This is a genomic window from Pseudomyxococcus flavus, assembly GCF_050038885.1.
In the GTDB taxonomy this organism is placed as follows: Bacteria; Myxococcota; Myxococcia; order Myxococcales; family Myxococcaceae; genus Myxococcus; species Myxococcus flavus.
In genome coordinates, this window is sequence record NZ_CP143624.1 from 5,982,572 (window position 1) to 6,095,852 (window position 113,281).

Below are 113,281 nucleotides of genomic sequence, written 5' to 3' on the forward strand. Positions count from 1 at the left end.
GCGAACTGCGCCGCCGGCGCGCGGCCTCGGCTCGGCACGCACGGCAGGCCCCGCGTCAGAGCGCCGGGCAGATGCCACTGCTGGCCCTGGCGGGGAGGGCGTAGCTGTGCCCGTCATCACCGCGAAGAAGCCAGGCACATGCACGGCGGAAGGGTGCGGCGGACGCATCCTCCGCGGGGAGCTGTGCTGGTACGAGGCGGCGGTGGGGATGCGCCACCTCGAGGCGGCATGCCGCCAGGCGGAAAGTGGGCGCCGGCCGAACCTCCGGGCCGGGAGGTGCCGGTGTGGCGCTCACGTGCCCCCGCGCGAGGGCAGTCTCACCCTGCGCGGGGAGAAGTCCTTCCGGGGGCGGCGCCGGAAGGTGTGGGCAGTGAGCTGCGCGCGGTGCATGTGACTCACCCGCGCGTCCGACGGGCCGCCCTGCGCCGCTGGGCGTAGAAGGCGAGGAAGGCCGGCCACCAGCCGGCCCACGTCAGCACCACGCGCAGGGCCACCACGGACAGCCACGTGCAGGCGGCGAGGATGCAGAGGGTCCCCGTCATCACCACCGCCCAGGCTACGACGTGCAGGAGCTGGCTCACGCGCGCTGTTCCTCGTCGTCACGCCACAACGTGCGCACCGCCGCGGAGTCCCGGCAGGCGGGGCGCACGCGGCCGTTGGGGGCGGGCCAGTAGAGGCGCGGGTACTCCTCGCCCGGGTGGAGGCCGCTGCGGCACTCCAGCTTGCCGGCGTCACCCGGCACCAGCTCCACGCCGCACCCGGGGCAGCGACGGGGCGCCTTCACGCCGTGCCCTCCGCCGCTGGCTGCTGCCCGGGGCCCTCGAAGAGCAGGTGACGGGATGCAGCCGCGCAGCGCTCTTGGGACTCCGCGTAGCCCACGGCCTCGGTGGCGGCATCGCCCTCCATCAGCGAGCCGAGTCTCACCACCGTGCGCAGGTAGGCGGCGCCGAGGCGCAACTCACGTTCCGCCAGCACTAGCGCCTCGCGCAGGCTGGCTCGCTCCCGCCTCGCATCGTCGCGCTCGGCACGCAGCAGGTTGGCCATGCCCTCGGCGATTTCTGCCCGCTGGTCCGCCGCGTGCGTCACGGCGAACCAGGTGCGCATCGCCGTGCCGGGCAGCGCCTCCCACGGCGGCAGGGCCTCGCTGCCGAGCGCCGCGCGGAAATGCTCATAGGACTGCTTGGCCTCTCCTTCCTTGACGGCGACGAACTGCACCAGCTTCTCGACAAGTTGCATCATGGGGTGTCTCCATGCGCGCGTGGTGAGAAGGCCGAGGTGGCGCGCACGCCCCGGCCCGAACGGAAGGGGCTAGGACGCGAGGGCCGGGGCAGGCTGCGCGACGATGAAGCGGAGGGTGATGCCGAGGGCGTGGGCGCGCTCTCTGAACGCGGCCTCGTAGCCGTCCGCCGACAGCCCCTGCATGGCGTAGACGTCGTCCAGCTCCACGAGCAGCTCGCGGCCGTCAAAGCTCACCGGCTGGGCGCGTGCGGCGGTGGTGTCGGCGCCGTACCCGAACCCCTCACGGCGCATGATGTCCAGCACCTGCCCCCAGGCACGGCCCGCCGGGGTATCTGGCAGCGGAGCCGCCGTTACCTCACCCCGGCCCACGGAGAGGTCCGGGCGGCGCACGTCGGCGGTGCCCTTCACGGTGTCGGCGCGGTGCTCGGGGGTGGCGTTGGCCTCCCACCGGCGCACCAGGTCGACGAGGGTGTCGCAGCGCTGCTTGTAGTGGGCCCGGAGTCCGTGCTCCCAGCGGCGCAGCACCTCCGCCACGGTGCCGCGGGACAGCAGTTCACGGGCGGCGGCGTCATCCCGCCCGGGACGCCACTCGTAGGGCACGCCCTTGGCGGCCAGGTGCACCCGGTTGACGCCGTCCGGGAGGGACTCCTCCCCGGCCTCTCCCTCTGAAATCCCTCGCGGAGCGCTGGCGGGAGCCTTGAGGGACGGTGGCTGGGGCGCCTCGGAGATGCGCCCATGCGGCGTAGTCTTCTCCGCCTTTCGTCCTGGAGACTTCGTCTCCCTTCTCTTCTCTCCCGTCTTCCCGCCGTCCTCCCGCGCGGGAGTTTGGGGGGATTCGCGCGGGAGATTCGCGGGGTCTTCGCTGTCGTCGTGCGCCCTCCCGTCCGGCTTCGCGCGGTCGTTGAGCACCTTTCTTACGTAGGCGCCCTGTTCCTCCATCCACTTGGCCACCACGAGGGATTCGCCCTCCAGGAGCAGCAGGCCCACGGCGAGCAGTGCGTCCACGAGCTTGTTGCGGCGCCCGCGCCAGCGCACGGCGCGCTCCACGGCCAGGGCCGCGCCCGGCCCGGCGAAGCGACCGTCGATGCGCTCCCGGCCGCAGTAGGCCCAGAGGCGATAGAGGTAGGCGTCGGCCTCGGCGCCGAGCTGGGCGCACAGGGCATGCACCGCGTACTCCTCGGGGGCCGAGCTTCGGAACTTGAACCAGGGAAGACCGCGGGCGTCCATGGACTATGGCTCCTCGTGGGGGTCGGACGGGGTATTGGTGGAAGGCGGCGTCAGGGCACAGGGCGGGTGCGCGCAGCACATGGGGGGCACGGGCCGGCCCCGGCAGTCCGCGCGCCAGCCGTAGCCGTGACGGCAGGTGGGCCACGGGCCCGGGTAGGCGGCGCGCACGGACAGGCCCGCGGCGGTGGCGCCATGCGGGGCGAACTGGCCGTCATCGGTGACGTCGGCGCCGAGTTGGATGGCCCCGCAGTCAGTGCACAGGGTGGCGCGCATCCTCTCGATGCACACGCTCACCGTTCACCTCCGGCGGCGCGCCCGCTGAAGAGCCCGAACTGGCCAGGGTTGGCGAGCATCGGCGGCACCGGCCGGTCGTCCACGACGTGCGGCCTGGGCGGAGTCGCTTGCGGAGGAACTGGCGCGGGTGGCCGCTCACGGCCCGGGGCCGGGAAGGGCGTTGCGGCCGGCGCCACGTACACCTCCGGGCGCCAGATGCCATCCCGGGCGAGACGCGTGCGCTCGCGCAGCTCCGGCAGCAGCCCCGGGTCCACGGGCGCCAGTCGCTTCGCGGGCGCGGCCGGGAGTGGCTCGAGGACCTGAATCTCTTCCAGCCACCACGCGATGGTTCCGCGGCAGTAGGGGGCGGTGCGCGGCGCCCACCATGGGTCGCGGCCGAAGGCCCGCGAGTCGTTGCCCACCGTGGACACCTCGGCCAGCCGAGCCACGGCCACGTAGGCCCCGGCCGGAAGCACGTCGCCGGCGGGGGACTCCAGTCCGTGAGCCTCGCGCAGCCAGCGGACCGCATCGGCGTCGTAGTCACGCGTCGCGTAGATGGCGAGCCAGCAGCCCATCAGCTCGCGCGGCGGGTGCCGCGGGTGGCGTCGTGCCGGAACTCCCTGGCGGGCTGGCTCGGTGTCCGCGACGAACACCGACCACATGCCATGGTGGGTGAGTGCCCACGTCCAAGGGCGTTCGAGCGGGAAGTGGAACACGCCGCGCCCGGCGCGCGTGTAGCGGTACGGGCCTCCAAGCGGCATGGTGCTCACCGGGGCACCTCCAGGACCTGGTTGGACTCGCGCGTAGCGAGGGCGGCGCGTTCCCGGGCGAGCCATGCGAGGCGCTCACCTATCTGGAGCCCCGCGAGGGGTTCCGTCAGTGTCCATCCCTCACGGATGTGCGGGCGGAGCGCATCCACGTAGGGAGCGCCGGCGAAGACGAGCAGCTCGGCCTCCTCAACACCGATGAAGCGCCACTCCAGCTCGTTGATGACCAGCTCGCCCCACTGCCGGCGCTCCTCCCGCGACAGTCGGAGCAGCGACAGCTCGTAGGGCTCAAGGCACACTTCAAGCGGCACGAGCCCGTGCTTGGCGCTCAGCACCATGACGTTCGGGCCGCATCGCGCGGTGGCCACCTCCAGCGCGCCCCGGAAGAGGCTGCCGGTGTAGAGCTTCCCGGCTGGTGCGGCGTGCTCGAGCTTCGCCTTGCCGCACCCTACGAGCCCGATTCGGAGCGGCCCGCTCATGGCCGTCTCCGGCTCAGCGTGCGGTGGACGCTCCGGGCCTTGGCCATGTCCTGGCGGCGCAGCTCGCGCGTGAGGGCGAGGGCCGCATCCTCTTCGGCAGCCTGCTGGGTGGGGGCGTGCGCCTCCACCTGGACGTCGCGCGCGCGGAGGGTAACGACGTGCCCCAGGGGTCCGCGCATGGTGGTGCTGGTGAAGTGGGGGAGGCCACTCAATGGACACCTCCTGCCGCGTCCAACTCGGCGAGGAGGGCAGCCTTCGCGCCCTCGCAGCGCTCAGCGGCTTCGGCCAGGCATGCGCGGACGAAGAGCTGGCAGTACGGAGAACCGCCGCCGTCGCGCCGCGCGCAGGCAACCTCGTCGCGGCCGGCGAGGATGCGGCTCATGTCCCGCCAGCACACCGTGCAGGCGCCGCGGGGCCGCTCGCGCACCAACGCCAGGAGGGTGGCCATGGTTCGCGGGCGCCGGAACACGTCGCGCTGGCGCGGCGTCAGGTGCTTCCAGCCATATGCGCCGAACGCGCCGGCAGGAGCCGACTGCTTCCCGGGGAGTTTGGGGGCGATGGGGCGACGCTCGTCCTGAAGCTTGAGCTTGTTGATTGCCTGCACGGCTGAACCTCCGGTGTGGTGGTGGCGTGGGCCCCGCTGGCGCGACTGAGCCAGCGGGGCGGGACGGTGCGTCGCTGGACGGGGCAGGGGATGCACTCGCGTCCAGCGGGGGCTGCTAGTTAGGGGCGCTCGGACGGCGCCACCCGAGGACGTCATCGCCGACGCGGCGCGCGTCCCAGGACACCTCGAGCGCCCGGTCCGTCATGTACTTGCGGTCCCGGCCGCCACACAGCTTGCGGGCGGCGCGGTCCATGACTGCGAACTCGAACTTGTCCGAGTCGTACTTGCCGGGGAATGCCTGGAGGAAGCCAGGATGCCCCGACTCCGCCGCATCGAGGTGGCGCGCCCCGCAGTGGTAGTAGGCGAGAAGCCGGATGCAGCGGACCTCCTCGCTCGACAACGAGAAGATGCGCGAGTCCTGCCGGAAGATGCCGAGGACGTCTTTCCAGCAGCGCTGGTGTGCCGAGTCGGCGAGGCCGTCATAGGCGGGCGGCGCATCCTCCGTGAGGAGCAGGCGGATTGCCCTCTCCCGGTCGCCGTCGCTGGCCATCATCTGGGGCTGGCCGTCACGGCGCGGTTGGAACTGGCGCCTGTCCGTGCCGCGCCGGACGCCCGGGTGGCCGCGGTGCCCTGGCTGCCCAATGTCGTGGGGCGCGTCCTGGTGCGGTTGAAACGTCGGCGCACGCGGGGTGATGGGACGAACACCGCGTTCGAACTGGTCGGGCCCCGAGCAGCCGACAGCGAGGCCGCACAGCAGCAGTAGCGTGAAGCGCTTCATGGTGGACTCCAGGTGTTGGGGGTTGGCACTGCATGGGGCCCGGTCTGAGGGACCGTGCCGGGCCAGGACGGCGCGACGGACCGCGTGTCAGTCCGTCGCGCTCGTCGCGCGCCTGCCTGCCTTCACCGTGGAGTGCGTCATCGGGGCGCCAGCGGCACCCTTGCTCGTGCTCGTTGCGTCCTGGGCCTTGGACTCCCGTCTAGCGTCCGCGACGCGGGCGCGCAGTTCGCGCACCTCGGCAACCGCGGCACCGATGGAATGGTAGAGGCAGGCCTGCCGGACGCGCTTGAAGCTCCCAGCACAGGCGCGGCAGCCTTCGTGGGGCGGCACCTTGCGCCGGTACTCGGCGACCTCAGCAGAGAGGGGCGCCAGAGGGGAAATTGCTACGTTGCTACGTCCTCTTGAGCCAACAAGAGGCTGAATCGCGTAATCAGGCGCGTACTTCGACGCATTCACCTCTGAGGACGAGGCCATTCCCTCGGGAAGACGCGGGTTCGATTCCCGCCGCCTCCACTGAGAAGAACGAGCCCAGCAATCCAATCGGGTTGCTGGGCTTTTCCTTGTCCTCGTTTTCTTCATGTGCCCTCAGTGTGCCCCTCTGGCGTCTCTAGCTCTGTTGGCTGGCTGTGGCGGCTTGAGCTTCAACACCCCACGCGCTCTGGGGGGCCTCGCGCAGGGGCCAGGTGCGCACTCGCCGTGGGCCACCCCAGGCCGCGGGGTGTTGAGGCTCAATAGGCGCCAAGAGGTCCAGGCCCCTGGTACGCACCTGAAGGGAGCGCGGTCTGGGCAGGCGTGTACCCCATGGGGGCTGCGTCCGGGCAAGGTCCTCTGAAATTGCGCCGATAATGCGGCGCGTCGCGGGCGGCTCCCGAAGCGGAAGAACACAGTTGTTCCGCTGACTTGCGAGGCCCGCCGATAATCTTCAGGGGGCGATGTCGAGACCTCGCGCGTGGCTCCGACATCCCAATGAACGCGCACCCAATGCCGGGGCGCGGAGGCCCAAAGAAGAGAGAGCCACCATGAAGATGAAGTACATGCTGATGATGAACACCCCGAGCGGCGGTCCGTACCAGGTGATGAGCTGGCCGAAGAAGGACCTCCAGGCGCACATCGCGTTCATGGCGGGCTTCGCGACGAAGCTCGGGGAGACGGGGGAGCTGGTGGCGGCCGAGGGGCTGGCGGGACCGGACCAGGCCAGGCGCGTGCGCGCGGGCGCGGACGGCAAGCCCATCACCGATGGCGTGTTCCCGGAGTCGAAGGAGTTCCTCGCGGGCTACTGGATTATCGAGGTGGACAGCCCGGAGCGGGCCTACGCCATCGCCGCGGAGGCCTCGGCGGCGCCTGGGCTCGGCGGCAAGCCGATGAACATGCCCATCGAGGTCCGCCAGGTGATGAGCGGTCCTCCGCCCGACTTGATGTGATGACAGAGTCGAGGGACATTCGCATCGAGCGCCTGTTGCGCGAGCACGCGCCGCGGGTGCTCGGCGCGGTCATTCGGCGGTTTCGGGACTTCGGAGCGTCGGAGGACGCGGTGCAGGAAGCGCTGCTCGCGGCGGCCCTGCAGTGGCCTCGCGAGGGCGTGCCGGACGACCCGCGCGCCTGGCTGATTCAGGTCGCCTCGCGGCGAATCACGGACCACGTGCGCGCGGAGACCGCGCGCCGCCACCGTGAGGAGCTGGTGGTCAGCCTGGTGCCGCCGGAGCTCCAGCTCGTGATGTCCCTGGATGGCGACGAACTGGCGGGCCGGGATGACGCGCTCGTGCTGCTGTTCATGTGCTGTCACCCGGCGCTGTCCACGGCGTCGGCCATCGCGCTGACCTTGCGCGCAGTGGGCGGGTTGACGACGGCGGAAATCGCCAAGGCCTTCCTCATGCCCGAGGCGACGATGGCCCAGCGCATCAGCCGGGCCAAGCAGAGCATCAAGAGCTCCGGGGTGCCGTTCCAGAAGCCCACGCCGGAGGAGAGCGCGCAGCGGCTGGGCGCGGTGCTGCACGTGCTCTACCTCATCTTCAACGAGGGCTACACGGCCACCTCAGGGCCGGAGTTGCACCGCACGGACCTGTCGGGCGAGGCGATTCGGCTGACGCGGATGTTGCACACGCTGCTGCCGGAGGACGGCGAGGTGGCGGGGCTGTTGGCGCTGATGCTGCTCACGGACGCGCGGAGGGCGGCGAGGACGGGGCCCGCGGGTGAGCTGATTCCGCTCGACGCGCAGGACCGGAGCCTGTGGGACGCGGGGATGATTGCGGAGGGCATCGCGCTCATCTCCGCGACGCTGTCGAGGGGCTCGGTGGGGATGTACCAGGTGCAGGCGGCCATCGCGGCGGTGCATGACGAGGCGTCGCGTGCGGAGGACACGGACTGGCCGCAGGTGCTGGCGCTCTACGGGGTGCTGATGGGGCTGATGGACAACCCGATGGTGGCGCTCAACCACGCCATCGCGACGGCGATGGTGCACGGGCCGCAGGCCGGGCTGTCGCTGCTGGAGGGGCTGGCCAGGGAGGGCCGGCTGGAGGGGAACCACCGGCTCGACGCGGTGCGCGCGCACCTGCTGGAGCGCGCGGGGAAGACGGGCGCGGCGGTAGTCCACTACCGGAAGGCGGCCGAGCGCACCACGAGCCTGCCCGAGCGCGACTACCTGCTGACCCAGGCCGCGCGGCTGAGCGACGAGATGGCGTAGGCCCCTGAGCGCCGCGCGCTACTTCGCCGTGGCCGACGCCGCGCCGAGCTCGCGCAGCTTCTTCACGGCGTTGTCGTTCTTTGGGTTCAGCTCCAGCGGCTTCTTGTTTCGCGCGCCAGCTCCAGCGCGCCCGGCACGCCGCGCTCCGCGAGGTAGCTGGCCTCCACCCGCATGGCCAGGGGATGGAGGAGGGTGTGATCTGCCCCCGTTCTTCGGGTCACGAGTTACGAGAGTCCTGCGGCGCTGCTGATACCGTGCTCGGGGGATGATGCAGCGGGGCCGGCATGGGCACGGCGAGCTCCGACCTCCGCGGGTGTCTTGTAGCCCAGACTGCTATGGGGCCGCTTCTCGTTGCAGTCGCGCCGCCATGCCTCGATGAGGACGACGGCCTCCCTCCTGCTGGCAAACCACTCCGCAGACAGGCACTCGTCGCGGAAGCGGCCGTTGAAGCGCTCGTTGGTGCCATTCTGCCAGGGCTTGCCCGGGTCGCTGTAGGCCGTCTGGATGCCGCTGGCCTCCAGCCACCTGCGCAGGGCCTTGGCGATGAACTCCGGGCCGTTGTCGCTTCTCAGGTACTTCGGCGGCCCGTGCACCGCCACCAGGCGCGAGAGCACCTCGATGACTCGCCTGACGCTGATGCGCCCGGCCACGTCGATGGCCAGGCACTCGCGGCTGTGCTCGTCCACGACCGTAAGGCACTTGAGCTTCTGCCCATTGGCGCATGCGTCGTGCACGAAATCCCAGGCCCATACGGAGTTGACGCCCTCGGCCTTCGGCTGCCGCGGCTGCCCGAGACGAAGGCGCTTTTTCGGCCTCCTGCGAGAGCGCGACAGCCCCACCTTCCTCCAGAGCCGGTGTACCCGCCTCACGTTGACGGCAGGCCCATCACGTCGCAGCAGGGCCCAAGCCCGCCGATAGCCGAATCGGGGGCGTGCTCGCGCGATGCCACGCAGCTTCTCCACCAGGGCCGCGTCCCTGGCCTCCTTCCGGCTGGCATAGCCCAAGCTGCTGCGGGCCACTTGTAGCAGCGCGCACGCTCGGCGCTGCGACACGCCTCGCTCCTCGGCGTACCGCACCTGCTGGAGGCGAACAGGCGCGCTCACCATTTTTTGTGGAGATTTCCTTCATGACCTCGATTTCGAGGTCCCTCTCGGCCAGCAGCTTCTTCAGCCGCGCGTTCTCCTTCTCCAGTTCCTTGAGCCGAGTCGCGTCGCCGGCCTCCATGCCGCCGAACTTCTGCCGCCACCGGTAGAGCGTCTGCTCGGCGACGCCGTGCTTCCGGGCCACCTCCACCACGCTGGCGCCAGGGGCCTTAAGCCTCCCGCAGGATGCGGACCATCTGCTCCTCGGTAAACCTGCCCTTCCTCACGACCGACCTACCTCCTGGCCGCGAGGACTCTCTCACGCTTCAACGGGTCCGAAAATTGGGGAGCAGACCACGGGCTTTCGCCGTCAAGCCGCAGCCCGGTACCTCATTCGGGCCTCTGCTTGCGAGCGAAGACGACGACGCAGCAGCCCGCAGTCGATCGTGGCGAAGAGCTCGCGCACAGGGCGGCGTCGTAGGCATCCTGACGCCCGATGAACGGTGTTGTGCCATATCTCGAGGACAATCCCAGCAGCTCAGCCAGCGAGCGCGCATGCGGGGGTGGTGTCTTCCACGAGGCCTCAGTGGTCATGGCGGTGGCTGCTCGGTGCCCACCTCGGCGTGCCAGGGATGACATCGACCTCCCTGCGCTCGCCTCCCCCTCGCCAGCCCCGCGGCCAGGCCGCCCTTCGGCGGCTGTTGACGACCTCGGGGTGGGGGACATAATGCCCTCACGTTCACATGGCCTCCTCGCCCACCGCCAGCCCCGCATCAGCGTCCTCGCGGCGAATGGATGGGCTGGACCTGTTGCGAGCCTGCGCGATTCTGGGCGTGCTGCTCTTCCATGCTCCCGCCGTCGTCCATGAGGCCGTTCCTTCCACCATCCGCCTCGCCTTCGCGCATGGCTGGACGGGCGTGAACCTCTTCTTCGTCCTCTCGGGATACCTCGTGGGCCGGCAGGTCTTCGGGCCCGACATGGACACCTCGCTGGGCGGGCGGCTGAGGACCTTCTGGACGAAGCGGTGGATGCGCACGCTGCCGCTCTACTTCGTCGTGCTCGCGGTCTACGCGCTCAAGCCCTGGCTGGTGGGGGCCCCCTTCCTGGGGGGCTGGCACTACGCGTTGTTCCTCCAGAACTTCGAGATGCCCCGTGACTTCGTGCAGAGCTGGTCGCTCTGCGTGGAGGAACACTTCTACCTGGTGCTGCCCGTGCTCGCCTTCGCGCTCGGAGGGCGACGCTGGCCCGCGGGAGCCTGGTTGCTCCTGGTGGCCCTCAGCATCGTGGCGCGCTGGCGCTTCAGCCATGGGCTCCCCCCGGATAGCCTCATAAGCCGGTTCCCGGAGCTCGCGCCGTGGTCCACCGATCAGCATCTGGATGGGCTCGGCATCGGGGTGTTCCTCGCGCGGACGGCGCCCACCTGGAAGGTCTGGCCCCAGCGGTGGCGTGTCGCGTGTGGCGCGTTCGGCGCCGGGGTGTTGGCCCTGACGCTGTGGCGATATGGCGCCTTCGTCACGGCGGCGAGCCATGTGTGGATTTCCACCGGGCTCGCCGTGGGGTTTGGCGGAGTGCTGGTGGGCCTCGAGTCCCTCCGACTCCCTCCCTGGCCTCGATGGGGGACCTATCAGGTCGCCGTGCTGTCCTATGGGGCCTACCTCTGGCATGGCCTGATGGTCCGGGTCTTCGAGCGGCTGGGACTGAGCCTGGGCGCTTGGGGGCTGGACCTGCTCGCGTTCATCTCGGCGGTGCTGGGCGTGGCCTGGGTGACCTACGTCGCGGTGGAGCGCCCCTGTCTGCGAATGCGGGACCAACTGCTGGCACGATGGGCGTCCTCCAAGGCACCTCACGCCATGCCAACCCCGTCACTTCGTGATGAGCTGACCACGCAAGAACCCTCTCCGTAGGAACCTTATGGCACGACTGCGGGACCAACTGACGCCCCTGAGCCAGCTGCGGTACCTCGCGTGGCGGGCCCTACCCCGGGGACGCAAGGTGACGGTGAGGCTGCGCTCGGGGGAGCGGCTGTCGCTGCGGCCTCCTCCCGCGGAGGACCTCGCTACGGCCTACGAGGTGTTCGTGGCCGAGGTGTATCGCCCTCCCTTTCCCCTTCCCGCGGCGCCCATCCAACGCATCGTCGATGTCGGCGCCAACTGCGGACACTCGCTGCTCTTCTGGGCGCGTCACTACCCACGCGCCCAGGTCGTCGCCTTCGAGCCCCACCCCGTCCATCTGGCGATGCTGGAGCACAACCTGGCGCTCAACGGTTTGACGTCCCGGGTGCTCGTCCATCGGGCCGCGGCGGGCGTCGGCTCGGGCCACATCGCGCTGCTCGACGCGGAGAGCCGCTCCTCCATCGTGGATGCGGACGGAGGCCGGGCGCTGAGCGTCCCGCTCGTGGACTTCTTCGACACGGTCGGCACTGGGCCCATCGACCTGCTCAAGATGGACATCGAGGGCGGCGAGTACGCGCTGCTGGGCGACCCACGCTTCGCGCGCCTGCGGATTCGCACGCTCGTCATGGAGTGGCACTGCACCCAGGCGCGGCCCGATGGGAAGACCTGGACCGAACGGACACTCGAGTCACTCGGCTATGACGTCACTCCCGGACTCTGGAGCGGGGACGTGAATGGCCTGCTCTGGGCCCGTCCTCGCGAGGAGGGGACGCGGAGATGAGCCAGCCCGGTGTCACGATGGTCATCCCCACATACAACGGCGCGGCGAGGGTCGAAGCCCCGCTTCAAGCACTGCTCGCGCAGCAGGCGGCCTCGGAGCACTTCGAGGTGGTCGTCGTGGACAACAACTCGACGGACGGCACGGCGCGCGTCGTCGAAGGGAGCGCGGCCGTCGCCGGGCTGCGCGAGCGTGGCGTGGACGTGAGGGTGGTCCACGAGGCCCGCCAGGGACTGCTCTTCGCGCGTTTGTGTGGCGTGCTGAGCGCGCGTCGCGATGTCGTCTGCTTCCTCGATGACGACAACGTCCCGGAGCCGAACTTCGTCCGCGACGGGTTGGCGCAGTTCGAGGTCCCGGGCCTCGGCGTCGTCATCTCCCGGCTCTATCCACGCTATGAGGTCCCCCCCCCGGCCAGCATCTCCCGGCGCGAGCACCTGCTCGCCATCAACCACCGACTGGGAGATGCGCGAATTGACTTCGGCGCGGAGGCAACGCTCGCACCCACGATTGGGGCGGGGCTGTGGCTGCGCCGCGAGGCCTTCCTGGAGGCGGTTCCCTGGCGAACCCCGGAGCAGTTGATGCCGGACCGTCTCGGCAAGCGGCTGCTGAGCGGAGGAGACATCGAGCTCGGGTACCTGCTCGGCAAGGCGGGCTATCACCGCGTCTACGCGCCCGGGTTGAAGGTGTGGCACCTGATTCCACGCGCCCGGTTCGAGACGCGGTACTTCCTGCGGCTCATCGTGGGTGTGGTGCGCAGCGAGAAGACCCTTGAGGCTCGTTATCTGGGACGGCGCCCGAACTGGCTGACTTGGCTCAAGGGCTGCGCACGTCTGGTGGGGGCGGGGTTGGCGAGCCCCGCCCTGGCGCTGCGAGGCGACTTCGCGCGAGAAGTCTTGTTTGTCCTGGCAAGCCGTTGGGCGCAGCTACAGGGCCCTTATCCTGACATTCAGGGTCGTCCGCCGCCCCAGGCCTTCCACGCTCCAACCCAGCTTGAGTGAGTGCATCGCGGGTGGTTGAAACAACCTGGCTTCAGAAGGATTCGGGCCCCGATGAGGGGCAGTCCGTCCGTCCGTTCGTTCGTCGCACCGAGCCGGTCAAGGCCCTGCTGACGCGGGCGCTCGAGCTGTTCGCCCACCCCAAGATGCAGGCGACGTTCGCTGAGCAGAAGCGCCGGCAGGGCCTTCGGGTGCGGCCAAGTAGGTCGCCAGAAGTTCTCTAACGTTCGGCGGGGAGGAGGCGAGCGCGCGTGGTGGCCCAGTACTTGGGGGCGAATTCCAGGTAGCGCTCGCGGGGCCAGTGGGCCAGCACGCGCAGGACGTCGCGCAGGTAGGCCTCCGGCTCGAGTCCGTGCAGCCGCGCGGTGGCGATGAGGGTGAAGAAGTGGCCGGCCCGCTCGGCATGGTCATCGCTTCCGGCGAAGAGCCAGGCTTTCCTTCCGACGGACTCCTGCCCTACGCAGCGCCCGCAGGAGCCGGGGCAAGCTCGAACCGACCGCGAGCATAGGAAGGACAGGAGCCCTCTTGGGCGTAGCGTGCGGGAGCAGAGCGAGAGGTGAGGGACGCTGACGGGGAGCCCATGAGCCGCACGCCGAGCAGGCGCAGAAGCCTTTCATCTCCAGCCGCGGGCGACAGTCGTTTTTCGCGCGCCAACTCCAGCGCGCCCGGCACGCCGCGCTCCGCGAGGTAGCTGGCCTCCACCCGCATGGCCAGGGGCGTGTGCGTGAGGTGGGCACGGCCCACAGCATCGCACGGTGCATTCACAACCGCCCGCGTCCAGGGCCGCGTCGAACCTGGACGCTGCCCCTTTTTGTTCGACGCCCGCCTGCCGCTACGGCTCGCCAGTCTGGGACAGCCGCTCCTGGACGACAGTGGCGCTTCCCGAGGGGATTTCCGTCCGCTGGGGGAAGCCGTGGGCGTCAAGCTCCACCTTCACGGACATCGGGCCCAGCTCCATCGTGGCGGCGCGGGCTCCCGCCTCCTCGCGGGGGCGGATGACCAGCTTCGTCGGTGCGGACGCGTCGGCGGGAGGCACCCACAGCAGGGCCTCGAGCGCGTCACCCTGGCCCTTCAGCAGGCCCTCGCGGAGCCGCGCGGCGAGCCCCACCTCGCCGATGAGTTCGCCCCCGAACTGAGCCTGCACCTCCTTGGCGGCCACCTGACCCGAGACGCCGTAGCTCCCGTTCTGCTCCCGGCGCAGGCGCACATTCGCGGCGACCGTGTCGTTGACCCGCTTGGAATAGCTCTTGGCGACGAGCACTCCCGAGATGTCCGCCTGCTCCGTGATGTTGGTGTCCTGGAACTGGAGCTGGACCGGGGCCCCGGGACGCACCATCGTGGTGCTGACCTCAAGGATGCTCCCGCCCGCCTTGGAGCCGAAGAGCGCCGTGTACTGGAACCCGAGGGGTACGTCGCCCAGCCGCAACACCTGGACGTCGCTGTAGTAGGGCGCCACCGGCTGCTCCGGCGCCGTGGAGGTGAGGCCCGTGGCGATGGACTCGGTGACGTCGAGGAAGGCCTTCGTGTATCCCAGCTCGTTGTGGAAGCAGGTCTTGGGGAGCACGGGGTCCGCGTGGACCATCACCTTGATGCGACCCACCTCCACGACTGGAGCGGCGCCTCGCGAGTAGTCACCTTCTAGGTACATGGCGGGGCTGCCCGTGAAGGACTTGACGTCCGTGGCGCGCACCCGCTCCACAGTGACGTCATCGAGGAGTGACTCGAGCAGGCTCCTCACCGCGGCGCCGGCATCGATGGCGCTCGTGTAGAAGAGACAGGTGACCGGCTCGGAGGTCCCAATCGGGAGGGTGAGGATGGTCACCCCATTGGGGCGCTTCATCAGCTCCGGCGTACCCGCGGCCAGCACCTTGCCCCGGAAGAGGACTCCCTCGGCCTCCACGGGCTTGTGCGGCAACTGCGCGGTGATTTCCCGGGCGAGCGCTTCACGGACGCTGCGTGGCTCGGCGGGCGCTGACGCCGCGGGAGCGGGCTTGGATTCAGTGTGGTTCGCGGCGGGACTGGTCGCACAGCCCGTGAGCAGAACGGCGGAAAGCAGAGTCAGTCTGGGGAGAGGCATGCGGCACCTGTCGCGGGGAGGTCGGACGTCCTGACGCTCTATTCGAAACAGGCGCCCGAGTCTGGTTGTGCCCAGGTGAAAACCGGCTCATGGGGTGCCAATGACCGCGAGGTCCTTCCGCTCGCGACGCGGAAGCGGCTAAGAATCAGCGCAGGCGCCGGTGCCCCGAGTTGTCGTCGTTCGTGGGCAGCTGCTCGTCCTCCAACTCGGGCCGGGGGAATGCCGTCCCATCCCAGCGTCGCCGCGAAGGGCGTGAGCGCGCGGATGACGGCGCCCAGCCGCTGCCGCGACAGGTCCTGCTTCTTCAAGTGCCGGGCGAGCGCAGCGAGGTCGGAGAACGCGCCCTCGCACAGCCCCACCAGCCCCGCCGCCACCTCCACGGTGTCGGTGGGGTCCTCCAGGCAGATGACGCGGTCGCCGAGCAGCTCCCGCCAGTCGCGCTCGCAGTTGCGCCGCCGCGCGAGGTCCGGGATGAGAACGAATGGCTCGTAGGTGAGCTGCAGCTCGTCCACCACCTGCGTCACCGGCAGGTCCTGCTCCAGCGTGTCGCCGATGCGCTGATTCACCTGCTTGCGCGAGACAAAGCCGTAGGGCCGCCCGTCGCCCGTCATGAAGAAGTAGCCCCGGCGCTTGCGAGCATGGGAAGGACAGGAGCCCTCTTGGGCGTAACGTGCGGGAGCAGAGCGGGAGGTGAGGGACGCTGACGGGGAGCCCATGAGTCGCACCCCGAGCAGGCGCAGAAGCCTTTCATCACCAGCAGACACACGCCTGCCCAGCCCAGCCGCTTCCCCAGGAGGGGCGCGGCAGATGCCTGGCTCTCTTGGCTGGCTGTGGCGGCTTGAGCTTCAACACCACGCGCTCTGGGGCGGCCCTCGCGCAGGGGCCAGGTGCGCACTCGCGGTGGGCAACCCCAGGTGCTCCAGAGCCGCTCTCACCCCTCCTGCTTCCTTTACGTACGCCAAGACCCGCTGCCTGCCGCCACTTCTCAAGCACGCGAACACATCCAGGGCGAACGTCCTGCGCAGCAGCCCGGCCCAGTCCAAGCCACGTGGGTCGGACGGTATCAGCGTCTGGCTCCGCTCCCCCAGGTGCAGGAGGATCGCACCGCTTTCGAAAATCGAGATGTCCCCGTCGGTCAACCAGGGCACCTGACCGAACGGATGGTGCGCGAAGTGCAGGTCGCCGCGGTTCTTGAACGGCACGCCCTGCACCCGGTAGGGCAGCCCGGCCTCCTCCAGCGCCCAACGCACACGCAGGTCCCGCACATAGCCCCGAGGCAGCTCGGGGACCCAATCGAAGGTGTAGAGGACACAGTCAGCCCCTTGGCATCTCCGGTGGGCGGATGTCGACCTTCCACACTGCGTAGATGTTGAGCGCGGCGTCTTCCTGGCACCATCCCCAGGAGCTGTTTCCGCTGGTGCGCCTCACGCGTCCACATTCACGTCAGGAAGAGCCATGTTCGACCACGTCAAATTCGGCGTCAGCGACTATGCAGCAAGTAGAGCGTTCTTTCTCAAGGCGCTCGAACCGCTCGGCGTCACCGTCCACATGGAGGTGAGTGACGGTATCGAACTGGCGGGGAAGGGTGTCCCCTCCTTGATTCTCATTCCGGCCGAAGAGAAGCCAGCGCCTCTCCATCTGGCGTTCATGGCCGAGAGTCGTGAACAGGTCGATGCGTTCTATCGCGCGGCGCTGGAGGCAGGAGGCAAGGACAACGGAGCGCCAGGGCTGCGCCCGAGGTACCACGCGAACTACTATGCGGCGTTCGTCATCGGGCCAGACGGGCACAACATCGAAGCGGTTTGCCACGAGCCGGTCTGACCTCGGGTAGGCGACGTACCGCGAAGTCTTTCGAACGACAGTTGTTGGACTTGGTTGGCGGAAAGGCCACTTCAGGGGGGAAGCCGTGGACGTGCTCGCTCGCATCAGGCGCAAGCAGATTTTCGCGACCACCGGCACCGCGCTCTTCTTGCTGCATCGTAACGGCGTCGCCGTGGAGGTCCTTGTGGCCCTTCTGGCACTGGGACTTCTCGGGACGTGGGTGTACGCCCGGTACATCCGGACCAGTCCCCCGCCGAACAGTGACACCCTGCTCGGTGCGTACGAGCCCCCACCCCCACCGCGCTCGGAGGAGGTGCTGAAGACGCAGTGGCTCACGAAGCGTGAACTGGGAATCCTGGCGGCGGTGGCGCTGGTGGGCGGCATCCTCTTCCTGACCCGGGACAAGGGAGGCACCCTCCATGTCGTGGCCAGCGGGGTCTACCTGCTCGTCGATAGCAGAGCGGTGTTATGCAGCGTTGAACGGTATTCCGCGTCTAAAGGGGGGCCTGCTGCGGCAGGGTAGGGAGGCGCGCGTGATAATAGGTTGCTCGTTCTCTGTCCTAGCGATTCAGCTGTGCCTGATCGCCGACGCACGGGCCCCCCTTTGGCCGTCCTGGATGGAGCACGTTGTGCGCAGAGGTTTTGGTGGGGCGGGGTAGCGAGCGGAGTTGTCGTTCGAACTGGTGATAGTGGGGCTCAGGCCGAGGCAACAAGGGCGGTTGCTCGACCTTTGTGATGTCCACGCGCCACCTTGCCTTGCTCACAGCCAGGAAGGCTCACCCCGCAGCCTCCCTGCATTAGACAATAAGCGCACCGTCACTTCCTACTGTCCGTCTGTGCCAGGCGGATTGTCGGTCTTTGTGGCGGGTGAACCTGCGGCCGAAGACGCCGTCTGCGCGGTTCTCGAAAGGCGACGCATTAAGAACATGGCAACTGCACCGGCGGTGTTCACCACGAACTCGGCCTCCTCGACACTGGGGTCTTTCTGGTCAGGGCTGCGACCGTGGGCGTCCCCGGCTTCCGAGCGAAAAGCACCTAGGTTGCTGATGGCGCCATTCAGAGCTCTCGCTATGTTGTGCAGTTCGTTGTTGCGGTCGACTCGGATGTCGAGAGCACCTGCAACTACATGGTAGAGCTTTGTTACGGTCATTTCCGCGGGAGCCTGCAGCTCGAGTCTTTCGATGATGTGCTTGAGGACCGTCTCGACTAGAGTACAGGCAGCAGTTGCTGCGCTTGCCGGTTCAGTCGATACCTTCCGCTGGGCGCGGGCCCAGTGCTCGATCACTCTCGGGAATGAAAGGTCTCGTGCCACCACCGCGAGTTCTGATGCAGCCGTAGCGGCAGGCCCCGCAGCAGCATGGCGAACGCTTTCTGCTGTCCGTGACCGGCCCTCCAGCAGGCTCTGTGCCTGCGCAACCAACCCCCCGACTACCTCTTTAAGCCGTTCTTCTGTGGCCGCACGGCGAAGCCAGTTGGCGTCCCACGTCTCAGGCGTCGCCACAGTGTATTTCGGCTCCTCGTATGGATCGAAGTCGTCGCCGAAAATATCGAGGGTTGATCTGAAGTGCAGCGTGAGCCCTGACTCCGACGCCCCCAGGTACCCGAAGACCTTCTCATCGGTGCCGAACTCTTCGAGGTCGAAGTCCTCAGTCGAGAAACTGATGCCAGCGCGGGCACAGAAGTCTGCTAGGCGCTCGCTCAACTCCAACACCTTCTGCCGAATCTCGTTGTCGTGCTGTTCTACTTCGGCAACGCAAGTTTCTAGCGCTTTCAGTTGTTCATGGAGGTCTAGGGGCATGAGTGAGTCTAACCAGGATTGCACGCTCTCTACGATGTCATCCGCTTCTAAACCGAAGTTCGCGATTCTCGATCGGCCGAGTCCGGTCGTGGTTCCAGGCGGTTAGCGCCTTGTGACTGCGCGGAGGACTTCGCTCAGAGGGGGCTCCCTGCGCGGCGGCACCGGTTGGCGCCATAGCGAGCGGGCAGCCTTTCGTTGGCGGCCGTTCGAGAATCAAGATCGTTCGTTTAGCGCCGCTGCCGACGAGCGCTGCACGTCAGAGGCACTGTGGTCGTGGGCCCAGCGTTCTTGGGACCCCATCGATGTCCTCCGCAGTCGCTGAAAATTCGCCATTAGTGCAGTTCCCTCCGACACTCGTCCCTATGGTCAAGTCCCGAATCTTGTGTAGTTGGTTCGGAGGGGGTTCGGGGGAGGGATGCTCCTTGGCGGCATCAAGCAGCGACAGTGTCAGGGGTTGAATTCAGCAGAGACATGTCGAGGTAGCGGCGGTCATCCCAGACGCCGGTGACTTCGAGGGCGACGGCGGTGATGAGGCGCAGCGCGCTGGCGCGGTCCGGGAAGGCGCCCACGGAGCGGATGCGGCGCTTCACCTCGCCGTGGAGCCGCTCGAGGCCGTTGGTGCTGCGAAGGCGCTTCCAGTGGGCCTTGGGGAAGGCGAAGAAGCAGGTGGCGGCGGCGAAGCCCTCGCGCAGGCACTCCATGGCTTCGGGGACTTGCCGCCCCAATCCCTCCTGGAGGGCCTCCAGCCGCTTCCTGGCGTCCTGAAGGGAGGCGGCCTCGAAGACGGCCGACGTCTCCTTGCCCAGCCGTCCGCGCAGCCTCCAGGGGGCCTTGGCGAGGACGTTCCGGGTGAGGTGCACGGTGCAGCGCTGCAGCCGCGCCTCGGGCAGGGCCTGGCGGGCCGCGGCGGCCAGGCCCGCGTGCCCGTCGGCGATGACGAGTCGTACGCCCTTCAGCCCTCGCTCCAGAAGCTGGCGCAGCAAGTCCAGCCAGGAGTCCACCGACTCGCTACCTCCCAGCGTCACCGCCAGCAGGTGCCGGTGCCCATCCTCGCCCACGCCATAGGCCACCAGGGCCGAGACGTTCTGCACCGTGCGCGCCCACCTGGCGTCCAGGAAGGTGGCATCCAGGTAGAGGTAGGGGAAGGCCTGGGTGAGGGGCTGGGTGCGCAAGCCCTCCACCTTCTCCTCCAGCGTCCGTGTCACCCGACTCACCGTCGAACGCGAGACGTCCTCGCCCATGAGGGCCCGTGTCACCTTGCCCATTTTCCTCGTGGAGACGCCCTGCACGTACGCACTGGTAATCGCCTCGTCGAGTTCCCCGCTGCGCCGCTTGTAGCGGCCCAGCACGTCCCCCGCGCTACCACTGTGCCTCGTGCGTGGCACCGCCACGTCCACGGCCCCCGCCGTCGTCACCAGCGTGCGCAGGTAGCTGCCGTTGCGCACGTCCGCCCGGCCCACCATCCGCTGCCACCGGCCGGCCCCCACCAACTCCCGTACCTCTTCCTCCAGCGTCATCCGGATGGCTCCGCGGAAAAGCGCCCGCAGGTCGGCCTGCACCTCTTCGTGCGCGGGGGCTTCAAACTCGCTAACGTCCACGTCGGGGAACTCCTCGGCTCCTCTGCCAGGAGGAGACCGGCTCGGTTGGTTTCACCGAGGAGCTTCCCTCTTTCCCGCTCGTCCCTCCTCGCCATCTACACACTTATAGGGACACGACCGTCCCTATACGGAGGGGCACATAATCATGCATGGAGAGGACTACCTTGCACGTAGCCGGCTGTATTTCATCCGCCGTGGCGGGCCGTACGTAGTTGTTCTCCGGCATCTAGCGGCAAGACTCGTCGCAGATGGCTTCATGCATCGAACGATCCACGGATATCTCAGGGGCGCAGCCCATCTTCTCTACTGCATCGAGCGGGGCCATCTGGAGTTGGAGGGACTCACTAAAGGCTCATTGCGCGCGTTTGCCGACGAGCATCGGACGGCATGCCGCTGCAGGCGCAAACGTCCACACATGGGGTCCAACTACCGCTCGGCGACGATCCGCCTGTTCGATGCGATGGTGGTCGCAGGTTTACCGGTCGGTGTGCCGCAGCGCGAAAAGACCCCCTTTGAAGAGGCGCTCGGACGCTACGACAACTTCCGCAGGATCCATAAGGGAGTGACGGCATCGACCCAGAAGAACCACGAGCGCCTGCTGCGCACCTATCTCGCCTCATACTTTCATGAGAAACCGATGAGCGCGTCAGCGCTCTCCGTTGAAGACGTGCGTACACTGATGGTCCACAATGCCCGCGTGCTGAGCCCTTCTCGGGTGCGACAGCTTGCGGTCTGCCTGCGCAGCTTCTTTGGATTCCTTGCTGCGGAGGGGGACGACGCTGCAGCCGCTCTCGTCCGCGCGGTGCCAGCAGCCCGCAGCGTCCGTGTCAAGCCGCCGTTCCATCGCCTCGTCTCCCCGGGGGATTTGGCGCTACTGTTTTCTGCCACCTCGGGTGATGCCCCAACGAAGCTGCGCAATCGCGCCATTCTCACCTGTCTCGCTGAATTGGGTCTGCGGCGCGCGGACGTCGCTCGCCTTTCCATCGACGACATCGACTTCCGTCAGGGCACTGTGACATTGCGGAAAACCAAAGAGCGTCGTGAGACGGTCCTGCCGTTACCTGCAAACATGGGTGACGCTATCGTCAGATACCTGCGGTTCGGCCGGCCGAAAACAAGGTGCAGGAACATTTTTGTACGCCACCAGCGCCCAGTCGGGCAGCCACTACCCGTTCACACAATCGGGCACGTTTGCTATCGAGTGGCGCGCGCAGCTGGCCTCAAGAGGGGAGCACTCGGTGCCCATGACTTCCGGCGCACCATGGCGACCCGACTCGTTAGCGCCGGCGCTCCATTGAAAGAAGTCGCTGACCTACTGAGGCACCGCGAACTCGACGTCTCTGCACACTACGCGCACCTCGATGTGGAGGCACTGCGCGGCCTTGCACTCCCACTGCCGGTCGGTAAGGAGGGAGTGGCGTGAAAGCGCCCAACGCTGATTCCACCGCGAATCTTCTAGGGGGCGGACCGACCATCTGTGTTCGGCAGCCAGGCCGGAGTTCCATGACACAGAAGGTGCAGAGCTATCTAGCCATCCGGCGAGCCATGCACTTTACGCTGAGATCCTCCGGAGAGGAGCTACTGCTCTTCGCTCGCCATGTTGACAGTCTTGGCCTGCAAGAGATTCCATCCGTTGACTTTGTCCTTGATTGGTGCACCTCCGCTCCGAACGGCTCGCACCGCTATGCCTATATCCGTCTTTCCGCCTTACGACCCTTCCTGAAACACCTAGCTGTCACTGAACCTCTCACCCCGGTGCCATCGCCCAAAGCGATGGGACGGCCCGGGATGCGGAGACAGATCCATATCTACTCCGACGAGGAAGTGGTGCGTCTGCTCGCAGCCACGGCGTGCCTTACACCTACACGCGGTCTGCGACCGCTCACCTACTACACGCTTTTTGGACTTCTCGCATCCACCGGCATGCGTATCGGCGAGGCACTCGCGGCTCAGCGCGACGATGTGGACTTTGTGCGCGCCACATTCACCATCCGAAAGGACAAGACGTCCAGTGGCCGCGTGTTGCCGCTCCATCAAGATGCGTTGGCTGCATTGGAGGCTTACGTGCGCAGGCGCGATGTGCACCACAAGCGGCGTAAGTCCAACGCGCTCTTTCTCACGCAGAACAAGGGAACAGGCCTCACCTATCAGTGGGTGACACTCGCCTTTCGCGGACTTCGTAGGCATCTGGGCTGGAATGCCCTCGCTCCGGTGCCGCGCATCCACGATCTTCGGCATACCTTCGCTGTGCGCCATCTTCTCGACTGGGTACATCGAGGCGAGGACGTGGAGGCTCGCCTGCCGGCACTCAGTGCCTATATGGGGCACAAGAACCCCCATTCCACCTACTGGTACTTCTCCGCGGTGCCTGCCTTGTTGTCAGCCACCGCCGGTCGGTTCCATCGCTATGCGCGTCACCCTGCAGCAGAGATGGCTGAAACGGTCGACGCTGAGGAGGCAGCTTGAACATGAATACGCTCTTCCCTTCCTACGCGACGCTCGTACGAGACTTCTTCACGCACCACTGCTCAGCGACAATTACTCCTCCCCACCAGCGACAATTACTTCTCCCCATCTTGAGTGAAGGCGTCGGTACATGCCGCCGGACGAGGAGGAGTTCCGGTGGCGGTCACGGACGCCCAGGTGAGGAAGCTGATGGAGGAGTTGACGAAGCACGGAAACCTCGGGCTCGCCGCGGCGAAGGCCGGGATGGACCGCAAGACGGCCAGGAAGTACCGGAAGCAGAAGCAGCTGCCGTCGGAGGTGAAGCCGCCGCGCGACTGGCGGACCCGGCAGGACCCCTTCGAGGAGGACTGGCCCGCGCTGGCCGAGCGGCTGGCCCAGGCGCCCGAGCTGGAGGCGAAGACGCTCTTCGAGGAGCTGCTAGCCAAAGCGCCTGAGCGCTACCAGCCGGGGCAGCTGCGCACGTTGCAGCGGCGGGTGCGGCAGTGGCGAGCTCAGGCGGGCCCGGCCAAGGAGGTGTTCTTCGCGCAGGCCCACCGGCCGGGGGAAGCCATGCAGACGGACTTCACCTGGGGGACGGAGCTGGGCGTCACCGTGCGCGGGGAGCCGTTCGCGCACCTGCTGTGCCACCCGGTGCTGCCGTACTCCAACTGGGAATGGGTGACGGTGTGCCAGTCGGAGTCGCTGGCGGCCATCAAGCGGGGCGTGCAGGCCGCGCTCTTCCAGCTGGGGCGGGTGCCGCGCTACCACCAGACGGACAACTCGACGGCGGCCACGCACCGGCTGGCCGACGGCAAGCGGGGCTTCAACCCGGAGTACCTGGCCCTCATGCAGCACCTGGGCATGGAGCCGCGCACCATCGAGGTGGGCGAGAAGCACCAGAATGGAGACGTGGAGGCGCTCAACGGCGCCCTCAAGCGACGGCTCACGCAGCACCTGCTGGTGCGCGGCAGCGCCGACTTCGACAGCGTGGCGGCGTACGAGACGTGGGTGCAGCAGGTGGTCACCAAGGCCAACGCCCTGCGCTCGGAGAAAGTGGCGCAGGAGTTGGCCGCCATGAGGCCGCTGGCGGTGGAGAAGCTGCCCGAGTACAGCGAGGTGGACGTGCTCGTTACCGGGTGGAGCACCATCCGGGTGAAGCACAACACGTACTCGGTGCCCAGCCGGCTCATCGGCGAGACGGTGCGGGTGCGGCTGTACGACGAGAAGCTGGAGGTGCTGCACCGGGGAGAGGCGCAGCTGACGGTGCAGCGGCTGCACGGGCGTAATGGGCATCGCATCAACTACCGGCACCTCATCTGGAGTCTGGTGCAGAAGCCCGGGGCCTTCGCGCAGTACCGCTACCGGGAGGACTTGTTCCCCTCGCTCACCTTCCGGCGGGTGTACGACGCGCTGAGGCAGCAGTTGGAGGAGCGCAAGGCGGACATGGAGTACCTGCGCATCCTGCACCTGGCCGCCTCCACGCTGGAGGCCGACGTGCAGGCCGCTCTCGAGAAGCTGCTGGCAGCCGGGGGCCTGCGGAGTGCGGAGGCGGTGAAGGCCGCAGTGGCGCCGGTGCGTTGCGAGGTGCCGCACCTGGCCGTGCCCGAGGTGGACCTGAGGGCCTACGACGCGCTGCTCACCGAGGGCCAGGAGGTGGCGTCATGAGTGCCGCCTCGCAAGCCCCGGCGCTCACCGTGCTGCTGCGCGGGCTGAAGCTGCCAGCCCTGGCCGCCCACCACGAGGAGTTGGCGCGCCGGGCCGAAGCCGGCGGCTGGGGGTACACCGAGTACCTGCGCCAGCTGGCGGAAATGGAGGTAGCGCAGCGCCAACAGCGGCGCATCGAGCGGCTGCTGAAGTCCAGCCACCTGCCGGCGGACAAGACGCTGGGCACCCTGAAGCAGGACAAGCTGCCGGTGAAGGTGCGCCGCCAGCTGCCGGCCCTGTGCGAGGGGGGCTTCGTGGAGCGGGCCGAGAACGTCCTCGTCTTCGGCCTGCCCGGCCGGGGCAAGACGCACCTGGTAGCCGCGGTGGGGCACGAGCTGGTGCAGCGCGGCTACGCGGTCCTCTTCGTCCCCGCGGTGCTGCTGGTGCAGCGGCTGCTGGCGGCCAAGAAGGAACTGAAGCTGGAGCAGGAACTCAAACGGCTGGATGGCTACGACGCCGTCATCCTCGACGACATCGGCTACATCCAGCAGGACCGGGAGGAGATGGAGGTGCTCTTCACCTTCCTGGCCGAGCGCTACGAGAGGAGAAGCGTGCTGCTGACCAGCAATCTGGTCTTCAGCCAGTGGGACCGCATCTTCAAGGACCCGATGACAACGGCGGCCGCCATCGACCGGGTCGTCCACCACGCGCTCATCCTGGAGATGACCGGCCCCTCCGTGCGCGACGAGCAGGCCCGTGCTCGTGCGGAGCGGGAGAGGGCCCCGGCCCCGCGCGAAGAGGGCTGAGCACCAGCGCCGCTTCACGCAGCGAGGATTGTGCCCGAGGAGGTGAACCACCCGAAGCCAGCGGCAACGACGACGACGTGAACGCGTTCTGAAGATCAAACCCGATGGGGAGAATTAGTTGTCGTCGAGGGGAACGAGTAGTTGACGCTGAGGACACCACCTCACCAACCATGTCAACGCGACCGAATGCACCAAGCGAGCATACCGCGACGTCCTCTATCGCTTCCGAGACTTCGCAAAGGAGCGGCTGAAGAAGAAGCACTCCGAACTGTCACTTGAGGATTTTAACCGCAGCAACGTGCTGGCCTTTCTGGACTGGCTCGAGACGGTGCGCGGCAACAGCATCCGTACGCGTAACCACCGCCTCGCTGGACTGAAGGCGTTTCTGCATTACGCAGTGGACCGGGATGTTGCCGCAGCAGCTCACCTAACGGGGACACTCAGTATCCCCATCAAGCGGTTCGACGAGCCGCTCCTCGGACATCTTACCCAGGAGGAGATGGAGGCCGTCCTTGCTGCACCCGACGTGAGCACGCCTACGGGCCGCCGCGACGCGCTACTCTTCGAGATGGCCTACTTTACGGGGGGCTCGTGTCTCCGAGCTGGCGGACATGCGGGTAGAGGACTTCACGGAGTGCCGAGAGGTTGCCATCCGCATACGCGGCAAAGGGCGAAAGCAACGCGCCATTCCGCTCGTCCCAGCTGTGCGCAAGAAGCTTAAGGTGTGGATTGAGCAGAGTGAGCTTAGAGCAGCAGACCCGCTATTCCCTAATCCTCAGCGCGGCCGACTGTCTCGTTCCAGCATTGAGCGGCGGCTGGAAATCGCCGTGACGACAGCGAGCAAACGGTGCCCAACCCTGGTGGGAAAAAGGGTGAGCCCTCATACCATTCGGCACACCACGGCGATGCACCTACACCAATCAGGGGCGAGCATTACTGAGATTGCGCTCTGGCTCGGCCACGAGAGCATCAAGACGACCCACCGCTATTTCGAGTCGGATCTTGAGTCGAAGGACCGCGCCCTCTCCCGGCTGAAAGGGCATGAGGTGAGGCCCCTGCGCTACAAGGCAGATGCGGACGTGGAGGCTTTCCTCGCAAGCATCTGACAAGCGCCTCACTCATGCATTGGATTTCAATCGTGCGTGGAGTATATTGGGGCTTGACGAGTTGCGTCAATCTTTGACCCGTAGTTTGAACTCCGACCTGTCATGAGTGAATCCAACAACATAGCAGCCATGGCCGACAAGATCTCCATGGAGATCTTCTCAGTCTTTGGGTGGCAGAGAGTTGGTCCTAAGGATACAAACTGGCCGTGTGTTCTTGAGGGGCACGGCAAGAAGACGCACCCGTCTGATGTCGTGTTTTGGTACGATGAGCCGTATCGCGACGAGCGAATTTATGTTAACGTCGACCTTAAGAGTTACTCGGCACTCAAGATTGAAAAGAGCGACCTCGCCGCAGCCGCCCGGTCCTTGGCTATGGCTACGGAGTGCGCCAATCAGTCGGAGGAATGGCAAAAGCGATTCGTGAATGACGGGATGAATCGCTCCGTCGCTGGGATGCTCTTTATCTACAATCACGACGCCGAGTATGATGGGGATTTTCAGCGCAAGATCGACAACGTCGACGGCAAGGCGTTCAGTCTAGCCTCTGGCCTCAGAATGTTCATTGTTGGTCCTTCGGAGATCTCCTACCTGCGAACGGTGTCCAACGACATCAGTGTGATGCGTGGCCTGGAGCAGATGCCGAAGGCGTCGGAGTGCAAATTCTACTATCCAGATCTCGTAGAAGTGCGCGCTCGGTCCAACAGTCTTGGTGCTGCAACATTGGAAATGCTCACCGGCCCTTGGCAGACCCTGCGCTATCGCAATGAAAAGGACGGGAGTTCTTGGGATGAGGTGTTGATCTACTACCGTGGAGATGGGAACTCCACGGACGAGTTTATGTATCTCATTGACTATCTTTTTAGGTTTCAGCTTCTTGAGGAAAATACGCGAATTCGACTGAGGCTGCCTAATGGTAAGCAGGAGGCGCCCGTCATATTCGAGCGTGCTGCCGAGAAGTATGCCGACCACTTCGCCATTAGTCGGGACATTAAGAAGCGATTGACGCAGATTCGTTGTGAGGTTGTCTCCAGCATCATAACCAAGTTCAGCGAGCTTGAGTTGGGAATGAGGCGTGAGGGATGAGCAAACGACACTGTAATTCGCTGTTCTTTGCTGATGACAAGGACATTGCGGACCTCCTTTTGGCGGCCAAGCAGAAACTCAACAAGCAGCGCTTGATTGCACTTGCGCGGTCGCGCGGAATCATTCTTTCGCCAGAGGATGACCGTGAGGCCATCGTGCGTTACCTCTCGCGCCTTCCAACTGGCTGGTTGGAACTGACGACGCTACTGCGTGCGACGGAGTCGGCCGGCCGGAAGGAGCCTACGACCTACATGCAGATTGAAGCCTCGGCGTCGACGAAGGAACTCCATTCCGCCATTCAGGCGGTGCGCGACAATCGCATATCCGGTCGCGACGAGGTGTACAGCGTGGCCGCGACCCGAGTGGGATTTATCAGTGTTACGGTCCAGTACACTGAGCCTGATACGTCTAAGACGCGCCTTTTCCAGCGCCAGCCTCGTGAAGTGACCATCTCGTTTGAGAAGTGTGACTCCGGTTACAAGGTCCGTCACCAAGCGACGGGACGTGCTGCGGAGATTGTGAAGGAGATTACGGAGCGGCTTGAGGAGGATACCTCCACAAAGGTAAGTCGTCGGCAAATCGAGTTGAAGGGGGTTTCGGACCCGGGTCTTCGAACTAACTTCTTCTTGCAGTTGATGCGAGGGTTGCCTGGGTTCTCATCGCCCGATGTCACCGACGTCAAGGTGAATCGGATGCCAAAGGATAATGTGCCCGCGTTTGCGAAGATGACGGAAACGCAGGCATTGGGCGAGGACACCGACCTTGTTGATGCGACTGAAGGCGAACCGTCTGAGGAGCAAGAGGCAGAAGCCGAGGCGAAGGACGCCATTATTGGTGTCGTGAAGCGAGTCGTCCTCGAGGGTGAGGGCGTTTTGCACTCGGAAGAGTATAAGCGATTGACTGATGCGGGCCTCTTCGTAAGCCATGCCGTCTGGAAATCGCTAGAAAGCAGTTCAGAGGGCCGGTTGATCGAGTTCGAGGCTCAGTTCGGCGATCCGAACGAAGGTACAGGGTTCAGTTACGCTGTGCTTGGCGCATACAAGCGCAAGGATGACGGGGAGCATCGCAAGGCTAGGTCTCCAGTCGATGCTCTGGAAGCCGCCGAGTTCAATGCGAAACTTGAGCAGTCCGCCGAGGCGGCTTTGAACATGACCATTGCGGCGAGTCAGGGGAAAGTGCCCTCGCCACACGAGTCCGTGGAGCCCTCGGCCAGCGCTGCGAGCCAGGGGAAGGGTGCCACGCCCAAGCAGGCCTCCGAACCCTCGGCCAGCGCTGCGAGCCAGGGGGAGGGGGCCGCGCCTAATAAGGCCTCTGAAGCTGCGTCAAACTGAGGCTCAACATGCGGGTGAGATGGTTCGAAGTGACAGGCGCCCCTATAAGCATAGGCGCAATACGCACGAAGTTGCTAAAGGACGAGTATAGGACGAATCGCTCCTCGGGCTTTAGGCTTGAGCCCGGAGCTCGGAGTGAGATCAATGGGCGATTCATTGAGCGCATCGAGTACGAGGCAGAAGTAGAAGACCCCTTTGGTCGAATTGAGGTCCAGTCTCGCGTGGAGTACCGGCAGCTCCGCTTCACGATTCTGGAGTCGCTGCCCCAAATCCAGGTCAATTCCCCGCCGCGTTCGTGCAAAGTCTTCCTCAACCGCCTTGCAGAGCATCTTGGAGACACGGCGCAAATCCGCGTTCCGGTCGTATCGATGGAGTGGTGGCTGTCGGCCGTCGAACGGCAGGCGCCGCGAGTCCAAGTGCATCTGATAGAAGCCTCGAACATCCGGTTGTCGGACAACGCTCACGCTCGCGTGCTGGTGGCAGGCCCAGAGGATGTCCGTAGGGTGCAGAGCAATTTTGTAACGGGACATAGCACGGTTCTGGAGCGCGTAGGCCTTTCCTGGGCGGGAGGCGAAGCCCGCTGCGAGCTCTCAGGGGAGGGGCGCGCGCTTGTGGAGAAAGGCGACCTGAACTCTGTAGCTCTAGTGCTCAGAAATGCCCTCGGTGCGGCAGCCCGCCGGCAGGTGCGCCTCCCCGCATCTTCGTGAACGCGGGGCTGGCAGCGTACGGCCTGGCCAACCGATGCGCCCTCTGGCTGCCTAGTGGAGAGTCTCACAAGTAATTCAACATAGTCGTGAGGGCGGGGCGGACTCTGCTCTGGCGAAGAGCCCAGGCCAATGCGAATCAACCTCGGCCACTCTATGAGGGAAAATTGTATGACAGCCCACTAGACTAGTATTAGTTAGTAGGCGAAGACCGGGGTACCCCATTTGACCTGCAGGAGGAGGCCGTACGTCTCCACATCCTCCTCCGCCTCCCCCCGGGTGTAGAGGTCCGCGTAGGCACCGACACCGAGGCGAAGGTTCGCTGGCTTGACATCGCTGGGGAGATAATAGACCCAAAACTCGGGGCGGAAGACCTCCGGGCCCTTGCTGAGCGCGTGCAACTCCTTGGTGCCGGTCGTTGTATATTTCAACGCCAAGCCGAAGGCCACATTGGAGCTCCCTGAGCGCGTGTATCCATACATCAGGCCGGTGAGGGCGGGGGTCACCGAAGGCTGATCGACGATCTTCTCCTCCTTCACGAGGGCGGGAGTGCCGTCGGCCTCAGAGCCAGGCGTGACAATGCCCACGGCCTTCGCCTCTTTCCACTCACGCGCATAGCGGATGCGAGCTTGAAAGGCGAACTCCCGCGTTTGGGACCCCTTCCAAAAGAGCGCTGTCGCCGCGGGTGCGAAGGAGAGCCGGGTGGATTTTTCATCCTCTTCCCCTGCTCCGGGGAAGTACTTGAACGTGCGGAGTCCCAGCTCGCACTCGCCTTGGAGCAGGAACTTCCACGAGTTCTCTTCCGGGTCGCCACCCGAGAACTGCTTCCCAATGACAGGCCCCAGCGCCCAGGCGTCGTTGAACTCAAGCAGCGCGGCCTGTGCGCTGCCCTCGACCTTTGTCGCGGGAATCTTCACCTTGCCGCCGAGCAACCACCCGTTAAAGTTGTCACCGTCCGAGTCGTACTTGGGTTCTAACTCAACCTTGGTCACATCCTTCCCAACGAGAAGTGATACAGGGTCGAACCGGAGTTTCCCCTCGTCAGCATGTGCCATTCGCGCGGTGCCGAGGACTCCGCACACCACCAGCAATATGAGTGTTCTCATGGCTAGAAATCGAGCTCGACCGCGTCCCTGCCAGTCGCATCAATGGTCCGAGTTTTCTTCTTCTCCTTGACGGTCCCTCCGACCTTGTCTACCTCCTTGAGAGTGTATTCGTACTTGGAGCCTTTCACGCCACGCGCGCCGATTTTGAGCTGACTCGGATCCTTCAGTACTTTGCCTTCCCAAGAGCCTTCTCCGCCGGTCGTGTTGATTTTCGTGATCTTGTTCACCTTGGCGAACAGCATGGAAAAATTGCCGCTCACGGGTGAAACGGTGATGTTGATTGTCCGCATCGCCCCTCCCTTGTCCTTTCCAAATCGACTAGATCACGACCCGCTCTCCGAGCGGGCATGACACGGCTCCTGCATTTTCTACCAAGGATGCGGTCGGTCTGGACAGGCCAATGAACCTCTGGTCCATCAGCCAATGGGCTCCTTTGCAAGTTTTCTCTCAGAGAAGGGCCGGGGCCGATTCGCAGCGGCCTGGGCTCCTCGCCACAGCATAGCCCGTCCCTCACCACGACTATGTCGAATTACTTGTAAGAAACTCCACTGGAATTGCATCACATGCCTCGCTCTCCCATGCGAGTTTAAGGTGTGACATGCTTGGCAGCGGCCATTGAGCCGTCGCAAACGCATCCGCAAGGACACTTCGGTGCAGCAGCGCGAGTTCTTTCAATGAGGGCAGCGCCACATGCGGTAGCCGCTCCATACGAGGCCGCTAATGTAGCGCGCAAACACTGCATCCTCGCAGTGGCTTTGCCCAGTGGCGCACAACTGCCTCGATGATGCCAAGGCGGGGTGCCATCTCCAGGTGGATGTGGCGACCGCCGAAATCAGCTTAGGCCGCTGGTCGGGCTTGGGGACCGCGGATGCGCCTCCCGAAGCAGCCACGTTCGGACTGGATGGTTAGTTATCCCACGCATGTCCTTCGGCGTACTAAGCGACATCCTGACAACGCGGAATATGCGAGGCGTTTGCATAACCCCCGTTATGCAGACGTCCGCATAAGCGGAGGAGCCGAGCCATCTCGTCAATCGGCACGCCACGTATCCAGTGTCCAGCGGCCCCCATCGCGTCAGTCTCTTCAGCCGTGAAAACGGTGACATCAGCCGTCAATTGAAGCTCGATGTCCGCGAAGGTGACGCCTTCATGCTCTCTCCCAGCCCGACCCTGTGCATCGTGCAGGTCGACATGGCGACGTTGAAGTACGGCCAGCCCTCGATGCCAAACGGGGACGTGGTTCGCGCGACGCCCGTGCTGGAGCGCTTCACGGAGACTTCGACGCCCGTCCGCATCCCGCCGAACGCGTTCCTGGACGTCGAGGAACTGCCTGACACCCGCCCCAAAGGTCCGAGCCCCAGCCTGCTGACGCTCATCCCCTGCGCCCAGGCCCAGGACAACACCCGCGCCTGGGTTGCCGTGCGCACGAGTGACCCCATCGTTGACGCGTGGGCCCGGCGAGCGGGCTACGCGGCCGAGGCCTCCCCTCTGGGGGAAGCCCAAGCGCACGAGACGACGCCTTGAGACAAGGTGCCGCGCGCTCACCCGGACGACAGTCGCAGGGTCAACCCTTCAGCGCCGACGCCCGGTCGCCCGCGTCCAGCCAGGCGACCTCCCCCGCGGAGGTGTTCAGGAAGCGCAGCGCATAGCCCTCGCTGCCCGTGGGGAGCCCGGGGACGTCCGACATCCCCGCGAAGAACACGGGCGCCGTGCCGGGCGTGACATGAGAAGCGGTGGCGTCCGCCGCGAGGCCCCGCAGTCGGCGCAGGAAGGCCGCGGTGTCCTCGCCCTCGGCCAGCTTCAGCACGGACACCGGACCATCCCGGCGCCGCACCTGCACCGTGCGGCGCACGCTTTGGCATCGTCCGGCCAACGACGTGGTGAGGGACGTTGAGTGAGGAGTCGGCGCCGTGGACCCTGGCGCGCCTGTCGAAGCCGGTGGAGAAGCAGGAGTGGTTCCGGTTCGGCGGCCGTCCGCTCGAGCCGCTGCACACGCTCGATACCTCCGGCCGCGTGCTCTATGTGGGGTCCTTCTCGAAGACCCTGCTCCCAAGCTTGCGGTTGGGATACGTGGTGGCCCCTCCGTCGCTGCGCAGTGCCCTGCGGTCCGCGAAGCTGGTCGCCGATTGGCACAGCCCGCCGTTTCTCCAGGTTGCGCTCGAGCAGTTCATCGAGGATGGATTGCTGGCCCGCCATATCCGGAAGGCGAGGCGGCAATACCAGGAACGCCGTGAGCGACTCGAGAGCGCGCTTCATCGGCACCTGGGGGATTCCCTGAAGCTCGTTCCGGGGGAGGCAGGGCTGCATCTGAGCGCGCTCTTCCGCGACTCCCGAGTCGATCCGGATGCCGTCGTGCGATTGGCCCGGGAAGCGGGCGTCGGCGTGAGCGCGGTCTCGCGCTTCAGTGTCACCCGAGGACCGGTTCGAGGATTGGTCATCGGCTACGGAGCCATCCGTCCCTCCGCGATTGATGACGGTGTGCTTCGACTGGCCGAATGCGTCCGCGCCCGCGGAGCAGCGCGCAGCCGCCGCTCCCTCAAGTAGACAAGAGGAGCGGCCTGGGTTGACTCACCCGGCCCCGACCCGCGCGCCCAGCCAGCGAGGTATGTCCCGAGGAACCCGACGAACTCGTCCCGGACGCCTTTGGCGGCGTGTGGCCCCCTTGCTGCCGCCACCGCGTCCCAAGAAGACCAAAAGGAGTCTCGCGCCGAGTGGAAGGCCAAGAAGAGCTGAACTCCTCGCTCCGCGATGACCGCCAACAGACCACGGATAGGCGCAGAGAAGCGGGGGATGCTCAGCGAAAGGAGCCGGCGCGGCCGCGGCGTTAACCTTTGGCTGGTTCAACAGTCCGTTGCAGAAATTCCATGATGCGCTGCGATTGGTTCGGCAGAAAGTGGTAGCCATCTTCGATGAAGCAGATCTCCGCATGCGGGACGGATCGTTCGAGCCTAACCCGCGTGTCCCGGGAGTCGAGCAGGACATCTCGTCCGCCGACGATCGTGAGTATCGGCATATCGAGCTGGCCCAGCTGTTCGTCGGTCAACTGTGGGAGCTTCACCACCCGTGGCTTGATTGCTCTGCCCACAGTCTGCATGAGGTCAGCCATCAACTGCATTTCGGCAGGGAGTTCACTTGGAGCGGGACCGAAAACCTTCTCTCGAATCTTGCGCTTCCCCCACGGGCCGAGAAGCAGGAGCGGCGCTGCCTTCAGCAGGAAGTTCTTCTGCCGACCGATACCGGCTGGGCAGATCAATGCGAGTGCTTGCACCGCTGAAGGCCTCCTGCTCGCATAGTCGAGCGCAAGCCAGCCGCCGAGCGAGGTACCGACAAGGCGGGCAGCCCGTATCCCCAGGCCCTCGAAGACGTCGTCGAGCCACAATGCGTGGGCATCCGTGTCAAGGTCCGGTCTAACTCGTGCGCTCAGCCCGGCTTCTCCGATCATGTCGACTGCGAGCAGCCTGAACTTGGACGACCATAGCGTGACATCCGGCATCCAGGCCGCAGAATTGGCCTGCGAACCGTGGAGCAATACAACCGGGGGAGCGTCCTCCGGGCCGCATGCCAGGACGAATGTCGAGCCCTGGCGTGTCGGAATGCGTAGCTCCGATTTTGGCACCGGCCACTGGTCCAGAACCTGCCTGTATTGAGCTTCAACCTGCTCGGCTGCTTTATCGCTCCGAAAGACCACGTCGGTCATGGGCGCCCCCTAGTTGCAGCTGCAGCATCTCTAGCAACCTGGCCGCATCGGACGGATTGCCGATCACAACGACTTTAAGGGTCTGGGCGAGCGGGTCGAAGGCCGTGTTGACGTGCAGCGGCGACGTCTTGGCATTGCCCGTCATGGCAGCAGCATTCAGGAACGTTGCCATCCGCTCCGCTCCCTCTGGCGTCATGCGAGGGATGTCGACGATGCAAGTCGCGCGAACGTCATCACGTGCATCTGCGCGGCTGCTCACCACGCCGGCGAATGCGTCGAGTTTAGCTCGGTCGATACGGTAGGCCTTTCCAATTCGTGCCGCAGGTAAGCGCCCGTCGCGGATGTGACGGAGCACGGTTTTGGGGTGCAGCTTCAGCTGCTCGGCGGCCTGATCAACGGTGACAAGGTCATGTGACATCGACGATTGTTCCTTTTAACTCCCTATTGAGGTTATAATGGGGAATGATGTGGATCAATGGGGTGCGCCTCGGAGGTTGCATGGGTGAAAATGTGTGCGAGTGTCGGATTGCAATGAAAAACAAATGAAATCTCGCCTGCACGCCGATCTGGGCGCAGCGAGCAATCCTCTGACCGGGAGGAGATCAACGAGCGGTCCGCGCGTGTTCCCCTGGCATGAGGACGCACGCGCGGAATCGAGGGCTGAAGCTGAAGCAGGCGGACAGGGCAGCACTGGAGGCGCTGACACACCGCGGACGCGAGTCGGTGCGCGTGTTGAGGGGAGCGCGTGCATTGCAGTTGCTGTCCGAGGACTGGACGGTGGTTTTGGGAGGGTCGTGTCCCTATAAGTGTGTAGGAGGCCGGCTCCGAGTATTCGCAGAGCCGGCAAGGAGCGGGGAAGCTCCTCGGTGAACCCAACCACCGAAACCTCCCGGCCAGGGGAGGCCCAAGGAGTTCCCCGTGAAGAAGGCTACCGAGTTTGCCCCTCCCACCCAAGAGGAGGTGGGTGCGGACCTGCGCGCGCTGTTTCTCCAGGCCATCCACATGACGCTGACAGTGCTGCTCGAAGAGGAGGTGGAGCGACTGGTAGGGGTCGGCCGCTTCGAGCGTGTGGAGGGCCGACAGGACTCGCGCAACGGCTACTACCGGCGCGGCCTCACCACCTCGGTGGGAAAGCTGGAGGTGGAGGTGCCACGCACTCGCGGTCGCGGAGGCGCGGGAGCCGTGCTCGGGCGCTATCGGCGGCGCACCGAGGAGGTGGACGACGCCATTACCGCGGCCTACGTGCAAGGCGTCTCCACCCGGAAGATGGGCAAGGTGACGGCCGCGCTCATGGGAGGGGGCGTGGGCCGCTCCACAGTGAGCCGGGTGACGAAGTCCCTGGAAGAGAAGGTGGAGGGCTTGAAGAGGGCCCGCCTCACGCAGGCCTTTCCCTACGTCTACCTGGACGCCACCTTCCTCGATGCCCGGTGGGCCCGCGCGGTGGAGAACGTTTCGGCCCTGGTGGCCTACGGCGTCGGCGAGGACGGGCATCGGCACCTGCTCGCCGTCACCCTGGGGCCCAGCGAGTCCCAGGCCAGCTGGGAGGAGCTGCTCGAACAGTTGGTGGACCGAGGCCTGGGCGGCGTGCGCCTGGTCATCGCCGACGGCCACTCGGGCCTGGAAGCCGCTGTGCGCCGGCTGCTGCCAGAGGCTCGCCAACAGCGCTGCACCGTGCACCTGACTCGAAATGTGGCCGCCAAGGTGCCTCAGCGCGTGCGCCAGCGCGTCGCCCGTGAGGTGTCCGCCGTCTTCAACGCGCCCAGCCGCAAGGAGGCCAAGGTCCGCATGGAGGCCTTCAAAACGGGACTGGGCGCCCAACTGCCCGAGGCCGTCGCCTGCCTGGAGAAGGGCTTCGCTGCGGCTACCGTCTTCTACGAGTTCCCCCAGGGGCACTGGCGCCGCCTTCGCTCCACCAATGGCCTGGAGCGTCTGCACGGAGAGGTGAAGCGTCGCATCCGCAGCGTCGGTGCCTTCCCAGATAGAGCCAGTGCCCTGCGCCTCATCACCACCGTCGCATGGGAGGTCTCCAGCGTCTGGAGCGACCGCCGCTACCTCGACATGTCCCTGCTCAATCCCACCCAAGAACAGCCCGTTCAGCAGCTCTCCTGAAGCACACCGAGGCCCTCCCCCCGCTCCCCCCTCCTACACACGATTCGGGACTTGACCGGTGGGAGCGGCCGGGGCGGTAGGCGTCACGCAAGCCACGGTGCGCACCGTACGTCGCCGCTACCCGGAGAAAGCACTGGGGGCGGCGCTGCATGAGAGGCCCCGGCCCGGAGCGGCGCGGCTTCTGACAGAGAAGCAGGCGAGCGAGGTGGTGGCCATGGTGTGCTCGCCGCCGCCAGAGGGCCGCGCCTGATGGACGGTGCGCCCCATTGGCCAGGAGGCGGTGCGCAGGGGCTTGGTTGCAATGGTGGGGCGGGAGACCGTACGCGAGCTGCTCTTGCGTCATGATTTGAAGCCTTGGCGGGAAGAAAATGTGGTGCGCGCCCGAACTGGACGCCCAGTACATGGAGCGCATGGAGGACGTGCTGGAGTTGTACGAACGGCCGCTGTGTCCGGTTGAGCCCGTCGTCTGCTTCGATGAGAGGCCAGTGCAGTTGCTGGAGTGGGGACGTCCTGCTTCGCCGGCCTGTCGTGGACGAGAAGCACGCCGGGATTGCGCCTACTTCCGCTGTGGCACCGCCAATCTCTTCTGCGCAGTGGCGCCCCAAGCGGGCTGGCACTTCGTGAAGGACACGCCCAACAGAAAGAGCGAGGCATTTGCCGAAGCGCTGTGGGAGATTGCCAATCACGACCCTGACGCAGAGACCATTCACCTGGTGCTCGATAACCTCGGCACCCACTCCTGCCGCGCCCTGGAGGTACGGTACGGGAGGCGAGCAGGTCGTCGACTCTGGCGCCGCTTCACGGTGCATTTCACGCCCGTGCATGGCAGTTGGCTCAATCAGGCAGAGGTAGAGGTTTCGCTGCTGTCCCGTCAGGGCCTGGGCAAGCGGGTGTGGCTCTGGAACTGAGCAACGAGTGAGCAAACAGGCAGGGGGCTCGCCGGGTGCCTAGTGGTCGGCAGAATGAGAGGTTTCTGGCGGGTTGTGCCACCGGAGGACACCAGACGATGCCGAAGGTCACCATCGAAGTGCCGGAAGGGTTCGAGGACAGCGTGAAGGCGCTGGAGGAGACGCTGAAGCGCGCCCACCGAGGGGTGGAGGGGGCGAGCAGAGGGGACCTGGCCGCGTTCGACGCCGCGTGGCAGGAGGTGAATGCGGGAGCGGAGCAGACGGAACGGTTGCTGAAGCGGAGGTTGCTTCGAGGGCTCGACGTCGACGCGGCCCGAGTCCTCATCGAAGGCCAGCCCTACGTGCGAGTCGGCCGGTACCCGGCGACGTACAAGACGCGGCAAGGGCCCGTCGAAATAGAGAGAAGCCTCTACCGGCGGGTGGGCGAGCGCAATGGCCTCACGGTGGACACCATCAGTGTCCAAGCCGGGTGCGTGGCGGACGGCTGGTTGCCGGAGGCGGCGGTGCCCATGGCGTACCTGCTGGCGCGGGGCACCTCGCGGGAGGCAGAAGCGACGGCGCGCCAGGTGGGCGTGCTGCCCTATTGCCGCGCCTCCTTCGAGCGGGTGGGGCATGAGGTGGGAGCGCTGTACGGTGGCCAGCGGCCCCGGGTGGAGGCGGCGCTGGCCCGGGCGCAGCGAGTGCCCCGAGGCACCCGGAGTGTGAGCGTCAGCATGGACAGGGTGGCGGTGCCGATGGAGGAGCCGAAGAAGCGGCCAGTGGGCCGCCCTCGCAAGGGCGCCCCCACGCGCCGGGTGGACGTCGTCTGGCGAATGGCCTACGCCGCCTGCCTCACCTTCCATGACGCCCACGGCGAAGCGCTGGGCACCCTCCGCTACGGGCGGATGCCGCGGGGCGAGGCCCGCGAGGTTGCCGAGCGCCTGGCCCGCGACGTCCAGGCCCTGGTTTCCAGACGGCGCGGCCTCTACGTCGCCGTCCTCACCGATGGCGCTCCCGAGTTGCACACCTTGCTGGACGAGGCGCTCGCCACCCATGCCCCCTCGGCCAAGAAGCCGGTGCGCCTGGTGGACTTCTGGCACCTGATGGAGAAGCTCGGAAGTGCGGCGCGCGTGGTGGCTGGGGAAGAGAAGGCCTCCGTGCTGCGTGAGAAGTGGAAGCTGTCCCTGCTCAATACGCCCGGGGCGGCGTGGACCATTGCCATGGCGTTGCACGCCAGCGGCAAGCGGCACGTCGTCCTCGGTGACGGCCAACCGGTGCATGAGGCCCTCACCTACCTGGGTCAAGTCCCGAATCGTGTGTAGGAGGGGGGAGCGGGGGGAGGGCCTCGGTGTGCTTCAGGAGAGCTGCTGAACGGGCTGTTCTTGGGTGGGATTGAGCAGGGACATGTCGAGGTAGCGGCGGTCGCTCCAGACGCTGGAGACCTCCCATGCGACGGTGGTGATGAGGCGCAGGGCACTGGCTCTATCTGGGAAGGCACCGACGCTGCGGATGCGACGCTTCACCTCTCCGTGCAGACGCTCCAGGCCATTGGTGGAGCGAAGGCGGCGCCAGTGCCCCTGGGGGAACTCGTAGAAGACGGTAGCCGCAGCGAAGCCCTTCTCCAGGCAGGCGACGGCCTCGGGCAGTTGGGCGCCCAGTCCCGTTTTGAAGGCCTCCATGCGGACCTTGGCCTCCTTGCGGCTGGGCGCGTTGAAGACGGCGGACACCTCACGGGCGACGCGCTGGCGCACGCGCTGAGGCACCTTGGCGGCCACATTTCGAGTCAGGTGCACGGTGCAGCGCTGTTGGCGAGCCTCTGGCAGCAGCCGGCGCACAGCGGCTTCCAGGCCCGAGTGGCCGTCGGCGATGACCAGGCGCACGCCGCCCAGGCCTCGGTCCACCAACTGTTCGAGCAGCTCCTCCCAGCTGGCCTGGGACTCGCTGGGCCCCAGGGTGACGGCGAGCAGGTGCCGATGCCCGTCCTCGCCGACGCCGTAGGCCACCAGGGCCGAAACGTTCTCCACCGCGCGGGCCCACCGGGCATCGAGGAAGGTGGCGTCCAGGTAGACGTAGGGAAAGGCCTGCGTGAGGCGGGCCCTCTTCAAGCCCTCCACCTTCTCTTCCAGGGACTTCGTCACCCGGCTCACTGTGGAGCGGCCCACGCCCCCTCCCATGAGCGCGGCCGTCACCTTGCCCATCTTCCGGGTGGAGACGCCTTGCACGTAGGCCGCGGTAATGGCGTCGTCCACCTCCTCGGTGCGCCGCCGATAGCGCCCGAGCACGGCTCCCGCGCCTCCGCGACCGCGAGTGCGTGGCACCTCCACCTCCAGCTTTCCCACCGAGGTGGTGAGGCCGCGCCGGTAGTAGCCGTTGCGCGAGTCCTGTCGGCCCTCCACACGCTCGAAGCGGCCGACCCCTACCAGTCGCTCCACCTCCTCTTCGAGCAGCACTGTCAGCGTCATGTGGATGGCCTGGAGAAACAGCGCGCGCAGGTCCGCACCCACCTCCTCTTGGGTGGGAGGGGCAAACTCGGTAGCCTTCTTCACGGGGAACTCCTTGGGCCTCCCCTGGCCGGGAGGTTTCGGTGGTTGGGTTCACCGAGGAGCTTCCCCGCTCCTTGCCGGCTCTGCGAATACTCGGAGCCGGCCTCCTACACACTTATAGGGACACGACCCCTACCCCCCCCCCTACCCCTACCCCCCCCTGGAGAACCACGGCGAGCGAATGCACTATGCCGAGGCGCGAGCGCGGGGACTGCCCATTGGCAGCGGCAACGTGGAGGCCACCTGTAAGTCTCTCGTCTCCCTGCGCATGAAGCGCCCTGGCGCCCGCTGGAAGGAGGCGTCTGGCCAGCACATCCTGGACTTGCGCGCCCTGGTGCTCTCGGAGCGGTGGGACGAAGCTATGCACCTCACGCTTGCACCGCACAGGGCCGACGTTCGGCGCGCAGCATGATCAGGATGGGAGCCACACCCGGGCAAGCGGCGGATCCCCACCCTCGACAAGCTCGTCCGGGAAACAGACGCACGGGAGCGGTGGGCAAACCGCCAGCGGCTGCGAATCCGCTGGCGGTTCACTGTCCCAAAGGCCCGGGCGAAGTTCGGCTACGACCCGCCAGAATCCACCCGGTCAGAGGGCTAGCCGCGGTCCAGATGCAGCGCGAGCACGGGCGCGGTGGTGACGGAGCGGACCTCGGGGATGCGGGCGATGTGCTCGCGCAGCGCGCCCAGCGCCTCGAGGTCCGTGGCCCGCACACGGATGAGCATGTCCAGCTCGCCCGCGAGTGACTCGATGCGCTGCACCTCGGGCAGGTCGCGCAGCAGGGGCGCGATGCGCGGGCAGACGGGGCCGGAGAGCTTCACCGTGAGGTAGGCCACCACCCCCGCGGGCTGCGTGCCCGGGCCGCGCCGGATGGTGTAGCCCTGGATGACGCCGTCGCGCTCGAGCCTCGCCACGCGCTCCTGCACGGCCGTGCGCGACAGGCCCACCTTGGCGGCGAGCTTCGTCGTGCTCTCACGGCCGTTGGCCTCGAGCAGCGCCAGGATGCGTCCGTCCAGTTCGTCCAGCGCCACGTTTTCGCGCCTCCGCCACCGGCAGCCTGCCGGCCCGTCCGACACTCTGCCGGCTTCAGACCGGCAGCGCCCGTTCCTAGGGTGCCCTGCGCCCCACTGGAAGGGCAAGGAGCAAGGACATGCGACTCGACGACAGGGCAGTGCTCATCTCCATCGACGTGCAGCGGGGCTTCGACCTGAGGCCCTGGGGGCCGCGCAACAACCCGGACATGGAAGCGAACGCGCTCGCGTTGCTCGCCGCCTGGCGCCAGGCGGGCAGGCCCGTCTTCGTGGTGCGCCACGACAGCCGCAACCCCCAGTCCATCCTCGCGCCGGGCAGCCCGGGCAACCCGCTCAAGCCGGGCTTCGAGCCACAGCCGGGCGAGCCGCTGGTGACCAAGGGCGTGAACAGCGCCTTCATCGGCACGGACCTGGAGCAGCGCCTGCGGGCCGCCGGTATCCGGCAGGTGGTGCTGTTCGGAATCAGCACGGACATGTGCGTCTCAACCACGGCGCGCATGGCGGCCAACCTGGGCTTCGACCTGGTGGTGGCGGGCGACGCCTGCCACACCTGGGGCCAGACGGGGCCGGAGGGGCAGTTCCTCGACGGCGACACCCTCCACCACGCGCACCTGGCCACGCTGCACTCCGAGTTCGGCCGGGTGGTGCGCACGCAGGAGTTGCTCGAGGCGCTGGGGGCGCCGCGCGCGGCGTGAAGCCGCCGGCCGTGCCTCACACTCCCGGCCAGAGGAGCTCCACCCGGATGCCTCCGGGCTCGCGGCACATCATGTGGATGCGGGGCCCGCCACCGAGCGGCTCCGGGGGGAACTCGATGGTGACGCCCGGGGCCGCGCGCAGCCGCGCGTGGAGCACATCCAGGCGCTCGCGGCTTTCCACCTCGAGCGCCAGGTGGTGCAGCCCCACGTTGCGCCGCCGGTCGAAAGGCTGCACGTCCAGCGTCCGGTCCACCTGCCACAGGGTGAGCCGCACGCGGCCGTCGGTGACGGAGGTGCGGGGGTAGCCCGGGTCACGCCCGGTCTCCGTCCAGCCCAGCACCTCGGTGAAGAAGCGGGTGCTCGACTCGAGGTCAAGCACCGCGAGCCCCAGGTGGTTCAGCCCTGCCGTCAGCGCCATCGTGCGCCTCCTTGCGTGGGGCGCGGATGGTGTCACGGTGCGCCAGCGCGTCAACGGTGCCGGATGCGGTCCTCTCGGCCCGTGCGGTAACCAGCCGCTCCGGCCGTGCTCCTGCCCGCGCAGCGCCGCGAGCATCAGCCCTGGGTAAGGGTCCGGAACACAGCCGGCAGCTCCTGGGCCCCCAGCCCCGCGCTGACGGCTCGCTTGTAGTTATCGAGCAGTTCCTTCGGAGAGCGTGCGCTGATGCGGGCGTCCTGGCTCAGCCGGACGATGTGTTCGATTGCGGCGACGTGGGTGTCGAGACTGCACTGGTCGCCCGAGAAATCCCCCTTCTCAATCATGCCCTGCGCGGCGTCGGCGGTGACGGAAATCAGGCCGAGGAAGGAGCTCTTCTGCGCGAAGAAGGCCTTCGGGTCCAGGCCTTCCGCCTGGCACATGGCCGCGGCGTGCAGGAACGCCAGGGAGCCGCCGTAGTAGGCCTCGAGAATGGCGCAGTCGAGCGTCGCGGCAGCGCCAATCTTCTCGTCGACATACACGGCGTTCCTGGCAATCGCCTGGAGGGTCTCGGCGTGCCGGTCGAAGATGTCACGCGAACCGGCGTAATAAACAGTCGCGTATTCGGTGGCGACGAAACCCGGGTAGGCGAGTATCGCGGCATCCAGGTAGTTCACGCCATTCGCCTGGGCCCACGCCAGTCCCTCACGCGCATCCGCGGGTGAGCCGCTGGTGAGCTGCACGAGCGTCGTTCCAGCCAGTGCCGCCGCGACGCCCTTCTCCGAGAGCACCTCGGCGGCGGCGGCGTAGTTGGAGAGCGAGACGACGACGAGCTCGCGGCCCGAGACGGCCTCGACGAGCCTGTCAAAGGCACGAGTGCCACCACCGACGGCCGCGGCCTTGCCCGGCGTCCTGTTCCAGACCGCGACGTCATGGCCCGCCGAAGCGAAGGCTCGCGCCAGTGCGCTTCCCATGAGACCACAACCCACCACCGCCAGCTTCACTGAACGACTCGGATGCATGTGCAAGCTCGTTTCGTTTCTAATGCTCACCGCGCCTTACCTCCGCGGCTCAGCGACGCGAGCCGCTCGCGGCGGCCCTCAAGTCGTCGTCCATCTCATCCTCCGCCTCGGACATCAGCTCGTCCTCGTCGTTCAGGTGGATGCGGTAGGCAATGGGCGCATGGTCGATCAGCGTCCATTGGTTGTAGCCAGGAATCGGCGGCATGGCCTCGATTCGGCTGACGTCGGGGGACTTCCACAGGTAATCCAGAATCTGGGTCTGGGTCCGCCCGGCCTCCGGCGAGCGCCGGCCGTAGGTCGCTTGGAGCCCCGGGGGGACCGGCTTCCACCGGAAGTGGTTCTTTATCTCTTGAGCAAAACCCCCGGGATTGCCGATCTGCGGCTCGAAGAGTCGATCCCAGGCATAGTTCATGTCGCCGATGAGCACCGCGGGCTGGTCCTCATCGTTGAGCTCGGTGATATCGCCGTAAATCTCATCGGGAGCCTTGGAGGGGTTGGCGATGATGTGGACGGCCCCCACGGTGAGGTCATCCAGCCTCACTCGCAACACGGGCCGCCTCTGGCTGGCTCCGACGACCTTGATCTCCGGGTTCAGCGTCTCCTGCCACATGACGATGAAGGAGCAGGGACTGGGGTTGTTGTTCTTGTCGCCCGCGGGGATGTAGCGCGCCCGGTAGCTGTAGGTCGTATTCAGGTATGCGGCCAGCTCTCCACCGCCCTGCGACACCTCGGCCAGGAAGATGAGCGAGGGCAGGGCCTGGTGGGTCTCGGCCGTTGCGATGATCCACCTCAGGATCTGCTCGCAGCACCAGACGCACCGGGCCCGGGCGTTTTGGTTCGCGGACGCCAGGCCGCTGGCCCGCTGGGTATTCCAGTACGCGATGATCACCTGCGCCCCGCGGCGGCCCGAGGCAGGAACGGACGGGCGGCGACGCGCGTGCGCGGGAAGCCCGGACTCGCCGGGTTCAGGGCCTTCTTCGCGGTGCCCAGCGTCGAGGGGTCCGACACATTGTAGGGCCCCTGCACCAACACAGGGGACAGCCCGTTGACGATGCTCGAGAGCACCTCGCCGTTCGGCGAGAGCACGCTGACGATGTCCATCATCTGCCACTTGAGGAACATCTGCGTGTGGCTCGCCGTGGCGGTGAGGGTGTCGGAGACGTAGGCGGTGTACTCGGTGCTGACCGAGACCTCCTGAAAGCTGGTGGAGCTGGCGCTCAGGCTGGCGGAGACGCCCACGGACATGGGCCCCCAGCCCGCGCTCGCGCTGGCGCCGAGGGAGGCGGAGACGGTCTCCGTGCTCGAGGACGTCTGCTGCATGTTCGAGGTGGACGTCGTGCTGACCGTCTGCGTCTCACCCGGCGCGATGGTGTAGGACTCGGGCAGCCGCCGCCAGTACTGCTCGCGAACCGTGCGGTTGCGGTTCATCAGCAGGCCCGCAGCCACGAGGACGCGTGGAGAGTCCGGAGGGATGATGACCTCGGAGGTGGGCTGGGGCGGCATGCCGATGTCGTTGGGGGGCGTCATGTAATTGGGCCCGAAGTAGACGCTGTCCGTGCTGGAGGTGATGGCGCACACGCCGATGAACGAGCCCGTGTGGCGGCAGGACCAGCTGACGTAGTCCCCGTTGGCCACCCAGAAGTTGGCCGCGTAGCCCGCGGGCAGGACGCCCATGGCGCACCGCGAGCCGTCCTCGGTGAGGTAGAAGAGCTGCGCGTCCACGGGCAGGTTGTTCCAGAAGCGGATGGAGCGCATGCCGCTGGTGGGCGCCGAGCTCAGGGTGCCCGCGAGGGCCTGCTGGTAGAGGGTGTTCATGGACGGCCTCCACCCCGGGCAAGCTCGTCCTCGAAGAGGCGGGCCCATTCCAGGGCGATGTTGTCCCACCGGAACGTGGGGCAGGTGGCGAGCGCGTGGGCGGCCCGGGAGCGGGCCTCCAGGTGCGCCCGGTCTTCGTACAGGCGGGTCAGCGCCGCCGTCAGCGAGTCCACGGACGGCACGTGGGCGTCGGTGAGGATGCGGGGCTGGCACAAGGTCAATTCCACGTCGAGCACCTCGGCGCTGCCCGCCCAGAGCTCTCCCGGCGCGGTGTGGCCGGGGACCACCTGCGCGGCGCCCGTGGCGGCATGCTCGAAGGAGACGAGCCCCCAGCCCTCGCTGCTGGACGTGTTCACGCCCACGTCGCACGCGTTGTAGACGTGGTTGAGCTGGGCCAGCGACAGCCGGGGCGCGTAGCGCTGGTCCGTGCTGATGATGAGGCGGTCGGTGACGCCGAAGCGCTCTCCCAGCCCGCGCACGTCCCAGCCCACGTCCTCGGTGCCCATGTGCAGGTAGAGCCGGGCGTCGGGGCGCCCCTTCGCAAAGGCGGCGAAGCCCCGCACCGTGAGGTCGATGAGCTTGCGCGGCTGGTTGCGGTTGGCGTTCAGGACGATGAAGGCGTCGTCCAGGTCGTGCGTCCCGAAGAGCGCGGCGCGGCTGGCGCGGCGGGAGGCGACAATCGACTCGCCCAGGGGCGCCAGGGGGCGGAAGACATCGGTGTCCACGCCGTGGGGGATGACGTCCACCCGCGGCCAGGTGGGCGCGGTGGCGAGCCGGCCGGCGGCGGCGCTCAACTCCTCCTGCCCGAATGCGGTGTACGCGACGAGGCGGTGGATGCCCTGGAGCCCCGCGAGGAAGCTGGCGCTCAGCGGCCCGGAGTCCACGGGGCAGTAGGCCACCATCCGGTGACGTCCAGGCACGCGGCTGAGCGCCCGCGCATAGTCCCCCAGCACCCAGATGTCGTTGACGAGGAAGATGAGGTCCGGCGCCAGGCTGGCGCACAGCTCCGGTAGCCGGCTGACGCCGCGGGCGTCGATGGACGGGTGGAGCGTCCATGGCAGGTCGTGGGCGCCTCCCGCGTATTTGATGCCGAGCTGGTGGATGTCGTAGTCGCTGGCGAGGGGCCGGAAGATGCTCGCGGTGACCCGGCTGAAGCCGGTGGGCGCCACGGCGTCCCCCACCACGAGGATGCGTGGCCGGCTCCGGCGTCCGGACACCGGCGGGGTGGCCGTCGGCTCGTCCGCGGGGGGCGTCCGGCGCTCCGCGCGTCGCTGCACGGCCTCCAGCACCAGGTCTCCCAGGCGCCGGTGGCGCTCGGTCCGGCGTCGCGCGAGGACCTCGTCCCGCGCCCGGAGGAACGCCTCGTCGAAGGTGACGGCGTCGGGCATGGCGAGCCCGGGATAGAGGCTGCGGAGCGAAGCAGGCAGCGCGAGCTCGTCCATCGCCAGGTCATCGAAGTCCACGACCAACCCCGGAATGGAATCCAGTGCCTCCTGCGCGTCGAGCAGGCCTTCGATGAGGGCCTCATCGGGGTTGTCGCGGCGCACGCCCCGCGCGGGGTAGGTCCAGCCACGGTCTCCCATGGAGAGCGCGACATCGGCCAGGGAGCGGTGGACCTTGAGCACCCGGAGGGGGCCCGGTTGGGACAGCGCGGCGGAGACGACGAAGGGTTGGGTGACGTCCTTGTAGGCCCAGCCCGTAGGGCGCACCAGGTGCACCAGGTGCTCACGGGCGGCCTCGAAGGCAGGGCCGTCCGACGGGCGCAGGAAGTGCACCGCCGCGGGGTTGGACGCGAAGCCGAAGCGCTCCAGGTTGAGCACCTCGCCATCCGTCACCCAGCCGGGGGAGGCGAGCTGCAACAGCTCGCGCGCCCACTGCCACGTCGTCGATGACAGCGAGCGGGGCAGCGACACAAGGAAGAGGGACGGCGTCTCTTGGGGCAGCGGGGCGCTCATCCCTCCTCGAAGACCGTGAAGAGCCCGCCGAAGGTGATGTTGACGTCCGACGAGAAAGTCGCCGTCCCGGAGAGGGCCTTCGCTCCACCCGAGGGGTAGAGCTGCATGAAGTAGCTCTCGCCCGGAGTGCCGGAGAACGTCGCGATGACGTCGGCGGTCTCCGACTTGGAGACCTTCACGGTCGTCACCACGCTAGAGTGGCCCTGGGAGACCTTCTTGATGAATGCATCGTAGGTCTGCCCGGGAAGGGGGGCGAAGACGACACGCATCCGGCTCATGACGTCTGCTCCGAGGTGAAGACGACCGAGACGTCCGTCTGGGGGGCGAGCGACGGGGAGACGATGGTCGTCGCATAGGCGGAGCAGGCGTAGGAGGCGTAGCCCGACACCTGGAAGACACCGCTCATCCCGGTGACCTGCCCCGAATAGACGCGGACCGGATTGGCGCTTGCGTTCTGGTAGCCGTTGATGATGACCGTGACAGGCGCGTTGGCCTGGTTGCGAAAGACGACGCGGACGGGGTTGGACATCAGGCCTCCGGTAGGGTCCGATTCACGCTGAGCCTGATACCATCCGTCAGCTGGAGTGATATTTCAAACAGATTTGAAGCATGTCTGTGCCGCCTGGCTCAGGTGACGCTCACGTTTCCGCGAAGCAACGCGTGCACCCCGAAACGATAAACTCAATCGTTACTCGATGCGTCGAGTGAACGGGCGGAGCCGGTGTCAACACCATCCCGTCCGGGTCACCCTATGCGTAGACCACCGCGAAGGCATAGGCCCCTACCAGGTTCATCACGTTGAGTGTCCGCGCCCTTCCCGCGTCGCCCGCGCGATAGCGGCCGTCCGGCCCCCGCACCGAGAGCGAGGTCCCCAGGGAGACACCTGGGCCACCACCGCGGCACTACCGAAGAGGTCCACCGGGAGCACCGAGTCCTCGCGCTCGGGGACGGGGCGCTTCACCACGTCCTGGATGGAGTCCGCTCCCGGCCAGATGGCGAGCGTCCTCTCGAGTCCCACGTAGACGCGCTTTGCCTGCGGCGTGACTCTCCCAGGACATCCACCGCGCTGGCGACCCGCGTGTGGCTTCCCGGAGCAAGGGCTCCGCGAGTTCGAAGCCGTAAAGGACACCCCCAGCCTCAAGGGTGTCCTTCGTGAGCACCGCGGACATCGGCCGGGGGCGCTTACCCGCGCCCTCAGAGCAGCGCTCGCGCCCGCTCCAGCAGCCACGCGGCGCCCCGGCCCGCGTCCTTCACGAGCGCCACGGGGGCCTCGGGCGACAGCAGCGGGGGGCCCTTCAGCGTGCCCTGCGGCGCGTCTTCCGGCATCGTGTTGATGCCGACGCCCTGCTCGTAGACCATCTTCCCGCCGAGCGCCGCCGTGCAGAGCGAGAAGGCGCACGCGCCCAGGCCCAGCGCCGTCGTCACGGGGGTGGGTGTCCGTGCCAGCCGCCAGGCCATGAGGCCCAGCGCGCCCAGCGTGATGAGCGCATTTCCCATGCCGTGCAGGACCGTCATGCCCCGGGCGCGCGGCGAGTCCATGCGCACCTCCTGGCTCGCGGCCAGGCCCGCCACCCCGGCGAACACCGCGCTCGCCGCGCCCGCCACCCACAGGCGGCGCCCCACCTTCTCCCAGGCGCGGTCCCCCGTGGTCACCACGATGAGGTCCGCCACGGCCGCCGTCGGCAGCAATGCCAGTGGCAGGTGCACCACCGACGGGTGCAGCTCATGAAGCAGCATCTTCCTTTTCATCGTCCCCTCCCCGGTTTCATGAAGTGGAAGGTACGCATGGGGCAGGGCGCCCGCGTCGGACCCCGGCCGGAGCAGCGTGGCGTCCGGAGAATGGGGCTCGGACAACGTTCCAACGGGAGCCACGTACACGGGCCCTGCCTCGCACGGTCGCCTGCCCCTGGGGAAGGGCTCGAGCGAGCGAATCGCTTCCCCTGCACACCGCCCGTGCGTATCACTGGCCTTCGTGCGTACGCCCACCGACCGATACCTGCCGCCGCGCCCCGACGCTTCGTCCGCCGTCGCACCCCAGCGTGGGCGGGTGGTGGTCATCGCGCCCACGCGCGCCGCGTGCGAAACCATCGAGCTGGCGCTCGGGCTGGAGCTGCGCACCTACCTGGAGGAGCACCACGGCGAGCGCCTCCGCGAGCTGGCCCGGAGCGGGCAGGGGTTCGGCATCGTCGCGGGCACCGGCACGGGCAAGACGCTCGCCATCCGCCCCATCGCGGAGGAACTCGTGGGCCGGCGGCCCCTGCGGGTGGCGGTGGTCAACCGCGAGCGGGAGGCCACCGCGGAGACGCCGCTCGCGGACGTGGTCATCGTCACCACCGGCATCGCGCGGCGCTGGTTCCAGGGCGGCGCCATCCGGCGCGAGGACACGCTCATCGTGGATGAGATCCACCAGACCTCCGCCGAGCTGGAGCTCTGCCTGGCCCTGGGCAAGCGCGTGGGCTGCCGCTTCATCTGGCTATCCGCCACCGTGGACCCCGCTTTCTACGCGCGCTACCTGGGCAGCGCGGACGTGCTCCAGGTGTCCTCCTTCGACCCGACGAAGGCGGCCCGGGTGGAGGTGGTGCGCCGGCAGCCACTGTCCTTCCTCGGCGAGGACTTCCTGCGCGACGTGCAGCAGCAGGGGCGCGGCGTGGGCGTGTTCCTGGCCACGCGCGCGGGCGTGGAGGAGGCGGCGGCCCACGTGCGCGCGAACGCGCCGGGGCTCCACGCGGCGCACTACCACGGCGGCGAACCGCTGCGCGCCATCCGCCCCTTCCTGGAGGGCACGGCGCCCCGGCCCTTCGTGCTCGCGATGACGGCGGCGGGGCAGAGCGCGCTCAACGTGCCGGGGCTGGACACGGTCGTCATCGACGACATGCGCTTCACGAACCTGGTGGAGCGTGGCCGCAACGTCCTCACCCGCGTGCACCTGGGCAACAACGAGCTCTTGCAGATGGCGGGGCGCGTGCACGGGCGGGTGGAGGGCGGGCGCGTCTTCATCCTGAGCGACCGGCCGCTGCACTTCGCCTCGCTGAGGCCCACCGAACCCGAGTTCCAGCTCGCGGGCGAGCCGGAGCGGGTGGCGCTCACCGCCGCGGCCCTGGGCGTGCGGGCGGACGAGCTGGACCTGCCCGTGCCGCTGGACCGCAATGCCTATCGCCGGGCGCTCGCGAAGTTACAGGCTCGCAACATCGTGGACACGGAGGGCCGGCTGTCGGACTACGGCCGCGCGGTGGAGGCCCTGCCCGTGGAGCGTCCGTGGGCGGAGCTCATCGTCAACGCGGATGACGCGCTGCTGCCGGTGCTCGCGGTGTGCAGCTCGGTGGAGTCGCTGCACCGGATGACGCGCGAGGAGCGGAACCTGGAGGGGCTGCTCGTGTCCGGCAGCGACCACCTGACCGCGTACAACCTCTACGTCGACGCCTTCCGTGAAGCGGGCACGGTGGGGGCGGTGCAGGGGCTGCCGCGCCACGTCTTCCATGCGGAGAAGCTCGCGGCCTGGGCGGAGGCGCGTGGGGTGCTGGTGAAGGCCCTGGAGGACGCGGCGCTCGCGATGGCGAGCGTGTACCGGAGCGTGGGGCTGGCGCTTCCCGCCCGCATGCCCTTCGCGAGCCCGCGCGTCCACCGCCACTTCTGCGACCTGCTTGCCCGTTTCATGCCCTTCGACCTGGTCATCGACGAGCGCACCGCCTGGGGCGAGGTCGCGCGCGTGTCGAAGACGAGCGTGTGCGGGAACCTGGGCGCGGTGGCGGGCACGCTGCGCTACTTCGCCGACCGCAACGGCGACTCGCAGGCCGGCATCGAAGGCACCCAGCTGCCCCAGTCCCTGCTGCGCCGCTACGCCCGCCGTCACTCGGCGGCGCCGGTGTACGACGTGCGCCTCCGCTCGGTCGTGCTCGAATCGCGGCTGGATTATTTCGGCTTCGAGCTCGAACGGGACGTGGAGGTGCTGCGCGCCTGGGGGCCGGAGCTCGCAAGGGCGGCCCGGCACGCGCTCGCCGAGGCGCTGGCTCAGGGCGAGGCACCCCATCCCGCGGTGGACCGTCACCGGGTCGCCATCGCCGAGGTGCGCGAGCTTTGGCGACGCTCGGGAGGGACCACCGCGCCGCTGGGGTTGCCGGAGCTGACCGCGCTCTACGAGGCGCAGCTGGAGGGAGTGGACACGCTCGACGACTTCAAGGAGCGCCCGCTGCGGCTCGAACTGGACGCGCTCGTCCCGCCCGCGACGCGTCAGGCGCTCCTGGCGCTCCCGGACGCCGTGGAGGTGCGCGAGCACGAGGTGCCACTCGAGTACGACGTGGAGATGCTGCCGGACGGGGCGCCGCGAGGCGTGGTGCGGCTGCACCTGCCGGAGAAGCTCGCGCGCACGCTGGTGGAGGAGGAGCTGCCGCTGCTCGACCGCCCCCAGCGCTTCAGCGTGGCCCGGGGCCGGCGGGGCGTGCTCGAGGCTCGCTCGCTCCTCGAGCTCCAGGAACTGCTCGACCATCCCTGGATGCCGGATGAGCTCGCCGAGGCCACCCGTGAGCGCCCACTCCCGCGGCAGGACCGGGAGCGCGGCGCCCCCAGGCGTGGGGGGCACCGGGGCCATCACGGCCAGGCACCCAGGAAGGGAAGACGGCCGGGCGGCGGCGGACGGCGGCGCTGACCTGACGCAGGGGCAGGGGACTCATCAGGCCTGGCGGTCCAACCAGCGCCGTGGTCACCCGCGGCCTCACGGCTTCTCGAGCGGCACCGCGGGTCCAGGTAGCGCGGGGGCTCCACGAGCTGTGCGCCTGACGCCAGGATCTTCTCCGAGACCCGCCGATGCACCTGCGTGATGCCCTGCTCGTACTCAAGTCGGCGGATTCGCGTGCGCAGCGGCGGCAGGTCCCTGCTGGCCAGATACCTCACGGGCCCGCTGGGGAGCCGCTCCATCGCGCGGAAGCCCAAGCAGTGCTTCCAGTTCATGGCGCAATGCTGTGCCCACATCCAAGCGCTATTGGAACCAGCAGGCCCGTGAAGCTGAGCTGACCGCCGAACGGGTCCGTTGCAGGAGGCACCTCGACGCGAGCCAGGCTGGCTCCGACCTTATCGACCGGAAGGCCTGAGAGGTGTTCGCCGGACAGCTCTCGCACCACGACTGGCTTTGACCCTTATTGATGAAGGGGCCGAGCAGACCGTGGGGACCGAGGGTCGCGTGTGCCATGGCGTGGTTGAGTTGGTGATGGGCAGGGGAAGCTCCTGAGCGAAGTCGCTCCGGCTTCGCTCAGGGCTTTCACCGCCGAGTGACGTGGCGGCGCTCGGCCCCGCCGCCTGTCAGGGACAGTAGGTGCAGTAGAAGTAATCGGTGTGCGAGGCGTACGGTCCCTCGCCAGAGCCCCAGCATTCCGTCGTGCAGTCGTCGTTCGTATAGCAAGAGGCCACCAGCCCCTCCTCGCTATAGGGAAGCGAGCTGTACCAGGCGCTGTACCGGGGACGGTAGAGCTGCACACAGGCCTGGGCGGACACCTCGCCAGCGGTGCCCTCCGTGGGGGCTCGTTCCGAAATGCTCGGGGCTGCGGGCTGCTCTGCGGACGGCTGGGGCTCCGCGCCGCATGCCATCAGGAAGCCTGCGGCCAGCATGGCGAACCCACTCAGGGCACTCTTCATGGTGAAACTCCTTCCACAAGGGGGAGCCTGCATGAGAGCACACTCCCTCCCAGCCTCTGTATGGGTATTCGCCTGGCTCCTTGTCCCGTGACTCAATACCGTCCGGGACAGCCATGACCCTGTGGGATTCACGTATCCGTCCTGAATGTGAATCGGGGGGCCCGCCTCCGCTCCTACTGGTGTCTCAGTGCGTCGCGAATCCGTTGACGCGGGTTCGGTATGGCACCGAGCCCGAGAACGTTCGGTGGGGTACCGAGCGCCTGGCTCTCGACGAGGTGCTCGGTGATGAGCAGCACGTACACCCCGCACTCGGATTCCTGTTGCTGGGGCGCACCCATGCGCGTGATGCCGGCGTGTGACTGGTAGAGCTCCCTGAGTCGCGCATGCGCGGCGCGCGCCGCACCATCAGGCTCCCGATTGAGGGAGTCATAGTAGTCGAACCGGTCCTGCCCGCGGTCGTAGACCATGAGCGTCCAATGGGTACCGCCCTGGCTTGAGGTATCCCGGTTGTTGTTGACCGGGAAGAAAACGAGCGCGGCATCGTTCTGCGTCAATGCGGCCAGCTCCGCGGCAGCCTCGACCTCGTTCACGTTGTTGAGGATCATGAACGAAGTCGCAGGGTCGACGAGCTGCACGTTCGCGCGTGGGAAGCGATGACGGACATGGTGATAGAACAGGCGCATGACCTCGTCGTCGAGGTATGCACCATCGTTCAGCGTGTTACGCCAATGGGCCCCCGGTGGAGATGGCTTCCTGATGGGCGCCCCGTCGCGAGCGACCGGGCCCGACACCGCTCCGCCTCCCTTCACATGCTCCCAGAAGGCGGGGTTGTCCGGCGCCCGTCGGACCTCGAACGTCGTGCAGTGGATTTCTCCTGTGTGAAGATGGCACGCCTCGAAGTCATCGATGAAGACGATGGTGTTCCCAGACGGCGCGAGCATGTGCGCGATGTACGCTTCGAATGCACAGTCGAACAGGGCATGCGTTCCCGAGCTCGGACCAAAAGGCTTGGGAATGCAAAGCTGAGCGCGGCCCGTGTCGTCCGTCATCACCAGCATGTTCACGACGTTGGGCGTATATGCGGCATGCTCCCTCCGGTGCCGTCCCCTCCCGATACCGCCACCGCCTAACACGGGCAGCATGGACTCTTTGAGCTCGATGGCCTCTCTTTCTCTCGGTGTGGCCCCATACCGATGGAAGAGCACCGGCATGCGCATCACATCCTGGGGCCGGATCCCCAGTTCCTTGACCAGCGTTGCGATGACCCCCTCGACGTGGCGCGCGATGACCTCGGTTGCGTCTCTGAGCACCTTCGACCGAAGGACGTCAGCGACGGAGAAGCTTGGCGTGTCGAGCTTCTTCTGGTTCAGGAGCTCTCTCGGTGCGGTGCGCCCCCGCGCACCCTCCTGGTGAAGTCCATGGAACAAGAGATTCTCATTCGCGCTCTTCTCCAGCAGCATGCGTGCGGTCGAGGGGCATGCCACGAGCACACGAAAGCCGTGGGATGACGTCGTGCTGGGGTCATCCCCCCTGGGCCACGGGATGAACGTCAGCACTTCGTCGATGTGCCCGACCTGCAACCATGAGGTATCGAGACGGAAGGGTGCCTGCGAGTCCTGTGCGTCTAGAAAGCGCACGATGTCCTCGCTCATCGGCCGGTTGTCGTCATGCCCGTAGACGATTCGACCGAACGGGTGGCCGTCCACGGGCGGAGAGCAGAGAAGATTGCCCCCGGAATCGAGGTCACTTTGATGCTTGCGCGGCGCAATGGGCTCGGCCCAGCCATGGTCCCTTCCGACATGGTGCCGGCGGACCTCCTCGTACACGGCGGCCTCGCCCTCGCGGCCGCGGATCGACGGGCAGCGCACGATTTGGAGGATGGGCGTGGCCATGGCCGGCCCCCGGGTGCACCCGCCATAGAACATGTCGCGAAGCCAGTTATCCTCCATGTCGAGGTCCAACGGGCGAAGCGCTCCCTTGACCGCGTCACGAAGGCGGTCGATGTAGGGGCCAATCGTCGCATCGCGCCGCCGCTCCGGCGGAGGTCCGGGCGAACCATCGGCCCGAGGAGGACTGGAGAGCATGCGGTGCTTGTCCAGGACGTAGACCGACTCCACGGGCTGCAGATGGTTCGACATGAGCCACGGCGTGACCCGCAGCACCGCGACGCGCTCCTCGCCAACCTGATTGCCGGCCTGGTCGAAGAGGGCGATGCCAAGCCGGACCTGGCCATCGAAATCGGCACTCGGGAGTCCCACGGCTTCCATGCCGAGCCTCGAGACGGGCGGGGCATGTGCGTTCACGCCCGCGTTGAGCTCCAACGCCACGAGATACCGCCCGGACGTGGGGCCGATGAGCTCCCTTGCCCCAGGCTGGAAGCTATTGAAGATGCGGACCCGGTCCTCCCGGTCCACCGCGACGAGGCACCGCCAGCCCTGCGGGAAGGGGCGATCCGCGGGCTCGATATGAATCTGCAACTCGGTGAGGTCCTCGAGGTCGAGCTCGGTCGCGGTGAGGTTGTCCTCTTGGTCCCCCGCTGGAGCGGAATCGTTGTCCCCGTCATTGTTGAAGGGGAGCACGGCGCCCACGCCTTGACCCGGTCCTCCAAAAGTCCAAGGGGCCTGCTCGCGGCTCGTCACCTCGACACATTGACCGTCGCGGTTCAAATCGAGCATGAGCCGGACGCACCAGGGAACCGGTGGCTCCTCGGTCTTGCTGCCTTGCGGCTCCGTGCCAGGGCACTCGATGACGATGGAGGTCGGCGCATCGGGGTAGCGCTCCGCGGCGGCCTCCTGGGACGAGGGGCTCACGCCCAGGAGCCGCTTCAGCCAGTCAAACATCGGCCGCCTGCCTTCGCCCGCGCTGCGTCACCGCTTCCCGGCGCAGCTGCAGGAGCCGGAGCGGCGGTGGCAGGGAGGAATCCGAGAGGATGGCCGCGGCCCACGGCTCGCGGAGCACGTCCAGTCCCAGCTCGAACGCGAGATTCACGACCTGACAGGCATTCCGCTGCGTGACGAACCCGTGTTTGGCTCCTTCGCGGAGCGCATCACGGACGTACTGCTCAGTCCCTTCATCCCCCAGAGCGACACAGCGCGAAGGGAAGAATTCGCGCGAATGGGACACCATCCTTGCCACGAATGGGGCGAGGAGCGCCTGACGGAACGCGTCCTCCTGAGCGGCGCGGATGAGCAGCGTGGGAGAGACGTTTGGCATAGCGACCCGAGGCCAATGATTTTCCAAAGGGAAGATCATGCGTGGCACGCGGCGACCATGTCAATTGACCCGATATTCCTATCCCGCTCGTCACTCAATGCGCCGGGCGAACGGGCGGGGCAGGCGTCAACACCATCCCATCCAGAACGCCATACGCATAGGCCACCGCGAAGGCATAGGCTCCTACCAGGTACGTCACGTTGAGCGTCCGCGCCCTCCCTGCGTCGCTCGCGTGATAGCGGCCGTCCGGCCCGCGCATCGAAAGTGACGTCCCCAGCGAGACGCCCGCCGTCGCGAGGCCGAGCCCCTGCGCCACCGCCAGCAGCGTGCCCATTCCCGAGCGTCCGTGCTTGAAGTGCCCCACACCAAAGGGCACCAGATACCAGGTGCGCGTCAGCGCCGGTGACGTGGCCACCGCGTCCTTGCGGATGGGGTCGACGATAGGGGAGGGCGGCGGGAACAGCCGAGGACTCCGCTCGACACGCAGTTCCTCGATGCGCGCCTTGTGCTGGGCACGTGCGCGCTCGACGAAGGCGAGGAAGTCCGGTGGATACAGCAGCGGATCCAGCACCGAGTCGCCGTGCACGGCCAGCCCGCGCACCACCTCGTCCTCCGCGCGGGCCAGCTCTTCTTGCGCGTGATAGGTGGCCGCGAGCAACAAATGCGCCTCCGCTTCCAGCACAGCTCCATCGAGCCGCAGCGGGTAGAGCAGGGACTCCAATTCGGCGCGGGCCTTGGGCAACTCGCCGGATTGGTAGGCGTTGCGCGCCCCGTCGAGCGGAGATGCGGCGAGCACCATCAGCATCATGGCAGCGCCCATCATGGCGTCACGTCCAGGGCCACATCGAGACGACGACCGGCGACCACGTCCACCTCTCGCTGCACGGGAGGCGCACCCGCGCGGCGTGCCGTCACCGTGTGTCGCCCATGCTCGACCGCCACCGGGCCGGGCAGTGGCGCGACGCCCACCTCCCGGCCGTCCACGAAGAGCCGCGCGCCCGCGGGAGCGCGGATGAGCACCTCCGCCTTGCGAGGTGACAACACCACGTCGCGCGTCACCGTCTCTCCCGGGGCGAGGGTCACCTCCTGCTCGACCTCGTCACATAGGGGATTGACGAAGCGCAGCCGGTAGGTCCCCGCCGGCAGCGAGAGTTCGCGCACGCGAGGCGTGTAGCCTTGGCTTTCTCCGTTCACGAACACCTCTGCCCACGGACGCGCCGTCACCTTCAGCAGGGCGGGATGCGCGGGAACGGCCGTTTCCATGTCCGGCCTTGGCGTCGGTACCGAGATTGGCGTGGCCCCTGTGGACTCGGCACCCGCGGAGTGACCTGTCGGCAAGGCCGATACGGCCCGCTTCGCGGAATCCGTCCCCTCCGAGCGTCTTTTCGAAACGGATGGCCGGACCGGCTTCACCACGGCACTGTCCGACGAGGGCTCTGACGGCACGAAGTCCTCGGCTGGCTTCGTGGCGTCACTTTCCACCAAGGGCTCGGCGTTCCGGGATGTGTCCAACTGGCGGGGGGCCGTGCTCGGAGGCGGCCTCTCCTGGCCCGTGGGCGAAGGTGCATGACCGCGTTCGCCGGTGGAGGTGCCGTCAATGGTCGCCGGTTCCGGGGACACCTTCCCTGGCGGGGACGCCTCACTGCGTGGTGTCTTCTCGCCTTCGGGGCCCTGGTGGTGCGACCACGCCCACCCCATCGCCGCGCAGAGCACGAGCCCCGCGCCGATGGCGCCAGCCCTCCAGCCGGAACGCCTCGGCCGCTCACGTAACAGCGCCATCACCTCGGCGGACGTCGGCTCCAGCATCAACGCGGCGTTGAGGACCTTCGCGGCCCTCGCGCCCTCGCCGCGAACCAGCAGCCCGCGCCCTTCCTCCAGCAACCGCTCGAAGCGAGCCCGACGCCATCGGCTGGCACGGGCCATCGGGTCTCCGAGGAACGCCCGAGCCACGTCGGCAGGCGGGCCGACCTCCCGCTGGAGCAGTGTCTCCAACGCCAACGCCAGCTCGGCCCCGTCGCGCGGCCTGTCCCGCGCATCCTTCGCCAGACACCGCGCGACCAGCGCCGCCAGGGGCTCGGGTGTGCCTGGCACCACCTCCGTCAGTGGCGGTGCATCCTTCGTCATCACCGACGCGGCCAGGTGCGCCGCGCCCTTGCCCGCGTGCGGGGTGGTACCCGAGCACAGCTCGAACAGGATGACACCCACCGCGTACACATCCGAGGCGGGGGAGTACGCCCCCGTATCGATGCGCTCCGGCGCCATGTATGGCAGCGAGCCTGTCACCGCCCCGGTGCTGGTGAGGCGCTCCTGGTCCTCCAGCGCGGCGAGCCCGAAGTCCGCCAGCTTCAGCGGCCCTCCTTCCGCCACCAGCACGTTGTCGGGCTTCACGTCACGGTGGACGATGCCGCGCGCGTGCGCCGCCGCGAGCGCCCGGGCGAGCTCCCAGCCCAACACCATCACCGCCTCGGCCGGCACCGGCGATAGCCTCCCGGCCAGCGCGCGGAGGTCCTCGCCCCGCACCCACTCGCAGACAAGGAACGGGCCATGGGCCTCATCCTCGCCGTAGTCATGGACATCCAGGACGTTGGGATGATGGAGCGAGGCGGCCAGCTCGGCCTCCCGCCGGAATCGCTCCGTGCGACCCGTGCCGCCTCCCGGGTGCATCCGTTTCAGCGCTACCGGGCGCGACAGCCTCAGGTCCGTGGCCAGGAAGACCGTCGCCATTCCCCCACGCCCCAACTCCCGTTCGAGTCGGTAGCGGCCCGCAAGCACCTCACCCGTCATCACCCGGGCATTCTCCGGGAGCGCGGTCCTGCGAGCAACCCGGCAGATGACAGCTACAGCCGACAGGCCCGCGTGTCCCCCACCGGTTCGCAGGCGCCCGTCGCCCCTCCGGGGCAGTCCCGGTCCAGCCGGCAGGGCTGCCGGCACCGGAGCGCCGCCCCCGACGACAGGCACACACTACAGGGCGCGCAGTCCATCGAGTTCTCGCAAACCTCGCCCACCGACGCTGGGGTGCCCGAGCACGCCTGCACGCACACCCCATCCGGAGCACACTGATAGCCTGCTTCGCAGAGGCCAGTCCCCGGGTTGCACCGTTCCTCGCACCGCATTCGCTCCCTGGGGCAGTGGGCGAAGTCGGAGCACTCGAATGAGTCCCTGCACGGCTCTCCGAGCCGAGGTCCCACGACGCATTGCGCATTCGTGCACCGCCGCCCATCGCGACACGTGAAGTCCGTCGAGCACGCCAGCGTGCACGTTCCGTCTACACAGGCCGCCGCGGCATCCGCGCACTCGCACGGCCGTGTACAGGTTCCTCCCACAGGCACCGTGCTCGAGCATCCCGCGTCCGGCGGCCCACACCCTGTCCCGGTGCAGCCGGCATCCGGCGCCTCGCAGCCTGGTCCCGTGCAGCCGCCGTCCGGCGTTCCACATCCCGAACCCGTGCACCCTCCGTCGGGGACCTCACACCCCGCGCCCGTACAGCCGCCATCCGGTACCTCGCACGCCGCGCCCGTACAGCCCCCATCCGTAGCCGTCGTCACCGGAACACAGGCACTCAGGGGCCCGGATGAATCGGGCACGGGGCCACAGCCGTACCCCGGCCGGGCACAGGCCTCGCCACAGGTCCGCAGGCACTGCCCCAGCTCCGTCGCGCACACGCTTCCTTCCGGGCAGGGCGTCACCTCGGAGCACGCCAGCAGGCAATACCCGCCCGGAAAGCCCGTGCCGCAGGTGAGCCCCGGACCGCATGCCGTGTCCGCGCCACAGGCCTCCCCAATCCGCTCCGTGGCCACGGGCTCGCAGTCACCTTGTACGCAGACGTGCCCCTGGGGACAGCCCTCGGGCTCGTCGCAGCGGATTCGGATGTCGAGCGGACAGCCCGGCGCGACGAGCAGCACCAGCGCGGGCAGCAACGAGAGCAGGAGGAGTCGGCGCATCACCAAGGCCCGGGCGACTCTAGGCGGAGGCATGCTCGAAGCGCACCCCCCTCTACAACGCCAGGGGCCCCGTGCTCCCTGGCGGGGGAACACGGGGCCGCGTTTGTCCGCCAATTAGATGCAGGCGCCCATGGTGCCCGGCGCCGCGAAGCACTGGCCGCTCTGGCAGTGGGCGTTCTCAGTGCACGGGAAGCCGAAGCCACCCGGGCTGCAGAAGCCGAGGACCGAGCCGGTGAAGGGCTTCACACAGCTCCACGAAGAGGGGCAGTTCGAGTTGTCGGCGCAGAGCCCCTGCATGCAGAAGCGGCCCTTGTTGGGCAGGTAGCCGTCGTTGCACACCGCGCCGCCCAGGCCCGTGGGGCACACGCCGTCCTCGGGGCACGGCGGGAAGCTGGCGCAGTACGGCTGCTGCGAGCCCTGGTCACCGGCGTCCAGGCACACCGCATAGGTGTCGCAGCCGTCGTTGAAGTCGCTGGTGTTCGGGTTGCACGAGGGCGGGTTTGCCGGAGGCGCCAGGCTGCACAGGCCCTCGATGCAGACCTGGTTGCTCTGGCATTGGCTGTTGGAGCTGCAGGTCGACACCGTCTTGTTCTTGCAATAGGAGACGAGCGTGGCCGTGTCCTCGGTATCGCAGTACTGGTCCTCCGCGCAGTCCGCGTTCGACTGACAGCCGAGGGCACACAGGCCGTTGAAGCAGAACTGCCCGGAGGGACAGGGCTTGCTCGTGCTGCACAGTCCCGCGCCATGCTCGCTGGGGTCCCCGTCGGGCCCCTCGTCGTCGTCCTTCGTGCTGCCGCAACCGATGGCCGTGAGCGCCAGGAACAATCCCATCACCACATGCTTCATTTTCGTCTCCGAGAGGTTCATCTGCACCGTGGCGGCTCTCCGCCAACGTGCGATGGGCAACACCAGAGCAACGTGCGTGCCCAGGCCTCGTGAGACATCGAATTGCCCCGATTTCATGGGGTTGCATGACGCCCCGGGCCCTCCGGGCATCTGTCGCCGGGGGAAACGTGCCAGGACTGGCACGCGGACGGGCCCTCCCGAGGAGGTGGCGTGTCAGTCCCCCTCGCCCAGGTAGCGGAACAGCGAGCGAAGACCGATGCCCAGCGCCGCCGCCGCGTCCTTCTTGCTGCCGCCGCAGCGGGCAATCGCCTCCCGCACGTAGCGCTGGACGAACGCCTCCCGCGCCTCCTCCAGGGGAACCATGGGCGCGGCGTCTCCGCCCAGCTCCAGGTCCTCGGGGCGCAGCAGCTCGTCCGTCGCCAGCACCGCCGCTCGACGCACGCGTGAGGCCAGCTCTCGCACGTTGCCGGGGAAGGGGTGCCCACGCAGCGCCTCCGCGGCCTTCTGCGTGAAGCCTCGCGCCTTGCGCGCCTCCTGCTTCAACACATGGTGGGCGATGAGCAGCACGTCCTCGCCGCGCTCTCGCAGCGGCGGCACGTCCACGCGAACCTCCTCCAGACGGAAGCGCAGGTCCGCGCGGAAGGTGCCCCGCCGCACCGCATCTTCCAAGGGCACGTGGGTCGCGGACACCACGCGTACGTCCACCTTGCGCGGCTGGTGTTCGCCCAGCCGGGTAACCTCGCGCTCCTGCACCACGCGCAGCAGCCGCGTCTGGAGTGACAGCGGCATGTCCCCAATCTCATCCAGGAAGAGGGTGCCACCGTCGGCTGCTTCCACGAGCCCCGCCCGCTCAGTGCCCGCGCCGGTGAACGCGCCACGCGCATGGCCGAACAGTTCGCGCTCGATGAGGCTCTCCGGCAGCGCCGCGCAGTTGATGGCCACCAGCCGGCCGCGCCGCCCGCTGCGCCGGTGGAGTGCCCGCGCCACCAGCTCCTTGCCCGTCCCTGTCTCGCCTTCGATAAGGACGTTGAGCGGCGTGGGCCCCAGTCGCTCCACCTGCCGGTACAGGGCACGCATCGAAGGGGACTCGCCGATGAGTCCCTCGAACGTCGCGGCTTCGATGCGGCGGGTGAGGCCATCCACCTGCGCACGCAGCTCCGTCAATTCGCGCCGGGTTGACAGGAGTAGCGCCGTCAGCCCGGAGAGCGCCATGGCCTCCTCGAGCTCCACAGCCGAGAAGGCCGGAGCACCCAACCTCCGCCCCAGGTACACCACGGACAGCGGCACCGGCTCCACGCGCAGCGGCACCACCAGCGCGGAGCCCAGCCGCAGTGCCTCCATGCTGGGGGCCCTGGCCAGCGCCGCGTCCGCTTCCACATCGGTCACCCGCACCGGTGCTCCCGAGGTCAGCACCCGGTCCACCAGGCTGTCCACCACCGCCGCGCCGGGCGTGGTGCCCGTGGAACAGAGCACGCGCCGAGGTCCCTCTCGAGAGTCCGCGGCGACGAGGAAGCTCACGTTCGCGCCCACCACGTCCGCGAGCCCCCGCATCGCCACCTCCAGCAGCTCCAGTGGGGGACGCTGCACCAGCAGCCGGGAGGACAGCTCCGCGAGCACCGTCACCAGCCGGCCGTCCTGTCGTCGGGGGGCCGCCTCCGGCGCATCACCCGCGACGGATGCCTCCGCCTCGATGAGCTCCAGCTCCACCGTGCCCACGCGGAAGCGGTCGCCTGGCTCCAGGGGCGCCAGATCGACGCGCCGCCCTCGCACCCTGATGTCACAGCCCTTGCCTGCCGGGGACACGCTCCAGCCCCGCGCGTCGCGGAACAACAGCGCGTGGCTCGGCTTCACGCCGGGCGCCAGGAGCACGGCGTCACAGGTGGCGTCGGAGCCCACGGAGATGACGGGCTTGTCCAAGGGGAGACGGCGGCCGTCGGGGAGGACCAGGAACTGGGGCATGGCGGGAGCGGATGACACTGCCGCATATCAGGAATGCGTGAGGCGTGCGCGTGCGGGGCCCGGAAGGAGCGTCCCAAAGAGGTGGCCCATGGCCGTCGCCCTGAGCAATGGCGTCTTGAAACGCGCAACTGGATGCCGGGGAGCGCCGACCGCCTCGGCCTCTCTCCGGTTCTCACTCCGGCTGCGCCGGAGATGAAGCGCATCGGCCGAATTCTCTCAAACGGCAATGGCTTTGATGCTCGCCGGTGCTGCGTCAACGATCGTCGTCGTTTTTCGCGGCCCGCTTCCACCCCAGCAAGGTGCATGGAGAAGAGCTGGCGCTGACACGCGTTCTTGCCATGCCACTGCGCGGCCCGGGTCGTGATGAGACACGGTCCGAGCTCGAACGCCACTTCCACCGGCTTCCACTCAGCGCCTCCTCGCCCGCGAACGCGAGAGGGCGTAGAGGCCGGCGGTTACCGCGAGCCACAGGGGCCCCGTCCCCGTGCCCTCGCATCCGCCACAGCCTCCGCTCTCGACCCCCGCCTGCACGCCACCGAGGTCCTCCTCGGGAGGCGTCTCTCCGGGAAGCTGCACGTCGGGAGGTTGCTCCTCGGGTGGCGTCTCCCCGGTGCCGGGCGGTGAGGACACGGCCACGATGCGGAAGGGCGCGTCGCTTACGTCAGCAATCGTCCCGTCGTCTGTGCTGGCGATGCGCAGCATCGCCTCCTGGCTCGGCACGTCGGGCACGTGCCAGATGAAGCGTCCCGTGTTCTCCACCGAGGTGGCCACCGGCACCCAGCTGGCGCTCCCATTCGGGGAGTACGCCACGTCCAGCGCGCGCACGTCGCCGTGCGTGGACCACTTCACCTCCACCTCCTGGCCGACAACGAATTCCTCTCCGCCGGCCGGTGCGTCCAGCACCAGGCGCCCCGCGGGCGCCGTCGTCTCGGTCAGCCCGAAGTCGTCCACCAGCGCCCAACCCGCCCCCTCCAGGGCGACGCCCACGCTCAGGCCACTCGCGTCGGCCGGCAACGCGATGGGCAGCTCCCACGTCGCCTCCGTCCAGGCTTCCGCGGGCGGCAGGCTCGGACCGCGCTCCCACTCCCTCCACGTCCCATCCGTCCCCTTCATGGCCGCCTCCAGGTGAAGCGGCGTGCTGGAGCGATACCAGACGTTCACCCGCACCCCACGCCCTGGCGTGACGGTTGGGGCACAGGTGCCGTCATCGCGCAGCACCTGGAGCGAGGCGGCACCCCCGGACGCGTCCATGCGCTCGAGCCGATAGGCCCAGACGCCGCTGTGCGCCTCGGCCGAGCGCTCGGTGCGCACGGCGCCTCCATGGGCGGGGCCCAGCTGCCAGCAGTCGGGCACCCCATCGCCGTTCACCTCGTCCTCGAGCGAGGGATTCTTCAGCGCGGCCGTGGGCGCCTGGGGAGAGGGATGCACCGCGGGCTGCGCCGCTCCGCCCATGACGTCCTGCACCGTGCGCACCTCCGTGCCCAGCGGTGCACGCTGCGACAGCCACCCCATGAACTCCCGGAGGACGTCGGTCTGCACGCAGTAGGTGTACTTGGTGCATTCCGGCGCCACGTAGTGGAAGACGATGACCACCCAGCCGCCCCCCGCGGCCTCCGCAGTGGTGACCCACGCCTGCAACTGCTCCAGCCCATCGTCGCGCGTCACCGTGGCAGGCGTGCGGATTTCGTAGGGGTCAAAGGGCGGGATGCTCTCTCCCGGGGGGCAGGAACCACAGGTGTCCGCCAGGCCGCGCACGTCGCGCGCGGAGGTGTAGCCGCACGCCGCTGCCGTCTGGTTCACCACCGCATCGTTGGAGCCGAAGGGGAAGGCGAGGGACGTGGGCGAGAAGCCCCAGCTGAGCAGCCGCAGTCGGTCCTCGCAAACCGACTGTCGCTGGGACTCGGGCGGCAGGGTCGCCAGCTCATCGTGCTGCAGCGTGTGTCCTCCGATGTCGTGTCCGGCCGCGGCCAGGCGGCGCAAGTCATCGAGGTTCATGTAGCCCGTCTGGCCTGTCCGCCCGCTGATGATGAAGAAGGTCGCCTTCAGCCCCGAGGCCGAGAGCATGTCCAATACCTGTCGCTGCTCCTCGAGCCCGTCGTCGAAGGCCAGTGTGACGACCGTCCGCGCCTTGGGCGCCTCCGCCCGCGCCCCCGCACTCCACACCGTCAGCGTCATGGCGAGGAGGCAGGTGCCTGCCCGCGCATTGAGCCTTGCTCGCATGTCCCCTCCCCGTGCCTCAGGCCACGACGCTCCCCTGCGCGACGGGCCCTCCTCCGTCCTGCCCCCTCACGTTTGCGACCGGGCGGCCACGGCGCAACCGCCGTACTTCCGCGAGGGCGAAGGGGAGCACGCGCTGGCGCGCTGCCCAGCCCCTCCCGTCGGACCTGGATGACGGCCGCTCTGGCCAAGAGAGGCGGGCAAGGGGAAGCCGTCCCGATGCGGTGCGACAGCGCGGCGAAGCACGCCTCCGTGAACATCCGCCCTGAGAATGATTCCGAAGACGAGTGGGGGAGGGGGCTCCATACGCCCCTACCAGGACCGTGCGGTCCCCCACGCCTCCGGGCCGGGCCGATTGTCCTCTACAGTGGGAATTCTGGTGTAATCGTCACTAAATTGAATTTCTGGCAGGCGCGCACGTCAGGGCGAGTCCGCTCATTCCAGCGCGGACCACTCCCTCTCTTGGAGACCCCTCGATGCGGCTGCCCCCGATGCTCGCACTCCTCGCCCTGACAGCAGGTTGTTCAGCTTCAGAGACACCCGAGTCTCAACCCAAGCCACCCCCTGTACAAAACCTGGTCGTCACGGTCGATGGCGCCTCGGAACTCCTTCACACCAACGGCCAGCTCAGCGTGCACGTAAGCGTCTCCAGCGGTGACGCCGAGCGCATCGAGCTTCTCGTCGATGGCGCGCTCGTCGCCACCGCGGATTCGGCGCCTCACCTCTTCAGCTGGGACAGCACGGGGCATGCGGAAGGCCCCCACCGTCTGGAGGCTCGTGCCATCTCCCGAGGAAGGACGTTCACGAGCGCTCCCCGCACGGTCATCGTGGACCGCACCGCTCCACAGCTCATCAGCCGCACACCCGAAGACGGCGCCAACGTGGTGGGCCGCAACCTGCAAATGTCGCTGACCTTCACGGAGCCGCTGCTCCCCTCGAACGTGCAGCCGAGACTCTTCGCCTGGGGAGGCCTCCCCGTGGAAGTCGCCCAACTCTCGGAGGATGGCCGGACGTTGACGCTCCAGACGCAGGCGACGCGGACGCTTCCGTCTCGCTACCATCTCCTCGCTCAGGACAACGGGCTGTCGGACCTGGCGGGAAACCGCGTGGGACCTATCGAGACCTCCAGCGTCTGGGTGGTGCCGGACTGGACCGCCGACGCGCCCGCGCTCCACATTCCCGCCGGAGACAGCACCCTGCATACGCCGAGGTTCGAGGCGACCGCCTCTGGAACCGCCTACGTCACGTGGATGGAGAGCCGAGAGCTCGAGAATGACTTCCATTTCGATGTGCATGTCCGCCGCTGGGACGGGACGACGTGGCACCCGTTGGGTGGCAAGCTCAATGAGCGCAACGGCCCTCTATACTGCGGCCCCTCGCTCGCGGTGGACGCGTCAGGGGCACCCCTGGTCGCATTCTCGCAAGCGCCGGCGGACGGCACGGGTTCGCACGTGTCGGTCCGTCGCTGGGACGGGGAGCAGTGGGTGAGCCTCGGCGGCCCGCTCATGTCGGTGCCGACGGAGTCGAACCTGGATGTCGCGCTCGCAATGCACGGGGAGGTCCCCGTCCTCGCTCGAGCAGAATCGAACGGCCTCAATCGTCAGGCGCTGTTCGTCAGCCAATGGAACGGAACGGCCTGGGTGCCGCTGGGTGATCCGCTCCTCGCGGAAGGGGAGTGGGTCCGGGCCGGATGGCGTACCCACAACCTGAGCTTGATTCCGGATGGAAACGGCGGCCTTCTCCTCGCCTGGCCCTCAGCCACGAGCGATGTCAGCACCATCGAGGTGGCGAGGTACACCGGTGGGACCTGGCAGCGGCTGTCCCCGGCGCTCCGCGCGACCACCACGGGGGTTCCCGTGCAACCTTCCTTGACGCTCGATGCCAGCGGCAGGCCTCATGTGGTCTGGGTGGAGGAGATTACCAATGGCTACGGCGTCTACGCGGCCGAATGGACGGGCACCACGTGGAGGTCGTTGGGAACCTCGGTCAATGATGCCCGAATCTACTACGCCAATCATCCTTCCATCGCCATCCACGAGAACAAGCCGCTCGTCGTATGGAGCGAGGTACGATCTTCCCTTGGCTCAAGCCTCATCATGGCGCGACAGTTCGACGCCGCCGCGAATGCCTGGCAGACCATGGCCGAGCCCTTCACCGCGAACGGCGCTTCCACCGGCTACGTCTATGACCCATCTTTGACCATCGACGCCAACGGCAACCTCTACCTCGCCTTCTCGGAGACTGGAGGGTCAACGCAGGACGGCATCTACGTCTACAGGCCGGACCTGTAAAGGGCGCCCAGCCCCGAATACATGGTGGTGGGACGTCTGGCATGCAGGCGCCCCGCCCCACGCCAGGGGAGTCCGCTGGCGAAGCTTCTCTGGGCGGAACTGTTGAATGAAGGTGACATCGCCCAATGACTCTCAAGGTCATCGTGATTATTTGCAACTGAGAGTAGCCCTCGGGAACCCACCCTCGTCCTGGTTTGGGATGAGGACACCCCGAGGTCCGACGATGCGAGCACCACAGGAGTTCTCCAGGGGGCGACTTGTCGCATGGCTGCTCACGCCACTGCTGTCCGTCTCGTGCGCGGGTGGTCTGGAAGGGTCCGCCGCGAATGCCGAAGCTCCCGCCGCGGCTTCCGAAGCCTCCGGTCCTCGGGCGCAGGCCGAGTCCTCGCTGGCGACGGTGCTCGTCCCGACGGGAGCGCCCTGGCGTTACCGGGACACGGGCGTAGACTTGGGCACCGCCTGGAGCGCGACGGCTTTCGACGATGCCGGGTGGGCGGAGGGCCCCGCGCCCCTGGGCTACGGGGAGACGGACCTGGCGACGACCGTGTCCTACGGCTCCAATGCCAACAGCAAGCACATCACCACGTATCTGCGCACGCACTTCACGGTGGAGGATGCGTCGCGTGTGAGTGCGCTGCTCGTGCGGCTGCAGCGGGATGACGGCGCCATCGTGTACCTGAATGGCGTGGAGGTCTTCCGCAGCAACCTGCCCACGGGCGCGGTGGGCTACCGCACCCTGGCATCCGCCACCGTTTCATTGCCCGCCGAGGAGACCATCTGGCTGGAGCAGTCGGTTTCCCAGGCGGCGCTCGGCACCAGGACGAACGTGCTCGCGGTGGAGGTCCATCAGTCCGCGGCCAACACATCTGATATGCGCTTCGACCTGGAGCTGAGTGCCACCGTCGCGCCCTCGCCCGACGCGAATCCCATGTCCGTGTGCTACCCGTTAGACATGCCCACCACGCCCGTGCTGCGCGCGGCACGCAAGATGGTGTTCGGCTTCTACTACCCCATCTATCCCATCTCCATCGAGAACAAGGGCCCGTCGGTGGACTTCTGGTCGAGCTGGCTGGACCCCGCGGGACGGAACAGGGAACCGGGGCGGCTCGTCATCACCCAGGGCGCCGACGTGCGGACGCTGGACGCGACGAGCGCGGGGGTGACGCCGTTCTCCGTGCCCCTTGTCCCGGGCACGACGCCTGTCTTCGAGCTCCAGCGCAATGGCCAGACGGTGCAGCGGCTGGTGAGCAAGACGCCCATCGTCGCGCAGACCGTGTATCAGGACATGATGTATCACGCGGGCGGCGGCCGGGAGTGCGCGCGGCCCTGAGCGTGGGCGCCCGGGCGGGTTGCTCCGGGCGCCGAGCACCGCTGACGGGCCTGGCGATGGCGAGGCCCGTTAGCGAATGCAGGGGAGGGCGCGGCCTCTCAGGGGCCCCACACCGGTCCGTTCGGGGTGACGGTCATCGCCTGCACCCCCGCGCGCAGCGGCGCCGGGGTGACAGGGCCGCTGGCGGCGTAGCCGAAGCTGCCGCCGGTGCTCGCGATTCCCTTCTCGAAACGGACCACCGCGCTACCGCGGGTCGGGTGACTCAGCGTCACCGTGTACGACGTCGATGCCTCGTCGAGCGTCATCTGCAGCGCCGTGCTGTCGGTCACATCCTTGGCCTGCACCACGTGCAGGAAGTGGCTCACCACCTGCCCACTGGACTCAATCTCTCCGCGGAACTGGCCCACCGGATACGGGTAGGTGCCGTCGCCGCGGACCGGGCCTCGCTCGTCGACGATGCGCCGGACCGGATTCGCAGGAACGAGCGTGCTGACCCGCAGTTGCTGCCCGCCGCTGTTCGCGGACCAGGTGTTGCCCGTGAGCACCGGGGGCTCCGGGAAATGAATCAGGAAGGTCTTGTCGACCGAGGCGTCATCCCGCGCGCTCTCGAGCCGGTCGAACACAATCAAGGTGTCGAGCGGTCGCACGAACAGGGTCTCACGCACCACCCGGCCCGCGTACGGGTTTCCGACTTCGGCCTCCCGGTGGGCCCACTCGGCGTTCAAGTCATACACGCCGGTGAGGTCGACCGCGGCGTAGCTCGCCACGGGCGACGACTCCAGGCGTAGCATCTGGGGCGCGTGGTGGTAGTAGCCGACCGTGCCCAGGCCCTCGAACAAAAGTGTGTTGTGCGCCACGGGCGACTCGCAGTCGACCGCCGCGCCACCGGCGTAGCCGACAATGGAGTTGGCGTAGCCAACCGTCTCGCGGGTCAGGAACTCGCCGGCCCGCCAGACCTGGAAGTTGCCGGAGTCACGGTGGGCATGGCCCGCATTGGCCGTCACGCCGAACTGCAGGTTGACCATGGTCGCGGCGGGCGCCCACGCTGTCTTGGCGTACACCATGCCCAGGCCAGGCGCGTGGTAGTCCAGGGGCAACTCGGCGAGGTCTCTCGACGGCACCGCCGCCAGTGTGTCGCTGTAGACGTATCGGACGAGGCGGTCGTCAATCGGCTGGCCCGTCAGCTCCAGGAAGCGCTTGGCATAACCCGCGACGGGCTGGCCCGACCACTCCTCGATAAGGGGGGCAAGGTAGCTGCCCAGCGACGTCTGCGCGGTGTTGCTGGGACTCCACCGGTTCAGCCAACGCTCGTCGTCGTTGAACGGGAAGGTCTCGAACAGCTGGAACTGGCCCCTCCGGCTGGGGCCCGGCGTGGTCGAGTAGATGGACCAGAAGACAGACGCCATGAAGTAGTCGGTCTGGTTCCACATGTCATGGCCATACAGGCCCAGCGTGGTGAACGGCACCGTCATGTAGCCGAACGTCCGGCGGCCGTAGGTCGAGCCCTCGTGCGGTGCGCCGCCCGCCCCCGGCCCCTCCAGATAGGGCCGCAGCGAGAAGTCCCAGCGAGACTTCATCGCGTACTGCAGGAGCTCGTTGGCGAACGGCTGGTTCTCATGCCAGCTGGCAATCGCCCACAGGAGCGAATTGCGGAAGTACCCGGTGTAGTAGTTGTTGCCCTCCATGCCGATGCCGCCCCACGGATTGTCATTGAGCGCCTTGATGGCGAAGTTCCACCGGTCGACCAGGAGCGCGCGCTCCGCCGGCAGCAGGTGGGCGAAGCACCAGTCGTAGGTGAGGATGACCGCCTCGCCGTACCAGCGGGCTGGGTCGCTCGACACCGTGTTCTCGGTGATGGGAATCTCGGTGCTCACTGCCCAGTCAATCGCGGCGCGGCATGACGCCGGGGTGCCGGTGAGCAGCGAGTGCATCGCCGCATCGATGGCCTGCTCGGGAGCTTGCACGTTCGCCACGGGCGTATACGGGTGCTGCGCGAAGTAGGTCTGCGCCCGGGCCAGCCGGTCCGCGGTGAACCACACCCGAGGATGTGCCACCGGGATATCGAGTACCACGGGCGGTCCATTGGCGATGGTCAACAGGATGGGCGCCGAGGTGGTCCGGTTGCCGGCCTGGTCCCGCGCCACCGCCGTGACGGGGATGGTGCCGTCCTCCAGCAGGGTGGTGGAGACGTTGATCCAATACGGATAGCTGAGGTCTTCCTGCCCGAAGTCCTGTCCGTTCACCTGCAACTGCACGCCAGCGACCCTCACGTTGTCATGGGCGTCGACCCGGAATTGGAGGGAGCCGCCCACGGTCATTCCACTCACGGGGGCGACGATTTGGACCTGAGGCGGCGTGACGTCGGGAGGCGGCGCGCTCACGGTGACGGCGATTGGCGCGGAGGTGGTGACGTTGCCTGCGGCGTCGCGCGCCACCGCGGTCAACTGCCTGAGCCCGTAGGGTTGCAGCGCCTCGGTGTCGAGGGTCACCGACCAGGGGGCGGCCACGTCTGCCTCGCCGACCTGAACGCCGTCGAGCTCGACGTGGACCCGGGTGACGCCCACGTTGTCGCTCGCGCTCATCCGCACCGTGAAGGAGCCGATGACCGTCTCGCCGGCCACGGGCGCGGTCACCTCCACTTCGGGAGGTGTGGTGTCGACCACCGTGTTGGCGATGGTGACCAGGACTGGCGCCGAGGTGGTGAGGTTGCCGGCGGCGTCGCGCGCGTGCGCGGTCAGCACGTGATTGCCATTGCGGAACTGGTGGGTGTCGAGCTGCGCCGAGTCGAGGTTCCGACCGTCGATGCGCAGCTGTACGTCGGCCACGCCGACGTCGTCGCTCGCGTCCACGGTGATAGCCACCACACCCTGCACCGTCGCGTCCGCCACGGGAGACGTGATGGCGACCACCGGCGGCGTGGTATCGCTGCGCGGCGCTGGCGGGGTGTACTCAATGGTGAGGAGCGGCCGGCGCTCCGGCTGGGTGGCCAGGCTGGTGAAGACCTTGGCCACCTTCCCAACCCGCGTGTTCGCCAGCAGCACGCCCTGGTTGGTCGAAGGGTCGTCGACCCACGACTGCACCACAGTCACGTCGAGCGGCACCTCGTGCACGCTCACCGTGCCTGGAAACGTGGAGACCTCGAACCACGCACCGGCGACCAGGTCCGTTCCCTGACCCGCCGCGCCCAGCCGGTCCCACTCCAGGCCATCATCGCGGAACTGCCATCCCAGCCCGCTGGCCATCAGGTTCCACGGCGCCTGCACGTACGCACCGCGAATCGAGAAGTCGCTGGTGTAGGTCTCCACCGCGAACCGCAGCGTCGCGCTCTGAACCACGGCCCCCGCCGGCACGCCCGTCTGCGGAAAGCGCAACAGGGCCTCGACCTCGTAGTCCTCCGTCTGGAACACCCCGAGCAGTGTCTGATTGCGGTGCGCCGCGCCGTTCTGCGTGATGCCCTGGCTGGTGATGGCCACCGCCTCCGACACGCTCACCGGCGATGTCGCCGCCTGCAGCACCGCCCCCGTGCGGGTCTCCGGCGCACCATCCTTCGTGCAGCCCATGAGGAGGAGCGCGCCCAGGACGGTTGCCCACAACCCAGTCGTACCGCTTATTCTTGATTTCATTGATTGGCAGCTATTAGCGTGCCGGTGACGGGAAGTCCATGGCCCCACCCGGAGCACGCGCCGCGGCGAGCTGAAGCCAGCCATCCGGTTTCCGATGGCGCATCGGATGGACTGGGCGCTGCAGGTGACGTGAGGTGGAGCCGGCCTGGATGGACAGGGCGAGGCGGTACGCCCACCTCGACGTCCGGAAAGACACGGGCAGGGCCACAGCTCAGGACGGCAGCTTGTCCCCCACCAGCCCACGGACCGTACGGAGCTTGTCGGGGTTGCGGACGACGTAGATGGCGACGATACGGCCCTCTTCGATGCCGAAGGCGGTCGTCTGCAGCGCGCCGTCCTTCTCCAGGGTGACGAAGGCGGGCAGGCCGTCGATGAAGCCCTCGTGCACGAGCTGTGAGTAGTTCACGTCCAGCAGGCGCAGCAGGCCCTCGAAGAGGCGCAGCGTCTTCTCCTGGCCGTAGATGGGGTTGAGTGCGGCCTTCACCTTGCCGCCGCCGTCGGAGTACACCACGACGTCCTGGGCCAGGAGCGCCTGGAGCGCCCCCAGGTCGCCGCCCCGGGACGCGGCGTAGAAGGCCGAGGCCAGCTCCCGGCCCTGTGCCTCCGACACGGGGAAGCGGGGCCGGGCCTCGCGCACGTGGGCCCGCGCGCGGCTGGCGAGCTGGCGGCACGCGGCCGGGTCCCGGTCGATGGCCTTCGCCACCTCCTCGAAGTCCATGCCGAACACGTCGTGCAGGAGGAAGGCGGCCCGCTCCAGGGGGGACAGCCGCTCCAGGGCCATCATCAGGGTCAGCGTCAAGTCATCACCCTCCACCGCATCGACGATGGGCTCCGGAAGCCAGGTGCCCACATACTCCTCGCGGCGCATGCGGGCGGACTTCAGGACGTCCAGGCACAACCGCGTCACCGTGCGGACGAGCACGGCTTCGGCGTCGCGCACGGCGGCGCGGTCGGTCTGGTGCCAGCGCAAGTACGCCTCCTGCACCACGTCCTCGGCCTCCGCGACGATGCCCAGCATGCGGTACGCGATGCGGAGCAGGCGGGGGCGCAGCGGGTCGAAGGCGTCAGCGGGATTCACGTCAGGCGGCCTTGGTGTCGGGAGCAGTGACTGGATGCACGTTGCGGAACCCCACGGAGATGCGGTTCCAGGTGTTGATCATCCCGATGAGCAGCGTGAGGTGCACGATTTCCTGCTCCGTGAAGTGCTGCTTCAGGGAAGCGTAGTCCTCATCGGGCGCGTGCGTCTGGGAAACGAGCGTCAGCGCCTCCGTCCAGGCCAGGGCTGCCCGCTCGCGCGCGGTATACAGGGGCGACTCCCGCCAGCCGTCAAGCAGGTAGATGCGCGCCTCGGTCTCCCCGTGCGCGCGGGCCTCCCGGGTGTGCATGTGGATGCAGAACGCGCAGCCGTTGATTTGCGAGGCGCGGATCTTCACCAGCTCCTGGAGGCTCTTCTCCAGGCCCAGCTGCAGCAGCTTCTGGCCGTACTCGAGCGTCAGCTTCATGGCATCGGGGGCAACGGCGACCGGGTTCACGCGGGGCTTCATGGTGGGCTCCTCTGTGTCGTGCAGGGCGGAAGTGCCTGCCTTCCACCCCAGGACGACGCAGCCGGTGCCGCGTGTGACATGGTCATTTCCGGCCGATTTTTTCCCGCTGTTCCAAGAGCGGGGACTCAGTCGAGCCCCGCCTTGCCCACCGCCCAGTAGGCCTTCACTTTCGGTGTGGCGCGGTCGCCATCGCCGCGCAGGCGGGCGCGCAGGGCCTGGATGGACTGCGCCCGGCCCGTCATCACCAGCACCGCCCCGGGCTTCGCGCGCATCACCTCTCGCAGCCGCTCATGGACGTGGGCCAGGTGTGCGTCCCCGGGCTCGCGCGCCACGGCCTGACCCTCGAAGCCCAGCTCGCGGAGCACGGGCGCGCAGGCGTCGGGCGCCGTCACCTCGAAGAGGGGCGTGACGTCCCGCCTCCCCGCCGTCCGGAACGCGGACGCCACCGCGAAGGACGTCTCGTCGCCGAACAGCACCACCGGCGCGTTCCCGGCTTCCAGGGCAAGCGACCGTCGGGGCCCGAAGAACTGGATGGTGTCGCCCACCTTCACGTCGCGGCCCCACCTCGCGCCCGGGCTGTCGCCGTGCAGGTACACGAGGAAGGAGGTGGCGCCCCGTTCCTCGTCCCAGGACAGCGGGGTGTACGTGCGCATGCCCAGCCCGGGCAGGAAGACCTGCACCTTGTCTCCCGGGGTCCAGCCCTGTCCCTTCAGCGCGGGCCCCTCGCAGTCAATCTGTCGGAAGACGTGCGAGCGCTCATGGACCTGCGTCACCCGGCTGTCGGTGAAGAGGAAACGCCCCAGGACACTCCCCAGCAATGCCTTCGCGGATGCCATTGGCAACCTCCCTTCCGGCCTCCATACGCGCCCGGTTCGTCTGGGGCTCGTGAAGTTGCGTGAAGCCGTCCGCGCAGTGCGGAAGCTCACACCGGCTGGAGGAAGCGTCCGTCCACCAGGTGGTCGATGACCTCCCGAGCGGAGTACGGGTCGAGCCGGGCCTTCGCGCCGAGCTTCGACACCGCGCTGGAGACGGTCGTGGGGTGCTCGAAGGCGGCCAGGGCGGCCAGGAGGATGGCGCCGTCCTCGCCCTGCGTGAGCGTGGGGTCGGAGAACCGCTTCGGACTGACGGAAGGGGCACAGCTCAGCGTGATGCCATCCACCGAGCGCAGGACCGTTACCGTCTCGCCCGCGAGCTTCGCGGGGGCACGATGGCTGCCCAGCCAGTCCCCCAGCGTGAAGCGCTGCGTCCAGGGGGCGGTGTTGCGCAGCCGCGTCCCGCCGTGGACCGAGACGCTCTTGCGCCCGTCGCGGTGCTTCCAGGCCAGCGCGTCCACCCGGTCGGAGGTGTGCTGGACGGCCGCCTCCAGGCCCGCGTCGCGGAAGCGAATCATCGGCACGGACACGTCACCGGGCTCGCGGCGCTCGAAGTAGTCGAGGAACTCCGCGAACGTCTTCGCCTCCGTCTCCATGTCGAAGCGCGCGGGGTGCTCCGTCACCAGCGCCCCGGGCTGCGCCTCGAGCCGCTGGTAGCCCACCACGCAGTCCAGGTTGATGATGCGCTCCACGAGCCGCAGCTCTTCCGCCAGGGTGGTCTTGCTCGCGAAGGGCAGGCCGCCGATGCCGGAGATTTCGATGTCCAGGTTGGGGTACTGGCGGCAGGCATCGATGACCTCCAGCAGCTCGCGGTCCGTCGCGCACGGCTTGAGCAGGCCCCGGCGCATCTGCTCCAGCCGCTGCTGTTCGGAGAAGCAGCCGATGTCGATGACCATGTAGACGCGCTGGAAGGTCGCGGCCAGCGCCGCCACCAGCTCCACCCGGGGCACGCCCCACAGGAAGTACGTGCAGCAGTGACGGGAGAGGTCCACGCCCGCCCAGGTGTTGCTCAGGAACCCGGCGGTGCTGCCCGCGAAGTCGTAGCGCATCTGCCACGTCCGGCCGGCAATCTCCTGGTGGTCTCGCCGCACGTTCTCCTCGGCGCGCAGGAACGGCTTCGCGCGTCCGAAGTCCGCCTTCTGGTTGCCGCGTGCCCCGCCGCAATACAGGCAGTTCTCGCCGCACCCCTTGCCGGGCGCGACCCATCCAGAGAACGAGTGCAGGTCCATCTGGCTGAGGAAGATGTCGTTGAAGTGCGAGTAGTAGATGTCGTCCGTGTTCGAGGCGCGCTGCACGTATGCCAGCGGCAGCCGGCGCGGGCGGCCGTCCGGAGTCCTCTTCACGACGTTGGGCGGCGCCTCCTCGCCGTTGCACAACGCGAGCAGGGGCACCTCGCCATCGCCCAGCACGACGTGGTCGATGCTGTCGTAGCCGCTCAGCTCCTTCCACCAGTACGACGCGGAGTTCCCTCCCACGACGACGCGGATGGAAGGGTCGAGCCTCCGCACCGTCCTCGCGATGAGCAGTGCGCGGTCCACGTGGTGGAACCACTTGAGACTGATGCCCACGAGCTTCGGGCGCACGCGGCGCAGGAGGTTCTCGAAGGTTCGTGTCACCTCCGCTTCGGTCTCGTCCCCGTCGTACAGCCGCACGAAGGCCTCGATGCCGCCACGACGCAGGTAGCCCGCCAGGTACAGGATGCCGCACGTGGCCTCCCCCGTTCCGGCACCGACGAGGAGGACTGGAGAGAGGACACGACCACCCATGCGACGCACACCGGCCTTTCAAGAGACGGCGGGCAGCGTAGGCGATAAAGGCCGGGCCCGGGCGGAATGGTGGCGCCCGCCCGCCTGGCAGCCCGTTACAGGCTCGGGCCGCACGAGTTTTCCAGCAGGCCCACCAGGTCCGCGTCACATCCACTTCGAACGCCCGTGGGGCGAGGTGCCGTCGCGCTGACACCCGCCCCCCAGGTGACTTCAGCGCGGCGTGATCTTGAACAGCTTGCCGTTGGTGGCGTCGGTGAGCAGGTAGAGCGCTCCGTCGGGGCCCTGCACCACCTCGCGGATGCGCGAGTCCAGGCTCTTGAGGAGATGCTCCTCGCCCACCACGCGGTCATTCCGCATCATGAGCCGCACCAGCGCCCTGCTGGCCAGTCCTCCGATGAAGACGTTGTTCCGCCACTCGGGGAACAGGTTCCCCGTGTAGATGGTCATCCCCGAGGGGGCAATCACCGGGTCCCAGTAGTACACGGGCTGCTCCATGCCCGGGGCCTGGGGGCTCTCGTGGATGGGCGCGCCCGAGTACTCCTCGCCGTACCCGATGGTGGGCCAGCCGTAGTCCTTGCCCGCCTCGGGGAGGTTGAGCTCGTCACCCCCTTGTGGCCCCATGTCCGCAATCCACAGGCGGTTCTGGCTGTCGAGCGCCGCCGACAGGACGTTGCGATGGCCCACCGACCAGATTTCCGGCTTCGCCCCCGGGGTGTTCACGAACGGGTTGTCCTGGGGCACGGAGCCGTCGGGGTTGATGCGGACCACCTTGCCGAAGTGGCTCGTCACGTCTTGCGCCTGCACCCGGCCCGCGAGAACGGAGCGCTCTCCGAGCGTGACGAACAACTTGCCGTCGGGGGTGAAGACCAGCCGCCCCCCTGCGTGCAGCGTCGACTCGAGCGTGGGCATCATGCGGAAGATGACCTGCACGTTCTCGACGCGAGGCTGTTCACCGTCCACGAGCCGCGCGCGCGCCACCGCCAGCCCGTTGCCGCCCTGGCGTGGCTCGTAATAGGTCCAGTAGATGAGCTGGCTCTGGGCGTAGTCGGGACCGACTTCCACGTCGAGCAGGCCCCCCTGGCCACGGCCATCCACGGCGGGCAGTCCCGATACGGCGGGGGACTTCGTGCCCTGAGGGGTGACGATATAGAGCGAGCCGGTGGGCTTCTCCGTCACCAGCATGCGCTGGTCGGGCAGGAAGGCGATGGCCCACGGGTTCCTGAAGCCCGATGCAATCTCGGTGACCTGGATGTCCGTCTGTGTCTGGATGGCCGGGGCGCGTGTCTGCCCCGGGAAGGCCGGTTCGAACTCGGGCACGTTGGGCGGGCCCTGCGGGACAGGCGGTCCGCTGGGGAGCGGCTCCTCTGGCGGGATGCCCGCGTCATCTGGCGGAACACCCGCGTCGTCTGGCGGGATGCCCGCGTCGTCCGGCGGAACACCCGCGTCATCCGGCGGGAGACCCGCATCCTGCTGCGGGACGCCCGAGTCCTGCTGCGGGACGCCCGAGTCAGGCGTTGGCGTGGGGTCTGGATCCTCACTGCAGCCTGCGAGGAGGGCAGCGACGATGAGGGACATCGACAGGGTTCGCATGCGGCTGTTTCCTGGGGGGAGGGGACGGTTGGGAAGCGGCGGCCCTGCGCCGTTGCGCTCAGGGGCTGCTGCCGGGAGCACCCTTGCGCACTTCGAGCCGGAGGGGAAGGCTGCGATTCATCAGTTGGCGGTGCTGTGGTGGGCATCCGACAGCGTGAAGCTGCATCGTGTTGCAGCCCTCCGTCCGCGTTACCACATCACTGCCGCCGTACATTGTGACCACAGCGTGTGGTCGCTGATGTGTCCGTGCGCTTCCCGAGAAGATGGGAGCTCACCGCCCGCGGCTGAGGAATGTCTGTCTATCGGCGGGAGCGATGATAGGGATGGCCCTCAGGGCGTTCTCGTGGCGCGAATGGAATCTGACGCGCCCTGGCTGTCTCGCTTCTGCCGTTGAAGTACACTCGCAATCCTCCTTCTGGAGGTGTGCCAATGCTTCAAAGATGGGTCGTGATTGCGGGTCTGGCGTTGGGGCTGTCCGCCTGCGGTCCGCAAACGTCCGAGGATGCTTCCGCCGTGGATGAGGCCGAGCAGTCGGTTGAAGTGCCGGGCCCCACCGCGTGCCACATGGACGGATGCCCCGCCGGGATGTGTGCGTACAAGACCGCCCCGAGCACGAGCTGCTCGGGAGGCTACATCTATTACTGCACGGCCATCGCGCCCGGCGTCCGCTGCATTTGACAGCGGGACCTGGTCGAGCCGCTGCTTCGGCTCGACCGCGGTGCAGCCGCCGACGTCACGTGCGCACCTCGGCGCGGGCCGCACACGTTCGCGCGCCGGGCAGCAGGCTGGCGAGCTTCAGGTCAAGTATCGGTGGCCCGGAGCGGAAGGACGGCGCGGAGCCGCGCGTCGCGCAGCCAGAGCCCCAGCCAGAGCAGCGTCGCGATGTAGACGGGGAAGAGCAGGTGGGTGAAGAGCGGGTTCCCGACCCGGACGTGGGTGGCAACCGCGCCCCCGAGGTAGCCCGTCCAGAGGATGGCGCCGAACACCGAGAGCCGGGGCGTGAGGTACACGGCCAGGCACGCCAGCTGAACCACCCCCAGGCCGAAGAGGACGCTCACGGGGTAGCCAAGCTCCACCGTCCCCTGCTGTGCCTCTGGAATCTGGAGCAGCTTCCCAACGGCATCGAACAGCAGGAAGAGGACGGCGATGCCGCTCAGGATGCGCCCCGTCCACAGGGCCTTCTTCGAGGAGGGCCGGGGGCCCGTCTTCAGGCGGGGGGCGGGGGCGTGGTGATGCAGCTCGGCGTGGGTCGTCGCGTTCATGGGGTCCTCCGTGGAGTGGATTCGAGGGTTGGACCGCCATGGCCGGCGAAAATCATCGGTGGGCCGGAAAAAAGATTCGCGGGTGGTTTCAGGCGGCCCCACTGGCACTCCGGGCAACGGAGGTTGGAAGCCGGGCGCCGCGCCTGGCCGCCTCGCCACGGTTCAGCCACCACTCGGTGATGAGCAGTGGAACGACCCAGCCCAGCCAGGTGGACAGTCCGGCGACGGTCCAGGTGAGCATCTTCTCGCTGCCCTCGAAGGTCGTGTCCAGCTGCGGCGAAAGGACGAGGAAGCCCACCACCCCCCAGAACCGGTTGGTGATGATCGACGCTGTGAGCGCGAAGCTGCGAAGCATCCACTGGCGGTGCTCGATGTACTGGCGCCGCCGTGCCCTCCGGTAACCGGTGACCGTGAAGAGCAGCCAGAGCAAGGCCATCAGGACCGTGCTCACCTGGGCCAGCGGCCCGAAGGGGCTGAATGCGCCGAGGGGCAGCGCGGTGAGGCCGGCGGGGAGGACTCCGCCAAAGACATACACCCTGCCGATGTGCCGGTGCGCCACCGGGTAGCGCCGGCGGAACCAGGGCCATACCTGCGGAAGGGTGGTCAGCAGCGCCACGGCGCCGAAGACCACGTGCACGACCAGGAGCGGGTAGTGCGCCGCGAAGTCGTCCGGTTGCGGTACCCGGGACTGCTCTGGCTCCAGCGACAGATAGGGCGGAAGGGAGAGCGCGACGAAGAGGACCGAGACGAACGCCAGCGGCGCAATCCAGGGCCGTTGCCACCACTTCGGCCGTCCAGGTGGCCGGCCCGTCGGCGCGGTGGGATGGGGGGACTCCTGCTGTGCTTCCGTCATTCCGGGCTTGGTCAGCATGGGCGGCTCCTACAGGGCCTGGCGCTCGGCACGGCACCGATATGCGTACAGCATACGCATTGCGTATGGCATACGCAATGTGTACGGCGCACGCCGATGTGGGATGCTGTCGTCGTTCGCAGCGGACAGGAGTGCGGGATGGGCAAGAAGACCGACGACGAGCTTCCGCGCAGTCTCGAGGTGCTGTGGAAGCGGACCGAGCGGCGCCCGCGAGGCTCCACCCAGGCGCTCAGCCTGGACCGGATCGTCGCTGCGGCCATTGAAATCGCCGACGCGAATGGCCTCCACGCACTGTCCATGGCCCGTCTTGCCGAGCGGCTCGGGTGCGCCACGATGTCGCTCTACCGGCACGTCGCGAGCAAGGACGACCTCTTGGTCTTCATGCTCGATGCCGCGCCGGGGAAGCCGCCCGTCATCGACGTTGCCATCCATGGCTGGCGCGGCGGCCTGGAGCGCTGGGCGCGGGAGTTGCGGGCGGTCTACTTCCGACACCCTTGGATTCTGCAGGCCACCATGGGGCGGCCCCCCTTGGAGCCAGGTCAGCTCGCCTGGGCCGACTGTGGCCTCCGAACCCTGGCCGATACGGGCCTGAGCCCGGACGAGAAGCTGGCGGTGATACAGCTGGTCCTCAGCTACATTCGTGGTGATGTCCAGCTCCGCCAGGGGCTGACGATGACGAACGCACCGTCGTCATCATGGGACAGCCGGGAGACCCAGGCCTGGTACGGACGGACGCTGGCCAGGCTGATCGACGCCGAGCGATTCCCCGCGCTGGCTGAGCTTTCCGCCGCGGGCTCCTTCGAGCCGAGTGACGACGACGCCGACGGAGTCGCCGACTTCGACTTCGGGTTGGCGCGAATCCTCGACGGGGTCGGGATGCGCTTTCACGTTCGCTAGGCCAGGTTCTGGCCGGCGCGCTGGACGGGAAACCCAGAGCCGCGGGGGCTCGCTGTTACGGAATGCCCTGCCTCATGGCCGCGCGGGCAAACATGCGCGCGAGCCAGGCGTCTCGGGTCGCGATGCAGGCTCGCGCCAGGTCGGGCTGCGGGGCGATGTCATAGAAGCCGTGGAAGGCCCCGCCCCAGACGTGCAGCTCGCACTCGCCACCGGCCGCCAGGATTCCGCGGGCATAGGCGACGGCTTCATCGCGAAACGTCTCCGCGCCCCCGACGTCGATGAAGGTCGGGGGCAAGCCCCCCAAGTCGGACGCGCGCGCGGGTGCGGAGTACGGGGACACCTCCGGGCCGCCGCAGCGGTCTCCCAGCACGGCTCGCCAGGCGGTCAGATTGCTGGTGCGGTCCCAGACTCCGACGCCATCGTACCGATGGGCGGACTCCGTCTCGTTCCGGTCGTCCAGCATCGGGCATTGCAGAAGCTGGCCCAGGAGCTGGGGGCCGTGCCGGTCCCGCGCCAGAAGCGTGGTTCCAGCCGCGAGGCCTCCGCCGCCGCTCCCACCGAAGATGACCAGCTGGTTCGGATCGAAGCGCAGCATGTCGGCGTGTGCCGCCATCCAGCATGCCGGCTGGGCTGGGGCACGCGCTGCTCGGCGCTTCAAGTTCTCCAGTCCTGCTGGGTGATGAGCCGCGCGCCCCTCTTGGAGAACAGGTAGCTCCACGTCCACTCCAGGAAGACCGTCACGCGGTTCTTGAAGCCAATCAGGTACAGCACGTGGATGAAGAGCCACGCCAGCCACGCGATGAAGCCCGTGAGCTTCAGGGCGCCGGTCTGCGCAATGGCCCGGTGCTTCCCGATGGTCGCCATCGACCCCTTGTCCCGGTATCGGAAGGCCTCGCGAGGCTTGCCCTCGACCGAGCGGGTGATGTTGCGCGCCGCCAATTTCCCGGACTGGATGGCCGCGGGCGCGAGACCCGGGATGACCTGGCCCTCGACTTCGATGTGCGCGACGTCGCCCACGGCGAATGCCTCCGGGAAGCCGGGAATGGAGAGGTCTCCGGTCACCTTCACCCGGCCGGCTCGGTCCAGCTCCACCCCGAGCACCCGGGTGAGCCGCGCGGCTTCGACGCCGGCACCCCAGAAGACGCTCCGGGCCACGATGCGCTCGTCGCCGAGCTGGACGCCTTCCGCGTCGACTCCGGTGACGCGCGCCGAGGTGCGGACCTCCACGCCCAGCTCCATGAGGTCCCTGGTGGCGCGCTGGGAGAGCTCCTCCGAGAAGGCGGGCAACAGCCGCGGTCCCGCCTCCACGAGCACGACGCGCGCACTGAACGGGTTGATGCGCCGGAAGTCTCTCACGAGCACCGTGCGGGCGATGTCGGCGATGGCCCCCGCCAACTCGACGCCCGTGGGGCCACCTCCTACCACGACGAAATTGAGCAGGGCTCGCTGGCGCTCGGGGTCCAGCTCGTTCTCCGCCAGCTCGAACGCGGACAGGATGCGTCGGCGAATCTCCGTGGCCTGCTCCAGTGTCTTGAGTCCGGGCGCGAAGGGCTCCCAGTCATTCCGCCCGAAGTAGCTGTGCTGGGCCCCACAGGCGAGCACGAGGTAGTCGTAGCCCACGCGCACCTCTCGCCCATCCTCGCCTGCCTCCACCCAGCGCTCCTGCAGGTTCACCTGCCGCACCTGGGCCAGGTGCACGCTGACGTTCGGCACCCCGGTGAACTGGGCGCGAATGGGCACGGCGACATCCGAGGGCCGGAGCCCCGCGGTGGCCACCTGGTAGAGCAGCGGCTGGAAGAGGTGGTGGTTCCGCTGGTCGAGCAGCGTGACGTATAGCGACGCGCTTCGCGCCAGCTCCTTGGCGGCGGTGAGCCCCGCGAAGCCACCCCCGATGACAATGACGTGTTTACGTCCAGGCTCGAGCGGGGGCGTGATGAGCGACATGGCTGAAGCATCCTCTGGCGTCGTGGTGGATTCGTGGCCGCGTCGTATGTAATCCGGGGTGCAGATATCCTGCATGCTGGACATTCGTGGGATTGAAACCACTTAGAAGCTGGCTTGCGCGGACCTCCTCCGACGGTGTCCGGCGCGGCGCGTGCTGACGGGAGCGGCCCAGCTCCTGGACTGTTCGAGAGGGAGCCTGCCGCTCACGTCCAACGCAGCGGCGCCGGAGCACTCCTGCCTGTGCCTCATCATGGGGCTCTCGGGATGAGATGGGAGGGAGCGGAGGAATGAGCTGGGGTGCTGCCACGCCGCGGCCACGGCGTCCCAGGGGGCAGGGGAATCATGGACCTGGCCACCGCGCTCCGCTTCTTGTTTCGCCAGCGCGCAGGGACGGCGGTGGCGGTCGTGGTACGGCCTGTCGTCGAGGCCACGTCGTCGCGCGTCCGTCCACGTAGCGGCGAAGCCGCCAGAAATCGCATGCACGGGGTGAGGGTAGAAAATCCCGGCCTCCGTTCATGAGGCCAGGTGCGCACGACAGCCCGTCATGTCGACGGCTGCGGGGCCGCCCCCTCAGGGGCTCATGATTTCGCATGTACATTCCTGCACGCGGCTCACCGTCGCGTCGCTGCTCGCGTCAGCCTCGACGGCCCTGGCGCAGTCACCGTTCCCCGGGGCCCCCGCGGACCGGCCCACGGGAACCTCCTGGCGCATCGCCCGTTCTGTTGCCAGCACCTTCGTGAACGGTGGGCGGTTCCTGCTGTCCGCGGAGCGCCTCACGGGCGCGGACACGCGGCTGCGCGTCATCGCCCGGGATGCAGCCCTGACGTAGTCGTGCGGTCTCCCGGGAGCGCGGAACGCCTCGCCTCCCGGCAGATGCCTCGATTCCGCCACCACACTTGCCGTGGGAAGGAACTTTCGATGACCATGAGCGCACTTCGGAGGAACTCCCACGTGGAGCCACGACACAGGCCAGCGCAGGCCATGGGCGCTCTCCCCGCGGGCGAGCTGGAGCAGCTCCGCAAGGACCTGGCCCGCGCCGTGGCCCGGGTATGTCCATCCCGTCTGGCCGACCGCCGCGACGACCTGGTGCAGACGGCGATGATGCGCGTCATGGAGCTGCAGCGGCGCGACCCCGACCGCAGCCGGCTGTCCTCCGCCTACCTGTACCGCGTCGCGTACACGGCGCTGGTGGACGAGCTGCGCAACGTGTCGCGCCGCCGCGAGGTCGACCTGTCCGAGGTGGAGTCCCTGCCCGAGCAGCCGGTGGCCTCGAGCGACCCGGAGAAGGCCGCGGGCGGTGCCCAGATTGCGCAAGCCGTGCGCGACTGTCTGCGGAAGCTCGTCCAGGACCGCCGGCTGGCGGTGACGCTGTACCTGCAGGGCCACAGCGTCCCGGAGGCCGCGAGGCTCCTGGGCTGGGATGACAAGCGCACCGAGAACCTCATCTACCGGGGCCTGAGCGCGCTGCGCCTGTGCCTCGCCACGAAGGGATTCGAGCCGTGAGCGAACGAGGACGCGACGACACGAAGCCCGATGACGCCGTCGTCGAGCGCCTGCGCGCGGCGGTGCGAGACGAAGACCCGGTGGAGCCCGCGGGGGAGCCGGTGGACGCGGACCTCGTGTGGCGCGCGGTCAGCGGTGAGCTGCCCGCGGAGGAGCGCCGTGTCGTCATCGAGCGCGTGGCGGCGGACCCGGCCTGGGCGGCGGCGTGGCGGCTGGCGAACGAGCTGACGCGCGCCGCCTCGGAGGCCGAGCCTCCCGCGGAGCGGCTTGGAGAGGGCGCACGCGCCCGGCGCGGCGCGGGGGCTGCACGCCAGGGGCGCCGCTTCCGCTTCGCGTGGAGCAAGCCCCTCTGGGGCGCGGTGGCGACGGCGGCGCTGATGCTCATCGTCGTGGGCGTCGCGATGCGCGACGAGCCGGAGCAGCCGCGGCTGCGCGGCGAAGACACGGCGGCGGTCGTCTCGAAGGTGCCGGAGGCGTTGCCCCTGAAGCGCGACGACTGCGTGCTGCGCTGGAGCGGCGGCCCCGAGGGGACGCGCTGGTCGGTGCGGCTGTCCACGGAGGACCTGAGCCTGGTCCACCGCGTGGACTCGTTGGAGAGGCGCGAGTACCGGGTGCCCGCGGAGGTGCTGGCCCCGCTGAAGCCGGGAACGAAGCTGCTGTGGCAGGTGGAAGCGCGGCTGCCGGACGGGCAGGTGCTTCGTGGCGCCACGTTCGTCAACCGGCTGGAGTGAAGCACGCAGTCCGAAACAAAAGGGGGACACCGATGAGACAGGAGCTGAGCATGAAGACACGACAGTGGATGCGAGGAGGACTGCTGGCGCTCCTGGTGGGGGTGTATGGCGCTGCCGGGCCTGCGTGGGGACAGTCGGCCTCCGTCACTCGCGCGGCGAAGACGCAGGACAGCTTCGGCGAGGCGGGTGACCGGGTCGTGGCCTCGGTGGTGGAAACGGGAGCTCGCACGGGCGCAAGGCAGCTCGTGACGCTCCAGCTCGTCAACAACGATGGCGTCGTCGTCGCGGAGACCTCGGGCGTCGTGGACCCGGACTCGCCGCTGCGCTTGAACCACCGGGCGCCCACGGCGGCCCCGCTGTTCGCGCGGGTCATCGCCACCGTGAGCGGGTCGTCCCTCTCCGCGGCGGTGGTGACGGTGGAGCGCTGGGCCGCCGCGGACCCGACCGCCTGGACGGAGCCCCTCACGTGCTACTTCGAGCTGAATCCGCCAGCCGCAATGCCCAGGCCTCCTCCTGTTCCGCCCGGGCCGGTGACGCTCAAGTGCGAGCCCATTGTCCCGCCGCCCCCGTCCACCGACTGACGTGACGCGCCGGACGCATCCGTCCGGGAGCAGCGGCACGGGCCTCCTCGCCGTCCTGGTGGGGGCCATGCTCGTGGTGTGTCCAGTCTCGGCCCTCGGGGGCGCACCGGGCCACCCCAGGTCCCCCACGCTCGTGGAGTGCCGGGAGCGCTTCGCCGCGCGACCCGAGGGGCGTGAGACGGCGATGTGCTTCTTCCAGTGCGCCCAGGTGGCCTCCGCGCGTGACGCCGTCCAGCGCGAGCTGGCGGCCCTGGAGGAGCGCCATCCCGACCATGGCTGGCTGCCCCTGGTGCTCGGGCACGTGAAGCACCTGACCGACAGCAGGGCGGCGGAGGGGCCCTATCTCCGGGCGGCGCAGACGTTCCGCCGGGTCCAGGACGCGGAAGGGGAGGTGCTGGCGGGCATCAACCTGCGAGTCATCCTCCTGGCCCAGCGCCGCACCGAGGAGGCCCGGGAGTGGACGCAGCGGGTGGTCGAGGTGGCGAGCGCCTCCGGTCGTCCGGACCTCCATGCGCGCGCGCTCATCGTCCAGGCTGGTCAGCACTACGAGGTGGAGCTCGACCTGGGCCGCGCCTTCCGTGTGCTCAAGCGCGCCGAGGCGCTCGTGTTCCCGGACGGCGCGGATGGGCTGAAGAAGCAGTACCTGACCGTGCTGAGCACCGTGAGCCAGCGGCTGGGCCGGCTGGAAGAGGCCTTGGATGCCAACCATCGCCTGGTGTCGCTGGCCGAGCGCACGGGAGACATCTTCCTGGAAGCGCAGGTGCGCTTCACGCTCGCTGACATCGCGACGCGGCGGCTGGAGCGTGACCACATGCCGGGAGACCGGGCGCAAGCGCTGGGCCTGGCGCGGCAGGCGCTGGCCGCCGCGGAGCGGTCCGGGAGCCCCACGTTGGAGGCCTGGGCCGTGCGCCTCATGGCGGACCTGCTGGGGGACACACCCGAGGAGCGCCGCGAGGCCGATGCGCTCCTGGAGCGCTGCATGGCGCTCGCGGAGGTGCTGGACTCGAACGAGCGGCGGTTGACGTGTCTCTGGACGCGGGCGGAGCGGCGCGCGGGCGTGGAGCCGGCCGGGGCCCTCCAGGACTCGGCCGCATCGCTGCGGCTGGCCTCCGAGGCGAAGGACCCGATGCTCCTCGCCCTGGCCCTGCGCGGGCGCGCCACGGTGGCGTACCGGACGCAGCCCCTGCCCGAGGCGCTGGACCATGCCGAGCGCGCCCTGGATGCGCTGGAGGCCCTTCGCCAGACGCAGAGTGATGCGTCCAGCCAGGCGGAGCTGTTCGCGACCTGGGCCCGCGACTACCACCGGCTCGCCGGTTGGACGCTGGAGGCCGGCGGCGCGACAGGTGGGCCCGCCTCGCTTCCTCCCAGGGCGGCCCTGGCGCGGGCCTTCGCGGTGAGCGAGCGACTCCGGGCGCGGACCCTGCTCGATGCACTGCTCGCCTCGCATGCGCTCGCCGACGCGGAGGACACGCCGGAGCGCCGGACGCAACGGGGCGCGGTGCAGGCGCAACTGGTGGCGGTGCAGCGGCGGCTCCTGGACCCGTCGCTCGTTGGCGCGGGACGGGAGGACACCCTGAAGGAGCTTCAGGAGCTGGAGCGGCGCGAGCGGGACCTCCGCCCCGTGCCCCGCCACGGCGCACCGGAGTTCGCCTCGCTGGAGGCCGTCGAACAGGGGCTGGGGGAGGACGAGGCGCTGCTGGCCTTCCTCGTGGGAGATGACGAGGACCACTCAGGCACTTCGGTGGGAGGTGCCTGGGTGCTCGTGGTGACGCGGGCGGGAACCCAGGCCCACCAAATCCCCGAGCGCACACGGCTCGTGGCGGCGGCCACGCTGTTCTCCGGGCTCGTCGAGCGGAGGGATGGCTCCGAGCTTGGCGCGGCGGTGGCCCTTCATGCCCAGCTCCTGGGGCCGGCACTCGCGGGACTGCCACCCACGGTGCGGCGCTTGCTGCTGGTGCCGGACGGTCCGCTCCATGACCTGCCCTTCGCCGCGCTGCGGGAGCGTCGGGACGGCCCGCCGCTGGTGGCCCGCTACGAGCTGGCGCTGGTGCCCTCGGCCAGCCTGTGGCGGCACTGGCGCGGACAGGCGCCGCATGCGCCCGGAGGCGAGGCGCTGGTGCTGGCGGACCCCGAGTGGACCTCGCGGCAGGGCATGTCCCGGCCCTCGGCACGCTCCCGGGCCGGAATCTTCGCCGAGGCCGCGCAGCTCGGCGCGCTGCCCGAGGCCCGCCGCGAGGGGCTCGGCGTGGAGGAGGCGCTGCGAGACACGCACGTCATCCCCCGGCTGTGGGTGGGCACCGAGGCCTCCGAGCACGCGCTCAAGCGCGCGGACCTGTCGCGGGTCCGGGTGCTGCACCTGGCGGCGCATGCGGTGGTCGACGCCGAGGCCCCGGAGCGCTCCGCGCTGGTGCTCGCGCCGGGCACGGAGGACGAGGACGGCATCCTCCAGCCGCGTGAAATCTCCCAGCTGCGCCTCATGGGCTCGCTGGTGGTGCTGTCCGCGTGCCGCAGCGCCTCGGGCGCGGTGTTGCCGGGAGAAGGCGTGCTGAGCCTCTCGCGCGCCTTCTTCGAGGCGGGCTCTCGCGCGGTGGTGGCCAGCCTGTGGCCGCTGCGTGACGACGAAGCGGCGGACCTGATGGAGCGCTTCTATCTGCACCTCTCCAAGGGCTTGAGCACCTCGGCGGCGCTGAGGGCTGCCCAGCTCGAGGCCATCAACGAGGGCCTGCCACCGGCCGCGTGGGCGGGGCTGGTGGTGCTCGGGGACGCGGCGCTCGTGACCACCGCGCCTCGCGAGGACGGCGCGTCCCTGCCCGGTGCGGCCGGAGCGCTGGCCGTCATCGCCGTGCTCCTCGTCCTCATGGGCCTGGGCTTCGGTGCGTATCGAGCCTGGGGGCGGGGGGCGCCATGACGCAAAGCATCACATGCGAGTGCTGAACAGCGCACCACCTGGGGCTGCGTGCAGGCACGGCGGTGGAGTACAACCGAAGTGTTGAGGGGCTCGAACGCAGGCGTCCTGCGCTGTGAGCCCCCGCGCGGAAGGACATCACGCCATGAACGTTACCCGCTGGTTCGGACTCGCTTCCCTGACGCTGCTGCTGGCCTCGAACGCCCTGGCCGAGGACAAGGCCCCCGCCGCGGCGAATGCCGCCGTTGGCCGGTGGACGACCATCGACGACGAGACGAAGAAGCCCAAGTCCGTCATCGCCATCTACGAGGAGAACGGCAAGCTGTACGGGAAGATCGAGAAGCTCTTCCGCGACCCCAAGGAAGACCAGAACCCCGTTTGCGACAAGTGCGAGGGCTCGCTGAAGAATCAGCCCATCATCGGGATGACCATCCTGCGCGACCTGAAGAAGGATGACGACGAGTGGTCCGGCGGCACCATCCTCGACCCGGCGAACGGCAAGACCTACAAGTGCAAGGTCGCCGTCGAGGACGGCGGCAAGAAGCTGAAGGTCCGCGGTTACATCGGCATGTCGCTGCTGGGCCGCACCCAGCACTGGGTCCGCGCCGAGTAGTGCCGTAGGGGGCCGGCGGAAGCGGGCGCCACCCGCTTCCGCTCGCCGAGCCTACCGCGAGCCCTGCTGCGCCTCTCCCGCACGGCGCGTGGACCCGGGCGCCAGCGGCGTCGGAGCGCCCTGGGGCCGCGTGGTGGGGCGGGTGGAGGCGCCGCCGCCGGGACGCAGCGCGTTCTGGCCCAGGCGCGAGAAGTTGATGGACTTGCTCAGGATGCGCACCGCCTCCTGGTCCGCGTGGAAGCCCATGGAGTTCTCCGCCTCCACGAAGTCCAGGTAGAACTGGGCGCGCTTCTGCAGGTCCCGCGCCCCGGCGAGCGCGTCCTCGGGCAGGCCGGCCTTCTGCGCGGCCTTGATGTCATGGATGAGGTCCACCAGGGCGTCCATGGCGATGTTCCGCGTCTCGAAGGTGCGCGTCTGGATGGTCTCCGCGCGCTGGAGCAGCTCCGCCTCGCTCCACTTGTGGCACGTCTGGCACGCGCGGTTGATGTTGAGCAGCGGGCTGCGCACGTGGTGGTCGCTGACCTTCATGGCCCCTTCGCGCACGAAGGGCATGTGGCAATCCGCGCAGGCCACGCCGCTCTTCGCGTGGATGCCCTGGTTGTACAGCTCGAACTCGGGGTGCTGTGCCTTGAGCACCTTGGCGCCCGTGAGCTGGTGCGTCCAGTCCGTGTGCCCGTCCTCGTCGTAGTAGGCCATGATCTGATCGATGTTGATTCCCTTGGCCCAGGGGTACGTGAGGCGCTTCTCCTTGCCCTTGAAGTAGTACTCGACGTGGCACTGTCCGCACACGTACGTGCGCATCTCCTGGCGGGTGGCATCCCGGTTCACCTGGAAGTCGGGCACGCCCTGGCTGGCCTTGAGCGCGGCGATGCCCTCGATGAAGCCAGGCCGGGTCACGCGAAGCTGCATGGTGGTGGGCTCGTGGCAGTCGATGCAGGAGACGGGGTGCTCCACCTGCTTGCGCGCCTCCATGAAGGGCATCTGGTTCATCTTCTCGAAGCCCTTGATGAGGTCGCCGTCACCGAGCTTCTTGTAGGGCACGTACACGCTGGCGTGGCAGTGGATGCAGGTGCCCGGCTGCTGCGTCACGTGCTGGCGCTCGGTGTAGACTTGGTCCTCCAGCATGTGCGCGTGGCCGCGCTCCTCGCGGAAGTCGGTGGCGAAGGCGTAGCCGCTCCACATGGTCACCAGCCGAGGGTCCTCTTCGAGCCGGCTCTGCGCCACCACCGTGCGCGGGTCCGCCTGGGAAGGCGTGCGCGCCACGGCTTCACTGCCGCCATAGCGGGTGCGCTGCTGATCCACCGTGCGCTTGTAGCTGTCGTATTGCAGCGGGAAGTTCCTTCCCCACACCTCGGGGTCGGTGATGGTGTCGTCGAGCTCCACCACCCGGTAGAAGGGATTCTTCGCCTCTTGCTTGCGCTCCATGATGTTGACCAGGAGCGCGGTGACGCCCGCGGCGGCGAGGGAGGCCGCCACCGCCACGGCCATCACCAGCCTGGCGCCGCTGAAGCGCTTGGGCTTCTCGGGCTCGGTCATCGTGCAACCTCCTGACGGATGAGCTCGGGGTTCCCGGTGCCTTCGGGGTGCCCCACGGAGTTGTGGCAGGTAAGGCACTGCAGGGAGTCGTCGTGGGCGGCCGTCTCGTGGAGGGCCTGCGGTGTTTCAATGGTCTCGACGAGGGTGGCGTGGCACTTGCGGCAGGCGTCCTCCGTCACCCGCCGGTTGCCCGGGCGGATGCGGATGGGGTCCGGGAAGGTGCCGGTGGTGAAGTAGAAGGAGTGCCAGAAGCCGTTGCTCGCCTTGTTGAGGTACTTGGGCACGAGCCCGGCCGGCGTGTGGCAGTCATTGCAGGTGGCCACCGCGTGGTGGCTGCTCTTGCGCCAGCCCTCGTACTGCTCGGTCATGATGTGGCAGTTGGCGCAGGCGGCTGGGTCGTCCTGCAGGTACGCCGCGCCCTTGGCATACGCGAAGGTGTAGCCACCGATGCCAATGGCCGCGCCCAGGGCAAGCCCCAGGACCACTGCCAGGAGGGTTCGGGAGGCCGAGGACACGCGGACACCGTAACAACGTTTGCCCAAACGGGGAGTCCCCACTCACGTGCTCGTGGAGGATTTCACGCGGTCTGGCGATGGCGCCGGCAGCGTCATTTCTGCGCCGCCGCGGGAGGGCGCGCAAATTCTGCGCGCGGCACGCTCGCGGTGCGAGCGCCGGGCCGGAGCCTCGAGCACGCGAGGCCCCGGCCCGGCGCTTCAGGCCCGGCTCAGTCGTAGTACGGAGACAGGGCCACCGAGATGCGCGTGACCAGGTCCTCGGTCAGCACCTGCTCCTCTGGTGGCAGTGAGGGCGCGCTGGCGCTGAGCGTGTCCCGCAGCTCGCGCAGCAGCAGGTATGCGCCGAGCGACTGCTGCGCCTCGAGGACGTCCACCAGGGTGCGGCGGGATGCGTGGCTGCGCACGCCGTCCGTGTTGAGGATGATGGCCTTGATGTCCGTCAGCATGGGCGTCAGGAGCTCGGGCGAAGGAGGCGGGTCGCTGGTGAAGTTGCCCCGGCTCGACGCCGGGTCCAGGTACAGCCGCTGGAAGATGCGCCGCGTGAGCTCGTCCGCGCGGGCCGCGTAGTCCGGCCGGGCGTCCGGGGGAATCACGAGCGGCGGGCGGAGCTTCAGCATGGCCAGCTCGTACGCCGTGGCCTGGCTCACCGGGTCCGTGATGCGCAGGAACCCCAGGTACGGAGACGTGACGTAGTCGAAGTAGGACTGCAGGCGGGACCAGGGGAGCGGGCTGTTCAGCAGGTAGTCCTCGTGCCCCTGGAACACGGGGCCGTGGTGCAGCGTGAGCGAGTCCGCGAACCGGTCATACGTGGCGCAGTACGGGTCGACGCGGCGGTCCTCATCCGTGCAGAAGGCATCCGTCATGGGCACCTCCGCTGACAGTCCGTAGAGGTAGCGGATGGCGCGCACGTCGTACACGCCAGGGGCATCCATGAGGGCCCGGTCCTCGTCGAGCAGGTAGTCCATCACCGTCGTGGAGACGGGGCTGTTGGGGCTGCCGTCATGGATGCGCGAGCCGGAGAAGTTGTGGCGAAGGCCCAGCGTGTGCCCCACCTCGTGGAGCATGACGTGCGTGATGAACGCCTCCACCTTCTGCTTCCGGGTGAGCGCCGAGAGTGCGGGGTGGCCCGAGGCCTGGATGCGTGCGCGCACCTGGCGCGGGTCGGAGGCGCTCAGCTCACAATGGCGCCCGCCCTCCATTCCGGACCAGGACAGGCGGAGCCGCGGCTGGGGTGGCTCGGGGGCCAGCGGGGCGTCGCCCTCGGCGAGCGGGGCATCGTCCGTGTACGCGTCGACCGCGAACAGCAGCCAGCTCACGGGATAATAGACGCTGGCTCCGCGAATCTCTCCGGTCATGGGGTTGCTGCGCCAGTTCGCGAAGGCCATGGGCATCAACTCGTCCGTGTCGAAGATGACCACGTTCCGGTCGTCGTCCGCGAAGTCCTGGATGCCGCCGCCGACCACGGCCTCGAACACCGGGAAGCCAAACACGGCGTTCCAGCCCTCAATGCCGCGCTTCATCGCGCCGACGACGTCATAGGGCTGGAGGCGAGGATCCTCCTGCGCCGCGAGGACGGTGTCCATGATGTGCCAGCGGATGGGCTTCATGCCGGGGTGGACGTTCCATTTCAGGGCCACCTGCTCGAACTGCTCCGCCGTCGTGTTGGGGACGAGCCGCCGGTCGCTGCGGAAGTAGAGCTCCCGGGGCGGCAGCGGGGTGGGGGTATAGCCCGGGCCCTCCGCGTACTTGCGCAGGGAGATGCCCAGGGTGCCCGCAGTGCGGAAGGCATTGTCCTCGCCATAGTAGGACGCCCACTCGAAGGGGAGGTCGGCATAGCCGGTGAACACCTGCTCGTAGGCGACGCCGTCGGCGAGGCGCCGGAAGCGCTGCGCGAAGCTCAGCTCCACCTGGAAGTGGACGCCGTTCTGGCCCACCCGGTCGCCCACGACGCCGTAGCGGTTGAGGCCCGCCGCGGGGTCGATGAGCACGTACTGGCTCGCGCCGGGCAGCCGATTGAAGGGGCGATGGTCGGTGACGATGGGATAGGCATCGACCAGGATTTGCGGGTCGAACACGTCGCTCATCACCTTGCGCTTGTCGACGTCGAAGACGAACAGCTTGCCGTTCTGCTCCTCGAAGCTCACCACCCGGCTGCCCAGCACTTCGCCCGCGCGATTGCCCACGCCTCCGGGGTGGTACTGCTTGGCGAACGCGGTGAGGAACCACTTCTGGCGCAGCTCGCTGCGCCGGATGGCCAGGTAGAAGCTCTTGCCCGCGTCGTCCACCACGCCGCCGAGCTTCTGGTCCACCTGTTGCCGTTGCGCCGGGCTCACCTCGCGAGGGATGGCAACGAAGTCACCCGTGAGCTCCATGGCGAGCTCCGGCCCGGGGGCCTCCGGCGCGGGCGTGGACGGCGCTTGGACGTCGCCACCGCAGCCGGCGCCCAGGGCCATCGTCAGGGACAGCGCACCCCACCAGGCGCGCTGCTTGCGTGCACTCCATATGAACATGCCGTGCTCCAGACAGCCGGATGGAGGAATTTCCATCCGGTGTCGGAGCAACGGACCGCTCTCAGCGCGTCCCTCAGGGGAACGCGCGCCGAGCGGAATACCCCTCACCGCGCAACGAAAGGGCGCTCGGATGAGGTGGGACCCGCGGCGTTATTCGTAGGTGGGCAGGCAGCGGTTCGATTGCCAGACACAATGCCAGTTGCCAGTGGTGGCCTGATTGCACGTCGTCTGGGTCTTGTACCTGGCACAGAAGCATTCCCAAGCATTGCCGGTGCACAGCGCACCCTGCTCCGATTCGAGCAGGGCCTCTTCCTGCTGCGCGGCATCGACGCCACCACCACATGCGGACAACCCCAGGAGCGCTACCAGCACGGCAAAGCGACGCATGATGACCTCCGTGTCGTGAGGGCGAGCCTCGCCCTCGGGGAGTGCAAACCTTACCCCGACGCCCTGGTGCATGCCGCGAACAGCGACGCCTACGGCCCCGTCAAACGGCTGAGCGTGAAGGGGGGACGGTTCCAGGTCCCTCCGGGAAAGCTCAGCGCCGTGGTCGCCGTCATGCTTCCTGGCACACCCGCCGAGCCACTCACGGTGACGGTGCCCGCGCTCGTGGCCGATGTCGACGGTGTGCCAGTGCAACCCGGGCAGAGATTGGTGCCTGTGATGTAGTTCATCGCAAACGAGAGCGACGTGGAGGTGCTGGTCACCACGCCCTGGAGCCAGACGGGATTGCTGCCCTGGTAGGCGGTGACGTTCGCGACGTGGGTATTTCCCTGTGTGTTGAAGCTGATGCCCCAGCCAGGCTGAGCGGCGTTGTGCCAGGCGCCATTCAGGTTCATCACCGAGCTGCCACTGCCATAGCTCAGCGGCTGGATGGGCTCGTTGCCCGACAGTGAGCCCATCGTCCAATAGAAGCGCCACTGGCCGCTGACATAGGCGAGGCGCGTGGTGCCCACCGTCGACAGCGTCGCGGTGGAGCCATTCCACGAGGCCTTCAACAGGTCACCGCGCCACTCGCCAGGCTCCGCGAAGAGGTAGCTCTGGTACCAGGTGGGAACGCCAGCGGCCGTGTACGTGTACCAGGTGATGAAGATTTGATCGACGGCGAGATGGTGGATGTCCAGGCCATTGCCGCTGCGCGCCGGGTTGTACCAGGGGCCCTTCGCGGGGCGAGCCGGAAGGTTGGTGTAGACGGCCGCCGCGGCATTGATGCGGCCCGTGCCGCAGTTGCTGCCGCAGCCCGCCACGGCCGTCGCGGTGCTCTTGATCCGCGCGGTGACCTGCGCCGGCGTCAGGGAGGGCTTCTGGGAGAGGATGAGCGCGGCGAGGCCCGCGACATGGGGCGCCGCCATGGACGTGCCACTCAGGTAGCGATAGCAATAGTCGCCAGGAAGGAGCGAGCCGCCGGGCTTGCTGATGGCCCAGGTGGAGAAGACCTGGTCCGTGCCGGAGTAGGGGTCGTCCGGATTCGGGTCCTCGGGGCAGCCGAAGCCCTGGCCATACAAGCTGGAGCTGGCCGTGCCACCCGGCGCAATCACGTCAACGCGGGAGCCCCCCGTGCTCCAGCTCGCGCGCGCGCCTGTCTGCGTGCTGGCGCCCACGGCGATGACGCCGGTGCAGGACGCAGGTGTCACATGGGCCGCCTGGAATCCCACCGCGCCATCATTGCCTGCGGCGGCGACCACCACCACGCCCTTGCCAATGGCATAGTTCACCGCGCTCTGGATGTCCGGATAGCTCGAGCAGGGATACGTCCAAGAGGGAAAGAGGGGGTCGAAGGCCGTGCCAAAGCTCATGTTGATGACGCGCGCGCCATTGTCCGCGGCGTACCGGATGGCTTCATCCACGGCCGACATGGTGATGTCGTCGGAGGCGTCGGAGACCTTGACAGGCATGAGCTGGCAGCCCCAGCAGACGCCGGCGCCCCCAATGCCATTGTTCGTGCGCGCCGCCAGGATGCCTGCCACGTGCAAGCCATGGTGCCAGGCGCCGGTGTCGTAGGGGTTCGAATCCCCCTGTCCGAAGTCATAGCCCGTGGTCCAGACGCCGCTGAGGTCCGGATGGTCCAGCCGGCCACTGTCCAGCACGGCAATCTTCACGTTGCCCGTGACGGTGTTCCAGGCCGTGGGCAGGTTGATGCTCGGATAGTTCCACTGGTGTGAGTACATCGGGTCCGTCGGCGTGGCAAAGAACGCCATGTAGAGGTTCTCATGCGCGTACTCGACGTCCGGGCTCTTGCGAAGCTCCGCGATGGCCTCCAGGGTGAGGGCCTCTTCTTCGGCAATGGAGGCCGCAGCCTTGGCCTGCTCGGGCTCCAGGGACACCACGTCGGCACCGCTGGACAGAGCTTGGACGCGCTGGGATTTGAAGCCGCGTACCGAGGGAATCGTGCCCGCCGCGAGGCTCTGGGAGGAGTCCTTGAGCTTCACAATCGCTTGAAAGGGGACGAAGCGACGAGGGTTCTTCCGCGGCGCGGAGGATGCCTTCGGGACGTCGGTCGCTGACAGGGACGCAGCTGGCGCGTGGGGCGGGGTGTCGTCGACGGGCTCGGCACCACAAGCGTTGAGCAACAAGGACGTCAACAGGACGGGGAACAGTCCTGCTCGGACGGAATTCTTCACGCGGCCTCCGAATGCGATGGATGGGAGGCCAAACCACGACAGGGTTATGTGAAGTGCGTCAATGAATGATGTGGCAATTGTTGTTTAGATTGCATGCGTTGATGGGGTTGCATTTGGGGCGCGAGGTCATGCGCGGCGTCAGCGGGGTGTGGCAGGTCCCTGAACGATGAGCACGAGCGGGTCCTTTGTCCCCTCGATGCACACCTGACGGGCCTGATCGCCCGGATGAAGGAGCTGGCAGTTGGTACGTCCCTCCCGCGCCAGCGTTCGCCTGAAGCGTGCGTGGGTCTGGTTGGTCACCGCCACACACAAGATGGTGTGGGGATACGACTCTTCAGGCGGAGGCGGGGGCACTGCTTGCAGAAGGTAGCCAACGATGACGTCATCCCAGATGAGCCAGGCTTTCTCCGTGCGTGTCAGGACCACCTGCCGGTCCCCATCGTCGAACGAGCTCACTGTGGCTTCCACTCGGCTGTGGAGCGGGGGATGGCTGGGATTGTCGGGGACGTAGTCCCAGGAATCGATTCGCGCGGGGAATCCGGCACCGATGTCGAGAAAACAATCGACCGAGTCATGCAGGACGACGGTGCCTTGAACCGTCGTCCCGGCGGACAGCCGTTCCTTCAGGTCCCTCCATGCCTGGGTTCGGTCCCGAGTCCAGTAGCGTCCGAGGTGAGGACGTAGCTTCTTCCTCCGGGACCAGCGTTCCTTCGCGAAGGCGGCCCAGAACAGCCCACCGACCATGAGCGGGAACGAGACCAGTCCAATGCCGAATCCCGCGGCCGCGCCCGCCAAGGCGCCCAAGATGCCCGCCCGCTCATAGCCGATGGCTGCGCCTACGCCGCTTCCAGTGAAGGCCCCCACCAGGGCCGAGGATATGAAGAGTTGCATGGGGGCTCCCGCGACAGCATGGATTGGGCCAAGGCTCGCTCCAGCGTCGGGCGCCGCGTCATTCGAATGGGAGAGTCATCACCGTGAGCCAGCGTGTCGCGCCGGGCGGCGGCGCGCAGGACAGATTGGCAGGCCGTCTCACGACGCCACGAAGCCACGGCCGCGAACCTTGTCCGGCGTGGTGCCCGTCATCCGCCGGAACATCGCGATGAAAGCGGAGGCGCTGCTGTAGCCCAGGTCGAGCGCGATGGCTTCCACCGAGTGCCCCTGCTCCAGCCTCGCGAGTGCCTTGACCACGCGCAGCCGCTGGCGCCACTCACCGAACGACAGCCCCAGGTGCTGCTGGCAGCGGCGCTCCAGCGTGCGCTCGGTGGTGTGCAGGGCTTGTGCCCAATCCGCCAGGGTGCGCTCGTCCTCCGGGTGCTTCTCCAGTGCCGTGAGCACGGGCCTCAGCAGCGGGTCGTCGGACATGGGCAGGTAGCTGCCGTGGGCGGGGGCCTGCGTCAGCTGGTCGATGAGGACGCGGAACAGCCGGCGCTCGGCGCTCGTGCGCGGCTGGGCCACCTCATGGGTGCGCAGGTGCTCCAGCAGCGACTTCATCAGCGGGCTCACCGCCAGGGCGCACGTGGACCTGGGCAAGCCCCGGCACCACTCGGGCGCGAGGTACAGCGAGCAGTGGCTCGCCTCGAAGCGGTTCATGCCCCGATGCTCCACGTCGGGCGGCAGCCAGATGCCGTACTGCGGCGGCGCCAGGTAATGACTGCCGGCCAGCTTGAGCTCCATCACCCCGCTGAACGCATAGACGAACTCGCCCCAGGGGTGGCGATGTTGGGGATACGTCGCCGCGGCAGGCAGGCTCGCCGTCCGGAAATACACGGGGTGTGGAAGCTTTGTGGTGAAAGGAACCTGGAGCTCCTTCGCCATGGCGTCTTCTCGGGATGGGTTGTCGGAATCTCGCTATATCAAGCAGGCCCGCCAGCCGCAGGATGGCCGTATGAGCTCTCACCGGAAACCCGCGGATGGCTTCGCGCTCGCGACCATGGTCGTGCTGTGCGGCATCTGGGGCATGCAGCAGGTGGCCGTCAAACTGGCCGCTCCTCACATCCCCTCCATGATGCAGATGGCGGTCCGCTCAGGAATCGGCGCCCTGCTCGTGGGGCTGATGTGCTGGCTGCGCGGCGAGCGGGGGCTTTTGCGCCATGGCCCCTGGCGGCCTGGCCTTCTCGTGGGCGTGCTCTTCGCCCTGGAGTTCCTCTTCGTCGGGGAGGGGCTGCGCCACACGCACGCCTCGCACATCGGCGTCTTCCTCTACACCGCTCCCGTCTTCGCCGCCCTGGGCCTGCACTGGCTGGTACCTTCCGAGCGGCTGCGGCGCACGCAGTGGCTGGGCATCGCCGTGGCGTTCGCGGGCATCGCGCTGGCCTTTGGGGGCGGCTGGCTCCAAGGCGGCATCAGCCCGGGAGTCCTCTGGGGTGACGCGCTGGGGCTGCTGGGCGGCCTGGCCTGGGGCGCCACCACCGTGGCCATCCGCGTCTCGTCGCTGTCGGACGCTCCGCCCACCCAGACGCTCCTTTACCAGTTGGTGGCCGGCGCCGCGCTCCTCCTGCCGGTGGCCCTGCTCACCGGACAGGCCGGCCCGATATCGATGGCCCCCATTGCGTGGGCAAGCTTGCTCTTCCAGGGCGTCATCGTCTGCTTCGCCAGCTATCTCGCCTGGTTCTGGCTCCTTCGCCGCTATCTCGCCTCCAACCTGTCCGTCTTCTCCTTCATGACGCCCCTGTTCGGTGTCACCGCGGGCGTCGTCGTGCTGCACGAGCAGACGGACCTCTTCTTCGCCGTGGGCGCGGTGCTGGTGCTCACCGGCATTCTCATCGTCAGCGGCTCGGGCCTGCTGCGCGCCCAGCCGCGACTGAAGTCGGGGACGACCTGAGTCCTCACTTGCCGGCCTGGGGCCGAGGGCCGCCCTTGCGACGCTGGCGTGACGTCTTGGCGGCCGCCGCGGGTCTGCCCGCGGCTTTCTTTCCACGCGTCGCCGCGGCCTTCTTGGGACGAGGGGCGGGGCGCTTCTCCTCCTTCTCCTCCTTCTCCTCCGTGGCAGCGCCATTGCCACGTCGGACGCGTGCCACCGCGTCGTTCACGGACCGGGCCACTCGCGCGAGCTGGGGGGCGGCCCCGATGGTCCGGGTGAGCCCCTGGACCTTGTGGGAAACGGAGGTCAACGCGCGGCGCTCCCGGTCCGAAACGGGGAGCAGCGCCGCTCCCGCGACGCCCGCGGCCAGCGTCGTCAAGCCGATGGCCACCGCGTGTTCACCCAGCTGGTCGGCGGCCCAGGTGCGTGCCTTGCCTGCTCGCTCACGGACGTTGTCTCCAGCAGGGATGCGGTCGCGCAGATGCTCCAGGGTTTCTCGCCCTCGGGCACCGACCTTCTGCATGGCCTCGCGTGTGTGCTCGGCGACCTTCTGGGGACCTGTCTTCTCTTCGGCCCGGGCCTTCCGGCGCTTCCATGCCGCGGTGAGCCTGCCCAGCCCTTTTCCTCCGGATTTCTTCGTCTGTGCCTTGGCCATCGCGCTCTCCCTCGTTCCGTCCTCGTTGGGGTCCGACGTTCCTCGTGTCGAGGAAGGTATGGATTCGAGAACCCGGCGCAAAGCACTGCTACGGGTGAGGACGGCCGGCAAGACGAAGGTGCGCTGTGCGCCGAGCGCGGCGCCCGCCCACAGGCCGCCGTCCGTGGCCAGCGCGACCTTCGCGCTGCCAGCCGGACCCCGCGCCTTCGCTGCACCTGCCTTGACCAGGGTCACAGCCGCGTTGAGTGCCAGCCTGGTCCCGCCGTGCTTGAAGCGTTGGAAGGCCTCCCGGTTCTCGAAGAGGACGACCTCCGTAGAGGTTTGTCCGCCCAGTTGTGCCCCCACGGTCAGTTGTACCAGGGCCGCGTATCCGACCAGCCGCTCGTGCTCGAAGACCTCGCCCATCCCCCAGGTGCCTCCGAGCGCGAGGCCTGCCTGACCCAGCGAGGGGAAGACGGCATAGGCGTAGGCCCGAGCCCTCGCCCGGGCCAGCTCGGGCGAGCGGACCTCCAGCCGGTGCAGTGCCGCCCGTGCGTCACCGTGGAGTTTGTGGTGGACCTCCAGTTCCTTGCGCGCGAGTTTCAGCACACGCCTGCCTTGCCTCGCCAATTGGGCGCGCATCGGCGGGTCACTCCTGACGGGCACTGGCCTGCGCCTTGAGGAGCCGGGTGAGCAGCACGGCGGCCGTCGTCAGCCCCGTGGTGAGGGCGGTCGGGTGCTGCGTCGCCTCGAGCCACTGTCCCGGCGCATGGTCCTCCTCCCCGCGGAAGCGCTCCGCCGTGGCGCCGTTCCCGCGCTGGGGTGCTTCCGACGAGCGTGGAATGAACGTGAACTTCTGTCCGCCCAGTGAGGCCTCGAGCAGCATGCCGCCACGCGAGTAGGCGTGGGCAACGCACTTCGCATAGTTGATGGTTCCGGAGGCCGCCGCCTTCACGAGCACGGCGGAGGCATTGGCGGCGAAGGCCACCTTCCCTCCCTTGAATGCTTCAATGGACTCGTGGTCGTTGAAGAAGATGAGCTCGCTGAAGGTCTGCCCGCCCACCTGGACGCCGATGGTCAGTTGGCTCAGGGTGGCGAAGCCAATGGGCTTGCCCTTCTCGAAGACCTCGCCGTGGCCATACGCGCCGCCGAGGACCAGCGATGCCCTGCCCAGCGAGGGGAAGACGGCATAGCCGCGGGCCTGCTGGAGCTGTTTCTCCAGCGCCGGGTTCTTGCGCACCAGTCGGTCCACCGTTGCCACGACCTCTTCGTGAAGCGTTCTCTCCTGATCTGGCTTCATGTTCGCCTCCTGTTGAAACATCGTGGCGATGGTCGTGGCGGCATGGCACCCATGCGACGTGCGTGCGGACGGCCGCGCCATGCGCGGTCCGGTTGCACGGATGTGGCGCGAAGGTGCCTACCTTCGATGGCAGGAGGACGCACATCATGGCCTCGACGAAGACAACCGGGAGACGGCGCTCCAGCGGCCCGGCGCGGCGCATATCGCCCAGGATGGAGGCTGCGCAGAAGCAGTTCGAACAGGTCACGGGATACGCCCGGGGCCGGGTGATGGAGCGCCTGGATTTCCAACGGGGCTTGCTCGTGTCGGTGCTGGAGGACATGGCGGAGGGGCTGGGCAGCGCCACCCGGCGGGCACCGAGCCCCGCCTCGCAACGCATGCTGGAGACCGGAGAGCGCATGTTCCGCGGCGCCTCCTCGCGGTTGGACGAGCAATCCGTCGAAGCACTGCTGGACCGCACGGGACAGTTCGTGCGGCAGCGTCCGGGATGGTTGCTCACGGGGCTGCTGGGGGCAGGCATGCTCGCGGGTCGGTTGTTTCGCGCCAGCGGTGCTGGTGCTGGGGAAGGGGGGACCGAGTGATGCGACGCGGTGCGAACAAGACGGCGGCCCACGAGGGCCGGAACGGCGATGCCCCAGCGCTGAAGCAAGGTGGCCTGACGCCGTTGCGGACGGTCCGGGACAAGGGCCGAGCGGTTGCCGGGAGTCTCCGGGAGAAGTTCCCCTCGCGAGACGATGCGCGCTCTCGCGCGGTGGGCGCCCAGTCATGGGCTGGGCAGGCGATGCGCCAACATCCCGTGGGAGCGGGACTCGGCGTCCTGGCCCTGGGTTTCCTGTCGGCTTCTCTGTTGCCGGCTTCAGGGGTAGAGCGTCGCGCCTTTACGCGCGCGGCGGGGAAGGCTCGCGACATCGCCGACCGCCTGGATGCCTCGGGGCGGCTCGAGGAAGTCCTGGCAACCGTACGTCAGGTGGCGGCGGACGCGGCAGCCGAGCAGCTGGCCTCGTTGAGACCCAAGGCCCAGGAAGGGGCTATTCGGCGCAAGCTGGAGCGGGTGGACCGGAAGGGTGGGTGACCGCAGGGAGGGGGCGTGGTGTGCCCCGCCCTCTTCTCCCGTGGTGGCTCAACGTGACCTTCGCCCGGAGCGCTTCCGCGGGGGCTGAGGCCTGTCGGGCGGTGGACGCGCCGAAGCCTCTGGAAGCCGTGTCCCCACATGCATGGCTGCCTCGAAGGCGCCGTAATGTCCTGGGGTGAGGGGGGCCGGTATTCCAGTCCGGTACGACGTGTGGGTGCTCTCGACACCAGGAGACGACCAGGGGCGGACACGAACCCCCTGGAGCTCGTGCACGACGAGCGAGTCCCCTCGCGCCCGTGCGGCAATGGCCACGTCATCGTTCGCCTCGGAGTCCTGCTCGCTCGTGGGAGCGCGCTGCTTGCGCCGCCCGGAGGCGCTGCCTGACGTGCACTGAGAACGCGGGTGGCGTGATGGCGGTCGTCGACGAGTCGGCATGAGGGCTCCCTGGGGCATGCGCCAACAGCCCTCACTCAATCTGGAGACGCGCTTCCTGCACGGCCGGGCATGGCCGACGGACGTGGGGTCCCTGGTCGCCTGAGAGAGAGGCCTTGCGGCCTGCCGATAGCGCCGCGCGAGGGACTGAGGCCAGTGGGCCGAGGCCCTCCATCCCCACGGGTGCCGGGCCAGCTGTCAGCTCCTCACTCTTGACCGAGGAAGGAGGTCGAACGTGAAGATGGGATGGCGGTCACACGGGGCGAAGTCAGCCAAGACGGCGGAGCATGACAAGCCGGAGGAAAGGGCTGCGCGGCCGGACGGCGGAGCCACGCGCGAGGAAACCCGGCATGCGCTCGCGCAGGCGGGAGTCGACGAGGGGCCCATCGAAATCGTGCCCGACGTGCTGCTCGACGTCCCGACGGTGAAGGTGGATGAGATTTCGCTCGACGTGGAAAACCTGCATGCGCGTGTCTCACTGCATGCCGAGCTGGCCAACCTCGTGCGCCTCGATGTGGGCGCGGACGTGGGAATCGAGAAGGTCGCGCTGACCATCAAAGGCGTGGAGGCCCAGGCACTGCTCAAGGTCCGGCTCCAGCGTGTCTATGAAATCCTGGACCGGGCGCTCCAGACACTGGACAGCAACCCCGAACTGCTCGCCAGCCTGCTCCGTCCGGTGGGGCATGCGATTGGTGAGGTGGGAGAGGCTGCCCACGATACCCTGAAGCCTGGCGGCGCAGTGTCCGAGACGCTCCAGGACGTGGGCGGAGCGGCGAAGGGGGCTCTGGAACCTGGCGGGACGGTGAGCGGCGTTGCCAACCAGGCGCTCGGGCCCGGTGGTCCCGTGCGAGAGGCCGTGAAGGGCACGCTCGGGCCCGAAGGCGTGGCGAAGGACGCGAGCCAGGCGGTCAGTCAGTCGATGCAAGCGGTTGGTTCAAAACGCTCGAAGCGCACCTCTCAGCGCGATGGCGGAGGGAGGCGCGAGCGGGCGCAATCGCAGCCTCAGCCGACGCCATCCCCGGAGCACGCTTCCCGCGCGCAGCGCTTCCGACGCAAGCCATCCGATGCTGGCTCGAAGCGTCGTGCGGCGGGGAAACCTCGTCGCCGTCAGAAGCGCTGAGCTTCGCGGCGCCCGGGCAGCAGCGCGTTCAAAGCGCGCATCGATGCGTCATTCCCGTGAAAGGACACTCGGGGGATACGCAAGGTGTGGCTCGTCACACTATCCGCGAAGTGGTGGGTCATGTATTCAGCGGCGCCATGGCCTCTCGACGCGTCTTCGGCGCCGCTCCGTTCAACGTCCCTGGCGAGTTCATCGGAATCGATTTCACCCCGGACTCGCGGCGACTGTGGGCCACGGCCTCCGTTGGGGGAGACAGCCTGCTGGTGGCTTTCGATGTGGAGAGCGGCAAGGTTGTCGAACAGCGCGAGCTCGAGGGCCATGTGCGGGTGGTTCACGCGCTCCAGGGGGATGATGTCCTCGTGGGAGGGTGGGGGCTCATCCGCCGTATCTCCGCGAAGGGCAAAGCCGTCTGGACGCTGAAGGGAGAGCAGCACCTTCACCTGTCCAGGGTGAGCGCGGACCGGTCGATGTTCGTCACGGTCGAGAAGGGCGAGGCCCGCGTCCGTGAGGTGAAGCGTAATACCGTCCTGCATACCCTCCAGGAGAAGGAGGGCGACCTCCATGCCGTCGCCTTCAGCGAGGACGGCGCGTTGCTGGCAACCGGGTCGTCGAAGGGGATGGTCCGGGTCTTCGATGTGCAAACAGGCCGGGAACGGGCCAGGCGGAAGAGCACGCGCGTCCTGGCACTGGCCTTCTCCCCATCGGGCGAGCAGCTCCTCGTCGGTCATGGCACGGGAAAGGTGGAGCTCTGGGAGGCGCCGAGCCTGAAGCCAGTGAACCGCGCTGTGGGCTCCCATTCGTTCGAGATGGGCGGCGATGCGGGATGTCGCTGGGTGGGGTTCTCCGCCAGCGGCACGCGCGCGTTCTCGCTGGGCAACGAGGGCAAGCTTCGCTCGTGGAATGTCCCCCGGGGTGGCGAGGGGCTGGTCATCGACGTGCCCAACCGGCACATGCAGGGGGCTGTCACGGTGCGCTCTCCGGACGGCCGGTGGCTCGCCTCGGGTTCCACGTCGGGCGCGCTGAGTGTGTGGTCGGCCGAGGATGGGGCTCCACGTGCTGGTGATGCCGCGCCGTCGCCCATCCAGGGGTTGGCCCTCACGCCGAACGCCGTTGTCGCCGCTGCGGCGTTTGCGTATGTCTTGTGGGACCTCGAATCCGGAGCGCGGACGGCGACGGAAGCCAGGTTCCCGCCCGCGGATGTGAAGGGCCTGTCGTCGGGCGAGCTGGTCCGGCTCGACCATGATTCCATCTTCATCGAGCGCTTGCTCGGCGCGAGCACGTCCCAGGCGTTCGAGTTGTCCAGCTACGCCTCCGGTCCGCTCGCCCTCTCCCGGGATGAGGCGCTCCTCGCCGCGCCCGCGCAGGAGCACGCGCAGGTCTGGGACCTGAAGCGCGCACGGCTGCGTGCGAACCTGCTGCACGAGAATCGGGTCCGAGGTTGCGCCTTCGGGCCGAAGGACGCCTGGCTGGCCACCGCGGATGAGGCGCTGCACCTGTGGCGGCTGGGGAAGGCGCCCGAGTTGATTCGCGACATCGCCCTGGGCGACCTCACGAGCGTGCAAGGCCTGGCGGTCTCCCCTCGTGGCTGGGTGGCCGTGAGCGTGGCGGACAGCGACCGCGACGATGCGGAGAGCGCACTGCTGCTCGTCGACCCGCGCAGCGGCGAGACGGTGAGCCGGCTCCAGCGCCATGACGCGGTCCTGGGGCAGCTGATCTTCGCGGGCGACGCACGCGTCGCGGTCGCCGATTCCTTGGGGCGGCTGCTCCTCGTGGACGTCTCTGACCCGGCGCGGGCGCGCTGGCTCGAACCCGATGACGAGGAGGCCACGCCCACGGCGGTGGTGAAGGAGGACCGGCCCATCGCGAGGCTCGGTGACCGCGTGGCCTACGTGGGGCCGGACGGCAGCGTGGTGGTGGAGACGCTGAAGGCGGTGGAGGCTGGGAATGGCGCACCGTTCCTCCTGGACGCCGAATCCAGCCTCTCCGGGGGTAAGGGAAAGAAGGCGAAGAACGCCGCGACGGGCAAGCCCGCTGGTTTGTTCGAAGCGCGCCTCGCCGGCGCCCGCTTCCTCTTCGGAGGTCGCTTCAAGGAGGCAACGCCGAGGTTCCGTGAGCAGTTGGTGAAGGAGCTCGGTGGGACGGTGGCGGCCAGGCCCGATGCGGCGGTGACGCACCTGGTCCTGGGTGGTGGGGGCGGGGCGTCCGTCGTGTCGGGGTTGAAGGCGAAGGGGGCGACGTTCGCGCAGCTCTCCGAGCGCCAATTCATGGAGCTGTTGTTGCCCACCACGGCGGAAGCGACTGCGATGCTCCGGAACGAGGTGAAGGACAGCGAGGCGCGCTGGAACTCCTGGCGCAAGCGCTACATGGATGTCCATGGGGAGTCGTTCCCCGTGCCTCTGCAAGGCATTGACCTGGAGGGGCTCGACCTGAGCGGGTATCAGTTGCTGGTGCTGGACTTCACCGAGGCTCGCCTCCGTGGGGTGGACCTCTCGGAGGGGGACGTGTTCGACACCATCTTCCGCCACGCGGACCTGCGGGAGGCCAACTTCGCGCGAGCCTCGTGCTTCCGGACCGTCTTCAGCCGAGCAGACCTGCGCGGAGCCTCCTTCCAGGAGGCGAAGCTGTCGGCCGCGAGCTTCGATGGCGCGGACCTCCGCGACGTGGACTTCTCGAAGGCCGAGATGCACTACATCGACCTCCGTGGCGCGGACCTTCGCGGGGCCAGGATGTCCTCGGACGTGAAGGACCTGAAGCACGACGCGAAGACCCGGTGGCCCAAGGGCTTCACGCCGTAGCTCGCAGGTGCCGGCGAGCCCGGCGCCTCACGTCGCCTTCTTCGGCGGAGTCCGGCCTCTCGCTCGCTCGATGCGAAGCAACAGCTCCGGATCACCGGGCCGCGGCGCGATGGTGGCGCCACGAGCCAGGGTGCTGGCGTCGTCGGGAACCCCTTGGATGCGGGCAACCATCAGCAGGCCCATGGCACGCAGGCGAGGGATTGCGCGTCGTCGAAGGCCGCGCCCGCTGGTATCGCGGCACCTCCCACGTCAACCTCCCGGGCGCGCCGGAGGGGCACGCCGTGGTAGAGCTCGAGGACGGCCGCTTGCGCCTGGAGACGGTCTCCGCGGGGCTGCGCGCACGAAGGGCCTCGCATGGGGCCGAGGAGAATTCGATGGATGCAGTCGGTTATCGGCTCCAGCGGGTGCGAGCCTCGGACTCGGACCTGGCACTCATGCGGGAGCTGAATGCCGTCTTCGCGGATGCATTTTCGGACCCGGACTCCTACCTGGGACACGCGCCAGAGGACGACTACCTGCGAAGCGTGCTCGGCCGTGAGGAGACCCTGGTCCTGGTGGCGCGGGTCGATGACCGCGTGGTCGGCGGACTGGTGGCGTACGAGCTGCCCAAGCTGGAGCAGCGCCGCAGCGAGGTCTATGTCTATGACCTGGCCGTCCTGGAGGCGTATCGACGAAAGGGCATCGCGCGGGCGTTGATGGAGCAGCTGCGGACCCTCGCCGCGGCCCGTGGCGCCTCGGTCGTCTTCGTCCAGGCCGACGACGGCGACGCGCCCGCCATCGCGCTCTACGCAAGCCTGGGCGCGCGGAAGGTGGTGAACCACTTCGACATCGACGTGGACGAGTCCCCCTCCGGCGAGGGGGGAGGGGCGTCCTCGGGCCAGAAGCCCACCTGACCCACCGCACCATGGCACGCGCAATCGCCTCGACTGCGCGCGGGGGGGCGTCACACCTGTCGTCCACCTGGGCGCAGGCTCGTCACGAGTGACGCCATGGGCGCTCTGGTCTGCGTCACCTGCGCGGCGATGGCACCGGCGCTCAATCTCAATAGAGATAGTTCAGGCCGGCGATGTCGGATGGGGTGAACTCGCCGTCGGTATCCGGTGGGATGCAGGTGTTCATGATGGACCCACCTGGGCTCGGTGGAGGCATCCCGGGGATGGGAATGAAACCGATGCCACCCGACCCTTCGGGGCCTGGGATGGTGGTGCCGCAGCTGATGCTCGGGTCGAAATGGTCCGTGTGGCGCAGCCCAATCGTGTGGCCAATCGCGTGGGTGATGGCGTGTTCAGCCCGATCCAGGCTGTAGCTGCTCAATCCGGTGCCGACGTAGATGTGTCCATAGGGAAGCCCGTTCGAGGGATAGCCCGCGGAGCTGCCGGCACCAGCCGTGGTCGTCACTGTAATGGTCGCGGTGCAGCCCGTGGTCGGTCCCCGGACGAAGTGAAGCCGGAGTCCCAGTGCATTGTAGTTGGCGAGCGCGAGGTCGAGTCCCTGGCTGAGCCGGTTGTAGGCGTTGAACACGGCAGTGGGATTGACGCAGATTCTCGTCACATTGGGGCCGACGAGGTTGATCGTCCTGTGGAGCTCGTGATGCCCCTCGCCAGGTTTGAGCATCTCCCGGGAGGCATCGAGGGAGACGTGGGCGTCCCCTCCCAAGTAGACGGCACCATCGGCGACCCGGATGTCATCGGCAGGGAGCCCTGCCTCGACCAGATGGGAGACGACCTCATCGGTTTCGGCTGAAGCTCCGCTACCGCAGCCAGCCAGCAACGCGCCACAGCTCACAGCGACGACTGCCGCTCTCTTGGACATGGTGGGTCTCCCTCTCGTATGGGGAAGAGGGAGCCTATCAAGATTGCATTGCCACCAGTCGCGTGCATGCCAGCAATGCTCGATGGTGAGCGGAACGCCTGCTGCTGTGATGTCTGATTACGGCGATGGCGCAGACGTGGCAGTCGTGTTCGTCCCGGCGGGCTGCGTCGCGGGCCCCCAGCGCACCGGCCCCTGGGGGACACCCGCTTCCTGCGGGTCGGGACGGACCGGGTACAGACTGCGGCCCCGTGCGTCGAACCCGAGCGGTTCCTCCGTCACCGTCCCCAGCACCGCGCCGGTGCCCAGGTCCACGAGCCACCCCATGTAGAGCACGAGGTCTTGCACGCGGTCCTGGGCGTACATGCTCGCCATCCCCACCTGGCGTTGCGCGCCGGTGGCGACGTTCCAAAGCCATACGCGCTCGGCGGGATGGCTGTCTGTGGTGTCCGCTCGCGGCACCTTCTCCGACAGGAGGACGTAGGTGGCGCCGGTCTGCCGTACCCTGGCTCCTGGCACGGGGACCTTCACGACGGCGCGCCGCTCCAGGTCCACGATGATGTCCACCGCCTCGCTCTGCGCGTCCGGCATGGCCGACACCCTGCGCAGGTTCCCCTCGCCATCGATGCTGCGCATCCCCGCGCCTGCGCTGTGCACCGACCAGCCCAGCGGCTGGTGGAGGGCCGGGCCATGGAGCTCGAGCGGAAGCGACGCCTCCTCTCCCTGGGCGCCACAGGCGACCAGGAGCTGCCGGCGTGGTGCGTCCACACTGAGCACCAGCCCGCCGCAGCGGGCGGGGACCCACTCCTCGCGCTTGCCGTGGGCATCCTCCGCGACGATGGCGCCGTCTGGCAGCCGGCGGAGCATCCGGTCGCCCACGGATTGGAGGACGTCCTGGCCCTCGAAGAGAGGGCCTGCTTCGAGGTGGCGCATCCGGCGCGTGGGCCTGTCGCCCTTCCACCCGAAATGGGAACTGGACATGACGGGGCCCCTGCACAAGGCGGGCGCGAGGTTGGTCTGGGGCTCGGGCCACGTGAGTTGCCCGTCCTTGTCGGTGTCCTCGGTCACCACGTCGACGACTGCCCATCGGCCTGCGTCGTCCAGGATGACCTGTCCGGCCAGGCCCCCACCGCTGTCCACCATGTGCTCGGTGCCTTGAGCCAGGTCGCGAAGCACCGCCACCGTCTTGCCACCCTCGGGACGCAGGTAGAGCAGCCGTGTGCCATCTCGCGAGAAGCTGGCGCGAAGGGGTGGCTGCGGCGACAGGCTGGCCGCCAGGGGCCCGGGGCTCAGTACCTGTTCCTGGCCAGACAAGGAGTCGAAGAGACGCAGCATCCCCTCGTGCACGAACACGACGTAACGCCCGGAGCGGTCCCAACCGAGTAGCTCGTCGATGGCAAGACCCGCCCCTGGCTCCAGGAAGAGGTAGGGGCGCAGTGCGTCGCCGCCTCGCTCTCCTCCGTGGCCGCTTCCTCCGTGGCGGTCGAACCGCACGGAGATGCGGCCGTCCTGATTGGTGTCCTCGCGCGCCTGGCAGGCCATGAACCAGCGGCCATTGGGTGAAACGACTTGGGCCACGAACGGGTGGGGTGTGCCGTATTCCGCATCCGGAGGGGGCTCGGGGCGGATGAGCGGGCCTTGGGACGCGCAGGCCGTGCCAAGCAAGGACATCAGTGAGAGCACTCGAAGGCGCATCGCGGGAGCCTGCGCGATGTCTGACTTGGAATGCAATCCCGCGGCGTGCGACTGCCGTGGGGCAGGCGCGGTCGTCAGGGAGGCTTCGGGACGCCGGTCGTGGGAAGGGCTTCGTGAAGGCTCCCATCTGAACAGGCAAAGCGAAAGGGCTACCCACGCAGTGCCGTCTTCGGACTGCAGTGTGTAGGACGCTTGCGCCTGTGTCGGCGTACGTCATTGCGGCTCATCAGCCACGGTCTCCAGGCACGGGACTTGCGTATGCCGCTGAGGATGTGTCCCATCAGCCTCGCGATGACGTGGATGCTCGGCGTCCTGGGTCGTGCTGCGCCTGCATCACCGCCAACCCTGTCCGTGATGACGTACAACGTCCTCTACTCCGCTCCAGCCGAAGACGTGGAGAAGTCTCTCGACGTCATCGAGAAGGAAGCGCCCGACATCCTCTGCCTGCGTGAGCTGACGCCGGGTTTCACCAAGGCCTTCCGCAGGCGCCTGGGCAAGCGATACCCCTACATGCGCCTCGTGCCTCGCAAGGGAACGTGGGGCGTGGGCATCGCCAGCCGGTATCGGCTTCAGCACACGGTACACTTTCCCCAGCAGCCTCACCGGATGCCGGCGTTGGAGGCCCGCGTAGGACTGGGCTCGCGAACGCTGAAGGTGGCCTGCGTGCACCTGATGGCGCCGGGAGCGAAGCACCGCAAACAGGATGGCCTGCTGGAGGCCATGGAGAAGAACGCCGTCTTGCGAAAGAAGCAGGCCGAGTCGCTGGTGCGGCGTTACGCCAAGGTACAGGGCCCGCTGCTGTTGCTCGGGGACATGAACGAGGGCCGCTCCGGCGAAGCGATGAAGGTCTTCGCCGCCGCGGGTTTCCAGCATGCCTGTGACGGCCCCGACGCCGCCTGCGGCGCCACCTGGCCGGGAGCCGGCTCGGTCCTCCCCAGCCTCGTCGAGATCGACCATGTCCTGGGCCGGAAGCTCACGCTGTCCGGCGCGAAGGTGCTGCGCGATGGCGGCTCCGACCACGATGCGGTCCGTGCGTCCGTCGAGCTTCCGAGGTGAGTGCGCCCGAGCGGGTGCACCGTGAGGGCAGGTTTCCCTCGCGAGCCTGAGGCCGTGGCCCAACACGGGCACGGTTGGTCCAGGGGCAACCGGGCAGCGGGGCACTGCGGGGGGCCCGCAACGGGGATGGGCGGTGACTAGGTTCCCGGCAAATGACGCGCCCAGCACCCGGGCCCTCCGAGAGGCGCCATGGGCCGGGGGTGTTGGCACAGCGAGCGAACCACCGTTCGCCGCCTGCAGGAGGTCCCCGCATGCCGGCAGTCCATCACAAGACGGTCGATGTGGAGGGCCTTGAAATCTTCTACCGCGAGGCCGGTCCCGAGGATGCGCCGGTGATGTTGCTGCCGCACGGCTACCCGTGCTCGTCGTTCCAGTTTCGCAACCTGCTGCCCGCGCTCGCGGACGCATGGCGGCTCATCGCACCGGATGCACCGGGCTTCGGGTACAGCGCCACGCCGGACCCGAGCCGCTTCAGCTACACGTTCGACGGATACGCGCGCTTCCTGGAGCGGTTCGTGGAGACGCTGGGCCTGACGCGCTACGCGCTCTACCTGCATGACTACGGCTCGCAGTTTGGCTTCCGGCTCGCACTGCGGGCGCCGGAGCGGGTGGCCGCGCTGGTCATCCAGAACGGCGACATCTACGTGGACCAGTTCGGACCGAAGTATCGGATGCTGCAGGAGTACTGGTCGAAGCCGACACCCGAGGGGCGCGCGAAGCTGGTGGCGGCGGTGAGCGAGGAGGGCTTCCGGGACGAGTTCATCGGCGAGATTCCCGAGCACCTCATCGACCGCGTCAGCCCGGACCTGTGGACGTTGTCCTGGTCGCTGGTGCAGCGCTTCGACCGCCGGGAGAACCTGGTCCACCTGCTGGAGGACCAGCGCACGACCCTGGCGTGGATGCCCCGGTACCAGGCGTACCTGCGTGAGCACCAGCCGCCCACGCTGATTCTGTGGGGACCACATGACGGCTACATGCCAGAGGGCGCGGGACGCGCATACCTGCGCGACGTGCCTGACGCGGAGCTGCATGTCCTGGACGCGGGGCACTGGGCCCTGGAGACGCACCTGGAGGAAATCGCATTCCGCATGAGGCGCTTCCTCCAGCGTGTCCACGCCTCTCGCAGCGACGGCGCCGCCTGGCTCACATGAGCGCCGCTGGCGCAACGCCGCCAGGCAGGCACCGCGAGACGCAGGTGCATTCGTAGACTGGGGGTGCGCTGAGGCGTCCGCGAGCGCTACGATGAGCCCATGCAAGCCCCTCGCGTCGTCCTCGTGTCCGGTCCTTCGGGGGCCGGCAAGTCCACCGTTGCGCGGCTGCTCGCGGAGCAGTCACCCGAGGCGCGCACGGTGCATCTGCACACCGATGACTTCTACGCCTATGTCCGCAAGGGTGTCCTGGCGCCATGGCTGCCCGAATCGCACGGGCAGAACACCACGGTGATGCGGGCCCTGGCCGCGAGCGCGGCGGCCTACGCCACGGGGGGCTACGAGGTGATGGTCGACGGCGTCATCGGGCCGTGGTTCTTCGCTCCCTGGCTCGAGGCCGCGAAGGCGCATCACCTGGACCTTCGGCTGGTGATTCTCCTGCCGGGTGAGGAGGAGACGGTGGCGCGAGCCGCGGGGCGCTCCCACACTGGCGCCCTGACCGACGCCAACGTGGTGCGCGGCATCTGGCGCGGCTTTCACGACGTGGCCCTTCCCGATGGCCACGTGCTCGATACCAGCGGGCAGCGCGTCGCGGAGACGGTGGACCTCATCCGTCACGGGCTGACGGGCGGGCGATTCCGACTCGAATCGCCCGCCGCCTGATGGGCTGGCCGGCTACTCCAGCAGTTGCTTCAACCTCGCCAGGTCTGCCGCCACGGCCTCCGCGTCTTGACGAAACGCCTCGGACGACATGCCTTCGCGGCGGCGGAGGGTGAAGACGACTTCGCTGTGCTCGCCATCCGGAATGACGCGGACGGGGTTGTAGACCGTCTCGCCACTGGGAAGCGTGACGTCGTGGTCGAGCACGCCCAGGTCGTTGGCGGGCGCGAACTGGACCGTGACCTGGCCCATGGGGGAGTCGGCCACCCAGCGGCCGTCGACCTCACGGATGGCGCTGCTGAGGCCGTTCGCCCACGCGGGAAGGTTTCTCGGGTCGCGTGCGTAGGTGTACACGTCCGCGCAGGGCCGGTGGATGAAGATGCTCAGGTGCATGGATTCCGTCGTCATGGGGCCAGCATCGCGGATCGGCGCCCGCGGGGCTTGAAGGAATCGGACAGTGTTGGGGACGCGCGCCCGCGTTGGTGACTCCAATCACCAGCCGATGCCGGGAACCAGCAGGCCGGCAGGGGCCGCGGCACCTCGAGAGCGGCGTCCTTCCGAAGTGCTCTCCAGCCTCAGGTTCCCTGACGCGAAGGTGCGCAGAAGGACAGCCCCGAGAAGATCGTAGAGGGCGCCAAGGACGTCACCGACAAGGTCGTCGAGGGTGCCAAGGACCTGGGCAAGAGCATCAACGACGGCGTGTCGAGCATCTTCAGGTTCTGAGCCCGGCGGTGACGTACCTGTACAACAAGAAGACGAACGCCTGGACGTCGCAGACGGGCACGGTGGCCAGCGGGACGGCTGCGTCACGCTACGTCGTGCTTCCCGGGGCAAGCGTACAACCACCAGTCGCTCTGAGACTGGATGGTGGCGCAGCAGCGGGCGTCTCCGTAGGCCGCGCGTCTCGCCACCCCGCTTCAGGGCTTGGCGAGGCGCTGAAGGACACGGCGGCTCCCCGTGTCCTGGGGCGGGTGGCGG

Annotated in this window: 102 protein-coding genes and 6 pseudogenes (1 of these 108 only partly in view); 43 read left to right on the forward strand and 65 right to left on the reverse strand. The window is 68.1% G+C overall.

Annotation, left to right across the window (positions count from 1 at the left end; all coding sequences use genetic code 11):
• On the forward strand, positions 1-104 hold the end of the coding sequence (locus VZL07_RS25205) for a hypothetical protein (RefSeq protein ID WP_426750210.1). Its footprint begins 874 nt before the window's first position; 104 of the gene's 978 nt are visible here — the last part of the coding sequence; its start codon lies off the left edge, out of view; it ends in the stop codon at positions 102-104.
• A gap of 291 nt (positions 105-395) precedes the next feature.
• Here the strand turns inward: VZL07_RS25205 and VZL07_RS25210 are convergent, their stop codons facing one another.
• From VZL07_RS25210 to VZL07_RS25255, 10 genes are all read right to left on the reverse strand, one after another.
• Positions 396-581 (reverse strand): hypothetical protein, encoded by a 186-nt coding sequence (locus VZL07_RS25210; RefSeq protein ID WP_426750212.1) that lies wholly within the window; start codon positions 579-581, stop codon positions 396-398.
• Positions 578-784, reverse strand: a complete 207-nt coding sequence (locus VZL07_RS25215; protein WP_426750214.1) for a hypothetical protein — start codon at positions 782-784, stop codon at positions 578-580. Before VZL07_RS25215 ends, VZL07_RS25210 begins: the two co-directional genes overlap by 4 nt.
• Positions 781-1,239, reverse strand: coding sequence for a hypothetical protein (locus VZL07_RS25220; RefSeq protein ID WP_426750215.1), 459 nt, complete (start codon positions 1,237-1,239; stop codon positions 781-783). The genes VZL07_RS25215 and VZL07_RS25220 overlap by 4 nt, the downstream gene beginning before the upstream one ends.
• Positions 1,240-1,308: 69 nt before the next feature.
• The gene (locus tag VZL07_RS25225) at positions 1,309-2,466 is read right to left on the reverse strand and encodes a hypothetical protein (protein WP_426750216.1); all 1,158 of its coding nucleotides are present in this window, start codon (positions 2,464-2,466) and stop codon (positions 1,309-1,311) included.
• Between the two features lie 3 nt (positions 2,467-2,469).
• Entirely contained in the window at positions 2,470-2,760 is a 291-nt protein-coding gene (locus VZL07_RS25230; RefSeq protein WP_426750217.1) for a hypothetical protein, read from the reverse strand.
• Entirely contained in the window at positions 2,757-3,500 is a 744-nt protein-coding gene (locus tag VZL07_RS25235) for a hypothetical protein (protein WP_426757374.1), read from the reverse strand. The genes VZL07_RS25230 and VZL07_RS25235 overlap by 4 nt, the downstream gene beginning before the upstream one ends.
• A gap of 5 nt (positions 3,501-3,505) precedes the next feature.
• Positions 3,506-3,985 (reverse strand): DUF6884 domain-containing protein, encoded by a 480-nt coding sequence (locus VZL07_RS25240; protein WP_426750218.1) that lies wholly within the window; start codon positions 3,983-3,985, stop codon positions 3,506-3,508.
• On the reverse strand, positions 3,982-4,197 hold the full coding sequence (locus tag VZL07_RS25245) for a double-stranded RNA binding motif domain-containing protein (RefSeq protein WP_426750220.1): 216 nt from the start codon (positions 4,195-4,197) through the stop codon (positions 3,982-3,984). Before VZL07_RS25245 ends, VZL07_RS25240 begins: the two co-directional genes overlap by 4 nt.
• Complete coding sequence (locus VZL07_RS25250; protein WP_426750221.1) at positions 4,194-4,589, reverse strand: hypothetical protein; 396 nt, start codon at positions 4,587-4,589, stop codon at positions 4,194-4,196. Before VZL07_RS25250 ends, VZL07_RS25245 begins: the two co-directional genes overlap by 4 nt.
• Before the next feature lie 115 nt (positions 4,590-4,704).
• Positions 4,705-5,367: a hypothetical protein gene (locus tag VZL07_RS25255; RefSeq protein WP_426750222.1), complete on the reverse strand. Its 663-nt coding sequence runs from the start codon at positions 5,365-5,367 to the stop codon at positions 4,705-4,707.
• A 1,019-nt stretch (positions 5,368-6,386) separates the two neighbouring features.
• Here VZL07_RS25255 and VZL07_RS25260 point away from each other — a divergent pair.
• The gene (locus VZL07_RS25260; protein WP_090490042.1) at positions 6,387-6,788 is read left to right on the forward strand and encodes a YciI family protein; all 402 of its coding nucleotides are present in this window, start codon (positions 6,387-6,389) and stop codon (positions 6,786-6,788) included.
• Complete coding sequence (locus tag VZL07_RS25265; protein ID WP_426750224.1) at positions 6,788-8,047, forward strand: RNA polymerase sigma factor; 1,260 nt, start codon at positions 6,788-6,790, stop codon at positions 8,045-8,047. The genes VZL07_RS25260 and VZL07_RS25265 overlap by 1 nt, the downstream gene beginning before the upstream one ends.
• An 86-nt stretch (positions 8,048-8,133) precedes the next feature.
• On the opposite strand, the gene VZL07_RS25270 is transcribed toward VZL07_RS25265, so the two are convergent.
• Both VZL07_RS25270 and VZL07_RS25275 read right to left on the reverse strand, forming a co-directional pair.
• Positions 8,134-8,268 (reverse strand): hypothetical protein, encoded by a 135-nt coding sequence (locus VZL07_RS25270; RefSeq protein WP_426750225.1) that lies wholly within the window; start codon positions 8,266-8,268, stop codon positions 8,134-8,136.
• Positions 8,269-8,271: 3 nt separating this feature from the next.
• Positions 8,272-9,416 (reverse strand): annotated as a pseudogene (locus VZL07_RS25275) (IS3 family transposase).
• Positions 9,417-9,872: 456 nt separating this feature from the next.
• On the opposite strand from VZL07_RS25275, the gene VZL07_RS25280 reads away from it, so the two are divergent.
• Genes VZL07_RS25280 through VZL07_RS25290 form a run of 3 tightly spaced genes read left to right on the forward strand, consistent with a single transcriptional unit; the run spans position 9,873 to position 12,797 of the window.
• Positions 9,873-11,033, forward strand: a complete 1,161-nt coding sequence (locus VZL07_RS25280; protein WP_426750226.1) for an acyltransferase family protein — start codon at positions 9,873-9,875, stop codon at positions 11,031-11,033.
• A 7-nt stretch (positions 11,034-11,040) separates the two neighbouring features.
• Positions 11,041-11,802 carry an FkbM family methyltransferase gene (locus VZL07_RS25285; RefSeq protein ID WP_426750228.1) on the forward strand — a complete coding sequence of 254 codons (762 nt, stop codon included), beginning with the start codon at positions 11,041-11,043 and terminating at the stop codon, positions 11,800-11,802.
• Positions 11,799-12,797: a glycosyltransferase gene (locus VZL07_RS25290; RefSeq protein WP_426750230.1), complete on the forward strand. Its 999-nt coding sequence runs from the start codon at positions 11,799-11,801 to the stop codon at positions 12,795-12,797. The genes VZL07_RS25285 and VZL07_RS25290 overlap by 4 nt, the downstream gene beginning before the upstream one ends.
• Positions 12,798-13,014: 217 nt before the next feature.
• Here VZL07_RS25290 and VZL07_RS25295 read toward each other — a convergent pair whose 3' ends face one another.
• The 4 genes from VZL07_RS25295 to VZL07_RS25310 form a co-directional block, all read right to left on the reverse strand.
• Positions 13,015-13,311: a transposase domain-containing protein gene (locus VZL07_RS25295; RefSeq protein WP_426757375.1), complete on the reverse strand. Its 297-nt coding sequence runs from the start codon at positions 13,309-13,311 to the stop codon at positions 13,015-13,017.
• Positions 13,312-13,626: 315 nt separating this feature from the next.
• Positions 13,627-14,871: a hypothetical protein gene (locus VZL07_RS25300; protein ID WP_426750232.1), complete on the reverse strand. Its 1,245-nt coding sequence runs from the start codon at positions 14,869-14,871 to the stop codon at positions 13,627-13,629.
• Positions 14,872-14,909: 38 nt separating this feature from the next.
• Positions 14,910-15,482, reverse strand: coding sequence for a hypothetical protein (locus VZL07_RS25305; protein WP_426750233.1), 573 nt, complete (start codon positions 15,480-15,482; stop codon positions 14,910-14,912).
• A gap of 234 nt (positions 15,483-15,716) precedes the next feature.
• On the reverse strand, positions 15,717-16,136 hold the full coding sequence (locus tag VZL07_RS25310) for a glutathione S-transferase N-terminal domain-containing protein (RefSeq protein WP_426750235.1): 420 nt from the start codon (positions 16,134-16,136) through the stop codon (positions 15,717-15,719).
• A 190-nt stretch (positions 16,137-16,326) separates the two neighbouring features.
• Here VZL07_RS25310 and VZL07_RS25315 point away from each other — a divergent pair, with 190 nt between their 5' ends.
• Both VZL07_RS25315 and VZL07_RS25320 read left to right on the forward strand, forming a co-directional pair.
• A complete protein-coding gene (locus VZL07_RS25315; protein ID WP_426750236.1) occupies positions 16,327-16,692 on the forward strand; it encodes a VOC family protein in 366 nt (121 codons plus the stop codon).
• Between the two features lie 91 nt (positions 16,693-16,783).
• Positions 16,784-17,215 (forward strand): hypothetical protein, encoded by a 432-nt coding sequence (locus tag VZL07_RS25320; protein ID WP_426750238.1) that lies wholly within the window; start codon positions 16,784-16,786, stop codon positions 17,213-17,215.
• Between the two features lie 300 nt (positions 17,216-17,515).
• Here VZL07_RS25320 and VZL07_RS25325 read toward each other — a convergent pair whose 3' ends face one another.
• Positions 17,516-18,490, reverse strand: a complete 975-nt coding sequence (locus VZL07_RS25325; RefSeq protein ID WP_426750240.1) for an abortive infection family protein — start codon at positions 18,488-18,490, stop codon at positions 17,516-17,518.
• A 431-nt stretch (positions 18,491-18,921) separates the two neighbouring features.
• Positions 18,922-20,088, reverse strand: a complete 1,167-nt coding sequence (locus VZL07_RS25330; RefSeq protein WP_426750241.1) for an IS256 family transposase — start codon at positions 20,086-20,088, stop codon at positions 18,922-18,924.
• Positions 20,089-20,344: 256 nt separating this feature from the next.
• Between VZL07_RS25330 and VZL07_RS25335 the strand changes: the two genes are divergently transcribed.
• The 9 genes and pseudogenes from VZL07_RS25335 to VZL07_RS25375 all read left to right on the forward strand — a co-directional run bounded on the left by VZL07_RS25335 (position 20,345) and on the right by VZL07_RS25375 (position 29,210).
• Complete coding sequence (locus VZL07_RS25335) at positions 20,345-21,511, forward strand: tyrosine-type recombinase/integrase (protein ID WP_426750243.1); 1,167 nt, start codon at positions 20,345-20,347, stop codon at positions 21,509-21,511.
• An 80-nt stretch (positions 21,512-21,591) separates the two neighbouring features.
• On the forward strand, positions 21,592-22,554 hold the full coding sequence (locus tag VZL07_RS25340) for a tyrosine-type recombinase/integrase (RefSeq protein WP_426750244.1): 963 nt from the start codon (positions 21,592-21,594) through the stop codon (positions 22,552-22,554).
• 156 nt (positions 22,555-22,710) lie between these two features.
• A complete protein-coding gene (gene istA / locus VZL07_RS25345; protein ID WP_426750245.1) occupies positions 22,711-24,198 on the forward strand; it encodes an IS21 family transposase in 1,488 nt (495 codons plus the stop codon).
• A complete protein-coding gene (gene istB, locus VZL07_RS25350; protein ID WP_426750246.1) occupies positions 24,195-24,983 on the forward strand; it encodes an IS21-like element helper ATPase IstB in 789 nt (262 codons plus the stop codon). Before istA ends, istB begins: the two co-directional genes overlap by 4 nt.
• 184 nt (positions 24,984-25,167) lie before the next feature.
• Positions 25,168-25,389, forward strand: a pseudogene (locus VZL07_RS25355) (phage integrase SAM-like domain-containing protein); the annotation flags it as partial.
• 190 nt (positions 25,390-25,579) lie between these two features.
• A pseudogene (locus VZL07_RS25360) lies at positions 25,580-26,089 on the forward strand (tyrosine-type recombinase/integrase); the annotation flags it as partial.
• A 102-nt stretch (positions 26,090-26,191) separates the two neighbouring features.
• Positions 26,192-27,172 carry a hypothetical protein gene (locus VZL07_RS25365; RefSeq protein WP_426750247.1) on the forward strand — a complete coding sequence of 327 codons (981 nt, stop codon included), beginning with the start codon at positions 26,192-26,194 and terminating at the stop codon, positions 27,170-27,172.
• Positions 27,169-28,503, forward strand: coding sequence for a hypothetical protein (locus VZL07_RS25370; RefSeq protein WP_426750249.1), 1,335 nt, complete (start codon positions 27,169-27,171; stop codon positions 28,501-28,503). The genes VZL07_RS25365 and VZL07_RS25370 overlap by 4 nt, the downstream gene beginning before the upstream one ends.
• Before the next feature lie 8 nt (positions 28,504-28,511).
• Positions 28,512-29,210 carry a hypothetical protein gene (locus VZL07_RS25375; RefSeq protein ID WP_426750250.1) on the forward strand — a complete coding sequence of 233 codons (699 nt, stop codon included), beginning with the start codon at positions 28,512-28,514 and terminating at the stop codon, positions 29,208-29,210.
• Positions 29,211-29,404: 194 nt separating this feature from the next.
• Here VZL07_RS25375 and VZL07_RS25380 read toward each other — a convergent pair whose 3' ends face one another.
• The gene (locus VZL07_RS25380; RefSeq protein ID WP_426750251.1) at positions 29,405-30,313 is read right to left on the reverse strand and encodes a hypothetical protein; all 909 of its coding nucleotides are present in this window, start codon (positions 30,311-30,313) and stop codon (positions 29,405-29,407) included.
• 2 nt (positions 30,314-30,315) lie between these two features.
• A complete protein-coding gene (locus VZL07_RS25385; protein WP_426750252.1) occupies positions 30,316-30,603 on the reverse strand; it encodes a hypothetical protein in 288 nt (95 codons plus the stop codon).
• Positions 30,604-31,461: 858 nt separating this feature from the next.
• On the opposite strand from VZL07_RS25385, the gene VZL07_RS25390 reads away from it, so the two are divergent.
• Positions 31,462-31,836: a hypothetical protein gene (locus VZL07_RS25390; protein WP_426750253.1), complete on the forward strand. Its 375-nt coding sequence runs from the start codon at positions 31,462-31,464 to the stop codon at positions 31,834-31,836.
• Positions 31,837-31,876: 40 nt separating this feature from the next.
• Here VZL07_RS25390 and VZL07_RS25395 read toward each other — a convergent pair whose 3' ends face one another.
• Complete coding sequence (locus tag VZL07_RS25395; RefSeq protein ID WP_426750254.1) at positions 31,877-32,164, reverse strand: hypothetical protein; 288 nt, start codon at positions 32,162-32,164, stop codon at positions 31,877-31,879.
• Between the two features lie 86 nt (positions 32,165-32,250).
• Here VZL07_RS25395 and VZL07_RS25400 point away from each other — a divergent pair, with 86 nt between their 5' ends.
• A complete protein-coding gene (locus VZL07_RS25400; RefSeq protein ID WP_426750255.1) occupies positions 32,251-32,856 on the forward strand; it encodes an aminotransferase class I/II-fold pyridoxal phosphate-dependent enzyme in 606 nt (201 codons plus the stop codon).
• A 280-nt stretch (positions 32,857-33,136) separates the two neighbouring features.
• Here the strand turns inward: VZL07_RS25400 and VZL07_RS25405 are convergent, their stop codons facing one another.
• Entirely contained in the window at positions 33,137-34,009 is an 873-nt protein-coding gene (locus VZL07_RS25405; protein ID WP_426750257.1) for an alpha/beta fold hydrolase, read from the reverse strand.
• Positions 33,981-34,427 carry a helix-turn-helix domain-containing protein gene (locus VZL07_RS25410; protein WP_426750258.1) on the reverse strand — a complete coding sequence of 149 codons (447 nt, stop codon included), beginning with the start codon at positions 34,425-34,427 and terminating at the stop codon, positions 33,981-33,983. The genes VZL07_RS25405 and VZL07_RS25410 overlap by 29 nt, the downstream gene beginning before the upstream one ends.
• A 500-nt stretch (positions 34,428-34,927) precedes the next feature.
• Between VZL07_RS25410 and VZL07_RS25415 the strand changes: the two genes are divergently transcribed.
• From VZL07_RS25415 to VZL07_RS25425, 3 genes and pseudogenes are all read left to right on the forward strand, one after another.
• Positions 34,928-36,118 carry an IS256 family transposase gene (locus tag VZL07_RS25415; RefSeq protein WP_426749971.1) on the forward strand — a complete coding sequence of 397 codons (1,191 nt, stop codon included), beginning with the start codon at positions 34,928-34,930 and terminating at the stop codon, positions 36,116-36,118.
• Between the two features lie 368 nt (positions 36,119-36,486).
• A complete protein-coding gene (locus VZL07_RS25420; RefSeq protein ID WP_426750259.1) occupies positions 36,487-37,026 on the forward strand; it encodes an IS630 family transposase in 540 nt (179 codons plus the stop codon).
• A gap of 98 nt (positions 37,027-37,124) precedes the next feature.
• Positions 37,125-38,303 (forward strand): annotated as a pseudogene (locus VZL07_RS25425) (ISKra4-like element ISMfu2 family transposase); the annotation flags it as partial.
• Positions 38,304-38,360: 57 nt separating this feature from the next.
• Here the strand turns inward: VZL07_RS25425 and VZL07_RS25430 are convergent.
• A complete protein-coding gene (locus tag VZL07_RS25430; RefSeq protein ID WP_426749971.1) occupies positions 38,361-39,551 on the reverse strand; it encodes an IS256 family transposase in 1,191 nt (396 codons plus the stop codon).
• 157 nt (positions 39,552-39,708) lie between these two features.
• Between VZL07_RS25430 and VZL07_RS25435 the strand changes: the two are divergent.
• Positions 39,709-39,960 (forward strand): annotated as a pseudogene (locus tag VZL07_RS25435) (ISKra4-like element ISMfu2 family transposase); the annotation flags it as partial.
• A gap of 182 nt (positions 39,961-40,142) precedes the next feature.
• Here the strand turns inward: VZL07_RS25435 and VZL07_RS25440 are convergent.
• Complete coding sequence (locus VZL07_RS25440) at positions 40,143-40,577, reverse strand: Lrp/AsnC family transcriptional regulator (protein ID WP_426750260.1); 435 nt, start codon at positions 40,575-40,577, stop codon at positions 40,143-40,145.
• Between the two features lie 119 nt (positions 40,578-40,696).
• Between VZL07_RS25440 and VZL07_RS25445 the strand changes: the two genes are divergently transcribed.
• Positions 40,697-41,272, forward strand: a complete 576-nt coding sequence (locus tag VZL07_RS25445; RefSeq protein WP_426750261.1) for a cysteine hydrolase family protein — start codon at positions 40,697-40,699, stop codon at positions 41,270-41,272.
• 16 nt (positions 41,273-41,288) lie between these two features.
• Here VZL07_RS25445 and VZL07_RS25450 read toward each other — a convergent pair whose 3' ends face one another.
• The 9 genes from VZL07_RS25450 to VZL07_RS25490 all read right to left on the reverse strand — a co-directional run bounded on the left by VZL07_RS25450 (position 41,289) and on the right by VZL07_RS25490 (position 48,225).
• On the reverse strand, positions 41,289-41,690 hold the full coding sequence (locus VZL07_RS25450; protein WP_426750262.1) for a VOC family protein: 402 nt from the start codon (positions 41,688-41,690) through the stop codon (positions 41,289-41,291).
• Between the two features lie 134 nt (positions 41,691-41,824).
• Complete coding sequence (locus VZL07_RS25455; RefSeq protein WP_426750263.1) at positions 41,825-42,706, reverse strand: NAD(P)-dependent oxidoreductase; 882 nt, start codon at positions 42,704-42,706, stop codon at positions 41,825-41,827.
• A gap of 49 nt (positions 42,707-42,755) precedes the next feature.
• Positions 42,756-43,595, reverse strand: coding sequence for an endonuclease/exonuclease/phosphatase family protein (locus VZL07_RS25460; RefSeq protein ID WP_426750264.1), 840 nt, complete (start codon positions 43,593-43,595; stop codon positions 42,756-42,758).
• A complete protein-coding gene (locus VZL07_RS25465; protein ID WP_426750265.1) occupies positions 43,592-44,521 on the reverse strand; it encodes a hypothetical protein in 930 nt (309 codons plus the stop codon). The genes VZL07_RS25460 and VZL07_RS25465 overlap by 4 nt, the downstream gene beginning before the upstream one ends.
• The gene (locus VZL07_RS25470) at positions 44,518-46,476 is read right to left on the reverse strand and encodes a hypothetical protein (protein ID WP_426750266.1); all 1,959 of its coding nucleotides are present in this window, start codon (positions 46,474-46,476) and stop codon (positions 44,518-44,520) included. The genes VZL07_RS25465 and VZL07_RS25470 overlap by 4 nt, the downstream gene beginning before the upstream one ends.
• Complete coding sequence (locus tag VZL07_RS25475) at positions 46,473-46,754, reverse strand: hypothetical protein (protein WP_426750268.1); 282 nt, start codon at positions 46,752-46,754, stop codon at positions 46,473-46,475. The genes VZL07_RS25470 and VZL07_RS25475 overlap by 4 nt, the downstream gene beginning before the upstream one ends.
• A complete protein-coding gene (locus tag VZL07_RS25480; RefSeq protein ID WP_426750269.1) occupies positions 46,751-47,005 on the reverse strand; it encodes a hypothetical protein in 255 nt (84 codons plus the stop codon). Before VZL07_RS25480 ends, VZL07_RS25475 begins: the two co-directional genes overlap by 4 nt.
• A gap of 264 nt (positions 47,006-47,269) precedes the next feature.
• Positions 47,270-47,494: a hypothetical protein gene (locus VZL07_RS25485; RefSeq protein WP_426750270.1), complete on the reverse strand. Its 225-nt coding sequence runs from the start codon at positions 47,492-47,494 to the stop codon at positions 47,270-47,272.
• 176 nt (positions 47,495-47,670) lie between these two features.
• Complete coding sequence (locus VZL07_RS25490) at positions 47,671-48,225, reverse strand: DUF2231 domain-containing protein (RefSeq protein ID WP_426750271.1); 555 nt, start codon at positions 48,223-48,225, stop codon at positions 47,671-47,673.
• A gap of 223 nt (positions 48,226-48,448) precedes the next feature.
• On the opposite strand from VZL07_RS25490, the gene VZL07_RS25495 reads away from it, so the two are divergent.
• Positions 48,449-51,118, forward strand: a complete 2,670-nt coding sequence (locus tag VZL07_RS25495; RefSeq protein ID WP_426750273.1) for a DEAD/DEAH box helicase — start codon at positions 48,449-48,451, stop codon at positions 51,116-51,118.
• Positions 51,119-51,768: 650 nt separating this feature from the next.
• On the opposite strand, the gene VZL07_RS25500 is transcribed toward VZL07_RS25495, so the two are convergent.
• The 9 genes from VZL07_RS25500 to VZL07_RS25540 form a co-directional block, all read right to left on the reverse strand.
• A complete protein-coding gene (locus VZL07_RS25500; RefSeq protein WP_426750274.1) occupies positions 51,769-52,101 on the reverse strand; it encodes a hypothetical protein in 333 nt (110 codons plus the stop codon).
• A 173-nt stretch (positions 52,102-52,274) separates the two neighbouring features.
• Positions 52,275-54,941, reverse strand: coding sequence for a protein-arginine deiminase family protein (locus VZL07_RS25505; protein WP_426750275.1), 2,667 nt, complete (start codon positions 54,939-54,941; stop codon positions 52,275-52,277).
• Entirely contained in the window at positions 54,934-55,353 is a 420-nt protein-coding gene (locus VZL07_RS25510; RefSeq protein WP_426750276.1) for a hypothetical protein, read from the reverse strand. Before VZL07_RS25510 ends, VZL07_RS25505 begins: the two co-directional genes overlap by 8 nt.
• A gap of 55 nt (positions 55,354-55,408) precedes the next feature.
• Positions 55,409-56,137, reverse strand: coding sequence for a hypothetical protein (locus VZL07_RS25515; protein ID WP_426750277.1), 729 nt, complete (start codon positions 56,135-56,137; stop codon positions 55,409-55,411).
• Positions 56,134-58,098 (reverse strand): protein kinase domain-containing protein, encoded by a 1,965-nt coding sequence (locus VZL07_RS25520; RefSeq protein ID WP_426750278.1) that lies wholly within the window; start codon positions 58,096-58,098, stop codon positions 56,134-56,136. Before VZL07_RS25520 ends, VZL07_RS25515 begins: the two co-directional genes overlap by 4 nt.
• 1,271 nt (positions 58,099-59,369) lie before the next feature.
• Positions 59,370-60,101: a Dickkopf N-terminal cysteine-rich domain-containing protein gene (locus VZL07_RS25525; RefSeq protein WP_426750279.1), complete on the reverse strand. Its 732-nt coding sequence runs from the start codon at positions 60,099-60,101 to the stop codon at positions 59,370-59,372.
• 213 nt (positions 60,102-60,314) lie between these two features.
• A complete protein-coding gene (locus VZL07_RS25530; protein ID WP_426750280.1) occupies positions 60,315-62,060 on the reverse strand; it encodes a sigma 54-interacting transcriptional regulator in 1,746 nt (581 codons plus the stop codon).
• A gap of 408 nt (positions 62,061-62,468) precedes the next feature.
• Positions 62,469-64,280, reverse strand: a complete 1,812-nt coding sequence (locus VZL07_RS25535) for a polysaccharide deacetylase family protein (protein WP_426750281.1) — start codon at positions 64,278-64,280, stop codon at positions 62,469-62,471.
• A 527-nt stretch (positions 64,281-64,807) separates the two neighbouring features.
• Positions 64,808-65,026, reverse strand: a complete 219-nt coding sequence (locus VZL07_RS25540; protein ID WP_426757465.1) for a hypothetical protein — start codon at positions 65,024-65,026, stop codon at positions 64,808-64,810.
• Here VZL07_RS25540 and VZL07_RS25545 point away from each other — a divergent pair.
• Positions 64,946-66,568, forward strand: coding sequence for an Ig-like domain-containing protein (locus VZL07_RS25545; RefSeq protein WP_426757376.1), 1,623 nt, complete (start codon positions 64,946-64,948; stop codon positions 66,566-66,568). The genes VZL07_RS25540 and VZL07_RS25545 overlap by 81 nt on opposite strands.
• Before the next feature lie 223 nt (positions 66,569-66,791).
• A complete protein-coding gene (locus VZL07_RS25550; protein WP_426750282.1) occupies positions 66,792-67,898 on the forward strand; it encodes a hypothetical protein in 1,107 nt (368 codons plus the stop codon).
• A gap of 98 nt (positions 67,899-67,996) precedes the next feature.
• Here VZL07_RS25550 and VZL07_RS25555 read toward each other — a convergent pair whose 3' ends face one another.
• The 6 genes from VZL07_RS25555 to VZL07_RS25580 all read right to left on the reverse strand — a co-directional run bounded on the left by VZL07_RS25555 (position 67,997) and on the right by VZL07_RS25580 (position 77,293).
• Entirely contained in the window at positions 67,997-71,458 is a 3,462-nt protein-coding gene (locus VZL07_RS25555; protein WP_426750283.1) for an Ig-like domain-containing protein, read from the reverse strand.
• A gap of 274 nt (positions 71,459-71,732) precedes the next feature.
• A complete protein-coding gene (locus VZL07_RS25560) occupies positions 71,733-72,599 on the reverse strand; it encodes a sigma-70 family RNA polymerase sigma factor (protein WP_426750284.1) in 867 nt (288 codons plus the stop codon).
• A 1-nt stretch (position 72,600) separates the two neighbouring features.
• Positions 72,601-73,065, reverse strand: coding sequence for a carboxymuconolactone decarboxylase family protein (locus tag VZL07_RS25565; protein ID WP_426750285.1), 465 nt, complete (start codon positions 73,063-73,065; stop codon positions 72,601-72,603).
• A 125-nt stretch (positions 73,066-73,190) separates the two neighbouring features.
• On the reverse strand, positions 73,191-73,901 hold the full coding sequence (locus VZL07_RS25570) for a siderophore-interacting protein (RefSeq protein ID WP_426750286.1): 711 nt from the start codon (positions 73,899-73,901) through the stop codon (positions 73,191-73,193).
• Between the two features lie 86 nt (positions 73,902-73,987).
• Entirely contained in the window at positions 73,988-75,703 is a 1,716-nt protein-coding gene (locus VZL07_RS25575; protein WP_426750287.1) for a B12-binding domain-containing radical SAM protein, read from the reverse strand.
• Positions 75,704-75,913: 210 nt separating this feature from the next.
• Positions 75,914-77,293 carry a PQQ-dependent sugar dehydrogenase gene (locus VZL07_RS25580; RefSeq protein ID WP_426750288.1) on the reverse strand — a complete coding sequence of 460 codons (1,380 nt, stop codon included), beginning with the start codon at positions 77,291-77,293 and terminating at the stop codon, positions 75,914-75,916.
• A 447-nt stretch (positions 77,294-77,740) separates the two neighbouring features.
• Between VZL07_RS25580 and VZL07_RS25585 the strand changes: the two genes are divergently transcribed.
• Complete coding sequence (locus VZL07_RS25585; RefSeq protein ID WP_426750289.1) at positions 77,741-77,971, forward strand: hypothetical protein; 231 nt, start codon at positions 77,741-77,743, stop codon at positions 77,969-77,971.
• A gap of 122 nt (positions 77,972-78,093) precedes the next feature.
• Here VZL07_RS25585 and VZL07_RS25590 read toward each other — a convergent pair whose 3' ends face one another.
• Positions 78,094-78,555, reverse strand: coding sequence for a DoxX family protein (locus VZL07_RS25590; protein ID WP_426750291.1), 462 nt, complete (start codon positions 78,553-78,555; stop codon positions 78,094-78,096).
• Positions 78,556-78,643: 88 nt separating this feature from the next.
• Positions 78,644-79,426 (reverse strand): DUF2306 domain-containing protein, encoded by a 783-nt coding sequence (locus tag VZL07_RS25595; RefSeq protein WP_426750292.1) that lies wholly within the window; start codon positions 79,424-79,426, stop codon positions 78,644-78,646.
• 138 nt (positions 79,427-79,564) lie between these two features.
• On the opposite strand from VZL07_RS25595, the gene VZL07_RS25600 reads away from it, so the two are divergent.
• The gene (locus VZL07_RS25600) at positions 79,565-80,323 is read left to right on the forward strand and encodes a TetR/AcrR family transcriptional regulator (protein ID WP_426750293.1); all 759 of its coding nucleotides are present in this window, start codon (positions 79,565-79,567) and stop codon (positions 80,321-80,323) included.
• Between the two features lie 55 nt (positions 80,324-80,378).
• Here VZL07_RS25600 and VZL07_RS25605 read toward each other — a convergent pair.
• A pseudogene (locus VZL07_RS25605) lies at positions 80,379-80,939 on the reverse strand (alpha/beta hydrolase fold domain-containing protein); the annotation flags it as partial.
• Between the two features lie 38 nt (positions 80,940-80,977).
• Positions 80,978-82,267, reverse strand: a complete 1,290-nt coding sequence (locus VZL07_RS25610) for an NAD(P)/FAD-dependent oxidoreductase (RefSeq protein WP_426750294.1) — start codon at positions 82,265-82,267, stop codon at positions 80,978-80,980.
• Between the two features lie 580 nt (positions 82,268-82,847).
• Here VZL07_RS25610 and VZL07_RS25615 point away from each other — a divergent pair.
• The 6 genes from VZL07_RS25615 to VZL07_RS25640 all read left to right on the forward strand — a co-directional run bounded on the left by VZL07_RS25615 (position 82,848) and on the right by VZL07_RS25640 (position 88,600).
• Positions 82,848-83,096, forward strand: a complete 249-nt coding sequence (locus tag VZL07_RS25615; protein WP_426750296.1) for a hypothetical protein — start codon at positions 82,848-82,850, stop codon at positions 83,094-83,096.
• 122 nt (positions 83,097-83,218) lie between these two features.
• On the forward strand, positions 83,219-83,770 hold the full coding sequence (locus tag VZL07_RS25620; protein ID WP_426750297.1) for an RNA polymerase sigma factor: 552 nt from the start codon (positions 83,219-83,221) through the stop codon (positions 83,768-83,770).
• Positions 83,767-84,501 carry a hypothetical protein gene (locus tag VZL07_RS25625; RefSeq protein WP_426750298.1) on the forward strand — a complete coding sequence of 245 codons (735 nt, stop codon included), beginning with the start codon at positions 83,767-83,769 and terminating at the stop codon, positions 84,499-84,501. The genes VZL07_RS25620 and VZL07_RS25625 overlap by 4 nt, the downstream gene beginning before the upstream one ends.
• A 50-nt stretch (positions 84,502-84,551) precedes the next feature.
• Positions 84,552-85,082 carry a hypothetical protein gene (locus VZL07_RS25630; protein WP_426750299.1) on the forward strand — a complete coding sequence of 177 codons (531 nt, stop codon included), beginning with the start codon at positions 84,552-84,554 and terminating at the stop codon, positions 85,080-85,082.
• Between the two features lie 67 nt (positions 85,083-85,149).
• Positions 85,150-87,990 (forward strand): CHAT domain-containing protein, encoded by a 2,841-nt coding sequence (locus VZL07_RS25635; RefSeq protein ID WP_426750300.1) that lies wholly within the window; start codon positions 85,150-85,152, stop codon positions 87,988-87,990.
• Positions 87,991-88,132: 142 nt separating this feature from the next.
• Complete coding sequence (locus VZL07_RS25640) at positions 88,133-88,600, forward strand: DUF2147 domain-containing protein (RefSeq protein WP_426750301.1); 468 nt, start codon at positions 88,133-88,135, stop codon at positions 88,598-88,600.
• Between the two features lie 51 nt (positions 88,601-88,651).
• Here the strand turns inward: VZL07_RS25640 and VZL07_RS25645 are convergent, their stop codons facing one another.
• The 7 genes from VZL07_RS25645 to VZL07_RS25675 form a co-directional block, all read right to left on the reverse strand.
• Positions 88,652-90,136, reverse strand: coding sequence for an ammonia-forming cytochrome c nitrite reductase subunit c552 (locus VZL07_RS25645; RefSeq protein ID WP_426750303.1), 1,485 nt, complete (start codon positions 90,134-90,136; stop codon positions 88,652-88,654).
• Entirely contained in the window at positions 90,133-90,651 is a 519-nt protein-coding gene (gene nrfH, locus VZL07_RS25650) for a cytochrome c nitrite reductase small subunit (protein WP_426750304.1), read from the reverse strand. Before nrfH ends, VZL07_RS25645 begins: the two co-directional genes overlap by 4 nt.
• A 209-nt stretch (positions 90,652-90,860) precedes the next feature.
• Positions 90,861-93,161, reverse strand: a complete 2,301-nt coding sequence (locus tag VZL07_RS25655; RefSeq protein WP_426750305.1) for a zinc-dependent metalloprotease — start codon at positions 93,159-93,161, stop codon at positions 90,861-90,863.
• 150 nt (positions 93,162-93,311) lie between these two features.
• Complete coding sequence (locus tag VZL07_RS25660; RefSeq protein WP_426750306.1) at positions 93,312-93,548, reverse strand: hypothetical protein; 237 nt, start codon at positions 93,546-93,548, stop codon at positions 93,312-93,314.
• 89 nt (positions 93,549-93,637) lie between these two features.
• Positions 93,638-95,782, reverse strand: coding sequence for a S8 family serine peptidase (locus VZL07_RS25665; RefSeq protein ID WP_426750307.1), 2,145 nt, complete (start codon positions 95,780-95,782; stop codon positions 93,638-93,640).
• Between the two features lie 138 nt (positions 95,783-95,920).
• On the reverse strand, positions 95,921-96,673 hold the full coding sequence (locus VZL07_RS25670) for a hypothetical protein (RefSeq protein ID WP_426750309.1): 753 nt from the start codon (positions 96,671-96,673) through the stop codon (positions 95,921-95,923).
• Positions 96,674-96,811: 138 nt separating this feature from the next.
• Positions 96,812-97,597 carry a helix-turn-helix domain-containing protein gene (locus VZL07_RS25675; RefSeq protein ID WP_426750310.1) on the reverse strand — a complete coding sequence of 262 codons (786 nt, stop codon included), beginning with the start codon at positions 97,595-97,597 and terminating at the stop codon, positions 96,812-96,814.
• A 70-nt stretch (positions 97,598-97,667) separates the two neighbouring features.
• Between VZL07_RS25675 and VZL07_RS25680 the strand changes: the two genes are divergently transcribed.
• Positions 97,668-98,603, forward strand: a complete 936-nt coding sequence (locus tag VZL07_RS25680; RefSeq protein WP_426750311.1) for a DMT family transporter — start codon at positions 97,668-97,670, stop codon at positions 98,601-98,603.
• A 4-nt stretch (positions 98,604-98,607) separates the two neighbouring features.
• Here the strand turns inward: VZL07_RS25680 and VZL07_RS25685 are convergent, their stop codons facing one another.
• Both VZL07_RS25685 and VZL07_RS25690 read right to left on the reverse strand, forming a co-directional pair.
• Entirely contained in the window at positions 98,608-99,858 is a 1,251-nt protein-coding gene (locus VZL07_RS25685; RefSeq protein ID WP_426750312.1) for a hypothetical protein, read from the reverse strand.
• Between the two features lie 7 nt (positions 99,859-99,865).
• Positions 99,866-100,516 carry a hypothetical protein gene (locus tag VZL07_RS25690; protein ID WP_426750313.1) on the reverse strand — a complete coding sequence of 217 codons (651 nt, stop codon included), beginning with the start codon at positions 100,514-100,516 and terminating at the stop codon, positions 99,866-99,868.
• A gap of 146 nt (positions 100,517-100,662) precedes the next feature.
• Here VZL07_RS25690 and VZL07_RS25695 point away from each other — a divergent pair, with 146 nt between their 5' ends.
• The 4 genes from VZL07_RS25695 to VZL07_RS25710 all read left to right on the forward strand — a co-directional run bounded on the left by VZL07_RS25695 (position 100,663) and on the right by VZL07_RS25710 (position 106,828).
• Positions 100,663-101,097: a hypothetical protein gene (locus VZL07_RS25695; RefSeq protein ID WP_426750314.1), complete on the forward strand. Its 435-nt coding sequence runs from the start codon at positions 100,663-100,665 to the stop codon at positions 101,095-101,097.
• A gap of 1,164 nt (positions 101,098-102,261) precedes the next feature.
• Positions 102,262-103,140 (forward strand): hypothetical protein, encoded by an 879-nt coding sequence (locus VZL07_RS25700; RefSeq protein WP_426757377.1) that lies wholly within the window; start codon positions 102,262-102,264, stop codon positions 103,138-103,140.
• 137 nt (positions 103,141-103,277) lie between these two features.
• A complete protein-coding gene (locus VZL07_RS25705; protein ID WP_426750315.1) occupies positions 103,278-105,935 on the forward strand; it encodes a pentapeptide repeat-containing protein in 2,658 nt (885 codons plus the stop codon).
• Positions 105,936-106,135: 200 nt separating this feature from the next.
• A complete protein-coding gene (locus VZL07_RS25710; protein WP_426750316.1) occupies positions 106,136-106,828 on the forward strand; it encodes a GNAT family N-acetyltransferase in 693 nt (230 codons plus the stop codon).
• A 148-nt stretch (positions 106,829-106,976) separates the two neighbouring features.
• Here VZL07_RS25710 and VZL07_RS25715 read toward each other — a convergent pair whose 3' ends face one another.
• Both VZL07_RS25715 and VZL07_RS25720 read right to left on the reverse strand, forming a co-directional pair.
• Complete coding sequence (locus tag VZL07_RS25715; RefSeq protein ID WP_426750318.1) at positions 106,977-107,747, reverse strand: M57 family metalloprotease; 771 nt, start codon at positions 107,745-107,747, stop codon at positions 106,977-106,979.
• 117 nt (positions 107,748-107,864) lie between these two features.
• Positions 107,865-109,415, reverse strand: coding sequence for a hypothetical protein (locus VZL07_RS25720; protein ID WP_426750320.1), 1,551 nt, complete (start codon positions 109,413-109,415; stop codon positions 107,865-107,867).
• A 282-nt stretch (positions 109,416-109,697) separates the two neighbouring features.
• On the opposite strand from VZL07_RS25720, the gene VZL07_RS25725 reads away from it, so the two are divergent.
• The 3 genes from VZL07_RS25725 (at position 109,698) to VZL07_RS25735 (ending at position 112,306) form a co-directional block, all read left to right on the forward strand.
• The gene (locus tag VZL07_RS25725; RefSeq protein WP_426750321.1) at positions 109,698-110,495 is read left to right on the forward strand and encodes an endonuclease/exonuclease/phosphatase family protein; all 798 of its coding nucleotides are present in this window, start codon (positions 109,698-109,700) and stop codon (positions 110,493-110,495) included.
• A gap of 251 nt (positions 110,496-110,746) precedes the next feature.
• A complete protein-coding gene (locus VZL07_RS25730) occupies positions 110,747-111,646 on the forward strand; it encodes an alpha/beta fold hydrolase (protein ID WP_426750323.1) in 900 nt (299 codons plus the stop codon).
• 99 nt (positions 111,647-111,745) lie between these two features.
• Positions 111,746-112,306: an AAA family ATPase gene (locus VZL07_RS25735; RefSeq protein ID WP_426750324.1), complete on the forward strand. Its 561-nt coding sequence runs from the start codon at positions 111,746-111,748 to the stop codon at positions 112,304-112,306.
• A 12-nt stretch (positions 112,307-112,318) separates the two neighbouring features.
• Here VZL07_RS25735 and VZL07_RS25740 read toward each other — a convergent pair whose 3' ends face one another.
• Entirely contained in the window at positions 112,319-112,711 is a 393-nt protein-coding gene (locus VZL07_RS25740; protein ID WP_426750325.1) for an SRPBCC family protein, read from the reverse strand.
• Positions 112,712-113,281: the final 570 nt, after the last annotated feature.

Coding starts and splice junctions, on each gene's coding strand:
- VZL07_RS25220 (WP_426750215.1), bottom strand. CDS start 1,239: ATGATGCAACTTGTCGAGAAGCTGGTGCAGTTCGTCGCCGTCAAGGAA.
- VZL07_RS25225 (WP_426750216.1), bottom strand. CDS start 2,466: ATGGACGCCCGCGGTCTTCCCTGGTTCAAGTTCCGAAGCTCGGCCCCC.
- VZL07_RS25235 (WP_426757374.1), bottom strand. CDS start 3,500: ATGCCGCTTGGAGGCCCGTACCGCTACACGCGCGCCGGGCGCGGCGTG.
- VZL07_RS25240 (WP_426750218.1), bottom strand. CDS start 3,985: ATGAGCGGGCCGCTCCGAATCGGGCTCGTAGGGTGCGGCAAGGCGAAG.
- VZL07_RS25255 (WP_426750222.1), bottom strand. CDS start 5,367: ATGAAGCGCTTCACGCTACTGCTGCTGTGCGGCCTCGCTGTCGGCTGC.
- VZL07_RS25260 (WP_090490042.1), top strand. CDS start 6,387: ATGAAGATGAAGTACATGCTGATGATGAACACCCCGAGCGGCGGTCCG.
- VZL07_RS25265 (WP_426750224.1), top strand. CDS start 6,788: ATGACAGAGTCGAGGGACATTCGCATCGAGCGCCTGTTGCGCGAGCAC.
- VZL07_RS25280 (WP_426750226.1), top strand. CDS start 9,873: ATGGCCTCCTCGCCCACCGCCAGCCCCGCATCAGCGTCCTCGCGGCGA.
- VZL07_RS25285 (WP_426750228.1), top strand. CDS start 11,041: ATGGCACGACTGCGGGACCAACTGACGCCCCTGAGCCAGCTGCGGTAC.
- VZL07_RS25290 (WP_426750230.1), top strand. CDS start 11,799: ATGAGCCAGCCCGGTGTCACGATGGTCATCCCCACATACAACGGCGCG.
- VZL07_RS25300 (WP_426750232.1), bottom strand. CDS start 14,871: ATGCCTCTCCCCAGACTGACTCTGCTTTCCGCCGTTCTGCTCACGGGC.
- VZL07_RS25305 (WP_426750233.1), bottom strand. CDS start 15,482: ATGACGGGCGACGGGCGGCCCTACGGCTTTGTCTCGCGCAAGCAGGTG.
- VZL07_RS25315 (WP_426750236.1), top strand. CDS start 16,327: ATGTTCGACCACGTCAAATTCGGCGTCAGCGACTATGCAGCAAGTAGA.
- VZL07_RS25325 (WP_426750240.1), bottom strand. CDS start 18,490: ATGCCCCTAGACCTCCATGAACAACTGAAAGCGCTAGAAACTTGCGTT.
- VZL07_RS25335 (WP_426750243.1), top strand. CDS start 20,345: ATGCATCGAACGATCCACGGATATCTCAGGGGCGCAGCCCATCTTCTC.
- VZL07_RS25340 (WP_426750244.1), top strand. CDS start 21,592: ATGACACAGAAGGTGCAGAGCTATCTAGCCATCCGGCGAGCCATGCAC.
- istB (WP_426750246.1), top strand. CDS start 24,195: ATGAGTGCCGCCTCGCAAGCCCCGGCGCTCACCGTGCTGCTGCGCGGG.
- VZL07_RS25365 (WP_426750247.1), top strand. CDS start 26,192: ATGAGTGAATCCAACAACATAGCAGCCATGGCCGACAAGATCTCCATG.
- VZL07_RS25370 (WP_426750249.1), top strand. CDS start 27,169: ATGAGCAAACGACACTGTAATTCGCTGTTCTTTGCTGATGACAAGGAC.
- VZL07_RS25375 (WP_426750250.1), top strand. CDS start 28,512: ATGCGGGTGAGATGGTTCGAAGTGACAGGCGCCCCTATAAGCATAGGC.
- VZL07_RS25380 (WP_426750251.1), bottom strand. CDS start 30,313: ATGAGAACACTCATATTGCTGGTGGTGTGCGGAGTCCTCGGCACCGCG.
- VZL07_RS25385 (WP_426750252.1), bottom strand. CDS start 30,603: ATGCGGACAATCAACATCACCGTTTCACCCGTGAGCGGCAATTTTTCC.
- VZL07_RS25390 (WP_426750253.1), top strand. CDS start 31,462: ATGCTCTCTCCCAGCCCGACCCTGTGCATCGTGCAGGTCGACATGGCG.
- VZL07_RS25405 (WP_426750257.1), bottom strand. CDS start 34,009: ATGACCGACGTGGTCTTTCGGAGCGATAAAGCAGCCGAGCAGGTTGAA.
- VZL07_RS25410 (WP_426750258.1), bottom strand. CDS start 34,427: ATGTCACATGACCTTGTCACCGTTGATCAGGCCGCCGAGCAGCTGAAG.
- VZL07_RS25420 (WP_426750259.1), top strand. CDS start 36,487: ATGTGGTGCGCGCCCGAACTGGACGCCCAGTACATGGAGCGCATGGAG.
- VZL07_RS25445 (WP_426750261.1), top strand. CDS start 40,697: ATGCGACTCGACGACAGGGCAGTGCTCATCTCCATCGACGTGCAGCGG.
- VZL07_RS25450 (WP_426750262.1), bottom strand. CDS start 41,690: ATGGCGCTGACGGCAGGGCTGAACCACCTGGGGCTCGCGGTGCTTGAC.
- VZL07_RS25455 (WP_426750263.1), bottom strand. CDS start 42,706: ATGCATCCGAGTCGTTCAGTGAAGCTGGCGGTGGTGGGTTGTGGTCTC.
- VZL07_RS25465 (WP_426750265.1), bottom strand. CDS start 44,521: ATGAACACCCTCTACCAGCAGGCCCTCGCGGGCACCCTGAGCTCGGCG.
- VZL07_RS25470 (WP_426750266.1), bottom strand. CDS start 46,476: ATGAGCGCCCCGCTGCCCCAAGAGACGCCGTCCCTCTTCCTTGTGTCG.
- VZL07_RS25475 (WP_426750268.1), bottom strand. CDS start 46,754: ATGAGCCGGATGCGTGTCGTCTTCGCCCCCCTTCCCGGGCAGACCTAC.
- VZL07_RS25480 (WP_426750269.1), bottom strand. CDS start 47,005: ATGTCCAACCCCGTCCGCGTCGTCTTTCGCAACCAGGCCAACGCGCCT.
- VZL07_RS25490 (WP_426750271.1), bottom strand. CDS start 48,225: ATGAAAAGGAAGATGCTGCTTCATGAGCTGCACCCGTCGGTGGTGCAC.
- VZL07_RS25500 (WP_426750274.1), bottom strand. CDS start 52,101: ATGAAGAGTGCCCTGAGTGGGTTCGCCATGCTGGCCGCAGGCTTCCTG.
- VZL07_RS25505 (WP_426750275.1), bottom strand. CDS start 54,941: ATGTTTGACTGGCTGAAGCGGCTCCTGGGCGTGAGCCCCTCGTCCCAG.
- VZL07_RS25510 (WP_426750276.1), bottom strand. CDS start 55,353: ATGATCTTCCCTTTGGAAAATCATTGGCCTCGGGTCGCTATGCCAAAC.
- VZL07_RS25515 (WP_426750277.1), bottom strand. CDS start 56,137: ATGATGGGCGCTGCCATGATGCTGATGGTGCTCGCCGCATCTCCGCTC.
- VZL07_RS25520 (WP_426750278.1), bottom strand. CDS start 58,098: ATGACGGGTGAGGTGCTTGCGGGCCGCTACCGACTCGAACGGGAGTTG.
- VZL07_RS25525 (WP_426750279.1), bottom strand. CDS start 60,101: ATGAAGCATGTGGTGATGGGATTGTTCCTGGCGCTCACGGCCATCGGT.
- VZL07_RS25530 (WP_426750280.1), bottom strand. CDS start 62,060: ATGCCCCAGTTCCTGGTCCTCCCCGACGGCCGCCGTCTCCCCTTGGAC.
- VZL07_RS25535 (WP_426750281.1), bottom strand. CDS start 64,280: ATGCGAGCAAGGCTCAATGCGCGGGCAGGCACCTGCCTCCTCGCCATG.
- VZL07_RS25540 (WP_426757465.1), bottom strand. CDS start 65,026: ATGCCCCGTGCTGTCCCAGCTGAAGAGGTGAGGCGCCGAATCCGCGGT.
- VZL07_RS25550 (WP_426750282.1), top strand. CDS start 66,792: ATGCGAGCACCACAGGAGTTCTCCAGGGGGCGACTTGTCGCATGGCTG.
- VZL07_RS25555 (WP_426750283.1), bottom strand. CDS start 71,458: ATGGGCTGCACGAAGGATGGTGCGCCGGAGACCCGCACGGGGGCGGTG.
- VZL07_RS25565 (WP_426750285.1), bottom strand. CDS start 73,065: ATGAAGCCCCGCGTGAACCCGGTCGCCGTTGCCCCCGATGCCATGAAG.
- VZL07_RS25570 (WP_426750286.1), bottom strand. CDS start 73,901: ATGGCATCCGCGAAGGCATTGCTGGGGAGTGTCCTGGGGCGTTTCCTC.
- VZL07_RS25575 (WP_426750287.1), bottom strand. CDS start 75,703: ATGGGTGGTCGTGTCCTCTCTCCAGTCCTCCTCGTCGGTGCCGGAACG.
- VZL07_RS25580 (WP_426750288.1), bottom strand. CDS start 77,293: ATGCGAACCCTGTCGATGTCCCTCATCGTCGCTGCCCTCCTCGCAGGC.
- VZL07_RS25590 (WP_426750291.1), bottom strand. CDS start 78,555: ATGAACGCGACGACCCACGCCGAGCTGCATCACCACGCCCCCGCCCCC.
- VZL07_RS25595 (WP_426750292.1), bottom strand. CDS start 79,426: ATGCTGACCAAGCCCGGAATGACGGAAGCACAGCAGGAGTCCCCCCAT.
- VZL07_RS25600 (WP_426750293.1), top strand. CDS start 79,565: ATGGGCAAGAAGACCGACGACGAGCTTCCGCGCAGTCTCGAGGTGCTG.
- VZL07_RS25610 (WP_426750294.1), bottom strand. CDS start 82,267: ATGTCGCTCATCACGCCCCCGCTCGAGCCTGGACGTAAACACGTCATT.
- VZL07_RS25615 (WP_426750296.1), top strand. CDS start 82,848: ATGATTTCGCATGTACATTCCTGCACGCGGCTCACCGTCGCGTCGCTG.
- VZL07_RS25630 (WP_426750299.1), top strand. CDS start 84,552: ATGAAGACACGACAGTGGATGCGAGGAGGACTGCTGGCGCTCCTGGTG.
- VZL07_RS25635 (WP_426750300.1), top strand. CDS start 85,150: ATGCTCGTGGTGTGTCCAGTCTCGGCCCTCGGGGGCGCACCGGGCCAC.
- VZL07_RS25640 (WP_426750301.1), top strand. CDS start 88,133: ATGAACGTTACCCGCTGGTTCGGACTCGCTTCCCTGACGCTGCTGCTG.
- VZL07_RS25645 (WP_426750303.1), bottom strand. CDS start 90,136: ATGACCGAGCCCGAGAAGCCCAAGCGCTTCAGCGGCGCCAGGCTGGTG.
- VZL07_RS25655 (WP_426750305.1), bottom strand. CDS start 93,161: ATGTTCATATGGAGTGCACGCAAGCAGCGCGCCTGGTGGGGTGCGCTG.
- VZL07_RS25660 (WP_426750306.1), bottom strand. CDS start 93,548: ATGCGTCGCTTTGCCGTGCTGGTAGCGCTCCTGGGGTTGTCCGCATGT.
- VZL07_RS25670 (WP_426750309.1), bottom strand. CDS start 96,673: ATGCAACTCTTCATATCCTCGGCCCTGGTGGGGGCCTTCACTGGAAGC.
- VZL07_RS25675 (WP_426750310.1), bottom strand. CDS start 97,597: ATGGCGAAGGAGCTCCAGGTTCCTTTCACCACAAAGCTTCCACACCCC.
- VZL07_RS25680 (WP_426750311.1), top strand. CDS start 97,668: ATGAGCTCTCACCGGAAACCCGCGGATGGCTTCGCGCTCGCGACCATG.
- VZL07_RS25685 (WP_426750312.1), bottom strand. CDS start 99,858: ATGCGCGCCCAATTGGCGAGGCAAGGCAGGCGTGTGCTGAAACTCGCG.
- VZL07_RS25690 (WP_426750313.1), bottom strand. CDS start 100,516: ATGAAGCCAGATCAGGAGAGAACGCTTCACGAAGAGGTCGTGGCAACG.
- VZL07_RS25695 (WP_426750314.1), top strand. CDS start 100,663: ATGGCCTCGACGAAGACAACCGGGAGACGGCGCTCCAGCGGCCCGGCG.
- VZL07_RS25700 (WP_426757377.1), top strand. CDS start 102,262: ATGGGATGGCGGTCACACGGGGCGAAGTCAGCCAAGACGGCGGAGCAT.
- VZL07_RS25705 (WP_426750315.1), top strand. CDS start 103,278: ATGGCCTCTCGACGCGTCTTCGGCGCCGCTCCGTTCAACGTCCCTGGC.
- VZL07_RS25715 (WP_426750318.1), bottom strand. CDS start 107,747: ATGTCCAAGAGAGCGGCAGTCGTCGCTGTGAGCTGTGGCGCGTTGCTG.
- VZL07_RS25720 (WP_426750320.1), bottom strand. CDS start 109,415: ATGTCCTTGCTTGGCACGGCCTGCGCGTCCCAAGGCCCGCTCATCCGC.
- VZL07_RS25725 (WP_426750321.1), top strand. CDS start 109,698: ATGCCGCTGAGGATGTGTCCCATCAGCCTCGCGATGACGTGGATGCTC.
- VZL07_RS25730 (WP_426750323.1), top strand. CDS start 110,747: ATGCCGGCAGTCCATCACAAGACGGTCGATGTGGAGGGCCTTGAAATC.
- VZL07_RS25735 (WP_426750324.1), top strand. CDS start 111,746: ATGCAAGCCCCTCGCGTCGTCCTCGTGTCCGGTCCTTCGGGGGCCGGC.
- VZL07_RS25740 (WP_426750325.1), bottom strand. CDS start 112,711: ATGACGACGGAATCCATGCACCTGAGCATCTTCATCCACCGGCCCTGC.